Annotated in this window: 107 protein-coding genes and 6 tRNA genes (2 of these 113 only partly in view); 40 read left to right on the forward strand and 73 right to left on the reverse strand. The window is 61.9% G+C overall.

The genetic code is table 11. From position 1 onward, the window contains the following. Window positions 1-1764, forward strand: partial view of a polyphosphate kinase 1 gene (gene ppk1, locus NCT03_RS09725; protein WP_250492612.1) — the 3' portion only. Its footprint begins 300 nt before the window's first position; only the last 1764 of its 2064 coding nucleotides appear in the window; its start codon lies beyond the left edge, outside the window; it ends in the stop codon at window positions 1762-1764. 1628 nt (window positions 1765-3392) lie between these two features. Here the strand turns inward: ppk1 and phoR are convergent. The 11 genes from phoR to NCT03_RS09780 all read right to left on the reverse strand — a co-directional run bounded on the left by phoR (window position 3393) and on the right by NCT03_RS09780 (window position 15599). Continuing rightward, window positions 3393-4706 carry a phosphate regulon sensor histidine kinase PhoR gene (gene phoR, locus NCT03_RS09730; protein ID WP_250492613.1) on the reverse strand — a complete coding sequence of 438 codons (1314 nt, stop codon included), beginning with the start codon at window positions 4704-4706 and terminating at the stop codon, window positions 3393-3395. Between the two features lie 70 nt (window positions 4707-4776). Next, complete coding sequence (gene phoB / locus NCT03_RS09735; protein WP_244825738.1) at window positions 4777-5478, reverse strand: phosphate regulon transcriptional regulator PhoB; 702 nt, start codon at window positions 5476-5478, stop codon at window positions 4777-4779. Between the two features lie 33 nt (window positions 5479-5511). Further along, on the reverse strand, window positions 5512-6216 hold the full coding sequence (gene phoU, locus NCT03_RS09740) for a phosphate signaling complex protein PhoU (protein WP_244825740.1): 705 nt from the start codon (window positions 6214-6216) through the stop codon (window positions 5512-5514). Between the two features lie 49 nt (window positions 6217-6265). Next, the gene (pstB, locus tag NCT03_RS09745; RefSeq protein WP_370652025.1) at window positions 6266-7141 is read right to left on the reverse strand and encodes a phosphate ABC transporter ATP-binding protein PstB; all 876 of its coding nucleotides are present in this window, start codon (window positions 7139-7141) and stop codon (window positions 6266-6268) included. 15 nt (window positions 7142-7156) lie between these two features. Beyond that, window positions 7157-8044, reverse strand: a complete 888-nt coding sequence (gene pstA, locus NCT03_RS09750; RefSeq protein ID WP_244825742.1) for a phosphate ABC transporter permease PstA — start codon at window positions 8042-8044, stop codon at window positions 7157-7159. Further along, window positions 8041-9024 carry a phosphate ABC transporter permease PstC gene (gene pstC / locus NCT03_RS09755; RefSeq protein WP_244825744.1) on the reverse strand — a complete coding sequence of 328 codons (984 nt, stop codon included), beginning with the start codon at window positions 9022-9024 and terminating at the stop codon, window positions 8041-8043. Before pstC ends, pstA begins: the two co-directional genes overlap by 4 nt. Before the next feature lie 126 nt (window positions 9025-9150). Then, entirely contained in the window at window positions 9151-10182 is a 1032-nt protein-coding gene (gene pstS, locus NCT03_RS09760) for a phosphate ABC transporter substrate-binding protein PstS (protein WP_244825745.1), read from the reverse strand. 204 nt (window positions 10183-10386) lie between these two features. Then, the gene (glmM, locus tag NCT03_RS09765; protein WP_244825746.1) at window positions 10387-11745 is read right to left on the reverse strand and encodes a phosphoglucosamine mutase; all 1359 of its coding nucleotides are present in this window, start codon (window positions 11743-11745) and stop codon (window positions 10387-10389) included. Between the two features lie 93 nt (window positions 11746-11838). Continuing rightward, window positions 11839-12639 carry a dihydropteroate synthase gene (folP, locus tag NCT03_RS09770; protein ID WP_250465307.1) on the reverse strand — a complete coding sequence of 267 codons (801 nt, stop codon included), beginning with the start codon at window positions 12637-12639 and terminating at the stop codon, window positions 11839-11841. A 225-nt stretch (window positions 12640-12864) separates the two neighbouring features. After that, window positions 12865-14751 carry an ATP-dependent zinc metalloprotease FtsH gene (gene ftsH / locus NCT03_RS09775; protein WP_244825747.1) on the reverse strand — a complete coding sequence of 629 codons (1887 nt, stop codon included), beginning with the start codon at window positions 14749-14751 and terminating at the stop codon, window positions 12865-12867. 173 nt (window positions 14752-14924) lie between these two features. Then, window positions 14925-15599, reverse strand: a complete 675-nt coding sequence (locus NCT03_RS09780) for an RlmE family RNA methyltransferase (RefSeq protein ID WP_244825748.1) — start codon at window positions 15597-15599, stop codon at window positions 14925-14927. 323 nt (window positions 15600-15922) lie between these two features. Here NCT03_RS09780 and NCT03_RS09785 point away from each other — a divergent pair, with 323 nt between their 5' ends. After that, complete coding sequence (locus tag NCT03_RS09785; protein ID WP_244825750.1) at window positions 15923-16465, forward strand: YhbY family RNA-binding protein; 543 nt, start codon at window positions 15923-15925, stop codon at window positions 16463-16465. 56 nt (window positions 16466-16521) lie between these two features. Here NCT03_RS09785 and NCT03_RS09790 read toward each other — a convergent pair whose 3' ends face one another. The 7 genes from NCT03_RS09790 to gloB form a co-directional block, all read right to left on the reverse strand. Then, window positions 16522-17037 (reverse strand): DUF4149 domain-containing protein, encoded by a 516-nt coding sequence (locus NCT03_RS09790; protein WP_244825752.1) that lies wholly within the window; start codon window positions 17035-17037, stop codon window positions 16522-16524. Then, the gene (gene greA, locus NCT03_RS09795; protein WP_244825754.1) at window positions 17037-17513 is read right to left on the reverse strand and encodes a transcription elongation factor GreA; all 477 of its coding nucleotides are present in this window, start codon (window positions 17511-17513) and stop codon (window positions 17037-17039) included. The genes NCT03_RS09790 and greA overlap by 1 nt, the downstream gene beginning before the upstream one ends. Before the next feature lie 117 nt (window positions 17514-17630). Further along, complete coding sequence (gene carB, locus NCT03_RS09800) at window positions 17631-20885, reverse strand: carbamoyl-phosphate synthase large subunit (RefSeq protein WP_250465242.1); 3255 nt, start codon at window positions 20883-20885, stop codon at window positions 17631-17633. A gap of 51 nt (window positions 20886-20936) precedes the next feature. Then, complete coding sequence (gene carA, locus NCT03_RS09805; RefSeq protein ID WP_250465243.1) at window positions 20937-22079, reverse strand: glutamine-hydrolyzing carbamoyl-phosphate synthase small subunit; 1143 nt, start codon at window positions 22077-22079, stop codon at window positions 20937-20939. Window positions 22080-22442: 363 nt separating this feature from the next. Continuing rightward, on the reverse strand, window positions 22443-23693 hold the full coding sequence (locus NCT03_RS09810) for an MFS transporter (RefSeq protein ID WP_502800364.1): 1251 nt from the start codon (window positions 23691-23693) through the stop codon (window positions 22443-22445). A gap of 89 nt (window positions 23694-23782) precedes the next feature. Then, on the reverse strand, window positions 23783-25429 hold the full coding sequence (locus tag NCT03_RS09815) for a transglycosylase SLT domain-containing protein (RefSeq protein WP_250465245.1): 1647 nt from the start codon (window positions 25427-25429) through the stop codon (window positions 23783-23785). Window positions 25430-25588: 159 nt separating this feature from the next. After that, window positions 25589-26416, reverse strand: coding sequence for a hydroxyacylglutathione hydrolase (gene gloB / locus NCT03_RS09820; RefSeq protein WP_250465246.1), 828 nt, complete (start codon window positions 26414-26416; stop codon window positions 25589-25591). Between the two features lie 17 nt (window positions 26417-26433). Between gloB and NCT03_RS09825 the strand changes: the two genes are divergently transcribed. The 4 genes from NCT03_RS09825 to NCT03_RS09840 all read left to right on the forward strand — a co-directional run bounded on the left by NCT03_RS09825 (window position 26434) and on the right by NCT03_RS09840 (window position 28638). Further along, entirely contained in the window at window positions 26434-27255 is an 822-nt protein-coding gene (locus NCT03_RS09825; protein WP_244825765.1) for a class I SAM-dependent methyltransferase, read from the forward strand. Beyond that, the gene (gene rnhA / locus NCT03_RS09830; protein ID WP_244825767.1) at window positions 27255-27728 is read left to right on the forward strand and encodes a ribonuclease HI; all 474 of its coding nucleotides are present in this window, start codon (window positions 27255-27257) and stop codon (window positions 27726-27728) included. Before NCT03_RS09825 ends, rnhA begins: the two co-directional genes overlap by 1 nt. A 29-nt stretch (window positions 27729-27757) precedes the next feature. Beyond that, window positions 27758-28495 carry a DNA polymerase III subunit epsilon gene (dnaQ, locus tag NCT03_RS09835; RefSeq protein ID WP_250465247.1) on the forward strand — a complete coding sequence of 246 codons (738 nt, stop codon included), beginning with the start codon at window positions 27758-27760 and terminating at the stop codon, window positions 28493-28495. Window positions 28496-28563: 68 nt separating this feature from the next. Beyond that, window positions 28564-28638, forward strand: a tRNA-Val gene (locus NCT03_RS09840). Window positions 28639-28734: 96 nt separating this feature from the next. Here the strand turns inward: NCT03_RS09840 and NCT03_RS09845 are convergent. The 3 genes from NCT03_RS09845 to NCT03_RS09855 form a co-directional block, all read right to left on the reverse strand. Then, window positions 28735-29208: a DUF2214 family protein gene (locus NCT03_RS09845; protein WP_244825771.1), complete on the reverse strand. Its 474-nt coding sequence runs from the start codon at window positions 29206-29208 to the stop codon at window positions 28735-28737. A 51-nt stretch (window positions 29209-29259) separates the two neighbouring features. Beyond that, window positions 29260-30096: a hypothetical protein gene (locus NCT03_RS09850; RefSeq protein ID WP_250465249.1), complete on the reverse strand. Its 837-nt coding sequence runs from the start codon at window positions 30094-30096 to the stop codon at window positions 29260-29262. A gap of 241 nt (window positions 30097-30337) precedes the next feature. Continuing rightward, entirely contained in the window at window positions 30338-31402 is a 1065-nt protein-coding gene (locus NCT03_RS09855) for a glycosyltransferase family 4 protein (RefSeq protein WP_244825773.1), read from the reverse strand. 866 nt (window positions 31403-32268) lie between these two features. On the opposite strand from NCT03_RS09855, the gene NCT03_RS09860 reads away from it, so the two are divergent. Further along, window positions 32269-34092, forward strand: coding sequence for an ABC transporter ATP-binding protein (locus tag NCT03_RS09860; RefSeq protein WP_244825774.1), 1824 nt, complete (start codon window positions 32269-32271; stop codon window positions 34090-34092). A gap of 89 nt (window positions 34093-34181) precedes the next feature. Here the strand turns inward: NCT03_RS09860 and otsA are convergent, their stop codons facing one another. Continuing rightward, the gene (otsA, locus tag NCT03_RS09865) at window positions 34182-35564 is read right to left on the reverse strand and encodes an alpha,alpha-trehalose-phosphate synthase (UDP-forming) (protein WP_250465250.1); all 1383 of its coding nucleotides are present in this window, start codon (window positions 35562-35564) and stop codon (window positions 34182-34184) included. Continuing rightward, the gene (gene otsB / locus NCT03_RS09870; protein ID WP_250465251.1) at window positions 35561-36313 is read right to left on the reverse strand and encodes a trehalose-phosphatase; all 753 of its coding nucleotides are present in this window, start codon (window positions 36311-36313) and stop codon (window positions 35561-35563) included. Before otsB ends, otsA begins: the two co-directional genes overlap by 4 nt. 240 nt (window positions 36314-36553) lie before the next feature. Between otsB and NCT03_RS09875 the strand changes: the two genes are divergently transcribed. Continuing rightward, entirely contained in the window at window positions 36554-37153 is a 600-nt protein-coding gene (locus tag NCT03_RS09875) for an SCO family protein (protein WP_250465252.1), read from the forward strand. Window positions 37154-37170: 17 nt separating this feature from the next. Here NCT03_RS09875 and NCT03_RS09880 read toward each other — a convergent pair whose 3' ends face one another. From NCT03_RS09880 to uvrC, 6 genes are all read right to left on the reverse strand, one after another. Beyond that, window positions 37171-37656, reverse strand: a complete 486-nt coding sequence (locus tag NCT03_RS09880; protein ID WP_250492614.1) for a GNAT family N-acetyltransferase — start codon at window positions 37654-37656, stop codon at window positions 37171-37173. 172 nt (window positions 37657-37828) lie between these two features. Further along, window positions 37829-37902: transfer RNA gene (locus tag NCT03_RS09885), tRNA-Cys, on the reverse strand. Window positions 37903-37979: 77 nt separating this feature from the next. Then, window positions 37980-38055 (reverse strand) — tRNA-Gly (locus NCT03_RS09890). A 102-nt stretch (window positions 38056-38157) separates the two neighbouring features. Beyond that, window positions 38158-38233: transfer RNA gene (locus NCT03_RS09895), tRNA-Gly, on the reverse strand. A gap of 188 nt (window positions 38234-38421) precedes the next feature. Beyond that, window positions 38422-39018 carry a CDP-diacylglycerol--glycerol-3-phosphate 3-phosphatidyltransferase gene (pgsA, locus tag NCT03_RS09900; protein ID WP_244828086.1) on the reverse strand — a complete coding sequence of 199 codons (597 nt, stop codon included), beginning with the start codon at window positions 39016-39018 and terminating at the stop codon, window positions 38422-38424. 119 nt (window positions 39019-39137) lie between these two features. Then, window positions 39138-41393, reverse strand: coding sequence for an excinuclease ABC subunit UvrC (gene uvrC, locus NCT03_RS09905; protein ID WP_250465254.1), 2256 nt, complete (start codon window positions 41391-41393; stop codon window positions 39138-39140). Window positions 41394-41526: 133 nt separating this feature from the next. Here uvrC and earP point away from each other — a divergent pair, with 133 nt between their 5' ends. The 4 genes from earP to NCT03_RS09925 all read left to right on the forward strand — a co-directional run bounded on the left by earP (window position 41527) and on the right by NCT03_RS09925 (window position 45763). Next, entirely contained in the window at window positions 41527-42708 is a 1182-nt protein-coding gene (gene earP / locus NCT03_RS09910; protein ID WP_250465255.1) for an elongation factor P maturation arginine rhamnosyltransferase EarP, read from the forward strand. A 314-nt stretch (window positions 42709-43022) separates the two neighbouring features. Beyond that, on the forward strand, window positions 43023-43580 hold the full coding sequence (gene efp / locus NCT03_RS09915) for an elongation factor P (RefSeq protein WP_086966248.1): 558 nt from the start codon (window positions 43023-43025) through the stop codon (window positions 43578-43580). 263 nt (window positions 43581-43843) lie between these two features. Next, entirely contained in the window at window positions 43844-44188 is a 345-nt protein-coding gene (locus tag NCT03_RS09920; protein ID WP_250465256.1) for a BON domain-containing protein, read from the forward strand. A 189-nt stretch (window positions 44189-44377) separates the two neighbouring features. Next, window positions 44378-45763, forward strand: coding sequence for a sigma-54-dependent transcriptional regulator (locus NCT03_RS09925; RefSeq protein ID WP_250465257.1), 1386 nt, complete (start codon window positions 44378-44380; stop codon window positions 45761-45763). A gap of 127 nt (window positions 45764-45890) precedes the next feature. Here the strand turns inward: NCT03_RS09925 and nagZ are convergent, their stop codons facing one another. The 22 genes from nagZ to NCT03_RS10035 all read right to left on the reverse strand — a co-directional run bounded on the left by nagZ (window position 45891) and on the right by NCT03_RS10035 (window position 66007). Beyond that, window positions 45891-46919, reverse strand: coding sequence for a beta-N-acetylhexosaminidase (gene nagZ / locus NCT03_RS09930; RefSeq protein ID WP_244825792.1), 1029 nt, complete (start codon window positions 46917-46919; stop codon window positions 45891-45893). A gap of 72 nt (window positions 46920-46991) precedes the next feature. After that, complete coding sequence (gene acpS, locus NCT03_RS09935) at window positions 46992-47393, reverse strand: holo-ACP synthase (protein WP_250465258.1); 402 nt, start codon at window positions 47391-47393, stop codon at window positions 46992-46994. A gap of 7 nt (window positions 47394-47400) precedes the next feature. Beyond that, complete coding sequence (pdxJ, locus tag NCT03_RS09940) at window positions 47401-48174, reverse strand: pyridoxine 5'-phosphate synthase (RefSeq protein ID WP_250465259.1); 774 nt, start codon at window positions 48172-48174, stop codon at window positions 47401-47403. Further along, window positions 48171-49127: a DNA repair protein RecO gene (gene recO, locus NCT03_RS09945; RefSeq protein ID WP_250465260.1), complete on the reverse strand. Its 957-nt coding sequence runs from the start codon at window positions 49125-49127 to the stop codon at window positions 48171-48173. Before recO ends, pdxJ begins: the two co-directional genes overlap by 4 nt. Window positions 49128-49144: 17 nt before the next feature. Next, entirely contained in the window at window positions 49145-50044 is a 900-nt protein-coding gene (era, locus tag NCT03_RS09950; protein ID WP_244825801.1) for a GTPase Era, read from the reverse strand. Between the two features lie 48 nt (window positions 50045-50092). Then, window positions 50093-51211 carry a ribonuclease III gene (rnc, locus tag NCT03_RS09955; protein ID WP_250465261.1) on the reverse strand — a complete coding sequence of 373 codons (1119 nt, stop codon included), beginning with the start codon at window positions 51209-51211 and terminating at the stop codon, window positions 50093-50095. Between the two features lie 141 nt (window positions 51212-51352). After that, window positions 51353-52246: a signal peptidase I gene (gene lepB / locus NCT03_RS09960; RefSeq protein WP_244825803.1), complete on the reverse strand. Its 894-nt coding sequence runs from the start codon at window positions 52244-52246 to the stop codon at window positions 51353-51355. A gap of 63 nt (window positions 52247-52309) precedes the next feature. Further along, a complete protein-coding gene (lepA, locus tag NCT03_RS09965) occupies window positions 52310-54100 on the reverse strand; it encodes a translation elongation factor 4 (protein ID WP_244825804.1) in 1791 nt (596 codons plus the stop codon). Between the two features lie 116 nt (window positions 54101-54216). Next, window positions 54217-54471 carry a glutaredoxin family protein gene (locus NCT03_RS09970; RefSeq protein WP_250465262.1) on the reverse strand — a complete coding sequence of 85 codons (255 nt, stop codon included), beginning with the start codon at window positions 54469-54471 and terminating at the stop codon, window positions 54217-54219. Window positions 54472-54476: 5 nt separating this feature from the next. Continuing rightward, entirely contained in the window at window positions 54477-56045 is a 1569-nt protein-coding gene (locus NCT03_RS09975) for a DegQ family serine endoprotease (protein WP_250465263.1), read from the reverse strand. A gap of 18 nt (window positions 56046-56063) precedes the next feature. After that, window positions 56064-57107, reverse strand: coding sequence for a MucB/RseB C-terminal domain-containing protein (locus tag NCT03_RS09980; RefSeq protein ID WP_250465264.1), 1044 nt, complete (start codon window positions 57105-57107; stop codon window positions 56064-56066). A 4-nt stretch (window positions 57108-57111) separates the two neighbouring features. Then, a complete protein-coding gene (locus NCT03_RS09985; protein ID WP_250492615.1) occupies window positions 57112-57735 on the reverse strand; it encodes a sigma-E factor negative regulatory protein in 624 nt (207 codons plus the stop codon). 82 nt (window positions 57736-57817) lie between these two features. Continuing rightward, window positions 57818-58417: an RNA polymerase sigma factor RpoE gene (gene rpoE / locus NCT03_RS09990; protein ID WP_244825810.1), complete on the reverse strand. Its 600-nt coding sequence runs from the start codon at window positions 58415-58417 to the stop codon at window positions 57818-57820. A 96-nt stretch (window positions 58418-58513) separates the two neighbouring features. Then, window positions 58514-58978 carry a protein YgfX gene (locus NCT03_RS09995; protein ID WP_250465266.1) on the reverse strand — a complete coding sequence of 155 codons (465 nt, stop codon included), beginning with the start codon at window positions 58976-58978 and terminating at the stop codon, window positions 58514-58516. A 29-nt stretch (window positions 58979-59007) separates the two neighbouring features. Next, on the reverse strand, window positions 59008-60246 hold the full coding sequence (fabF, locus tag NCT03_RS10000; protein ID WP_250465267.1) for a beta-ketoacyl-ACP synthase II: 1239 nt from the start codon (window positions 60244-60246) through the stop codon (window positions 59008-59010). Window positions 60247-60392: 146 nt separating this feature from the next. Then, a complete protein-coding gene (gene acpP, locus NCT03_RS10005; protein WP_004197638.1) occupies window positions 60393-60632 on the reverse strand; it encodes an acyl carrier protein in 240 nt (79 codons plus the stop codon). Window positions 60633-60898: 266 nt separating this feature from the next. After that, window positions 60899-61639, reverse strand: coding sequence for a 3-oxoacyl-ACP reductase FabG (gene fabG / locus NCT03_RS10010; protein WP_244825814.1), 741 nt, complete (start codon window positions 61637-61639; stop codon window positions 60899-60901). 13 nt (window positions 61640-61652) lie between these two features. Next, window positions 61653-62585 carry an ACP S-malonyltransferase gene (fabD, locus tag NCT03_RS10015; protein WP_250465268.1) on the reverse strand — a complete coding sequence of 311 codons (933 nt, stop codon included), beginning with the start codon at window positions 62583-62585 and terminating at the stop codon, window positions 61653-61655. Window positions 62586-62759: 174 nt separating this feature from the next. Next, window positions 62760-63749, reverse strand: coding sequence for a beta-ketoacyl-ACP synthase III (locus NCT03_RS10020; protein ID WP_244825818.1), 990 nt, complete (start codon window positions 63747-63749; stop codon window positions 62760-62762). Then, window positions 63749-64888, reverse strand: coding sequence for a phosphate acyltransferase PlsX (gene plsX / locus NCT03_RS10025; protein WP_244825820.1), 1140 nt, complete (start codon window positions 64886-64888; stop codon window positions 63749-63751). Before plsX ends, NCT03_RS10020 begins: the two co-directional genes overlap by 1 nt. 133 nt (window positions 64889-65021) lie before the next feature. Then, a complete protein-coding gene (rpmF, locus tag NCT03_RS10030; protein WP_007741736.1) occupies window positions 65022-65201 on the reverse strand; it encodes a 50S ribosomal protein L32 in 180 nt (59 codons plus the stop codon). 182 nt (window positions 65202-65383) lie between these two features. Next, window positions 65384-66007 carry a YceD family protein gene (locus NCT03_RS10035; RefSeq protein WP_244825822.1) on the reverse strand — a complete coding sequence of 208 codons (624 nt, stop codon included), beginning with the start codon at window positions 66005-66007 and terminating at the stop codon, window positions 65384-65386. 404 nt (window positions 66008-66411) lie between these two features. On the opposite strand from NCT03_RS10035, the gene NCT03_RS10040 reads away from it, so the two are divergent. After that, window positions 66412-67032, forward strand: coding sequence for a Maf-like protein (locus tag NCT03_RS10040; protein ID WP_250465269.1), 621 nt, complete (start codon window positions 66412-66414; stop codon window positions 67030-67032). Next, window positions 67029-67748, forward strand: coding sequence for an SAM-dependent methyltransferase (locus tag NCT03_RS10045; protein WP_250465270.1), 720 nt, complete (start codon window positions 67029-67031; stop codon window positions 67746-67748). Before NCT03_RS10040 ends, NCT03_RS10045 begins: the two co-directional genes overlap by 4 nt. Before the next feature lie 48 nt (window positions 67749-67796). Here NCT03_RS10045 and NCT03_RS10050 read toward each other — a convergent pair whose 3' ends face one another. The 4 genes from NCT03_RS10050 to NCT03_RS10065 are packed head-to-tail and all read right to left on the reverse strand — an operon-like array spanning window position 67797 to window position 70887. Then, entirely contained in the window at window positions 67797-68777 is a 981-nt protein-coding gene (locus tag NCT03_RS10050) for a S49 family peptidase (RefSeq protein ID WP_244825826.1), read from the reverse strand. 46 nt (window positions 68778-68823) lie between these two features. Beyond that, a complete protein-coding gene (locus tag NCT03_RS10055) occupies window positions 68824-69216 on the reverse strand; it encodes a Rieske (2Fe-2S) protein (protein WP_250465271.1) in 393 nt (130 codons plus the stop codon). Next, the gene (locus NCT03_RS10060; protein ID WP_250465272.1) at window positions 69213-69872 is read right to left on the reverse strand and encodes an HAD-IA family hydrolase; all 660 of its coding nucleotides are present in this window, start codon (window positions 69870-69872) and stop codon (window positions 69213-69215) included. The genes NCT03_RS10055 and NCT03_RS10060 overlap by 4 nt, the downstream gene beginning before the upstream one ends. Window positions 69873-69882: 10 nt before the next feature. Further along, window positions 69883-70887: an RluA family pseudouridine synthase gene (locus NCT03_RS10065; RefSeq protein WP_250465273.1), complete on the reverse strand. Its 1005-nt coding sequence runs from the start codon at window positions 70885-70887 to the stop codon at window positions 69883-69885. Window positions 70888-71790: 903 nt separating this feature from the next. Between NCT03_RS10065 and NCT03_RS10070 the strand changes: the two genes are divergently transcribed. The 6 genes from NCT03_RS10070 (at window position 71791) to NCT03_RS10095 (ending at window position 79321) form a co-directional block, all read left to right on the forward strand. Then, complete coding sequence (locus NCT03_RS10070) at window positions 71791-75195, forward strand: Rne/Rng family ribonuclease (RefSeq protein WP_250465274.1); 3405 nt, start codon at window positions 71791-71793, stop codon at window positions 75193-75195. A 205-nt stretch (window positions 75196-75400) separates the two neighbouring features. After that, on the forward strand, window positions 75401-76507 hold the full coding sequence (gene moaA / locus NCT03_RS10075) for a GTP 3',8-cyclase MoaA (RefSeq protein ID WP_250465275.1): 1107 nt from the start codon (window positions 75401-75403) through the stop codon (window positions 76505-76507). After that, complete coding sequence (gene mobA / locus NCT03_RS10080; RefSeq protein WP_250465276.1) at window positions 76507-77124, forward strand: molybdenum cofactor guanylyltransferase MobA; 618 nt, start codon at window positions 76507-76509, stop codon at window positions 77122-77124. The genes moaA and mobA overlap by 1 nt, the downstream gene beginning before the upstream one ends. 76 nt (window positions 77125-77200) lie before the next feature. Continuing rightward, window positions 77201-78505, forward strand: a complete 1305-nt coding sequence (gene moeA / locus NCT03_RS10085) for a molybdopterin molybdotransferase MoeA (protein WP_250465277.1) — start codon at window positions 77201-77203, stop codon at window positions 78503-78505. Window positions 78506-78569: 64 nt separating this feature from the next. Continuing rightward, window positions 78570-78845, forward strand: a complete 276-nt coding sequence (locus tag NCT03_RS10090; protein WP_049655276.1) for a hypothetical protein — start codon at window positions 78570-78572, stop codon at window positions 78843-78845. After that, a complete protein-coding gene (locus NCT03_RS10095; protein ID WP_350030006.1) occupies window positions 78842-79321 on the forward strand; it encodes a GNAT family N-acetyltransferase in 480 nt (159 codons plus the stop codon). Before NCT03_RS10090 ends, NCT03_RS10095 begins: the two co-directional genes overlap by 4 nt. 48 nt (window positions 79322-79369) lie before the next feature. On the opposite strand, the gene NCT03_RS10100 is transcribed toward NCT03_RS10095, so the two are convergent. From NCT03_RS10100 to pncB, 5 genes are all read right to left on the reverse strand, one after another. Beyond that, complete coding sequence (locus NCT03_RS10100; protein ID WP_250465278.1) at window positions 79370-80827, reverse strand: DNA recombination protein RmuC; 1458 nt, start codon at window positions 80825-80827, stop codon at window positions 79370-79372. After that, complete coding sequence (locus NCT03_RS10105) at window positions 80824-81804, reverse strand: 2-hydroxyacid dehydrogenase (RefSeq protein ID WP_244825841.1); 981 nt, start codon at window positions 81802-81804, stop codon at window positions 80824-80826. Before NCT03_RS10105 ends, NCT03_RS10100 begins: the two co-directional genes overlap by 4 nt. Before the next feature lie 10 nt (window positions 81805-81814). After that, the gene (locus NCT03_RS10110; RefSeq protein WP_250465309.1) at window positions 81815-83185 is read right to left on the reverse strand and encodes a sodium:proton antiporter; all 1371 of its coding nucleotides are present in this window, start codon (window positions 83183-83185) and stop codon (window positions 81815-81817) included. Window positions 83186-83214: 29 nt separating this feature from the next. Beyond that, entirely contained in the window at window positions 83215-83886 is a 672-nt protein-coding gene (locus tag NCT03_RS10115) for a LutC/YkgG family protein (RefSeq protein WP_250465279.1), read from the reverse strand. A 149-nt stretch (window positions 83887-84035) separates the two neighbouring features. Then, window positions 84036-85229 carry a nicotinate phosphoribosyltransferase gene (gene pncB / locus NCT03_RS10120; RefSeq protein WP_244825843.1) on the reverse strand — a complete coding sequence of 398 codons (1194 nt, stop codon included), beginning with the start codon at window positions 85227-85229 and terminating at the stop codon, window positions 84036-84038. Between the two features lie 321 nt (window positions 85230-85550). On the opposite strand from pncB, the gene fdxA reads away from it, so the two are divergent. From fdxA to NCT03_RS10135, 3 genes are all read left to right on the forward strand, one after another. Next, window positions 85551-85874, forward strand: a complete 324-nt coding sequence (fdxA, locus tag NCT03_RS10125) for a ferredoxin FdxA (protein ID WP_062633607.1) — start codon at window positions 85551-85553, stop codon at window positions 85872-85874. 140 nt (window positions 85875-86014) lie between these two features. After that, window positions 86015-86090 (forward strand) — tRNA-Asn (locus NCT03_RS10130). 103 nt (window positions 86091-86193) lie between these two features. Further along, a tRNA-Asn gene (locus NCT03_RS10135) sits at window positions 86194-86269 on the forward strand. Between the two features lie 80 nt (window positions 86270-86349). On the opposite strand, the gene NCT03_RS10140 is transcribed toward NCT03_RS10135, so the two are convergent. From NCT03_RS10140 to NCT03_RS10150, 3 genes are read right to left on the reverse strand one after another with little or no spacing between them, the layout of a single operon-like run. After that, window positions 86350-86934, reverse strand: a complete 585-nt coding sequence (locus NCT03_RS10140) for a LutC/YkgG family protein (protein ID WP_244825844.1) — start codon at window positions 86932-86934, stop codon at window positions 86350-86352. Next, entirely contained in the window at window positions 86931-88334 is a 1404-nt protein-coding gene (locus NCT03_RS10145; protein ID WP_250492616.1) for a lactate utilization protein B, read from the reverse strand. The genes NCT03_RS10140 and NCT03_RS10145 overlap by 4 nt, the downstream gene beginning before the upstream one ends. Then, window positions 88331-89074 (reverse strand): (Fe-S)-binding protein, encoded by a 744-nt coding sequence (locus NCT03_RS10150; RefSeq protein ID WP_244825846.1) that lies wholly within the window; start codon window positions 89072-89074, stop codon window positions 88331-88333. The genes NCT03_RS10145 and NCT03_RS10150 overlap by 4 nt, the downstream gene beginning before the upstream one ends. A gap of 128 nt (window positions 89075-89202) precedes the next feature. Between NCT03_RS10150 and NCT03_RS10155 the strand changes: the two genes are divergently transcribed. From NCT03_RS10155 to NCT03_RS10175, 5 genes are all read left to right on the forward strand, one after another. Beyond that, window positions 89203-89949 (forward strand): FadR/GntR family transcriptional regulator, encoded by a 747-nt coding sequence (locus NCT03_RS10155; RefSeq protein WP_244825847.1) that lies wholly within the window; start codon window positions 89203-89205, stop codon window positions 89947-89949. 289 nt (window positions 89950-90238) lie between these two features. Beyond that, a complete protein-coding gene (locus NCT03_RS10160) occupies window positions 90239-90718 on the forward strand; it encodes a CreA family protein (RefSeq protein WP_250465281.1) in 480 nt (159 codons plus the stop codon). Between the two features lie 266 nt (window positions 90719-90984). Further along, the gene (locus NCT03_RS10165) at window positions 90985-91671 is read left to right on the forward strand and encodes an AzlC family ABC transporter permease (protein ID WP_250465310.1); all 687 of its coding nucleotides are present in this window, start codon (window positions 90985-90987) and stop codon (window positions 91669-91671) included. After that, the gene (locus NCT03_RS10170) at window positions 91668-92000 is read left to right on the forward strand and encodes an AzlD domain-containing protein (RefSeq protein ID WP_250465282.1); all 333 of its coding nucleotides are present in this window, start codon (window positions 91668-91670) and stop codon (window positions 91998-92000) included. Before NCT03_RS10165 ends, NCT03_RS10170 begins: the two co-directional genes overlap by 4 nt. A 146-nt stretch (window positions 92001-92146) precedes the next feature. Continuing rightward, entirely contained in the window at window positions 92147-92911 is a 765-nt protein-coding gene (locus tag NCT03_RS10175; protein WP_244825852.1) for a DUF4088 family protein, read from the forward strand. Between the two features lie 24 nt (window positions 92912-92935). Here the strand turns inward: NCT03_RS10175 and NCT03_RS10180 are convergent, their stop codons facing one another. From NCT03_RS10180 to NCT03_RS10190, 3 genes are all read right to left on the reverse strand, one after another. Next, the gene (locus NCT03_RS10180) at window positions 92936-95101 is read right to left on the reverse strand and encodes an ATP-dependent helicase (RefSeq protein ID WP_284503145.1); all 2166 of its coding nucleotides are present in this window, start codon (window positions 95099-95101) and stop codon (window positions 92936-92938) included. Between the two features lie 109 nt (window positions 95102-95210). Continuing rightward, window positions 95211-95471, reverse strand: a complete 261-nt coding sequence (locus tag NCT03_RS10185; protein WP_244825855.1) for a hypothetical protein — start codon at window positions 95469-95471, stop codon at window positions 95211-95213. Window positions 95472-95544: 73 nt separating this feature from the next. Further along, window positions 95545-95919, reverse strand: coding sequence for a hypothetical protein (locus tag NCT03_RS10190; RefSeq protein ID WP_244825857.1), 375 nt, complete (start codon window positions 95917-95919; stop codon window positions 95545-95547). Between the two features lie 345 nt (window positions 95920-96264). Between NCT03_RS10190 and NCT03_RS10195 the strand changes: the two genes are divergently transcribed. The 4 genes from NCT03_RS10195 to fumC all read left to right on the forward strand — a co-directional run bounded on the left by NCT03_RS10195 (window position 96265) and on the right by fumC (window position 101449). Continuing rightward, on the forward strand, window positions 96265-96486 hold the full coding sequence (locus NCT03_RS10195; protein WP_244825859.1) for an RNA-binding S4 domain-containing protein: 222 nt from the start codon (window positions 96265-96267) through the stop codon (window positions 96484-96486). 28 nt (window positions 96487-96514) lie between these two features. Beyond that, window positions 96515-97945, forward strand: coding sequence for an MATE family efflux transporter (locus tag NCT03_RS10200; RefSeq protein WP_250492617.1), 1431 nt, complete (start codon window positions 96515-96517; stop codon window positions 97943-97945). A gap of 421 nt (window positions 97946-98366) precedes the next feature. Further along, complete coding sequence (locus tag NCT03_RS10205) at window positions 98367-99989, forward strand: phospholipase D family protein (RefSeq protein ID WP_244825862.1); 1623 nt, start codon at window positions 98367-98369, stop codon at window positions 99987-99989. A 53-nt stretch (window positions 99990-100042) separates the two neighbouring features. Then, on the forward strand, window positions 100043-101449 hold the full coding sequence (gene fumC / locus NCT03_RS10210; RefSeq protein WP_250492618.1) for a class II fumarate hydratase: 1407 nt from the start codon (window positions 100043-100045) through the stop codon (window positions 101447-101449). Between the two features lie 59 nt (window positions 101450-101508). Here the strand turns inward: fumC and NCT03_RS10215 are convergent, their stop codons facing one another. Beyond that, window positions 101509-102042: an acyl-CoA thioesterase gene (locus tag NCT03_RS10215; RefSeq protein WP_250465286.1), complete on the reverse strand. Its 534-nt coding sequence runs from the start codon at window positions 102040-102042 to the stop codon at window positions 101509-101511. A 76-nt stretch (window positions 102043-102118) separates the two neighbouring features. Continuing rightward, on the reverse strand, window positions 102119-102265 hold the full coding sequence (locus NCT03_RS10220) for a hypothetical protein (protein ID WP_244825866.1): 147 nt from the start codon (window positions 102263-102265) through the stop codon (window positions 102119-102121). 139 nt (window positions 102266-102404) lie between these two features. Here NCT03_RS10220 and NCT03_RS10225 point away from each other — a divergent pair, with 139 nt between their 5' ends. Further along, window positions 102405-103127: an ArsR/SmtB family transcription factor gene (locus NCT03_RS10225; protein WP_244825867.1), complete on the forward strand. Its 723-nt coding sequence runs from the start codon at window positions 102405-102407 to the stop codon at window positions 103125-103127. Window positions 103128-103189: 62 nt separating this feature from the next. Here NCT03_RS10225 and NCT03_RS10230 read toward each other — a convergent pair whose 3' ends face one another. Together NCT03_RS10230 and NCT03_RS10235 are read right to left on the reverse strand one after the other, a co-directional pair. Further along, on the reverse strand, window positions 103190-104161 hold the full coding sequence (locus NCT03_RS10230) for a thymidylate synthase (protein WP_244825868.1): 972 nt from the start codon (window positions 104159-104161) through the stop codon (window positions 103190-103192). Window positions 104162-104307: 146 nt separating this feature from the next. Continuing rightward, window positions 104308-105687, reverse strand: a complete 1380-nt coding sequence (locus NCT03_RS10235; protein ID WP_244825869.1) for a sigma-54 dependent transcriptional regulator — start codon at window positions 105685-105687, stop codon at window positions 104308-104310. Between the two features lie 638 nt (window positions 105688-106325). Between NCT03_RS10235 and NCT03_RS10240 the strand changes: the two genes are divergently transcribed. Continuing rightward, window positions 106326-106541: a hypothetical protein gene (locus tag NCT03_RS10240; RefSeq protein ID WP_250492619.1), complete on the forward strand. Its 216-nt coding sequence runs from the start codon at window positions 106326-106328 to the stop codon at window positions 106539-106541. A gap of 89 nt (window positions 106542-106630) precedes the next feature. After that, a complete protein-coding gene (locus tag NCT03_RS10245; protein WP_244825870.1) occupies window positions 106631-107134 on the forward strand; it encodes a dihydrofolate reductase in 504 nt (167 codons plus the stop codon). Window positions 107135-107193: 59 nt separating this feature from the next. On the opposite strand, the gene pmbA is transcribed toward NCT03_RS10245, so the two are convergent. Next, window positions 107194-108564, reverse strand: coding sequence for a metalloprotease PmbA (gene pmbA / locus NCT03_RS10250; protein WP_250465288.1), 1371 nt, complete (start codon window positions 108562-108564; stop codon window positions 107194-107196). Window positions 108565-108784: 220 nt separating this feature from the next. Here pmbA and yjgA point away from each other — a divergent pair, with 220 nt between their 5' ends. Together yjgA and mog are read left to right on the forward strand one after the other, a co-directional pair. Next, window positions 108785-109384 carry a ribosome biogenesis factor YjgA gene (gene yjgA, locus NCT03_RS10255; protein ID WP_250465289.1) on the forward strand — a complete coding sequence of 200 codons (600 nt, stop codon included), beginning with the start codon at window positions 108785-108787 and terminating at the stop codon, window positions 109382-109384. After that, a complete protein-coding gene (mog, locus tag NCT03_RS10260) occupies window positions 109365-110003 on the forward strand; it encodes a molybdopterin adenylyltransferase (protein WP_244825874.1) in 639 nt (212 codons plus the stop codon). The genes yjgA and mog overlap by 20 nt, the downstream gene beginning before the upstream one ends. Here mog and orn read toward each other — a convergent pair. Continuing rightward, window positions 109994-110599, reverse strand: coding sequence for an oligoribonuclease (gene orn / locus NCT03_RS10265; RefSeq protein ID WP_250465290.1), 606 nt, complete (start codon window positions 110597-110599; stop codon window positions 109994-109996). The genes mog and orn overlap by 10 nt on opposite strands. A 157-nt stretch (window positions 110600-110756) precedes the next feature. Here orn and NCT03_RS10270 point away from each other — a divergent pair, with 157 nt between their 5' ends. From NCT03_RS10270 to NCT03_RS10280, 3 genes are read left to right on the forward strand one after another with little or no spacing between them, the layout of a single operon-like run. Beyond that, complete coding sequence (locus tag NCT03_RS10270; RefSeq protein ID WP_250465291.1) at window positions 110757-112025, forward strand: M48 family metallopeptidase; 1269 nt, start codon at window positions 110757-110759, stop codon at window positions 112023-112025. An 11-nt stretch (window positions 112026-112036) separates the two neighbouring features. Continuing rightward, window positions 112037-112978, forward strand: coding sequence for a ribosome small subunit-dependent GTPase A (gene rsgA / locus NCT03_RS10275; protein ID WP_244825880.1), 942 nt, complete (start codon window positions 112037-112039; stop codon window positions 112976-112978). Beyond that, window positions 112975-113298, forward strand: a complete 324-nt coding sequence (locus tag NCT03_RS10280) for a putative signal transducing protein (RefSeq protein WP_244825881.1) — start codon at window positions 112975-112977, stop codon at window positions 113296-113298. The genes rsgA and NCT03_RS10280 overlap by 4 nt, the downstream gene beginning before the upstream one ends. A 7-nt stretch (window positions 113299-113305) precedes the next feature. Here the strand turns inward: NCT03_RS10280 and NCT03_RS10285 are convergent, their stop codons facing one another. Beyond that, window positions 113306-113788: the 3' portion of a CobD/CbiB family protein gene (locus NCT03_RS10285; protein ID WP_244825882.1), read on the reverse strand. It continues 456 nt past the right edge of the window; 483 of the gene's 939 nt are visible here — the last part of the coding sequence; the start codon falls outside the window, past its right edge; it ends in the stop codon at window positions 113306-113308.

Here is a 113788-nt window from a genome sequence, read left to right on the forward strand (position 1 = left end):
GTCTTGCCCGCGCTCGAAATGGAAGGCATCTATTTTCATGGCGCGGAAAGCTGGAGCGAGCAGCAAAACGCCTGGGCGCGCGAATATTTCCTGAACGAACTGCTGCCGGTGCTGACGCCGATCGGCCTCGACCCGGCGCATCCGTTTCCACGCGTGCTGAACAAGAGCCTGAACTTCGTCGTCGAACTGGAAGGCACGGATGCTTTCGGCCGTCAGGCCATGATGGGCATCGTGCAGGCGCCGCGCGCGCTGCCGCGGCTCGTGCGCATGCCCGAGGCGCTGTCGGGTTATCCGCATGGCTTCGTGCTGCTGAGCACGTTCATGCAGCACTTCGTGAGCGAGCTGTTTCCGCATCTCATCGTGCGCAATTGCAACCAGTTTCGCATCACGCGCAATAGCGAACTTTTCGTCGATGAAGACGAGATCACGAATCTGCGCGTCGCCTTGCAGGGTGAGTTGCCCGCGCGGCATCTGGGCAATGCGGTGCGGCTCGAAGTATCGGCGGAGACGCCACCGCATCTCGTGCGGCGTCTGCTCGACGAAAGCCAGTTGAGCGAGCGCGATTGTTATCGCGTGAACGGGCCGGTGAATCTCGTGCGGCTCATGCAACTGCCTGAAATGGTGGACAGGCCGGACCTCAAGTTCGTGCCGCACATTCCTTCGGTGCCGAAGTCGATCGCCAACACGACCAATCTCTTCGATGCGATCGATCAGGGCGATATCCTGCTGCATCATCCTTACGAGAGTTTTCAGCCGGTGCTCGAACTGCTGTTGCAGGCGGCGAAAGATCCGCAGGTGATGGCGATCAAGCAGACCATCTACCGGACCGGCACCGATTCGCCCTTGATGGATGCGCTCATGCAGGCCGCGCGCAATGGCAAGGAAGTGACGGTAGTGGTCGAGTTGCTGGCGCGTTTCGATGAAGAGACGAACATCAACTGGGCGTCGCAACTCGAAGCGGTGGGCGCGCATGTGGTGTATGGCGTGGTTGGCCACAAGTGTCACGCGAAGATGATGTTGATCGTGCGGCGCGTGTCGCAGGGCGGCAAGATGGTGCTCAAGCGTTACGCGCATTTAGGCACGGGAAATTATCATCCGCGCACGGCGCGTCTTTATACCGACTTCGGTCTCATGACCGCCGATCAGCAGATGTGCGAGGACGTGCATCATGTCTTTCAGCAGCTGACTGGAATTGGCGGAGAGATTCCGCTGCATCTTTTGTGGCAATCGCCTTTTACCTTGCACGCGAAATTGATCGATGCGATTCGCGCCGAGGCGGAGCATGCGCGCGCGGGCCGGCGGGCGCGGATCGTCGCAAAGATGAATGCGTTGCTCGAGCCTACCGTGATTGTTGCCTTGTACGAGGCATCGCATGCGGGCGTGAAAATCGATTTGATCGTGCGTGGGGTTTGTTCGCTCAAGCCTGGTGTGGAGGATCTTTCGGAGAATATTACCGTTCGGTCTATTGTCGGGCGCTTCCTCGAACATCATCGCATCTTCTATTTTTATGCGAACGGGCAAGAGGATGTGTATCTTTCGTCGGCGGACTGGATGGATCGGAACTTCTTTCGACGCGTCGAGGTGGCGTTTCCGATTCGCGATCGGCGGCTTAAGCGTCGGGTGATCGCTGAAGGGTTATCCGTCTGTCTTGGGGATAATCAGTCTGCCTGGGTCATGCAGAGCGATGGGCATTATCGTAAGCGGCGGTCGGGGAAGTCTATTCGCAATGCGCAGTTGGGGTTGCTGGCTAAGTTTTGTTCTTAGGGTGTTGGTTTTGTGGTCGGTTTTTTCCTGGGAGATTGAGCCGTTGTCTCGCGGTTTGTTTCAGTAGCCGCCTCCCCGGCGGAGGGGGGGTAACTTTCTTTGCGGCTGCAAAGAAAGTCACCAAAGAAAGCAGCTTTGGAACCGGCTTCTGAAGCACAACTGGTTCCTCGCTATTTACCACAAGCCCTTTGGGCACTTCTCATTGCTCATGCTCGTGGTGAATTATCTAGCACCGGGGCCTTCTGGGAACTTGAGCCGTTGTCTCGCGGTTTGTTTCAGTAGCCGCCTCCCCGGCGGAGGGGTAACTTTCTTTGCGGCTGCAAAGAAAGTCACCAAAGAAAGCAGCTTGGAAACCGGCTTCTGAAACACAACTGGTTCCTCGCTATTCACCACAAGCCCTTTGGGCACTTCTCATTGCTCATGCTCGTGGTGAATGCTTTATCTAGCACCGGCGCCTTCTGGGAATTTGAGCCGTTGTCTCGCGGTTTGTTTCAGTAGCCGCCTCCCCGGCGGAGGGGTAACTTTCTTTGCTGCTGCAAAGAAAGTCACCAAAGAAAGCAGCTGTAGAACCGCCTTCTGAAGCACAACTGGTTCCCCGCTATTTACCACAAACCCCTTGAGCACACCCTCTCGCTAATGCCGGCGGTAAATCTACGTTAAGCACAGACTTGTCACTAGACAGCGTTAAGGAAGACCTTTGTCTCGTTGTTCTTTTCTTAGGGTGTAGGTGCAAAGTTAACCATTAGGGCGTCGTAATTTATTTTGCGTTTTGGTCGGCCACCGTATGTGTGTTCTACTCCTGGCACATGTAGAACACGCATGCGCTTTTTCGTTAGGCGGCGTGATGGCTCTATTCGCTTGCGCGTGCTAACGATTTACCACGAGCGTGAGCGACGGGGAGTGCCCAAAGGGCTTGTGGTAAATAGCGAGGAACCAGTTGTGCTTCAAAAGCCGGTTCCTAAGCTGCTTTCTTTGGTGACTTTCTTTGCAGCAGCAAAGAAAGTTACCCCTCCGCCGGGCAGGCGGCTACTGAAACGAAACGCGAGACAACGGTACAACTTCCTAGCAAGCGCTAAACAAAGATCTCTAAGCGGCCAAAGGCTTCCTCGAAGCAGCCTAAAAGAGAAGCGTGCGCCTGGAAATTGACCTACGACGAACGTTAGCAATGGGAAGTGCCCAAAGGGCTTGTGGTAAATAGCGGGGAACCAGTTGTGCTTCAGAAGCCGGTTCCTAAGCTGCTTTCTTTGGTGACTTTCTTTGCAGCAGCAAAGAAAGTTACCCCTCCGCCGGGCAGGCGGCTACTGAAACGAAACGCGAGACAACGGTACAACTTCCTAGCAAGCGCTAAACAAAGATCTCTAAGCGGCCAAAGGCTTCCTCGAAGCAGCCTAAAAGAGAAGCGTGCGCCTGGAAATTGACCTACGACGAACGTTAGCAATGGGAAGTGCCCAAAGGGCTTGTGGTAAATAGCGGGGAACCAGTTGTGCTTCAGAAGCCGGTCCCTAAGCTGCTTTCTTTGGTGACTTTCTTTGCAGCAGCAAAGAAAGTTACCCCTCCGCCGGGCAGGCGGCTACTGAAACAAACCGCGCGACAACGGCTCAACTTCCCAGGAAGCTAAACAAAAACCCCTAAGCCGCCAAAGACTTCCTCAAAGCAGTCCTTGAAGAAGGAAACCGAACAACAAACGTACTCCCCTTCCCGACTTCACTTTTGACATCGAGCTCCGCATGATGCCGCTGCAGCACATGCTTGACGATAGCAAGCCCGAGCCCGGTGCCACCCGTATCCCGCGACCGACTCCGATCCACGCGATAAAACCGCTCGGTAAGCCGCGGAATATGCTCTGCGGGAATCCCATACCCGCTATCACGCACCGTGAAAACCGCCCGATCCGCCACACGTTGCCAAGAGACTTCAATCGCCCCGCCATCCGGCGTATAACGCACCGCATTGGTAACGAGATTCCCCAGCGCACTGACGACCTCGGTCTCCGCGCCTGCGATAGTCAACGAATCATCGATATGAAAGGCAATCCGGTGACGCTCGCCAGAAAGATTCACCGCGTCGTCTTCGAGATGCCGCATCACCGCGCGCATATCCAGCAACTCGTCGCCAGGCGGACGCACATCGCCTTCCAGATTCGCAAGCACCAAAAGATCACGCACGATATTCTGCATGCGCGAAGCCTGCTGTTCCATCATGTCCAGATAACGCATGCGGTCCGCCTCGCTGAGCGGCAACTCACGCATGGTCTCAAGAAAGCCCGATAACACCGTCAGCGGCGTCTTCAATTCATGCGAGACATTGGCGACGAAATCGCGTCGCATCGAATCGGTACGCTCGAGTTCGGTGATGTCCTGCGTGAGTATCAGCTTGCGATGATCGCCATAAGGAAATACCTGCACCGATACCGTGTGCTGCCGGTTCACGCCCATTCCGCGCATTACGAGCATTTCCTCGTAATGATGCGAGTTCAGATAGCGAATGAAGTCCGGGTGCCGCACGAGATGCGTGATGTGCTGGCGCAGATCGCGTTTGGCATCGAGCCCGAAATGCTTCTCGGCGATAGCGTTGCACCACTCGATCTGATCGTGATCGTCGAGCATCGCCACGCCATTGGGCGAAGCCTGGATCGCCTGAATGAAGCGCGAATGCTGTTGCTCGACCTGCCGCACTTGCGCATGCCAGCGCTTCGCCAGCTTGTGCAAGCGGTAATAGATTTCGCCCCAGATGCCGAGCGCGCTAGGCACTTCGCCATACACCGGCGCTTCGAGCAGACGCCAGAGACGCTGCGTGTGATAGGTGGCGAAAAAGCCCTGCAGAACCAGCATGACGACGGCGACAGCCAGCGCCACGCGCACGCCGGCAAACGCGCCGATCGCCGCACACAGCGCGGCGAGCAGTACGAGGGACACGACTGACCGCGTCCAGATGATATTCATGTTGTCGGCGAGTCCAAGCGACGAACGCGCGGTTCGTCATAAACATGCGGCAGAGACTAGAGCACGCTTATCAGGCGCTCTTCGCGAGCCGATATCCGCTGCCGCGCACCGTTTCGATCATAGCATCGCAGCCCGCGGGCTTGAGCGCGGCGCGCAGGCGCTTGATGTGGACATCGACCGTGCGCTCTTCGACGAATACGTGATCGCCCCACACCTGATCCAGCAACTGCGTGCGGCTATGCACGCGCTCCGGATGCGTCATGAAAAAATGCAGCAAGCGGAATTCGGTCGGGCCGAGATCGAGCTTGATGTCGTTGCCGGAATGGCTCGCCGCCACGCGATGCGTCGCCGGATCGAGCCGCAAACCATTGATGGCAACCACATCTTCCGTCAGCTGCGGGGCACGCCGGCGCAACACCGCCTTGATGCGCGCCATCAGTTCTTTCGGCGAAAACGGCTTGGTGACGTAGTCGTCCGCGCCGATCTCGAGCCCGAGAACCTTGTCCTGCTCGTCGCCGCGCGCGGTCAGCATAATGATCGGAATATGCTTCGTGCGCTCGTTGTTGCGCAAGTCGCGCGCGAACGCAATGCCGGACTTGCCGGGCAGCATCCAGTCGAGCAGCACGAGATCGGGCAGCACGTCGCTGATCAGGTTTTGCGCCTGCTCAGCGTTATACGCGCGAATCGGGCAATGTCCCGCGTGTTGCAAATTCACCGAGATCAGTTCGGAGATCGCGGGTTCGTCTTCGATGACGAGGATACTGCTGGGCATCGGCACCTCTTGACCTTTTGCTTTGAGAGAAGATTAACTGAGCGCTTCGCGTTCGAGCTGGTCGCGCGAGATATGCCGCACGTCCGTACCCTTCACGATGTAGATGATGAACTCGGCGATGTTCTTCGCGTGATCGCCGATACGCTCCACCGCCTTCGCAATGAACAGATAGTCGAGGCCGGCGGAAATGGTGCGCGGGTCTTCCATCATGTAGGTGACGAGCTTGCGCACGAAGGCGCGGAATTCGTCGTCGATGGCTTTGTCGTCGCGCACGATCTGCGCGGCGGCCACGGTGTCCAGACGCGCGAACGCGTCGAGCGCGCGGCGCAGAATGGACACGGCCATCTCGCCCGAGAGCTTGATCTCCGCGATATTCACCGCGCGGCCCGCGCCGTCTTCGTTGATGCGTTTCACGCGCTTCGCGATCTTTTCAGCTTCGTCGCCGGCGCGTTCGAGGTTCGTGATGGTCTTCGAGATCGCCATGAGCAGACGCAGGTCGCGCGCGGCCGGCTGGCGGCGCGCGATGATGTTGCTGCACTCTTCGTCGATCTCGACTTCCATCGTGTTCAGACGCACTTCGGCGGCAATCACCTGATCGGCGATCGCCATGTCGAATTCGTTGAGTGCCTGCATGGCCGCGATGATCTGCGACTCCACGAGACCGCCCATTTGCAGCACTTTCGACGACACCGCGTTGAGATCGGCGTCGAACTGGCTCGACAGATGTTTATCGGACATATGTGCTCCTTAAGTCCTTTTATGTTTCAGTTCGCCTGATCTGGCCGGATCAGCCGAAACGGCCCGTGATGTAGTCTTCCGTTTCCTTGCGCGTGGGCTTGATGAAGATCTTCTCCGTATCGCCGAATTCGATCAGCTCGCCAAGGTACATGTATGCAGTGTAGTCCGAGCAACGGGCTGCCTGCTGCATGTTGTGCGTGACGATCACAACCGTATAGTCACTTTTCAGTTCCGCGATCAGTTCCTCGATACGGCCCGTGGAAATCGGGTCGAGCGCCGAGCAGGGCTCGTCGAGCAACAGCACTTCCGGACGAATGGCGATGCCGCGCGCAATGCAAAGGCGCTGCTGCTGGCCGCCCGACAATCCGTAGCCGCTTTGCTGCAGCTTGTCCTTCACTTCGTTCCAGAGCGCGGCCTTGGTCAGCGCCCATTCGACGCGGTCATCCATCTCCGAGCGCGACAGTTGTTCGAACATCTTCACGCCGAACGCGATGTTGTCGTAGATCGACATGGGAAACGGCGTGGGCTTCTGGAACACCATGCCCACGCGCGCGCGTAAAAGCGAGATGTCGCGCGTCGTGTCGAGCAGGTTGACGCCGTCCATCAGAATCTCGCCTTCGCCGCGCTGCTCGGGATAAAGCGCGTACATTTTGTTAAAGGTGCGCAGGAGCGTGGACTTGCCGCAGCCCGAAGGTCCGATGAACGCCGTCACCTTCTTCTCGGGAATGCGCAGGTTGATATTCTTCAGCGCGTGATACTTGTTGTAGAAGAAGTTGAGGTTCTTCACTTCGATCTTCGGCTTGATCGAATCGGCGGCTTGCGAGCCGTGCTTCGGACGCACGCTGCCAGGAACGGGACCACGCTCGACGGGTGCTGCATCCGCTTTCGAATCAAGGTGGTTGACACCACTTTCGACCATGTTCATGGAATCACTCCGCCTTTATTTCTTCGAGATAATCGTGCGCGCGAGGATATTCAAACCCAGCACGCCGAGCGTAATAAGGAACACACCGGCCCACGCGAGCGTCTGCCATTGCGGGAACGGGCTCATCGCGAACTTGTAGATCGTGACCGGAAGGTTCGCCACCGGCTGATTCATGTCCCACGAGAAAAACTGATTCGACAGCGACGTGAAGAGCAGCGGCGCGGTTTCGCCGGCAATCCGCGCGACCGCCAGCAACACGCCCGTGACGATGCCGCCAATCGACGCCTTCAGCGTGATCGACATCACCATCTTCCACTTGGGCGTGCCGAGCGCGAAAGCCGCTTCGCGCAGCGCGTTCGGCACGAGCTTCAGCATGTTTTCAGTGGTGCGGATGACGATCGGAATCTGCAGCAAGGCGAGCGCGATCACGCCGGCCCATCCCGAGAAGCGACCCATCTTCGCGACGACGAGCGCATACACGAACAAGCCCACGACGATGGAAGGCGCCGACAACAGAATGTCGTTGATGAAGCGCGTGACGCTCGCGAGCCAACGCTTCTGGCCATATTCCGCGAGATAGACGCCCGCCAGAATGCCGAGCGGCGTGCCGATGAACGTGGCGATGATGACGAGCATCAGACTGCCGACGATAGCGTTGGCAAGACCGCCGCCATCGGTGTTCGGCGGCGGCGTCGACTGCGTGAAGAGTTCGAGCGACAGGCCAGCGACGCCGAGCTTAAGCGTCGTGAAGAGAATCCACACGAGCCACAGAAGGCCGAAAGCCATCGCGGCCAGCGAGAGCGTCAGCGCGATCGCATTGGTGCCGCGTCGACGGCTCTGCAGCTTCTTGCGCGTGGCGTCCACGCGGTCGGGGTCCTGATTGAAGGTGGCGGGACGGCTCACTTGACTCCCTCCCCGCGTTCCATGCGCAGCAGCATCAGCTTAGACAACGCGAGCACGACGAACGTGATCACGAACAGGATGAGCCCGAGTTCCATCAGCGCCGACGTATGCAGGCCGGGGCTTGCTTCGGCGAATTCGTTGGCGAGCGCCGAGGTGATGCTGTTGCCCGGCGAGAACAGCGACACGTTGTCGAGCAGATTGGTGTTGCCGATCACGAACGTCACCGCCATGGTCTCGCCGAGCGCGCGGCCGAGGCCGAGCATCACGCCGCCGATCACACCGGCGCGCGTGTACGGCAACACGATCTTCCACATCACTTCCCAGGTCGTGCAGCCGATGCCGTATGCCGATTCCTTGAGAAGCACGGGCGTGACTTCGAAGACGTCGCGCATCACCGAGGCAATGTACGGAATGATCATGATGGCGAGGATCACGCCCGCGCACAGAATGCCGATGCCGATAGGCGCGCCCTTGAAGAACATGCCGATGACTGGCACGTCGCCGAGGAGATGGCCGAGCGGCTTTTCGAAGTATTCCGCGAAGATCGGCGCGAACACGAGCAGACCCCACATGCCGTAGACGATCGAGGGAATCGCCGCGAGCAATTCGATGGCGACACCGAGCGGCCGGCGCAGCCACGCTGGCGAGAGTTCCGTGAGGAAGAGCGCGATGCCGAAGCTCACCGGCACGGCGATGATGAGCGCGATGATCGACGTGGCAATGGTGCCGTAGATCGGCACTAGCGCGCCGAAGCTATCGGTCTGTGGGTCCCACTCCGCGCGCCAGAGAAAGCTGAGTCCGAACTTTTCGATGGTCGGCATCGACGCAATGACGAGCGAAACGATGATGCCGCCAAGCAGAAGCAACGTCACCACGGCCGCGAGCCGCGTGATGCCGCCGAATATGATGTCGCCGAAACGGCTCGGCGCGCGCTGGGTATGCGCGGCCGGCGGCGCCGACGCTAAGTTGATGTCCGACATGGGAGCCTTGGTTGTGCTGCTTGTCAGAGCGCGCGGCACGTCATTCGACGTGCCGCGCGGCATTGCCTGCACTGCATTTCCGTCCTGACTTCAAGAGCTTAGGACAGTTTCAGACCATGGTACCGCTTACTGCGCAACCGCCTTGCCCGACGCGTCCTTGACCTTCGCCTTCCATTGCGTGCGGATTTCGGCGACGACCGAATCCGGCAGCGAGATGTAGTCGAGATCGTTCGCGGCTTGGTTGCCGTTCTTGAACGCCCAGTCGAAGAACTTCAGCGTTTCCGTGCCTTGCGGCGCCTTGTCCTGCGTGGCGTGCAGCAGAACGAACGTTGCACCGACGATCGGCCATGCGTTCTGGCCCGACTCGTTCGTGAGGATCTGGTAGAACGACTTCGACCAGTCCGCGCCGGCAGCCGCCGCCTTGAAGGTTTCCGTCTTCGGCTCGACGACCGTGCCAGCCGCGTTCTTGAGACCCACGTAGGTCATCTTGTTCTGCTTGGCATACGCCCACTCCACGTAGCCGATCGCGCCCGGCAGACGCTGCACGAACGCCGCAACGCCGTCGTTGCCCTTGCCGCCCGTGCCCGTCGGCCAGTTGACCGTCGAACCTTCGCCGACCTTCGACTTCCACTCGGGATTCACTTTCGACAGATAGTTCGTCCAGATGAAGCTCGTGCCCGATCCGTCGGCGCGGCGCACCACGGCGATGTCGGTATCCGGCAGCTTGACCTTCGGGTTCAGCGCGGCGATAGCCGGGTCGTTCCACTTCTTGATCTTGCCCAGGTAGATGTCGCCGAGCACTTCGCCCGACAGCGTCACTTCACCGGCCTTCACGCCCGGCACGTTGATGACCGGCACCACGCCGCCGACGACCGTCGGGAACTGGAACAGGCCTTCCTTCGTGAGTTCTTCATCTTTCAGCGGTGCGTCCGAGCCCGCGAAATCCACCGTCTTCGCGATGATCTGTTTGACGCCGCCCGACGAGCCGATGCCTTGATAGTTCACCTTGCCGCCGCCCGTTTTTTGGTAGGCGTCAGCCCACTTGGTGTAGATGGGAGCTGCGAAGGTGCTGCCCGCGCCGGTGATATCCGTGGCGAATGCGGAGACGGCGAACATTGCGCCGATGACGCCGGCCAGCGCGGATTGCATCAATTTCATGAGACCTCCAGAGTGTGTGAGCGTGTAGCGAGAGAACCGACACGGCGAAATATAGGCACTCTTCGTGACAGTACCGTGACGTTTGATGAACGCCGCGTGTCATTGCGCTTACGCACTGAAAGTCGAACGCGCGTTGGCTTGTAACCAAAGAAAAAGCGGACCGTAGTCCGCTTTTGGTGAGACGTGACACGCTTTAGCGATCGTCTACGAAGTCGCGTCCTTCACGACTTGAGCAATCGTTTCCGCGTGTCTAACCGCATCCTGATGCGCCGCCGCTTCCACCATGACGCGCAGTACCGGTTCGGTTCCCGAGGCGCGAATCAGTACCCGCCCGTGCGATTCGAGGGCCCGCTCGGCATCTTCGATCGCGCGGCGAATGGCCGCATTATTTTTCCAGTCCGCGTTCGGACTCATGCGCACGTTGATCAGTTTCTGCGGAAACAGGCTGACGCCGTCGAGCATGTCCGCGAGGGATTTGCCACCGCGCTTGATGGCGGCGAGCACAAGCAGCGCGGACACGATGCCGTCGCCCGTGGAATGCCGGTCGAGCGAAAGAATGTGGCCCGAGCCTTCCGCACCGAGTTGCCAGCCGTTCTCGCGCAGCTTTTCGAGCACGTAACGGTCGCCGACGGCCGCGCGCACGAACTTCACGCCCGCCTCTTTCAGCGCCACTTCCACGGCCATGTTGGTCATCAGCGTGCCGACCGCGCCATCCACCTTGCCGTCCGTCGCGATGCGGTCCTTGACCAGCACGTAGAGCAGTTCATCGCCGTTGAAAAGCCGGCCGGTGGAATCGACGACTTGAAGGCGGTCAGCGTCGCCATCGAGCGCGATGCCGATATCCGCCTTGTGTTCGAGCACCGTGCGCACGAGCGCATCGGGCGCGGTGGCGCCGACTTTATCGTTGATATTGAAGCCGTTCGGCGATACGCCAATAGGCACGACTTCCGCGCCCAGTTCGTGGAACACGTGCGGCGCGACGTCATAGGCGGCGCCGTGCGCGCAATCGAGCACGATCTTGAGGCCGCGCAGATCGAAGCTCGCCGGGAAAGTGCTCTTGCAGAACTCGATATAGCGCCCGCCCGCGTCGTCCAGACGCTTCGCCTTGCCAAGACGCTCGGAGGGCGCGCAGGCCATCGGCTGGTCGAGCTGCGCTTCGATTTGCAGTTCGACTTCGTCCGGCAGCTTGTTGCCGTCGGCGGAGAAGAATTTGATGCCGTTGTCGTCGTACGGATTGTGCGATGCGCTGATCACCACGCCCGCCGAAAGCCGCAGCGCGCGCGTGAGATACGCGACGCCGGGCGTGGGCATCGGGCCGGCGAGCATTACGTCGACGCCCGCAGCGGAAAAGCCCGACTCCAGCGCGGCTTCGAGCATGTAGCCGGAAACCCGCGTGTCCTTGCCGATGAGCACCGTCGGACGGTTGCCCTTTTGCGGCGAACGGTCCGCTCCCGCGAGCACCTTGCCGGCCGCGTAACCCAGCCTGAGAACGAAATCCGGTGTGATCGGCGCCTCGCCGACGCGCCCGCGAATTCCATCAGTTCCAAAATATCGACGTGCCATTGTTACTGACCCTCCTCGCGGACATATGGCGCCTGTTCTTGGCCCGCGACATGTGTTGATCGATTCGGCGCGTGCGCCTTCGCCGAAATTCTTTTAATGCTTCTCGTGATGCGTGGCGTCTCTCGTGGCTCGCCAGACTTTCAGCGCATCCACGGTTTCCGCGACGTCGTGCACGCGGATGATCGCCGCACCGCGCTCCGCCGCGCAAACCGCCCCGCTCACGCTCGCCGCAAGCCGTTCGTTTGCCGCGCGCCCGGTGACTGCGCCGAGCATCGACTTGCGCGACATTCCCGCGAGCAACGGGTACCGCTTGCCTACGGGCAGCGTCGCGGCGAGGTTCGCCAGCAGCGCGTAATTATGCTCGACGGTCTTGCCGAAGCCGAAGCCCGGATCGAGACTTACGCGCTCCAGCGCGATCCCCGCCTGCGCCAGCGCCGCGATTCGTTCGGCGAAAAACGCACGGACGTCCGCGATGACGTCGGCGTACACCGGCTCGCGAAGTTGCATCGTGCGCGGTTCGCCGAGCATATGCATCACGCACAAGCCGCAGTTACTGTCTTTAACGGCATCGAGCGCGCTTTCCTGACGTAAACCCCAAATGTCGTTGATCATGTCCGCGCCTGCATCGAGCGCGGCGCGCATCACGGCGGGCTTGTAGGTATCGACCGAAAGCGGGACGTTCAAGTCCCGTAACGCTTCGACGATCGGCACCACGCGTTCGAGTTCCTCGGCCAGCGGAACCGGCGGCGCGCCCGGACGAGTCGATTCGCCGCCAATATCGATGATGTCCGCGCCGTCGGCAAGCATGCGCTCGGCGCGCGCCAGAGCGGCATCGCGCGGAAGGAAGCGGCCGCCATCGGAGAACGAGTCAGGCGTGACGTTGAGAATGCCCATCACGAGCGGACGTTCGAACGTCAGCGTGAACCGACCGCATTGCAGGGGCTGCGCTGAAAACTGGGAGGGAGATGGAGTGATCAAGCGTGTCGGAAAAAAGCTGGATTGCTGCAAGGGGCGTAACGCACGCGCGAAGTGTGATCCGATGTGTGCGCCGTCGTGAGCCATAAAGCAAAAATGGGCCGGAGTGCGATGCACACCGGCCCATGATCGGACTAGAAGAGCTTAGGCCGGCGCGGTTGCGCTGCCCGGCTTGACTTCCGTACCGCTGTTGCCGCCCGGAGGCGTATCACCCGAAGGCGGCGGCAGGTTCTTCGGCGGACGCGGCGGACGATCCTCCATGATGTCCGTGATCTGGTCTGCGTCTATGGTTTCCCATTCGAGCAGCGCCTTCGTCATGGCTTCCACGCGCGCGCGGTTGTCTTCCAGCAGCTTGCGGGCGAGCTGATACTGCTCGTCCAGGATGCGGCGGATTTCCGAATCGACCTTTTGCAGCGTGGCTTCCGAAACCGTCTTCGCGCCCAGCTTGCCGAACATGCCTTCGGGTTCGGTGTCGACGTAGACCATCGTGCCAAGCGTGTCCGACATACCGTAGCGCGTCACCATGTCGCGAGCCATCTTGGTCGCGCGCTCGAAGTCGTTGGACGCGCCGGTGGACATGGAATTAAGGAACACTTCTTCCGCTGCACGGCCGCCAAACAGAATCGCGATTTCTTCCAGCATCTTGTCGCGATACAAATTCACGCGGTCGTGTTCAGGCAATTGCCAGGTGACACCCAATGCCCATCCGCGCGGCATGATCGTAACCTTGTGCACCGGATCGGCATGCGGCAACAACTTCGCTACCACGGCGTGACCGGATTCGTGGAAAGCCGTGTTGCGACGTTCTTCCTCGCGCATGACAGCCGACTTGCGCTCCGGACCCATGAAGATCTTGTCCTTCGCGTCTTCGAAGTCCTGCATCTCGACGATCCGCTTGCCGCGACGCGCCGCAAAAAGCGCAGCTTCATTGACGAGGTTTGCGAGATCGGCACCCGAGAAGCCCGGCGTACCCCGCGCGATGACCGAAGCGTCGACGTCGTTCGCAATCGGCACCTTGCGCAGATGCACTTTCATGATGTGTTCGCGACCGCGAATGTCCGGCAGACCGACATACACCTGTCGGTCGAAACGACCCGGACGCAGGAGCGCCTTGTCGAGCACGTCGGAACGGTTCGTCGCAGCGATCACGATAACGCCGGAATTCGCTTCGAAGCCATCCATTTCCACGAGCATCTGATTGAGCGTCTGCTCGCGTTCGTCGTTACCGCCGCCCATGCCGGCGCCGCGATGACGACCGACCGCGTCGATTTCGTCGATGAACACGATGCAAGGCGCGTGCTTCTTTGCTTGCTCGAACATGTCGCGAACGCGAGCCGCGCCCACGCCGACGAACATTTCCACGAAGTCGGAACCCGAGATGCTGAAGAACGGCACCTTCGCTTCACCCGCGATAGCGCGAGCCAGCAACGTCTTACCCGTGCCAGGAGGCCCGACTAGCAACACTCCTCGCGGGATGCGGCCGCCCAGCTTCTGGAATTTCTGCGGGTCGCGCAGGAAGTCGACGAGCTCGGACACTTCTTCTTTCGCTTCGTCGCAACCCGCGACATCTGTGAAATTGATAGCGTTATTGTTTTCGTCGATCAGCCGCGCTCGCGACTTGCCGAACGAGAAGGCTCCGCCTTTGCCGCCCCCCTGCATCTGCCGCATCATGTAGAACCAGAAACCGATGATGAGAATAGTCGGTCCAAGGTAGTACAGCGCGGAAACCAGCGCGTTGGGTTCATCGTCAGCCTTGCCGCTAACCTGAACGCCGTATTTCATCAGATCGCCGACCATCCAGATGTCGCCAGGCGACACGATTTGGTATTTCTGGCCGTCTGCCGGAGTGACCGTCAGATTCCGCCCCTGAACGGTGACATTCTTCACCTTGCCGTTCTTCGCGTCGTCCATGAACTGCGAATAGGACACACCTTCCTGGACGCGGGGCTTATCGAACTGCTTGAACACCGTAAACAGCACCAGTGCGATCACGAGCCACACTGCCGCTTTAGAGAACATATTGTTGTTCAAAGCACCACTCCTCACTCATAGACGGGCGCCTACATAAACCTTGCGGCGCCACCAAAGCATTCTAATCCAGACCGCAAACCCCTGCCATAAGGTTTATCTACCGCGCAAATAGCGGAAGACAGGGGTTTTTCGGCATATTCGGCGAAAATATCGCTATTTTTCGCCGAAATGATTTACTCGTGTTCCACAGTCGGATGTTTGAGCCGCCGCCCGAGTACAAAAGTCTCCGACGATTTGTCGCGAGACGCCTTGGGCTTGCGCGGCGCCACCACTTTGAACTGGTGCTTGAACTTCTCGACGATTTGGCTGTAACCGCTGCCGTGAAAACATTTGACCAGCAACGCACCGTCCGGTTTCAGATGGTTCTGCGAGAACTCCAGCGCCAGATCGCAAAGATGTTCGATACGCGCTGCATCCGCGCTCGCCACGCCAGACAGGTTTGGGGCCATGTCGGAAATAACAAGGTCTACCTGACGCTCGCCAACGATTTCCGCGAGTTGCGCAAGCACGGCGTCTTCGCGGAAGTCGCCCTGAATGAAGGTGACATCGGCAATGGGGTCCATCGGCAGAAGATCGAGCGCGATGATCGTGCCGTCTATACCGCCTTCGCGCTGCGCATCGCGCTTCGCACCCTGAGCGAGTTTGTTACGCGCGTACTGACTCCACGAGCCGGGCGTCGAGCCGAGGTCGACGATCACCTGCCCTGGCTTGATGAGCTTGTCCTGCTCGTCGATCTCCTTGAGCTTGTACGCCGCGCGCGCGCGATAGCCCTCGCGCTGCGCCATCTTCACGTAAGGGTCGTTGATGTGGTCATGCAACCACGAATGATTAAACCGGTTCTTTGCCATTCAAACTGAGCCCATGCTGCGCGCCGGGGACTAACCTCTTGCGCGTGTGCTTATTCTTGCTGTATCGCGCAATGCTTTTAGCGGATAATACGCGTCTTGTCGGCCGGACCGGTTCCCGTGCGCTGCAAAGCGCTCGAAATTTGCGTTTCCGGCCTATTTGTTTATTCGGGCGGCTTGCCCAGCACTTCAGGTGCTTTTCATCTGATCGGTCCATGACGGCGCCGCGTGTCCATACCGCCCGCGCTTCGTGCGTCCGACAGCGCTGCAACGCCCAGCCGACGCCAAACCCGCCGCCCACATTTTAGTCGAGTCCCTTATTCCACATGCCAGCTCTTAAACTTTCCCCGGCCCAGCGCGCCGATCTGCGCTCCCAGGCTCATGCCCTCAATCCGGTCGTGCTCGTCGGCGCCGAAGGCCTGACCGAGGCCGTGCTGAAAGAAATCGGCGTGCACCTCGAAGCGCATCAGCTCATCAAGATTCGCGTGTTCGGTGACGAGCGTGAAGCACGCGTTGGCATCTACGACGAAATCTGCGATCGCCTGGATGCCGCACCTGTTCAGCATATCGGCAAGCTGCTCGTGATCTGGAGACCGGAAGGCGCCGCGCCCGCCAAGACCCGCACCGCCCGCACCCGCAGCACCATGCCGCCGAGCGCCGGTGAAATTGCCGAGGAGCGTTCGACCAAGGGGCGCGCGCCGCGCATCGTCAAGGCCGTCAAGATCACGCGCGATGCACCCGCCGTTAAGAAGCCCCGCAAACAAACGCTCAAAGTGCTAGGTAACGAACGCGTCACCGCGGGCGGCAACGTCAAGCGCGCGAAGAAGCGTCAGGCTGGCTCGAAGCGTCAACATCAGGCCGTCAAATGATGAAACGGCGCGGACGATGAATCAAAACGTCCGCGCCGTCTCTCGCAGCATAATTTTCAGCTACGCGCGCGCTTGGCCGCGACCTTCGCGGACTTGCCCTTCGGCACGATCTTGACAGGCGCCGCACCCGGCAAACGCCACACGAGCGCAATACCGCACAGGCATTCGATCAAATAAATCGCGCTCGAAATGCCATGCAGAACGCCGAACTCCTTCGCATAAGGCGAATTCGCGAGTTCCATCCCCGCTTCCTGCGCCGAGATGCGCAGCGAATTCATGAACGGCTGCAACGCGAAGTATCCGACGAGCACGCACACCAGCATGACCGCGACGAGCCACCGCACGCGCTTGTAGTCGACGATGCCGCTCTTCACGAAGCGATTGCCGATCAAGATCAGAATCAGCGCGCTGACCACGCCGATATACGCCTCGATGCGAAAGAGCTGCGCCGCCACCGATCCCGCCGACGTACGGTCGAGCACCGAAAAGAGCACGGGCGCGGCGACGAGACCGAGGGTCAGCAAGCTGCCGACCCAGATCATCGTTACCGTGCGGAAGAGTCGATGCTCCATCAGACGTATCGAACAGCGATGATTTCGTACTCACGCGCACCGCTCGGGGCCTGCACCGAGGCGACGTCGCCCTCCGTCTTGCCGATCAGCGCGCGCGCAATGGGCGAACTGACGGAGATGAGACCGTGGTCGATGTCGGCTTCGTCGTCGCCGACGATCTGATACGTCACCTTATGACTCGACTCTAGATCTTCCAGTTCGACCGTCGCGCCGAACACCACGCGGCCTTCCGCTTCGACCGTTTTCGGGTCGATCACTTGCGCGGCGGCAAGCTTCGATTCGAGATCCGCAATGCGGCCCTCGATAAAGCCCTGCTTTTCTTTCGCGGCATCGTACTCCGCGTTTTCCGACAGATCGCCCTGCGCGCGTGCTTCCGCGATCGAGTTGATGACCGCGGGACGCTCGACAGCCTTCAGGCGTTGCAATTCGTCGCGCAGCAACTCCGCGCCGCGCTTCGTCAAGGGAATCGTGCTCATAGACAATCCACAAACAAAAACAGCCGTAAAAAAATTACCGCGGTTAAGCGCATCTCCCCAGAACGAGAAGACGCCGCTTAACCGCGGCTCGTGATACTTGGACCGGTAATCGAAGCCTTAGTTTAGGCGAGCGTGGAGGCCTTGTAAATCATAGACTTCCAAATCGCGCAGATAACGCAGACCTTCGACCGCCGCGCGCGCGCCGGACATCGTCGTGTAGTACGTGACCTTGTTGGCCTGCGCGCTCATACGGATGGAACGCGAATCGGCGATGGCCGCGCGCGTTTCATCGACGGTGGTAAAGACCAGCGCGATTTCGCCGTTCTTGATCATGTCGACGATATGCGGACGCCCGTCCTTCACCTTGTTCACGACCTTCACGGGCACACCCGCCGCCGCGATGGCCGCGGCCGTCCCCTTGGTCGCGACGATCGGGTAGCCGAGTTCGTGCAGCATGCGCGCGACTTCGACGGCCTTCGGCTTGTCGGCATCCATCACGGTCAGAAGCACCGTGCCGGATTCCGGCAGACGCGAACCCGCCGCGAGTTGCGACTTGAAAAGCGCTTCGCCGAAGGTGCGGCCCACGCCCATCACCTCGCCCGTCGAACGCATCTCGGGCCCGAGCACGGGATCGACCGCCGGGAACTTGACGAACGGGAACACCGCTTCCTTCACGCTGAAGTACGGCGGAATCACTTCCTTCGTCACGCCTTGCTGCTTGAGCTTCTGCCCGACCATTGCGCGCGCCGCGATTTTCGCGAGCGGCAGGCCCGTCGCCTTCGACACATACGGCACCGTGCGCGATGCACGCGGGTTCACTTCCAGCACGTAGATGACATCCTTCTTCGAGCCATCTTCTTGCGGAACTTGCTGGATGGCGAACTGCACGTTCATCAGGCCGACCACGTTCAGCGCCTTCGCCATGGCGGCGGTTTGCCGCTTCAGTTCGTCGATGGTGTCTTGCGCCAGCGAATAAGGCGGCAGCGAGCAAGCCGAGTCGCCGGAATGCACGCCCGCCTGTTCGATATGCTCCATCACGCCGCCAATGAAGACGTCGTCGCCATCGGAGATACAGTCCACATCGCATTCGATCGCGTCGTTCAGGAAGCGGTCGAGCAACACCGGCGAGTCGTTCGATACCTTCACGGCCTCGCGCATGTAGCGTTCGAGATCGCGCGGCTCGTGGACGATCTCCATTGCGCGGCCACCCAGCACATAAGACGGACGCACGACCAGCGGGTAACCGATTTCTTCTGCGAGCCTGAGTGCTTCGTCTTCGGCGCGCGCGGTGCGATTCGGCGGCTGGCGCAGATTCAGATCTTTCAGCAATTGCTGGAACCGCTCGCGATCCTCGGCGGCATCGATCATGTCCGGCGACGTACCGATGATCGGCACGCCGTTCGCTTCGAGGTCGAGCGCGAGTTTGAGCGGCGTCTGGCCGCCATACTGCACGATCACGCCGACCGGCTTTTCCAGCTCGACGATTTCGAGCACGTCTTCGAGCGTCAGCGATTCGAAGTACAGACGATCGGATGTGTCGTAGTCGGTCGAAACCGTTTCAGGATTGCAGTTGACCATGATGGTTTCGTAACCATCTTCGCGCATGGCGAGCGCGGCGTGCACGCAGCAATAGTCGAATTCGATGCCCTGCCCGATCCGGTTCGGGCCGCCGCCGAGAACCATGATCTTCTTCTTGTCGGTCGGATTGGCTTCGCACTCGTCCTCGTAGGTCGAATACATGTACGCCGTCTTGGTCGCGAACTCGGCCGCGCAAGTATCGACGCGCTTATAAACCGGCCGCACCTTCAACTCGTGACGACGGCGGCGCACGTCTTCCTGCTTCGAACCGGTGAGCTTCGCAAGACGCCGGTCGGAAAAACCGCTCTTCTTCAGATACAGCAATTCGTCCTTGCCAAGGCTTTCGATCGTGCGGCCTTCGAGCGCCTTCTCCTTCAGGATGATCTGCTCGATCTGCGCAAGGAACCACGGGTCGATCGACGTTTCCTCGAAGATTTCCCGAGCCGTCAGACCAAGGCGGAACGCGTCGCCGAGATACCAGATGCGGTCCGGTCCCGGCTCGCCGATTTCGCGGATGGCTTCGTCGCGGCTCGTGGTCTTTTCGTCCAGACCGTCGACGCCCACTTCGAGACCGCGCAGCGCCTTCTGGAACGATTCCTGAAACGTGCGGCCCATTGCCATGACTTCGCCGACGGACTTCATCTGCGTGGTCAGGCGCGAGTCGGCCTCGCGGAATTTCTCGAACGCGAAACGCGGTACCTTCGTCACGACATAGTCGATGGTCGGCTCGAACGACGCCGGCGTCTGACCGCCTGTGATCTCGTTCTTCAACTCGTCGAGCGTATAGCCGCACGCGAGCTTGGCCGCGACCTTGGCGATAGGAAAGCCCGTTGCCTTCGATGCCAGCGCGGACGAGCGCGACACGCGCGGGTTCATCTCGATCACGACCATGCGGCCGTCGTCGGGGTTGATCGCGAACTGCACGTTCGAGCCGCCTGTGTCGACGCCGATTTCGCGCAACACGGCAAGCGACGCGTTACGCAGAACCTGATACTCCTTGTCGGTCAGCGTCTGCGCGGGCGCGACGGTGATCGAGTCGCCGGTATGCACGCCCATGGGATCGAGGTTTTCGATCGAACACACGATGATGCAGTTGTCCTTCTTGTCGCGGACAACTTCCATCTCGTACTCTTTCCAGCCGAGAAGCGATTCTTCGATCAGCAGTTCGCGCGTCGGCGAAAGATCGAGACCGCGCCGGCAAATTTCCTCGAACTCTTCCTTGTTATACGCGATGCCGCCGCCCGAACCGCCCAGCGTGAACGACGGGCGAATCACGGTCGGATAGCCGCCGCTGCCAGTGGCCTCGGCGATTTGCGCCTGCACGGTCAGCGCTTCTTCCATGGAATGCGCGATTCCAGACTTGGCTGAACCGAGACCGATCTTGGTCATTGCGTCCTTGAACTTCTGGCGGTCTTCGGCCTTGTCGATGGCTTCCGGCGATGCGCCGATCAGCTCGACGTCGTACTTTTCCAGCACGCCGTGATGGAACAGATCGAGCGCGCAGTTGAGCGCGGTCTGTCCGCCCATGGTCGGCAAGATCGCGTCCGGCCGCTCCTTCGCGATGATGCGCTCGACCACTTCCCACGAGATCGGCTCGATGTAAGTGACGTCGGCCGTGTTCGGGTCGGTCATGATCGTCGCGGGATTGCTGTTGACGAGGATGACCTTGTAGCCTTCCTCACGCAACGCCTTGCAAGCCTGCGCGCCCGAATAATCGAACTCGCACGCCTGGCCGATGATGATCGGACCCGCGCCGATGATGAGGATGCTCTTGATGTCTGTGCGCTTCGGCATAACTGCTCTCGATGTTTTGTGTTGCGGTGTTCCGTTCTGTGCTCTCGACTGTCAGGCAGTGACTTTCTGCGTCTCCATCAGCTTGATGAAGCGGTCGAACAGATATGCAATGTCGTGCGGGCCGGGCGACGCTTCCGGATGACCCTGGAAGCAGAACGCGGGCTTGTCGGTGAGCGCGAAGCCCTGCAGCGTGCCGTCGAAAAGCGATACGTGCGTGACCTTTGCGTTGGCGGGCAGCGTGTCGGCATCGACCGCGAAACCGTGGTTCTGCGACGTGATGACCACGCGGCCGTCTTCCAGGTCTTTCACCGGATGATTCGCGCCGTGGTGGCCGGTCTTCATCTTCATGGTTTTCGCGCCGACCGCGAGGCCCATGATCTGGTGTCCTAGACAGATGCCGAAGGTCGGAATGCCGCGCGCGATGAATTCACGCGTGGCCGCGATGGCGTAGTCGCACGGTTCCGGGTCGCCGGGGCCGTTCGAGAGGAAGACGCCATCCGGATTGAGCGCGAGTGCGTCAGCCGCGCTCGCTTGCGCCGGCAGCACGGTGACCTGGCAACCGCGCTCGGCGAGCATGCGCAGAATGTTGTACTTCACGCCGTAATCGAACGCGACGACGCGAAACTTCGGGGCTTCCTGCGTGCCGTAGCCGCTGCCGAGGCGCCATTCGGTCTGCGTCCAGTCATAGGGCTTGTCGGTCGACACGACTTTTGCCAGATCCATGCCCGCGAGGCCGGGAAACGAGCGCGCGAGTTCGAGCGCCTTTGCTTCGTCGTCGCTGCCCGCGAGAATGCAGCCGTTCTGCGCACCTTTGTCGCGCAGAATTCGCGTGAGCTTGCGCGTGTCGATGTCCGAAATCGCGACGACGCCTTGCGCCTTCAAATAGTCGGAAAGCGACTGCTCGGAACGGAAGTTGGATGCGAGCACCGGCAGGTCGCGAATGATGAGACCGGCGGCATGGACTTTGGTGGCTTCGACATCTTCGGCGTTCACGCCGACGTTGCCGATGTGCGGATAGGTCAGCGTGACGATCTGGCGGGCGTAGCTCGGATCGGTCAGGATTTCCTGATAACCGGTGATGGCGGTGTTGAATACGACTTCGCCGATCGTCGAGCCGGTTGCACCGATCGATTGACCACGAAAGACCGTGCCGTCGGCAAGTGCGAGTAGTGCTGGGGAGAATGACGGCAACACGGAAGGCTCCTTGGGGGACACCCTGTTACCGACCTGTCTGTCCGAAATTCAGGCTTGGTTCCCGGCGTTCATTGCGATGAACGGGGATATCCTTTGCGCTTTTGTCAGCGGCGGCTCGTCAGCCGCGCGTCGCGGCTTGGATCAACGCGCTGGGTGGACCCAACGGGATAACGAAGCAGGCGATCGGCGGCGTGCGGCGCGCACTGCAAGGCGCAGCGAACGACGGTGAATGGGGGTAGGCGCTAGGGTGCGGGTTGATATGCTCAAACCTTCGAATTATAGCTTGAATGCGGTCTTTTAGCCAAATCTGGGAATGGTCTGCTTGTTGCCACGCGCCTTTCGCACGACGCGGCGCGCCCGACTTCAGTGCACGGCCTGCTTGCCCTTATCGAGCGCGGCGCTCGGCCACGCATACCAGACGGCGCTTGCCACCTGCAGCGCGATGAGCGAAATCCAAACGGTGAGATGCGCCGACACGGGATAGCGCCCGCCCACGGACGGCCAAAACGACAGCGCGGCGCCGACCCCGACCTGAAAACCAAAGATGAGCAAGAAAATGACGAGCGTGAGAGTCGTATTGGTGCGGCCAATCATGTGCGACGGGAAGTACTCCGCCACGATCGCGTAACTCAGAATGCCCGTGCCGCCGAAAATGCCGTACGCCGCGAGCAGCACCGCCGGCGGCAGCGGCGCGCGCAGCACCATGAGGATTTGCGTGATGACGAACAACACCATGCCGCCGCCGCAGAACGCATATACCGATATGCCGCGCCGCTCGATACCGCGCGCCGCCGCGCCGAAGCCGACGCTGCCGAACATCATCGCGAGGCCGAGCACCGAGACGAGCGCGGAGGCGTGGGCAGGCGTGAGGTCCATCACGTCGAGGAGATAGGGCTTGATCCACAGGGATTGCATCGCGTAAAACACGCCCTGCGTGACGACGGAAAACGACGCGATCTTCCAGAACGCGCCGCTCTTCAAGATGTGCCAGGTGCCTTTGAACTGCGTGACGATGTCGGCCTGATGGCGCGCGTCGCTCTTGCGCGGTGCAAACAGCAGGATGGCCGCGGACACGATCAGCGTGAACACGCCGAGTCCGACGCAAACTTGCCGCCAGTTGGCAACCTGCAGAAGCGATGCGAGCGGCGAGCCGACCGCGACGCCGCCGAGACCGCCAACGGCCATCGTGAAGCCATTGACGAGCGGCAGTCGCGCGACAGGGAAATGCTGCGCCGACGCCTTGAACGCTGCGCTCAGACAGACCGAAACACCGACGCCGATCAAAAGCCGCCCCACCATCAGCCCGGCCAATTCTTGCGACGCCCCGAAAACCCAGATTCCAACCGCCGCGAAAACCAGCATGCCGGCCGTCACCGTGCGCGGCCCGAAGTGATCGAGCAGCACGCCGACCGGGATCTGCGCGAGCGCAAAGCCTATGAAGTAAAGCGAAGTCAGCAGACCCAGGTCTGCCGCCGACAAACCGAGGTCGTGCGTGATCAGCGGCGCGAAGCCGAGATTCACGCCCCGGAATAAGTACGAGACGAAATAGCCGGCGGCGAACAAGAAAAAAACGCGAAGACGAACTGAGGACGACATGCGATGCGAGCGCTTCATTGTTGTTTTGAATGCCAGTTTAACTGGCGCACCAAAAGAAAACGCCGTCACCTTGGTGACGGCGTGGAATAAACCGAGAAGCGCGATACTTAGTGTTTCGTGGTCTTCTTCGTGGTAGCGCGTTTGGCGGGTGTGGCTGTTTTGGCGACGGCCGGCTTCGCTGTGTAGGACTTGCTGGAACTCGAAACCTTCGTGTATTTCGTCGCCGAATGCGTCGTGGCCTTCGCCGATGCGCTCTTGGCAACCGGAGCGCGCGTACCGATCTTCGTCACGCCGCCCGACGAACGGCTCGACGCCGAAACGGTTTCCAGACGAACCGGACCCGGCTCGGCCGGCACTGCCTTGCCATACGGCACATGCAGAACAACGACTTGCCCCGGCATGAAGACTTCGCGATGCGTGCGGTTCCAGGCCCTGATCTGTCCGACCGAGACGTTGTAGCGATCCGCCAGCGTCTCGATGGACTGTTTGCGGCGCACGCGGATGGCCATCTTGCGCGTGTCGGGCACGTCGCGTTCGACGGCAAGCATGGCGTTCGAGGCGACATCGGCGCTGATGTCCTCGTCGTCGTCATCATTACGCGGCACGACGATGGTCGAGCCCGGCTTCAGACGCATGCCAGCCGGAATATGGTTCACCGACATGAGCGTGTCCGCATCCACGCCGATCTTCTCGGCAATAGCGGCCGGACGCGCACGCTCGGACACCGTGTAGGTCGTCCAGGACGACAGCGCGCCCGTGTACGAACTCAGATTGCGCTGGAACGTCGCTGCGTTGTCGAACGGCAGCAAGATCTGCGGATTGGTCGCGCCGAGAATGACCGGCTTCGAGAACGACGGATTCAGCGAGCGGAATTCCTCGACACTCATGCTGGCCAACTTCGCGGCCATGGTCACGTCGATGTCGCGCGCGGTCGTGACCGTCACGAAATACGGGTGATTCGGAATGTCGGGCAGCGCAAGGCCATATTGCTGCGGGTTGCTGACGATATTCTTGACCGCCTGCAATTTTGGCACGTAATTGCGCGTTTCGTTGGGCATGCGCAGGCTTTCGTAGTCCGTCGGTAAACCTGCGGCTTCGTTGCGCGCGATGGCGCGCTGCACATTGCCCTCACCCCAGTTGTATGCGGCGAGCGCGAGATGCCAGTCGCCGAACATATCATGCAAACGCGAGAGATAGTCGAGCGCGGCGCTGGTCGATGCCAGCACGTCACGGCGCTCGTCCTGCCACATGTTTTGCTTGAGGTTGTAGTCGCGGCCAGTGCCCGGCACGAACTGCCACATGCCAGCGGCCTTCGCGACCGACAGCGCCTGTGGGTTATACGCCGACTCGATGAACGGCAGAAGCGCCAGTTCCGTCGGCATATGACGTGCTTCGAGTTCTTCGACGATGTGATACAGGTACTTCTGCGAGCGCGCAGTCATGCGCTCCACATACTCTGGGCGCTGCGCGTACCAGTTGACCTGCATGTCGACCAGATCGGTTTGCAGATCAGGAATCTGGAAGCCCGCGCGAATGCGGTTCCACAGGTCCGACGACCCGACGAGCGAAGTGACAGGCGTCTTGTCGACGTCAATGGTTTCCTTGGCTGCGGCAGTGCGGCGAATGGTGTCCGCGACCTTTTGCTGCGAGGCTTCGGTGGGTGTTGCTGTGGTATTGGAGGTGAGCGCTGTCGGACCTTGACTGGCACACGCGGCCAGTGTCAGGACGGATAGCGCACTAAGTGTTAGTCGCATGAACGTTCCGGCTTCCAAAGAAGACGCTTGGAAATTTGAAGCCGATGGTACGGAACCGCACTTGCAACGTCAATAAGAATGCACGTAATTCCCCTGCAAAATCCTGCATCTATCGGCGTTTCCAAAGTTTCGGATTAAGTTCGCCCTAATTATGAGACATCAGCGGAACTTATCTTTCCAGCCGCGCATCACGCGAAATGCGTCGAGGCGGTCGGAAATCGGCTGTCCGAACTGAGTGGAAATTGTTGCCTGAATGGCCTTGTCGTCCACGCGCAGAAAGGGGTTGACGCACTTCTCGTGGCCGATGGTCGTTGGCAGCGTGGGCTTGCCGGCCGCTCGCAATGCGACGGCGTCATCGTTCCAACGCGCAAGCGCCGCGTTATCCGGTTCGCATGCGCGCGCAAAGCGGATGTTCGAAAGCGTGTATTCGTGGGCGCAGTGCACTAGCGTATCGTCAGGCAGCGAGGCGAGCGAATCGAGCGAGGCGAGCATCTGCTGCGGCGTGCCCTCGAAAAGCCGGCCACAGCCGCTTGCAAAAAGCGTGTCGCCGCAAAAGAGATGCGGTGTGCCGCGCGGGTCATGTGCCTGAAAGTACGCGATGTGACCGGCCGTATGGCCAGGTACATCGAGGACGCGAAACTCCAGGGCAGGCTGGTCCACGCGCACGATATCGCCTTCTGATAAGCGCGCAGTCAAATGTTCGATGCGCTCGCCGGCCGGTCCGTAGACCGGCACGCCACCCTCTGCCGTTCGGCTATCGAGCAGTGCTTTGACGCCGCCGACGTGGTCTTGATGATGGTGCGTGAGTAAAATAGCGGTCAGCCGCCAACCGCGTTCGGCGAGATACGCCTCGACGGGCGCGGCGTCGCCCGGATCGATCACGACCGCGTCGCGCGAGTCCGACACGAGCCAGATGTAGTTGTCCTCGAACGCCGGAACCGGAACGTATTCGAGCGAACCCTTAGCATGCGAATCCATAGCGATCATCTAGCGGCAACCCCAACATGTCAGACCGAGTGATTATAGACTGGCCCGCCTGGACAAGCTCCGCACCCGGACGTTATGTGCTCGAGTGGGAACAAGCGCAGCTCGATCGCGTGGTATCCGACATCTTCGGCTATCACGCGCTTCAGCTTGGCATGCCGCAACTCGACGCGCTGCGCGAAAATCGCATGACCGGCCGCGGGCTCGTGCTCGACGCGGAAAGCGGCGCGAGCGCGCCCTACACGATGCCGCAAGCGGCCTCGCGCAGCGTGAGTCCGTTGCCTGCCGCGAGCGCGCCGGAAGGCCGCGCCACGGTCTGGTGCGATTTGCTCGACTTGCCTTTCGAAGCGCAGAGCGTCGATTTGCTCGTGCTGCCGCATACGCTCGAATTTTCGCGCGATCCGCACAGGCTTCTGCGTGAAGCCGAGCGCGTGCTCGTGCCTGAAGGCCAGCTCATCATCCTTGGCTTCAACTCCTTGAGTCTGTGGGGCGCGCGCCAGTCGTTCGGCAAGGTCACGGGACGGCCGTTCGTGCCGGCGGCGCACGAGATGATCGCGTTCACGCGCATCAAAGACTGGATCAAATTGCTTGGATTCGACCTTGAACGCGGACGCTTCGGCTGCTATCGTCCCCCGCTCGTCACGGACAAGTGGCTGCAACGCTATCAATTCATGGAACCCGCCGGCGACCGCTGGTGGCCCATCTTCGGCGCGGCGTACATGATCACGGCGGTGAAGCGCGTGCGCGGCATGCGGCTCATCGGCCCGCGCAAATTGAAGAAACCCGCGCTCGCGCCTGGCCTTGCACCAGTCGCCGCACCGCACACTCGCAACGAGCATTGATGACTGACGAATCCGCATCGACGAACGCATCGAACAAAATCATCGACATTTACACGGACGGCGCGTGCAAGGGCAATCCGGGCCCCGGCGGCTGGGGCGCCCTGCTCCGCTTCGGCTCGCTCGAAAAGGAACTGTTCGGCGGCGAAGCCGCGACCACCAACAACCGCATGGAACTGATGGCGGTGATCGCCGCGCTCGAAGCCTTGAAGCGGCCCTGTCAGGCCGTGATCCATACCGACTCGCAATACGTGCAGAAAGGCATCAGCGAATGGATTCATGGCTGGAAGAAGAAGAACTGGATGACGGCGGCGAAGACGCCCGTCAAGAACGCCGATTTGTGGAAGCGGCTGGATGCCCTCGTCGCGCAACATCAGATTGAATGGCGCTGGGTCAAGGGGCACGCCGGGCATCCCGAAAACGAACGCGCCGATGCGCTCGCCAATCGCGGCGTGAGCTCGCTCGCCGATAGCTGAAACATGCACGAACCAACGACACACATCTCATGCGCCAACTGATACTGGACACCGAAACCACCGGCCTGAACGCTCGCACGGGCGACCGGATCATCGAAATCGGCTGCGTCGAACTGGTCAATCGCAGGCTTACGGGTAACAACCTGCATTTGTACGTGAACCCCGAACGTGACAGCGACCCGGGCGCGCTCGCGGTGCACGGCCTGACGACGGAGTTCCTGCGCGACAAACCGAAGTTCACTGAGATTGCCGCGCAGTTGCGCGACTTCATCAGCGGCGCGGAGTTGATCATTCATAACGCGCCGTTCGACGTCGGCTTTCTCGACATGGAGTTCGCGCTACTCGGCTTGCCAAAAGTGTCGACGATGTGCGCCGGCGTGATCGACTCGCTCGCGCAAGCCAAGCAGATGTTCCCCGGCAAACGGAACTCGCTCGATGCGCTCTGTGACCGCTTCGGCATCAGCAACGCGCACCGCACGCTGCATGGCGCATTGCTCGACTCCGAGCTGCTCGCGGAAGTCTATTTGGCGATGACGCGCGGTCAGGAAAGCCTCGTCATCGACATGCTCGGCGACCAGCCCGCGCAAGGCACGACAGGCACGCCGCGTATCGCGCTCGACGACCTCGATCTCACGGTCATCGCGGCAAGCGCTGACGAGCTCACGGCGCATGAAGCCGTGCTCTCCGACCTCGACCGAGCGATCAAAGGCACGAGCGTGTGGCGCACGGAAGCCGCGCCCGCGGATAGCGATACGCTTGCCGCGTGATTTTTTCGAATTTGTTCAAAGAAGAGCTTTACGAATCGAGAACGTCCTGACATAATCTCAATCTCTTCGGGTGGTTAGCTCAGCGGTAGAGCACTGCCTTCACACGGCAGGGGTCACTGGTTCGATCCCAGTACTACCCACCATGACAGAGGCAAGCAGTTGAAGTCTGAACTGAATGCCATAAAAAACGGCGCCTTCGGGCGCCGTTTTTTTTCGTCCACGCGCTTCGCCAGCCGAAGCTAAGACGCCCACACGCCGCGCGCCATTCCGCTTGCGGCAATCACCATCACGATCACCAGCGCCGCTTCCAGATCGCTCATCCACGCGAAGCGCCGGGCGCGCGTGAGATCGATCGGTCCGCCCTGCGCGAGCGTCACGCGCCAGCGAATCAACGCGAGCATCGGTGAAACTTCGATCAGCAAGATCAGCACGAGCGCGGTCATCTTCAGATGAAAAAGCGGCTCGTGCAAATAGTACGAGCCGCCTTTCTCGAAGCCGCCAAACGCGCGCATCAGCCCGGTGACGATCAGCACGATTGCAGTGATGCCCCACACGGAATCGGAGCGGAACACATCGCGCAGACGCACATCGTTCGCCTGCACCGACTGCGCGACATCGAGCCGCCGCAAGGCGCGCGCACGCGCGAGCACGGCGCCCAAGGCGAAACCGAAACCAAGCAAGTGAAGCGCAGCGAGCAACCAGCGTATCAGCATCCTTCCCTCCATCGAAAACGAGAAGCAAATTCTGCGTTGCCGGCGACCTCGTCAGACTTGCCGCAAGGTCGTGTCGAGTGCGCGCGCCGCGTTGCGGTCGCCGACACTCGCCAACGGCGCGCGAAATACCGTCTTGCGATTGTGCCCCGCCGCTGCCGGCGAATCCCACAACAACTCGACCTTCGGACGGCGCGCGAACCAACTCTTCCTGAGTGTGCCATTGCGATAGATCGTCGATGCCGGCGCGGCCGGTTCCGTCGATGGCGCAAGAATCGAGATTTGCGCGGCTTCGTCGGCGACGGGCGCGGGCCACTTCACCGACAACTCCCGCGCATCGTACTGACCGAGCTTGCGGCTTTCCGCCCAGACCATCGCGGTGCGCGTGACGGGATCGAGCGAGATTGCAAAGCGGCCGATGGCAAAGCGCCGCGCCGCGATATTGGTACGCCAGAGCGCACGCGGACGGCATATCCACATCACGACTGCGTAGAGCGCCGGGCCGACCGCGAGCCAGCCGTTGGTCTCGGCGAGCGTGTGTACGAAACGGCGCCAGCCCGAAGCCCAGACGAACGCGCCCACTGAGAACATCGCGAAGGCAAACGCGAGGAGCGCAAGGAAGCGCAGCGCCTGCCGCAGCCATTGTGGCAGCGGATGCAGCGGCCGCTCGATGCGCGCCTTCGCACCCGGCAGCGCGATCAGCAAAAAAATCAGCACGAGATTCAGACACGCCCACGGCGACGATGTCATGGCGCGCAGCGAGGACAGATAGCCCATTTGCGACATCGACAACGCCCAGCGCGCCGCGAGTATGAGTCCGATGGCCCGCAGCGCGAATACCGTGCCGGCGCCGGGCGCCGGGCTCGCGCTGATTTGCTTGGGTATCGCCAAAAGTTGCGCTCCTGTCTTTCATTCGATGCACGCCGCCGCGCACTATCCACGCTAACGGCAATTTCGCTTCGCACTTGACGAAGCCCGGACATTATAGGGAGATTACGATTTTCCTCAGAGGTTTCGCGGACGAAAGCGGCTTAGCGCTCAGATGCGCCATTCAATTGTGCCATTGCGACAACGCCCCGCGAGCCTTGCGGCGCGCGGGGCGTTGTTCGATACGAAAACAGCGTGCGAAAACTTAGCCTGCGTTCACTTCGCGCAGCACCGTGCGACGCTTTTGACGCAGCAGTTCCTCGTAGTTTTCGACATAGCGCGCGGCCATGACCTTCGACGAGAAGCGCGTTTCGAACGCCTCACGCACCTTCGCGCGCGACAGCGTGTCGAGACGCTTCACTGCGGCGATCGCCGAGAGTTCGTCTTCGACAACGAAGCCCGACACACCGTTCTCGATCACTTCCGGCACCGAACCGCGGTTGAACGCGATCACCGGCGTGCCACACGCCATGGCCTCGATCATGACGAGACCGAAGGGCTCCGGCCAGTCGATCGGGAACAGCAGCGCGTGCGCGTTGCCGAGGAACTCGGTCTTTTCCGCTTCACTGATTTCACCGATGTATTCGACATGCGGCAGCGCGAAGAGCGGCTTGATCTCTTCCTCGTAGTAAGCGCGATCGGCCTTGTCCAGCTTCGCGGCGATCTTGATCTTCATGCCGGCGGCCTGCGCGATACGGATTGCACGGTCCACGCGCTTTTCCGGCGAGATACGGCCGAGAAACGCCAGGTAGCCGGGCTTGACGTTCGGGATCGGCGTGAGCAGATTTTCCGGCAGGCCGTGATACACCGTCGACAGCCAGTTCGCTTGCGGCAGCGGCTGACGCTGATTGTCGGAAATCGAGACAACCGGCACGTCGTTGAACGTCGAGAAGATTGGCTGCAGTTCTGGCAGATCGAGACGACCGTGCATGGTCGTCACGAACGGCACAGGCTGACGTGCGAACAGCGAGAACGGGTAATAATCGATATGGAAATGCAGCACGTCGAATTCGTCAGCGCGGCGGCGGACTTCTTCGAGCAGCAGCATGTGCGGCGCCATCGTGTCGCGAATGGTCGGATCCAGACGCAGCGCTTGCGGCCAGAACGCTTCGAGCTTCGCGGACGTTTGCGAATCACCGCTCGCGAAGAGCGTGACGTCGTGTCCGGCCTCGACGAGAGCCTCGGTCAGATAAGACACCACGCGTTCCGTGCCACCGTAGAGCTTCGGCGGAACAGCCTCGTGGAGGGGCGCGATTTGAGCGATTCGCATGTCGGAAACTCCAAAATAAAAATCAGGCTAAGTACTTCAGTCGTGGACAAGGGGCGAATCGCTCGGCTCGGGCGGGAGCTGCTGCGGTGGATTCACCGCGTTGCAAAGCTGATGCACGAGAAAGAAAAGCGTGGTCGCCGGTCACTTGGGTTTTGCGCGAGACCTTCGAACGGATCGCATCGAAGCAAAAGCGATTCCATGTCTCAAAATAATCCGCACACCAGCAATAAACGCGTAACGGCTTTCGAGGTTGACGACATCCTACAAAAAGCTGTCAAAAAAACTTAGTGAAAACCCGGAGCGAATTATGGAGCTTTTTACAGAGCACGCAGGCAGGCATTTCAACTTATTTACCTTGTTACACGGGGGAAACATTTTGCAAACCCCTGTTTACTAAGGCTGTTCTACATTGGACCCACGCGCTTGAACGATGCACGGGCGACGCCACGCTCTCGATGCTGCGAAGTCCATTTCGACCACCCATCAACCTACGCTGGCGCGACACGTGCTTTGCCTTGGCGGTGCCACCGGTCTGAAATCGAACCCGTATAGCGTGGCTGCGGCAGGCGAGCTTAATTTGAGCGCTTGCTCCATCGCAAAAAGTTTCGCAAAGTGCTTACAATGCGCGCCGATGCCGCAAGGCGCTCGAATCGCGGCGGCGCTCGGCCTAGCGTTCGGTCCACTGCGGACGATGTCGAAGCGGCAAGACTGCCGCCCAGCATTAAACGCCCGATTGACGCCTGAGGCTTGAGCGATAGTGGCTACAATTCAGGCAATGGAGACGGCGCCGCGTCGCCGAAACGCTTTTCGCCCGGAAATCCGAAAGCGCAACACACGCTCAACCGCTCTACGACGAAAAAAGACCATTGGACCAACTTACCGTCTCTCAACGTAACGCACACAACGCCAAGCTCGCGAGCTATGCACATCGCCCGCTGGCGTTCCTTCTGCGTTACATACGCCGGCATCCGGTAGCGCATGCCATCGTCCTCTTCAGCGTGTTTGCCGCAGTTGGCTGCGCGCTCGCTTCCCAGTACGCGATCAAACATCTGATCGATGTGCTCGGTCAAGGCCGGGGGCATCCCGGTCCGCTCTGGGGCGCGTTCATGATCCTGGTGGGACTGATCGCCGCCGACAACCTGCTTTGGCGGGTCGGCGGCTGGGTCGGCGCGCACGTGTTCGTGATCGTGACGGGCGACCTGCGCAAGGACTTGTTCTCGTACTTGAGCGGCCATTCGCCGACTTACTTCTCCGAGAAACAGCCCGGCATGCTCGCGAGCCGGATCACGGCGACCTCGAACGCGATCTACACCTCCGAAAACGTGATGGCCTGGAACGTCTTGCCGCCGTGCATCGCGGTGCTGGGCGCGATCATCATGATCGTCGCGGTGAATCCGTTGATGGCGTGCTGCCTCATGGGCGCGTCGCTGATCCTCGCGTTCATTTTGTATCGGCTGGCCAAGCGCGGTTCGGCGCGGCATCACAGCTTCGCGTCGAAGGCCGCTTCGGTGGATGGCGAACTGGTCGACGTGATCGGCAACATGGCGCTCGTGCGCGCGTTCGGCATGACCTTCAACGAGCAGAAGCGTTTCGGCTCGACAGTGAAGGCCGAGATGGTCGCGCGTCAGCAAAGCCTCTTGTACCTGGAAAAGCTGCGCCTCTTCCACGCGGTCGTGACGGCGATTCTCTCCGCCGGGCTGCTCGGCTGGGCACTGTGGCTTTGGTCGAAAGGCCAGGCGACCTCGGGCGATATCGTGCTCGTCAGCTCGCTCGGTTTCACGATCCTGCACGGCACGCGCGACCTCGCCGTGGCGCTCGTGGATGTCACGCAGCACGTCGCGCGTCTGGCCGAAGCCGTGCAGACGCTGCTCGAACCGCATGGCATGCCCGACCGTTCCGACGCCACCGAACTCGTGCCACAGGGCGGCCGCGTCGATTTCGATGGCGTCACGTTCGCGTATCCGCGCCGTCGTCCGATTCTCGACAACTTCCATCTGCATATCGAACCGGGTCAGCGAGTCGGTCTGATCGGCAAGTCGGGCGCGGGCAAGTCAACCGTGCTCGCGCTTCTGCAGCGCTTCTACGAGACGCAGAAGGGCAGCATCAAGGTCGATGGCCAGGATATCAACGGCATCACGCAGGACAGCCTGCGACATTCGATTGCGCTCGTGCCGCAGGATATTTCGCTGTTCCATCGCACGGTGTTCGAGAACATTGCGTATGGCCGGCCCGAAGCGACGCGTGAGGAAGTCATGGCCGCCGCTCGCGAAGCCCGCTGCACGGATTTCATCGAAGCAATGCCGGAAGGCTTCGATACCATCGTCGGCGATCGCGGCGTGAAGCTGTCGGGCGGTCAGCGTCAACGCATCGCGATCGCGCGCGCGATTCTTAAAAACGCGCCAATTCTCTTGCTCGATGAGGCGACGTCCGCGCTCGACAGTTCATCGGAAGAAGCCATTCAGCAGGCGCTCGACCGGTTGATGGTCGGCCGCACGGTGGTTGCCATTGCGCACCGTTTGTCGACGTTGCAGAACTTCGACCGCATCATCGTGATGAGCGCCGGCAAGGTGATCGACGATGGCTCGCCGCAAGAACTGCGCGACCGGCCTGGGTTGTATCGCGAGTTGCTGTCGAAGCAGCACGGCAAGTTGCCATCCATCGTTGCCACGCCGCATAAGCAGCCGGCCTAAGTTTCGACGACGACGTTAAAAAGCCGCGCTTCCCGGAAGGGAACGCGGCTTATTTAATCTGCGTTGCTTTGGCGTAATCGGTCGCCGCTCTACCCCGCCTTCAAATCCCGCAAAAAGTTATCCCGCCACACGGAAACGTTGTTGTCGCGCAGTTGCGCCATCATCTCCGTATAACGCGCCCGGCGCTCGTCGAGCGGCATTGCAAGCGCGGTGGCGAGTGCATCGGCCATATCGTCGATATCGAGCGGATTCACGATGAGCGCGGCAGTCAGCTCACGCGCAGCGCCAGCGAATTGCGACAACACAAGCACGCCGGGATCGTCCGGGTCTTGCGCCGACACATATTCCTTTGCCACCAGATTCATGCCGTCGCGCAATGGTGTGACGAGGCCGACATGCGCCTCGCGGAACAGCGCCGCGAGCACCGGCCGTTCGTATTGCCGATGGATATAGCGAATGGGCGTCCAGTCCAGCTCGGCGTAACGCCCGTTGATGCGCCCCGACTCCGCTTCGAGTTGCAGGCGAATGTCGCGGTAAGCATCGACGTCCGAGCGCGTCGGCGGCGCGATCTGCAAAAACGAAACGTTGTTTCGCTGCTGCGGCCGATGCTCGATCAGACGCTCGAACGCCCGAAATCGCTCGACCAGACCCTTCGAATAATCCAGCCGATCCACGCTCATCACGAGCTTGCGCTGATGCAGCGTCGCCTTGACGATCTGCACGTCGCGGCCGCTCTCGCCGTGTTTCGCGAGCGCCGCGACTTCGTCGGGATAGACGCCAATCGGATAAGCCGCCGCGCGCGCCGTCTTGCCGAACGCGCTGACCACGACCGGCTTCGCGCCGTCTTTCGCGAGCGTGCCGCCCGCCTCGGTTTCGATGTAATCGCAAAACGCGCGCAAATCGGGCTCAGTTTGGAAACCCAGCAGATCGAAGTCGCACAACGCTTCCACCAGGTTCCGATGACGCGGCACGCTCAAGAGAATCTGCGACGCTGGAAACGGTATATGCAGAAAGAACCCGATGCGATTTCGAACGCCCTGCGCCCGCAACGCCTGCGCAAACGGAATGAGGTGATAGTCGTGCACCCAAATCACGTCGTCGGGCTTGAGCAGCGGCGCGAGCTGCGCGGCCAGCCAGCGATTGACGCGGCAATAGCCTTCGTATTCGTTGCGGTCAAACTCGATCAGATCCGGCCGATAGTGAAACGCCGGCCACAACGTCGCGTTGGAAAACCCGCGATAGTACTGATCGTAGTCTTGCCGCGAAAGTCCGATGGTCGCGAACGTCACCGGCCCGTGCTCTTCCAGCTTGATGCTTTCCGGCGGCGCGTTCAGCACGTCGCCGCTCCAGCCGAACCACATGCCGCCGGTTTCCTTGAGTGCGTCGTAGACGCCGACCGCGAGGCCACCCGCGGCCGGGCCGCCTTCGGAGATCGGCGCCACCCGGTTCGAAACGATGATCAGCCGGCTCACGCGTGCTTCCCCGCCGTGCCCGCGATCACTTGCAGCCAGTCGAGCAGCAGTTCGACGGATTCGATTCGCGCGCGCGCCACGGTGTCGCCGGGACCGACTTTGATCGACAGACCGTCGAATTCGTTGACGACCGCGAAGCCTTTCTCGTCCGTAAGATCGTCGCCGATGAAGACGGGCTTGCGTCCCGTGAACGGCGGCTCGCTCATGTACGCGCGCACCGCGCGGCCCTTGTCGACGTCCTTCGGCTTGATCTCGTAGACCATCTTGCCGGGCTGAAGCACGTAGGCATCGGCGTATTGTGCGACGAGCCGCTCGGTGGCCGCACGCGCGGCCGGTTCGCGATCCGGCGCATTGCGATAATGTAGCGCGAGCGCGGCGCCCTTGATTTCGAGCAGCATGCCGGGATTCGCGCTGACGACGCCTTCGAGCGCGTGCTCCATGCGCAAAAGCCGCTCGTCGTTGAAACCAATGCGCTGCACGTCGCCATTCGAATCGCGCCGCTCGGCGCCGTGCATGCCGGCGACGGGCAGATCGGGCATCTGCAAGAACGAATCGATGTTGTCGATACCGCGCCCCGACACAACCGCGACCGCGTTATTGGTGGCGCGTCGCAAGGCGGCGAGAATGTCGGGCACCGAGCGCGGCACGAAAATGCCATCCGGCGTGGAGGCGAGTTCGACCAGCGTGCCGTCGAAGTCGAAGAAGAAAGCGGTCTCGGCAAGAGACAGGGAATCGGGAAGAATTTGCATCGATCGTTGACCTGTGGTTTGCCTGTGATGGGCGCGTGCGTATCGCATGTTACTGCCGCAGGCTTTCCGTCTGGAAAGGAGCGGATTGACGATCGCATGGCGTCTTGCTTACGGAAGAGCAGGCGCGCGCGGCAAATTGTCTCAAAAATGTGCTTAAAGCTAAATCATGCGCCTCACGCCGATGAAAAGGCGTGTATTTTGCGGGCTTGATACAGCCGTTACAGTCCAAAGCACCTTTCGATGCCCGTACCCTTCCGCCGCCTGCTTGTATCTGTTCTGCTCACCGCGCTTGCTGCCTGCTCGCGTCCCGCCGAGCCCTGGCATCTGACCGATGTTTCCGGCCATCTGCCCGATCTCGATTTTTCACTCGTCGATGACAGCGGCGCGCATGTGTCGGGCCAATCGTTGAAAGGCCGCGCGACGCTCGTCTATTTCGGCTATACGCATTGTCCGGATGTGTGCCCAGAAACCATGGCGCGTCTCATGCAGGTTCTGGCGCGCGTGGGGCCTGACGCGGACCAGACGCGCATCGTATTCGTTTCGGTCGATCCCGCGCGCGACACGCCCGCGTTGCTGCGGACTTACGTGCGCGCTTTCGACGGCAAACACGCCGTGGGCATGACGGGCTCGGATCGGCAAATCGAAGCCATCGCGCAGCGGTACCGCGTGGCGTATCAGATGGAGAAGCGCGATCCGAGCGGCGCTTACGAGGTCACGCACAGCTCGGCCGTGTACATCTTCGATCGCGATGGTCACGCGCGCCTGCTTGCCACCGACCGCGATTCCATCGACGCCATTGCAGCCGATCTCGAACGCGTGATCCACGGGAAGAGCATGTAGGAACGCGCTCTCAGGCGTTATGCGCCGAAGCCGGGACGGCGCATCCACACGTGCGGAATGCCGTCTTCGTCATGTACGCCCGACGACGCGACGAAACCGAACGCGCCATAAAACTTCTGCAGATGGGCTTGCGCGTGCAGACTGATCGGCTGATCCGGCCATTGCGCGATGATGTGATCGAGCGCGCGTTCGAGCATCGCGTTACCGAGTTTGAAGCCGCGAAATCTAACGGTCGTCAGCACGCGGCCAATGCGGACATCGGTTTCGCTTTCTTTCGGAAACCCTGGCAGCAACACACGTAGATAGCCTGCGAGTTGCTCGTCTTCGCCGTAGGCGAGCAAATGCCAGGCATCGACATCGTAGCCGTCGATATCGCCATAAACGCAGTTTTGCTCGACGACGAAGACCGCGCTGCGTGCCGCGAGCATGTCGTAGACCTCGGTCGTCGTGAGATCGTCGAAGCGCTTCCAGCGCCACTGAATGTTGGAGAGTCTGTCGGTCATGGATTTGGCATGCGGCGCGGCGGATGCCGCGCCAATGGAAAGTGCCGCAATTATGCCGCGCCGGCGCCACGCGGCGTATCGGGAGCTTCCTTGCAGCAATCGAGAATCGGCAGAAGCGCCGAAGATCCGACGTTGTAAAAAGAAAAAGCCCTGACGAATCAGGGCTTTTTTTTGGAGGCGCGAACCGGAGTCGAACCGGTCTAAACGGCTTTGCAGGCCGCTGCATAACCGCTTTGCTATCGCGCCATAAGCGGTGTGGTGGTCCCGGCCGAAACGCCGGCAAGTCCACCAAACAAAAAGGGAAGCGTTGCTTCCCCTTTGATTGGAGCGGGAGACGAGGCTCGAACTCGCGACCTCAACCTTGGCAAGGTTGCGCTCTACCAACTGAGCTACTCCCGCATTGATCTTTCCGTGCTGCGTTACTGCTTACACTTGCTTGCTGCTGCTTTCGTTGCCGCTTCGCTTGATACCGCTGCGCTGCATGCCTCGAAAACTTGAATCTGGAGCGGGAGACGAGGCTCGAACTCGCGACCTCAACCTTGGCAAGGTTGCGCTCTACCAACTGAGCTACTCCCGCGTTGCTGATGCTTTCTGCCGTCTTCGCGGTGCCTTCAGCTCTTTACTTCCTTGCTGCTGGCGCTGCGTGTTCGACAGAAACGAGATTATGTAGAAGCGAAGAAAAGGTGTCAACTGTTTTTGCGCGCCCTTTTCGTGTTTCGACGCAATTTTTAGCAAACTGAGGAACGGCTGCAAGGACGGCTTAACTCACAGCATGCCGCCCCGCTCACGAATCTGCGGCCACGCGAGTTTCATGTAGTACAGCATCGACCAAACGGTGAGGAACGCGGCGACATCGATGAGCCACAAGCCCCACACGCGCGTATCGATCACCCATTGCACGCCGGGGATGCGCAACTGCCCATAAAACAGCAGCATCGGAATGGCGACCATCTGACATACGGTCTTGAACTTCCCCAGCGAATTCACCGCGACGCTCTTCGATGCGCCGATCTGCGCCATCCATTCGCGCAGCGCCGAGATCGTGATCTCCCGCCCGACGATCACGAGCGCGATCACCGCGTTCAAGCGCATGAGCTGCACGAGCACGAGCAAAGCAGCCGTCACCATGAGTTTGTCCGCGACCGGGTCGAGAAACGCGCCGAACGCGGACGTCTGATTAAGCTTGCGCGCAAGAAAGCCGTCGAACCAGTCGGTGAGCGCGGCCAGAACGAAGATGACCATGGCGAGCAAATTACGATGCTCGAGGCTCAACATCATGTCCGGCAAATAGAACACGCCCACGACGAGCGGAATCAGCACGATTCGCAGCCACGTCAGGAAAATCGGTAAGTTGAACGGCATGGACGAGAGCGAGAGCCACATGAAAGGGAGGTGCCATTGTGCCGCGTCGACCCGTCGCTCACAAGGCGGCGGGCCACGCGGCGCGGCCATTGCGAGCCGCGCCGCGCCATGCGTCCGGCTCAATGCAACTGTCGATAAATCTGCTGCGCGAGTGCCAGCGAAATGCCTTCGACGCTCGCCAGATCTTCCACGCTCGCCGCCTGCACGCCGCGCAAACCGCCGAAACGCGACAAGAGCCGCTGACGCCGTTTCGCGCCGACGCCTTCGAGTTCTTCCAGGCGCGACGTTTGCCGCGTCTTGGCGCGCTTGGCGCGCATGCCGGTGATCGCGAAGCGATGCGCTTCGTCGCGAATCTGCGCGACGAGCATCAGCGCGGCGCTTTCCTTGCCGAGTTCGAGCGCGGAACGGCCATCGGCGAAGATCAGCGTTTCGAGCCCGACCTTGCGCCCTTCGCCCTTCGCGACACCCACCAGCATGCCATGATCGAGCCCGAGCTCCGAAAACACCTGGCGCGCGATCTCGACTTGTCCCTTGCCGCCATCGATCAGCACGATATTCGGCAGCGTCCCGCCAGCAGATACGGGCGATGCGGCATCCGGCGTGACGTTGGGATCGGCGGCGTCTTCGGTTTGCAACGTCGTGGCTTCGTCGCTGGCGTTGGCGGCGGCAAGCGCGACCATTTTCTCGTAGCGGCGCGTGAGCACTTGACGCATGGCGGCGTAATCGTCGCCGGGCGTGATGCCGGTGATGTTGTAGCGACGATACTCGCCCGACTGCATCTTGTGATGGTGATACACCACGCACGATGCCTGCGTCGCCTCGCCCATGGTGTGACTGATGTCGAAGCACTCGATGCGCAGTTGCGCCAGGTCTTCCATGTCGAGGCTGAGCGTCTCGGCGAGCGAGCGCGTGCGCGCTTGCTGCGAACCTTGTTCCGATAGCAGACGCGCGAGCGCGAGCTTCGCGTTTTGCTCGGCCATGGAGAGCCACACGCGTTTCTGACCTTGCGGCTGACGCAGTAGCGTGACCTTGTGTCCCGCCTGTTCGTTGAGCAGATCGATGAGCTCGCGGCTCGCGGGCGCGTGGCTCACGACCAGCACCGGCGGGATGCGATTGCCGATGTAGTGCTGTGCCATGAACGCTTCGAGCACTTCGGCTTCGAGGGCGCCTTCGCGGGATGTTTCGTTGGCTTCGATGGCGTCTTCCGAGTCGAGCTCTTCGTTGGCATCGAGTGCGTCGTTGGCTTGCGTTTCGTCGTTGGCCTCGGTTGCGTCGGCGGCTGGCGTCATGTTGTCGGCTGTGCGCGCGTCGTTGGCTTCGAGCACACCGCCGCCGTCCATTGCATCGTCCGCTCCGGCGACACCCGCAATCACCGCGACACTCGTACGAGCGGCACCCGATTCGCTCGACGCTTCCGTCGCTCCGACCGCGTCCGGCGCCTGCTCTTCCAGGTCATCCCCAAGCGCATCCTCATCGCCCAGCGCGATCGCGCTTTCGACATGCGCCGGAAAATACGCCTTGTCGCCGAGATGCCGGCCGCCGCGCACCATCGCCAGATTCACGCACACCTTGCCGCCGAGCGCCACGACCGCGAGGATATCGACGTCGCTCTCGCCGCCGACTTCGATCGCCTGCTGATGCAGCACCGTCGACAGCGAACTCATCTGATTGCGCACGGCCGCCGCCTGCTCGAAGCGCAGATCGGCGGCGAAGGCGTGCATCTTCTGCTCGAGTTCCTTCATCACTTCGCCCTGCCGGCCGAGCAAAAAACGCGACGCGTTCGATACATCGCGCGCGTAGTCGTCTTCGTTGATGAGTCCCGTGCACGGCGCCGTGCAGCGCCCGATCTGATGCAACAGACACGGCCGCGTGCGATTGCTGAACACCGAGTCTTCGCACGTGCGCAGCTGAAAGACGCGCTGCAGAATCTGGATGCTCTCGCGCACGGCCCACGCGCTCGGGAACGGCCCGAAATACTGGTTCTTCTTGTCCACCGAGCCGCGGTAGTACGCCATGCGCGGAAACTTGTGCCCGGTCAGCTTGAGGAACGGATAGGACTTGTCGTCGCGAAAAAGAATGTTGTAGCGCGGCGCCAGCGCCTTGATCAGATTGTTTTCGAGCAGCAACGCTTCCGCTTCCGAGCGCGTCACGGTCGTCTCGATCTTGCGGATGCGCGTCACCATCATCGCGATGCGCGGCGAGTGCAGCGTCTTCGTGAAGTAGCTCGACACGCGCTTCTTCAGATTGCGCGCCTTGCCGACATAGAGCACCTTGCCGTCGCCGTCGTAATAGCGGTAGACGCCCGGCAGATTCGGCAATTGCCTGAGCGTTTTCTTCGGGTCGAAATCCGGTGCGGGAGCGTCGTTGTCAGTCATGCAGCGAGTAAGCGTGGAGCGCGAGGAGGCATCGGCACGGCGCGAGGACGCTTTACGTCCGGGCGCGACCGGTATCTTAGAATCGCCAGTTTAGAACATTACGCCGCCGTCCCGCCGGCCGCCTTCGACGCCCATGTCAACGACACATCATCGGCAGCAAGCCGGCCACGAGCCCCACAGCCAGGTCGCTTGCGACATCTTCTGCGCGGTCGTCGACAATTTCGGCGACGTCGGCGTGTGCTGGCGGCTCGCGCGCCAGTTGCGCCACGAGCACGGCTGGCGCGTGCGGCTGCTGGTCGATGACCTTAACGTTTTCCACGCACTGTGCCCCGAAATCGATGTCGCGCTCGCGCGGCAGGAAGCGGCGGGCGTCGTCGTCGAACACTGGCGCGAGCCGGCGCACGCGGGCGATACGCTTCAGATCGCCGATGTCGTGATCGAGGCGTTCGCCTGCGAAATCCCGCACGCGTATATCGCCGCGATGGCGCGTCGCGCGCGCAAACCCGTGTGGATCAACCTCGAATACCTGAGTGGCGAAGACTGGGTCGCGGACTTTCATATGCGGCCGTCGCCTCATCCGCGCTATCCGCTCGACAAGAGCTTCTTCTTTCCTGGACTCGGCGCGGGAACCGGCGGCGTCATCAAGGAACGCGATCTGGACCAAGCGCGCCAGCGTTTCGACGCGTCCGCCTGGTGGCGCGAGCGCGTGGGCATCGAAAAGCCCGCGCCCGATCGGACGGTCGTCTCGCTCTTCGCCTACGAAAATCCCGCCGTCGATACCCTCCTCGCTCAATGGCGCGACGGCAACGCGCCCGTCACCTTGCTCGTGCCCGAGGGCCGCATCTCCGGCGCGCTTGCGCGTTTTTTTGGACTGACGGGCTTTGCGGCGGGCGCATCGGCGCGGGCGGGCGCGCTGGAAGCACACGCGCTCGGCTTCGTCGAACAACCGCGCTTCGACGAGCTTTTATGGGCCGCCGACATCAACTTCGTGCGCGGCGAAGACTCGTTCGTGCGCGCGCAATGGGCCCAAAAGCCTTTCGTATGGCACATCTATCCGCAATCCGACGACGCCCATCTGCCCAAACTCGACGCGGCGCTCGGCCATTACACGCAGCAGCTTTGCGCCGACGCGCGCGGCGCGGCGCATCGCTTCTGGCATGCCTGGAACGGCGTTGGCACGGTGGACTGGGCGGACTTCTGGGCGCATCGGCGCGAATTCGAGGCGCGCGCGCGGCAATGGGCGGCCGAACTCGCTCAAGTCGGCGATCTCGCCAGCAATCTCGTCGCGCACGCCACTGAGCGGATGGCGAAATAACGTCTACCGAAGGCGTCGCGCTGCCTCCAATCCAGTGGCCAAATCGGCAAAAACTCAGTTAAAATAAGCGGTTATCCGAGGGACGGCATTGTTCAGCCAAAAGATTTCGCACCTTACGCCTTACGCTTGGGTTCGGAAACCGAAGCCCTGAACGCCGATCAGAAAAAAAGCCGGAACCTCGTAGCACAGAATTCTCGCGCGGTGGTCCGCGTTCGGACCTTACGGTCGAACACGCGACGCAACACAAACACACCGCTGCCGATTTATTCATTCCGCAGCAATTCAAGCCAAACATTCGTACAGGACTAGTTTTTATGAAGACCGCACAAGAACTCCGCGTCGGCAACGTCGTCATGATCGGCAGCGATGCCATGGTCGTTCAACGCGCCGAGTACAACAAATCGGGCCGTAACTCCGCGGTCGTCAAGATGAAGTTCAAGAACCTGCTGACGGCCGCAGGCATGGAAACCGTCTACAAGGCGGACGACAAGTTCGACGTCGTCGTGCTGGATCGCAAGGAAGTGACGTACTCTTACTTCGCTGATCCCATGTACGTTTTCATGGACGCCGACTACAACCAGTTCGAAGTCGAAGCCGAAATGATGGGCGACGCGCTCAACTACCTCGAAGACGGCATGACTTGCGAAGTCGTGTTCTACAACGAGAAGGCCATCTCGGTTGAACTGCCGACCACGCTGGTTCGTGAAATCATCTACACGGAACCGGCCGTCAAGGGCGACACGTCGTCGGGCAAGGTGCTCAAGACCGCTAAGCTCAACACCGGATTCGAACTGCAAGTGCCGCTCTTCTGCAACATCGGCGACAAGATCGAAATCGACACCCGCACCAACGAATATCGCAGCCGCGCGTAAGCCACGCCCGGAACTGCTCGCGGCAATGACGTTTTAAGCGTCGTTTTACTCCGCACAAGAAAGCGCCCCTTCGCGGGCGCTTTTTTCTTTTGCGTGAAGTTTTTGACAAATTCAGGCAAACTTTACCGGTCGCGACCTAATTAAGCGATTAGCGACCGGCCGCAGAGGCTCATCCGCGCTTGATTCGTAAGGATCTAGTCCAAAACTTACGCGGTGGCACGCTTTCTGCTCCGTCCGCTTAATACGGACTTAACAATAACGACATGCGTAAAAAGCCCATCATCGGCAGTCATCTGCTGCTCGCCGCGATGCTCGCGCTGCCCGTTTTTGCACTCACGGCGGGTTGCCAGTCGACACCGTCGCGCGAAGCGGCAGGCGACTATGCATCCGACGCTTCGGTGACGGCTCGCGTGAAGGCCGCATTGATCGCGGAGCCGGGGTTCAGATCGCTCGTGGTAAGCGTGGCGACGTATCGCGGCGTCGTGCTGTTGTCCGGGTATGTCAATTCGGAGGATCAGATCCAGAAGGCAATCTCGATCACCCGCAGCGTGTCGGGCGTGCAATCCGTCAATAACGATCTGCGCGTCAAGACGCAACAGTCGCAATAGCCGCAACAGTCGCAATAACGAGAACCAAGAAGAAAGCGCAGGACGAACAAACGCAGCGGGACCTGTACGCAGCACGCCGGAAAAGGGCGCGCATATCCCGCCCATGACGTGCCGGAGCCCTCGCATCGCTTCGAAGGCCATGCTTGCGGCGACGGCGAATCACAGTCCATTTAATACGTTGTGTCCGCCATGCCACACGCACTGATTGTCGAAGACGATCCCAATAGCTTGTCCGGCCTGTCCGCGATCCTGACGGCCGACGACTTCACCGTCGACACCGCGACGACGCTTGCAGAAGCGCGCGCTGCCTTGTCGCGTTCCATTCCCGATGTCGTGCTCATCGACTTGAATCTGCCGGACGGAAGCGGTCTCGACCTGCTGCCGAGCCTGCCTTCTCATGCGCCCGACGGCGCGCTGCCCGTGATCGTGATGACCGGCAACGCAACCGTCGAAAGCGCGATCGAAGGCCTGCGGCACGGCATCTGGGACTATCTGCTCAAGCCGGTCAACATTCCACGCTTGCGCAGCCTTCTCGCGCGCATTCCGCGTCCATACGAGCTGACCGAGGAAGTGCAGGCCCTGCGTTCGACACTGCGCGAACTCGGCCACTTCGGCGAGATGCTCGGGCGCAGCGCGGCCATGCAGCATATCTACGATCTCATCGAACATACCGCGCCAACCGAAGCCGCCGTGCTGATTTGCGGCGAAGCGGGCACGGGCAAGAAGATCGCGGCGCGCACGATTCACGAACTGAGCCGCCGTCGCAAGGGGCCGTTCGTCACGTTCGATTGCTCGGCGGCGCGCGATGGCGCGCATCGTTCGATGGAAAGCGTGCTGTTCGGCCACGAGCGCAACGCGTTCGCGGGCGCGGAGAATCGCGAGCCGGGGCTGCTCGAGCAATCGGGCGGCGGCACGCTGTTCCTCGATCAGATCGATTCGCTTCCCGCCGCCCAACAAGAAGCGCTGTTACGCGCGCTCGACTCGCAGACCTTCATGCGCGTGGGCGGCAGCAACCGCATCATGACGGACTTCCGCTTGATCGCGGCGTCGCGCACGCCGATCCGCGATGCCGTTGCGAACGGCGCGTTGCGCGAAGATCTGTTCCAGCGTCTTGCGGGTTCGTCGATCAATCTGCCGCCGCTGCGCGAACGCGACGACGACATCGCGCTGGTCGCCGAGCAATTCGTCGACGAGCTGAATCGCGAGAACCATATCGCGGGCATCACGAGCGGGTCGCCTAAACGCATCAGCCCTGCGTTCCTGCGGGAATGTATCGCGAACGAATGGCCGGGCAACGTGCGCGAGTTGCGCGAACGCGTGCGCCGGGCATATCACGCGTCGGGCGAAACGATCGAAACCTTGCGCGCCGATGAACAAGGCGGCAGCGGTCGCGGTCTGAACGGCAGCAGCGTGCAGGTCACGGTTGGGACCGCGCTCGCCGATGTCGAAGACATGCTGATTCGCGCGACGCTCGAAGCGGTTGGTGGCACGCGGCATCGGGCAGCGACGCTGCTTGGCATCAGCCCGAAGACGCTTTACAACAAGTTGCAAAGGATGAAGCTGGAATCGTCGTGATGGTCGGCGCCGCCGGGCAACGCTCGGCGCGCTCCAATCACACAAGCAAAAGGCCACGGTTTGTCTGCCGTGGCCTTTTGCTTGGCGCTCCGCCGTGGCGGACGTTGACTTGCTTTCGCCGATCGCCTCAACCCAACGCGCTCTTCACCAGCTCCCGTGCCGCCCGATATTCCGCCTGCCCCTGCAACTTGCTCCAGCGCGGCGCCTTGCCACGCGGACGCATCTGCTTGAGACGCTGCTCGGATGCCTTCGTAGGCGTATAGCGCAACTGGTTCAGCACCTTGCCCGCCTCTTTTGGCTGATTGCAGATGAGCACCATGTCGCAGCCCGCGGTGAGCGCGGCGCTCGCCGCTTCGGTGAGCGTGCCGCCGGCGCGCGCGGCTTCCATCGAAAGATCGTCGCTGAAGATCGCGCCATTGAAGCCCAGCTTGCCGCGCAAAATGTCCTGCAGCCAGATACGCGAGAAGCCCGCGGGTTTGTCGTCGACTTGCGTGTAGATCACGTGCGCCGGAATGACAGACGCCAGCGACAAGCCGAGCCAGTCGTAAGGACGGATATCGGCGGCGAGGATCTCTTCGAGCGAGCGATCGTCCGTGGGCAACGCGACGTGAGAATCCGCCGAGGCGAACCCGTGTCCAGGAAAGTGCTTCCCGCAATTGGCCATGCCGGCAAGCGCAAGCCCATGATTCAGGCTCTTGGCAAGCAGCGTCACTACACGCGGATCGCCATGCAACGCACGATCGCCAATGACCTGCGACTGACCGTAGTTCAGGTCGAGCACCGGCGTAAAACTCATGTCGATGCCGCACGCGCGCAATTCCGAAGCGAGCACGTAACCGAACGCCGTCGCCACCTTGGTGGCCGCGAGCACGTCCTTGTCCCACAGCGCGCCGAGCTTTCCAGGCGCGGGCAGCACCGTGAAGCCATCGGTGCGAAAGCGCTGCACGCGTCCGCCTTCGTGATCGACTGCGATAAGAATGTCTTCGCGTACCGCGCGAATCGCATCGGTCAATGCGACGAGTTGCGCGCGATCCTTGAAGTGCCGCGCGAAGAGAATGATGCCGCCCGTCATCGGATTCGAGATGCGCTCGATATCCGCGTCGTTGAGCGTCGTGCCCTCGACATCGAGCATGACTGGGCCGGGAGTGCGTTTCATCGAATTCAATTGGATCGTTACCGTCGTTGTTGGAGTGATGCCCTGCCCTGAAGCGCGCATGTCCCCGCGCTATCACGCATCCGGCGTTTCGGCGATGACGAACGACACCGCGTAATCGCGCTCGTCGCTGACCGTCACCTGCGCCGTGATATTGCGCTCGGCAAGCCATGTGGCCAGTTCGCCCGATGCCTTGACGACCGGCTTGCCGCTCGCCTCGTTGAGCGTCTGAAGCGCGCGCCAGGTCATCGGCCAGCGCATGCCGAGGCCGATCGCCTTCGAGAATGCTTCCTTGGCGGAAAAGCGCGTCGCGAGAAACGCGAGGCCGCGCACTTCGGACCGCGCGCGCCGCGCATGATAGATGCGCAACTCGTCCGGCCCGAGCACTTTTTCGGCAAAGCGCCCCTTGGTGCGCTCCATCACCGCCGCCACGCGGCTCACCTGCACGATGTCCGTGCCGATTCCGTAGATCGCCATGATGTGCTCAGCGCTTCGTCTGCGCGGCGAGGCGCGATGCGACCATGATCGCTTTCATCTCGCGCACCGCGTTGTCCCAGCCCGCGAAGATCGCGTGCGCGACGATCGCGTGGCCAATGTTCAATTCGACGATGCCATCGAGCGCGGCGATTGGCTGGACGTTGGTGTAATGCAGACCGTGGCCCGCGTTCACCTTGAGCCCGAGCGAGTTGCCGAAATCGACGCTCGTCGCGACGCGCTCGAATTCGCGGCGCTGTGCGGCTTCATCGTGCGCTTCGGCATAGCTGCCCGTGTGCAGTTCGATGACTGGCGCGAGCGCTTCCTTGGCCGCGCGAATCTGCGTCTCGTCAGGATCGATGAATAGCGATACGCGGATGCCCGCATCGGCCAACTGCCTGCACGCGGCCTTCACGGCTTCGAACTGGCCGGCGACATCGAGACCGCCTTCGGTCGTCAGTTCCGAGCGCTTTTCTGGCACGAGGCAGACGTCTTGCGGCTTGATCTCGCACGCGATGTCGAGCATCTCGCGCGTCACGGCGCATTCGAGATTCATGCGCGTGCCGAGCAGCGGTCGAAGCGTGCGCACGTCGGCATCGACGATATGACGGCGATCTTCGCGCAGATGCAGCGTAATGCCGTCCGCGCCCGCTTCTTCGGCGGCGAGCGCGGCGCGGATAGGATCGGGATAGGTCGTGCCGCGCGCCTGGCGCAGCGTGGCCACGTGATCGATGTTCACGCCGAGATCGATCACGCTGGCAGGCGATGTGAGAAAGAAGCTCATAGATTTTGCAGGTCTAACAGGATCTGACGAGTGGCGAGCGGCGTGCCGCCCAGATAGACGTTGAGCAAAAAGCGCATCAGCGTCTTGCTTTGCGCGGCGGTTTGCGCGCTGGTGTAATCGTCGCGCTCCATGTCGATGAGTGTCTGACCGAAGATGACCGGCCATTGCGCGGGCAAGTCGTCGGAGGCTTCGCGTACGCCACGCTCGGGATCGAACATATAGCGGCCTTCGGGCACGACGCTCTGACGCGTCACGGTGCGCGTGAGCGCCATGGCGTAGCCGGTTTCCTTGAGCAAGACGCGCTCGAAGGAACGCAGCACCTGCACGGCGGGTTCGTCGTGCGCGAGGCGCGAAAGCGTGAGCACATAATGATTGAAAAGCGCCGGATGCGCGTCTTCACGCGCGCAAAATTTGACCAGCAACTCGTTGACGTAGAAGCCGCAGAGAAGCGCGTCGCCGGTCAGGGGCAGCATGCCGCCGACCCATTCCGCCGTGGTCAGCGTGCGGACTTCGCCCTTGCCCGTCCATGAAAGACCAAGCGGCTGGAAGGTTTGCAGCACACCGCGCAGCGCGGAATGCGGACGCTTTGCGCCCTTCGCGACCAGCGCGATACGGCCATGATCGCGCGAGAAGACATCGATGATGAGACTGGTCTCGCGATACGGATAGCTATGCAGCACGAAGCCCGGCTGCTCACTGACGCGAAAGTCGGAACGCGGACGCGGCGACGGCTTGTCTTGCGGGGAGTTAGACGAAGAAGAAGCGGGCGCGCGTTTGCGTTTGGGCGCGGCGCGCGTCGGGCGTTCGGTTGCGTCGAAATCATCCTCGCTTGCCGGACGGCTGCTTGCTTCGGATTGGCTCGCGCGCGCAGTACGCTCGCTCGCATCGAACTCGTCCCTGGCGGGATCATCGGCGGGCGCGGATATCCGGGCGTCGTTCGTGCCGTCGTCCATGGATCATTCGCAAAAGGTCATTCGTAGCCGTAAGCGCGCAGGCCCGCTTCGTTGTCGGCCCAGCCGCTCTTGACCTTGACGAAGGTTTCCAGATACACGGGACCGTCGAAGAGCTTTTCCATGTCGAGCCGCGCCTCGGTGCTGATCGTTTTGAGCTTCGCGCCCTTCTGGCCGATGATCATTGCCTTGTGGCCGTCGCGATCGACGAGAATGGTCGCGAAGATACGGCGCAGGCGCCCTTCCGTCTCGAACTTGTCGATCAGCACCGTGCTCGTGTAGGGCAACTCGTCGCCGGTCCAGCGGAACACTTTCTCGCGCAGGATTTCGGCCGCAAGAAAGCGCTCGCTGCGATCCGTCAGATCGTCTTCGCCGTAGATAGGCTCGCCTTCAGGCAGATACGGCTTGATGACCGCCATGAGTCGCGTGATGTCGTCGGTATTCTTCGCCGACAACGGCACGATCTCGCGGAAGTCGCGCAGCGCGGACATCTGCTGCATGAACGGGAACAACGAGGCCTTGTCGCCCACGCGGTCGAGCTTGTTCGCAATCAGAATGGTGGGCGTGCCGGTCGGGATCAGGTCGAGCACGCGCTGGTCGTCCGGGCCGAAGCGGCCTGCCTCGATCACGAAGAGAATGGCATCGACCGAGGAAAGCGTGGACGTCACCGCGCGATTCAGCGAGCGGTTGAGCGCGCCGCTATGGCGCGTCTGGAAGCCAGGGGTATCGACGAAAATATACTGCGCGTCGTCGAGCGTGTGAATGCCGGTGATTCGGTGCCGCGTCGTCTGCGCCTTGCGCGAGGTGATGCTCACCTTCTGGCCGACGAGCGCGTTCATCAGCGTGGATTTGCCGACGTTGGGGCGGCCGACGATCGCGACCATGCCGCAGCGGAAACCGGAAGATGTGGGAGCGTTCATAGAATGTGTTCGTTATGCGCAGATGCGCGTGGCGCCTGGTGATGCGCTTTAGTGACCGGCGTCGGCGGCGCGCACGACGCGGGGCGCGGGCGCTTCCGGGCTCGCGCTGCTACGGCTTTCGTTGCTGCTTTTGTCCGCGGGCGAATCTGCCTCGCTCGTGACCGCATGACTGCCCTCGGCAACCGGCGGCGCTTCGCTCTTGCTCGAACGTTCCGGCCGATGGATCACCACGCGCTCCGGCTTGTCCGACGCCGCGAACGACGCCGCCGATGGCTCGACATGCGTTGCGCGGATCACGGCGAGTGGCGCGGTGGACGGCTTGTCTTCAGCGTGTGCATGCGAGCCGTGATGTACTCGGTCGCGATCCCGCTCGCGCCGGTCCGGCGAGCGCAGATCGAGCGCAGCCTGCACGCCTGTCACGCCCGGAACGACTTCGGCTTCCGCCAGCTTCGCGGCCCGCGCGCCCTTGCGTTTGGGCTTGACGGCGAGCGTCGGAGCGGCGGCCATGACGTCGTCGAGCGCTTTTTTCGCCGCGGCTTGCTCCGCCGCACGACGGCTCGCGCCCGAACCGGACACTTTCACGTCCAGTTTCGGCACCGAGCATTCCACTTCGAATTGCTGATTGTGGGCCGCGCCGTGCGTGGCGACGACGGTGTAAGTCGGCAGCGCGATCTTGTGGCCCTGAAGATATTCCTGCAGCAGCGTTTTTGCGTCTTTGCCGATGGTGCGCGGATCGATGTGATCCAGCACCGCCGTATAAAGCCGCTTGATGACGGTGTACGCGGCGTCGAAACCGCCGTCGAGGAAGATCGCCCCGAAGATGGCTTCGAGCGTATCCGCGAGAATCGACGGCCGGCGAAAACCGCCGCTGCGCAATTCGCCTTCGCCGAGACGAAGACATTCGGACACGTTCAGCGCCTGCGCGATTTCATACAACGACTGCTGTTTGACGAGATTCGCTCGCACGCGCGAAAGATCGCCTTCGTCGAGCTTGCCGAATCGCTGGAACAAAAGCGCGGCCACCACGCAATTTAGAACGGAATCGCCGAGAAATTCGAGCCGTTCATTGTGCGTGGCGCTGTGACTACGGTGTGTCATCGCCTGGCGCAGCAATTCCGCATTGCGAAATTCGTACCGCAACCGGCTTTCCAACGGAGAAGAGGGCATGGACAGAGTATAACGCGCCCGCGCGGACGGTCGATTCCGCCCGGCGGGCCAGGAAAACACGTGGCGAGACGGTGTTAGCCGCGCTTCTTCACGCCGTTTCGAAGCATTGTCGGGGCGCGTTACGCGCGAACTCGCGCCCGATCAATCGAACGAACCGATACGCTTCAGATTGCTGAAGTTCATCCAGATGAAAAACGCGCGACCGACGATATTCGCGTCCGGCACGAAGCCCCAGTAGCGGCTGTCGGCACTGTTGTCGCGGTTGTCGCCCATCATGAAGTAATGGCCCGGCGGCACCTTGCACGTCACGCCTTGCGCGTTGTAGTTGCAGTTGTCGCGAAACGGGTAGTCGTCTGCGCCCATGACGAACGGCGGCACTTGCGGATTGTTCAGGATGGCGTTCTTGCGGCCGTCGAGGTCTTCGACGAACTGCTTCGCGTAACCAACCCGCTCTTCGTCGAAGTAATCGGGCAGCGGCGTTTCGGGCACCGGTTTGCCGTTGATCGTGAGCTTCTTGTCTTCATACGCGATGGTGTCGCCCGGCAGGCCGATCACGCGCTTGATGTAGTCGACCGACTCGTCCTTCGGATAGCGGAACACGACCACATCGCCGCGCGACAGCGGCTTGCCGCTGGTCAGCTTGGTATTGCTGATCGGCAGACGCAGGCCGTATTCGTACTTGTTCACGAGGATGAAGTCGCCGACGAGCAAGGTTGGCACCATGGAGCCCGACGGAATCTTGAACGGCTCGACGACGAACGAGCGCACCACGAACACCGCGAGGATCACGGGGAAAAAGCTCGCCGTGTATTCGAGCCACCACGGCTGACGCAGCTTGTCGTCATGCAGACGGGCGCGCGTCTGCGCGGCATTTTCATCGGCGAAACGCTCGCCCACGCGTTCCTGTTGACGGTCGAACTCGGCGACCGCGGCATCCGCCGAACGGCGGCGCTGCGGCTGGAACACCAGCTTGTCCAGCACCCATGCAATGCCCGTCAACACGACGAGAATCAGGAGAATCAGTGCGAAATTCATTCAATCGCTTCCGGTTGTTATCTTCAGTTCTTGTTATTGGCGTTCAGGCGCACCAGGCGGGACTTAGTCGTCCACACGCAGGATCGCGAGGAAAGCCTCCTGCGGGATTTCGACCGAGCCGACCTGCTTCATGCGCTTCTTGCCCGCCTTCTGCTTTTCGAGCAGCTTCTTCTTACGTGAAATGTCGCCGCCGTAACACTTGGCGAGCACGTTCTTGCGCAAGGCCTTGATGTTCTCGCGCGCGATGATGTTCGAGCCGATGGTCGCTTGAATTGCCACGTCGTACATCTGGCGCGGGATGAGTTCGCGCATCTTCGACGCCACTTCGCGCCCGCGATGCTGGCTTTGCGAACGATGCACGATGACCGAGAGCGCATCGACCTTGTCGCCGTTGATGAGCATGTCGACCTTCACGACATCCGCCGCGCGATATTCCTTGAACTCGTAATCCATTGACGCATAGCCGCGCGAAGTGGACTTCAGCCGGTCGAAAAAGTCGAGCACGATTTCGGCCATGGGAATTTCATAGGTGAGCTGCACCTGCCGGCCGTGATACTGCATGTTGGTTTGCTGGCCGCGCTTGTTCGTACAGAGCGTGATGACCGAGCCGACATATTCCTGCGGCATATAGAGGTTCACGGTGACGATAGGCTCACGCACTTCCTCGATCTTCGGCGGCTCAGGCATCTTGGCCGGATTCTCGACCGAGATGGTGGTGCCGTCGCGTTGCAGGACCTGATAGATCACCGTGGGCGCGGTGGTGATGAGGTCCATGTCGAATTCGCGCTCGAGCCGCTCCTGCACGATTTCCATGTGCAGAAGGCCGAGAAAGCCGCAACGAAAACCGAAGCCCAGCGCTTGCGAGACTTCCGGCTCGTACTGCAGCGACGCGTCGTTCAGCTTCAACTTTTCGAGCGATTCGCGCAGCGCGTCGTACTGGTTCGCTTCGACCGGATAGAGACCCGCGAACACCTGCGGCTTCACTTCCTTGAAGCCCGGCAGCGGCTCGGCGGCGGGACGGTTGGTGAGCGTGACGGTATCGCCCACTTTTGCCGCCGTCAGTTCCTTGATGCCCGCGATGACGAAGCCCACCTGCCCCGCCGACAACTGCGAGAGGTTGGTCGACTTCGGCGCGAACACGCCGAGATGCTCGACCGGATACTGCGCGCCGGTCGCCATCATCTTGATCTTGTCTCGCGGACGCAGCGTGCCGTTGACGATACGCACCAGCATGACCACGCCGACGTAATTGTCGAACCACGAGTCGATGATGAGCGCCTGCAACGGCGCTTCCGTGTCGCCCTTCGGCGGCGGCACTTTGAGAATGAGCGATTCGAGCACGTCTTCCACGCCCAGACCGGTCTTCGCGCTGCAATGCACGGCGTCCGTCGCGTCGATACCGATCACGTCTTCGATCTCGGTGATTGCGTTCTCGGGGTTGGCGGCCGGCAAGTCGATCTTGTTCAGCACCGGCACGACTTCGACGCCGAGCTCGATGGCGGTGTAGCAGTTTGCGACTGTCTGCGCCTCGACGCCCTGGCTGGCATCGACGACGAGGAGCGCGCCTTCGCATGCGGAAAGCGAGCGGCTGACTTCATAGGAGAAGTCGACGTGTCCGGGGGTATCGATCAGATTGAGGTTGTAGACCTTACCGTCGCGCGCCTTGTAGGTCAGCGCGGCCGTCTGCGCCTTGATGGTGATGCCACGCTCGCGTTCCAGGTCCATTGAATCGAGCACCTGCGCTTCCATCTCCCGGTCGGACAGACCGCCGCACAACTGGATGATGCGGTCAGCGAGCGTGGACTTGCCGTGATCGATGTGCGCAATGATCGAAAAGTTACGAATATGATTCATTCAGTGCCGATCAAGCGAAAAAGGCGCGCCCTCGAATAACGCGGAGCACGCCTTGAAAATTTGGGGAAAACTTCAGCATTTTAGCCGAAATAGGGATGGGCCGGCGCTTTTCGCCTTTAGCCCTGATCGAGCGCCGCCCTGACCGCGTTTGCGTCGAGCCGATACTGGCATAGTTCGACGCCTGCCAGCATCAGCACCGGCACGCGCTCGTCGTAACGCGCTTCGAGCGCCGGATCCTCGTCGATATCGATCCAAAGAATTGCTCGGCCAAACTGCTCTGCGATGGGTTCGAGCTCGGCGCGCATGTCCTCGCAGAGATGACACCAGGCGCGACCATACAGGATAAATGGCGCGCCCGGTGACTGGCTCATGTCGATTACTTTTGCGCCGGCACGCGCGGGCGCAACGGCACGAACTGTGTGTTGTCGCCGCGCCGCACGAGCACCGCGATCATCTTGCTGGCGTCGAGGTTCTGCGCCACGGCCTCGAACTGCTTGGAACTCGTGATGTCGGTATCGCCGACGCGCAGGATGATGTCGCCCTTCTGAAAGCCCGCGCGCGCGGCCGGACCTTCCACTGCATCGACCTGTACACCGTTCGTCAGCTTGAGCGACTTCTTCTGATCAGCCGTGAGGTCGCTGACCGCGAGTCCCAGGGAATTGCTGGCGCGTTCCTTCGGCTGCGTCGGCTTCTTCTGCTCGGTCTTCGCAACCTTGTCCGGCTGCATCTCGGCAATCGTAATAGGCAGATCGCGCGACTGGCCCTTGCGCCAGACCGTGATGGTGGCCTTGGCGCCCGGCTTCGTGTCGCCGACCATGCGCGGCAGATCGGTGGCCGTCTCCACGTTCACGCCATTGAACTTGAGAATGATGTCGCCCGGCTGCACGCCCGCCTTGTCCGCGGGACCGCCCGATTCCACGCTCGACACGAGCGCACCCTGCGCCTTCGGCAGACCGAGCGAGTCGGCGACGTCCTTCGTCACTTCGCCGATCGCCACCGCGATACGTCCGCGCGTGACCTTGCCCGTCGTCTTCAACTGGTCCGCGACGCGGATGGCTTCGTCGATCGGAATGGCGAACGAGATGCCCATGAAGCCGCCGGTGCGGCTGTAGATCTGCGAATTGATGCCGATCACCTCGCCCGCCATGTTGATGAGCGGACCGCCCGAGTTGCCCGGATTGACCGCCACATCGGTCTGGATGAACGGCAGATAGTCGCCGGTGTCGCGACCCTTCGCGCTGACGATGCCCGCCGTCACCGTGTTGTCGAGGCCGAACGGCGAGCCGATGGCGAGTACCCATTCGCCCACGCGCACCTTGTTCGAGTCGCCGATGGTGATCGCCGGCAGATTCGCCGCGCTGATCTTCACGACGGCCACATCCGTGCGCTCGTCCACGCCCACGAGACGCGCCTTGAACTCGCGCTTGTCGGTGAGCGTGACGTAGATGGTGTCCGCGTCGTCCACGACGTGGGCATTGGTCATCACATAGCCGTCCGTGGACAGGATGAAGCCCGAGCCTACGCCACTGCTTTGTTCCGAGTTGTCCTGGCTGTCGTCGGGCGTGCGGCTGCCGCCCTTGCCCTGATCGCCGCCGCTGCCGCCACCGCCTTGTCCGCCGCCGCCACCCTGGCCACCGCCACCGCCGCCACCGCCGTTTCCGCGCGGCGAGCCGGGCTGACCGGGCATCGGAATACCGAAAAAGCGCCGGAAGAATTCGGACATGTCGCCTTCATCGAGGCCAGGCGGCAAACCACGCAGGTCGCTGCTCGACCCGACACGCGACGTCGTGCGGATATTGACGACCGAAGGCCCCACCTTGTCGACCAGCGTGGTGAAGTCGGGCAGATTCACCGTTGGCACTGCCGCTGCTGTCTGCGAGAGGAACGGCAGGCACACGGCGAGCGCCGCGGCCGCGAAGAACTTGCGCAGCGAGTAGTTGCTCATATGTCTAAGGCCGAGGGATTACTTGGAAGGCTTGTATTCTATGGCAGAAGCAAATTGCTGCAACGTGGATTGCGGCACCTCACCCAGCAAGGTAATCCAGAAATCGCCGCGGCGCTTGACGAGTACATGAGTCGCGCCGCTATTACCGGCGCCTTCCTTGCGCGCGCTTTTCTCCACCGGTTCGATAAAAACCGAGATGGCGGCGAGGCCGTCGGAGAACACGGCCTGATCGACCGGGATGGCCGGCTGGCCTTGCTGGCTCGACGCCATCGGACGGCGCAACTCGCGAATCTTGCGAAAGCCCGCGATATTCGGCGTGAGTTGCCAGCCTTGCGCTTCGATATCCACCGGCTGCACGGGAGGCCGCACCGTGGTCCAGCCCGCCGTGCTGCGCATGCCGCTTGCAATCGACGCCTTGTCGATCGCCCCGCCTATACGCACCTGAGAGAACGAAAGCTGTTCCAACACCTGGCCGTCCGGATCGAGCGTCTGGGCGCGCAATAGCAAGCCAGTCTTGGCATCTGCCCAAAGCTTGTACGCGAACCGGTAAGAATCTTTTGGATCGAGTTCGAGCACTTGGCTTTCGAGCCCCGCCACGCGGTCGGTGCCCAAGAGCTTCGGTTCGTAGACGGACAGAACCTGATCGCCGCTCGTCGATAACAAAGCGGGAAAAGAATCCTTGCTCTGCCGATGTTCGACCACGAGCAGATGGCGCTCCGGGACGAACGTGTACATGTCGTCGTCGTGACGAAGCATGCGGCGCGGGGCGCCGTCGAGACTTTCGAGCGATTCGTATTCGCCGTCGCCGCGCGTGGCGACATGCGTGATGCGCGACGACTGCACCGTCGCACCGCGCTGATAAACGAAAGTACCCTCGTAATTCTGCTGCTGGGCCGCTTCGTGAATGCGGTTAAGCAGAGTGGCGGCTGTCTTGCGCTGGGCGGCGGGGTTGTCCCCCTGAGCGAAACTGCTCGATGCCGCCGCGAACAACGCGGCTGCGCAAAGCATCAACGCCGGCAGCCGCCCCCAATATCTAGTTTTATTCAACCGCACACTCGCCATCAGGTTATTGGCCCTGCGTCGTCACCGCCGCGCGAATCAAAGGCATGGAGCCGGGCATGGCCGGCTGCTGGGAGAACTGCTGATGCGCTTCGAGGTATTGATCGAGGCTCGCGTCGCGGATGATGTTCGCCTCCACCACCGGCGCGCGCGTGCTGACCGCCGGCACGGACGCCATGGCGACGCGCTGAACCGAGTCGCCCTGCGTGCTTGCCACTGGCGCGCCCAGACGGCTGTCGACGCCCTGCAACTGCGGCACGACGATCCACGTGAGCGTGGCAGCCGCCGCGGCAACGGCGAAAGCCGGCACGACACGACGGCGCAACATGCCGCCACGCGCCTTCTGTGTCTGTGCCACCGCAGCTGGCGCCAGCACATGCGCCTCAGCCTCGAAACGCGCTGCAAATGCTGTCATGAACGCGCTGCTCTTCGCCGGGCTTTCTGCCAGATCGTCGGAACGCAGTGCGTCGCCGATCAGGTGATAGTCCGACCATGACGCGCGGTCACGGTTATTCAGTTCAGCAAGAAACTGGCTGATATTTCCGAGTTCGTCGAGCGACTCGCCGTCCACGAACGCGGAGAGGCGCTCACCGCGCGAACTGTTATTCGATTGCACCGGAACCGACCCCATGATGCTCCCCATCTCTGACACCACCCCGTAGTGACACCACCTAACCCAGATATTGCGTCCCTGCCCCGGGGCGACGCGCTGCCTACCAGCGCTTGCCTTCAGGAGTGTCCAACAACGGACGCAATTTTGCCGCAATGGCTTCGCGAGCACGGAAAATTCTTGATCTGACGGTGCCGATTGGGCATGCCATCATTTCGGCGATTTCTTCGTAACTTAAACCCTCGATTTCCCGGAGCGTGATGGCGGTGCGTAACTCCTCGGGCAGCAGCGCCATCGCAGCATTGACCGTCTGGGCAATCTGCTTGCTCATCAACATCGACTCGGGCGTGTTGATATCCCTTAGTTGGTCTGCATCGGAGAAAGTTTCCGCTTCTTCTGCATCGGCTTCGGTAGAAGTTGGAGCGCGGCGTCCTTGAGTGGCAAGGTAATTCTTTGCCGTGTTGACCGCAATCCGGTAGAGCCAGGTGTAGAAGGCCGATTCGCCGCGAAACTGCGGCAGCGCGCGATAAGCCTTGATAAAGGCGTCCTGGGCGACGTCCTCGACCTCGGCGGGGTCGCGCACGAGGCGCGAGATCAGTCGAATGATCTTGCGGTGGTATTTGGCGACCAGCAGTTCGAACGCGGCCTTGTCACCTTTTTGGACACGCTCGACCAGCAATTGGTCGATTTCTTTTTCGCTCACCTGGAAAATCCGTTTCACTTTGGGGAGTTGCGCGGACGGCTATTGTAGCCTCCCGGCCTTCGCGTTATCCCGGATGCTCATCGACCGTTACAGTCTTTACAGGAAAGAGCTAGCCGCGCGGCGGGCGCTGACTGAAAGCTGGCGGAAAGTATCGGCGTCGAGGGAATCGGCGGCGATGAGCAGTGCTTCGCGGCGTTTTTTTTCCGTCGACACGTCGAGCGCGAGCAAGCGCCCGCTCCACTGTGCGCAGCCGATGATGCGCCAATAGCGCGCGTTCCCGGCACGGTCCCAGACGGTCAAGCCCTCCGCATGCAGACCGATGGCCGCCGGTTGCCGACACGCCCAGCGCCGCGCAGCCAAACCGAGCGTAGCGACGCATGTTGCAGAGGCGGCGAAGGCATCGAACGCGCCGGCGTGCCCGTGTACGCACTGGAACACCGCGAAACCGGCGACGACGATGAACCCGAGCAGCGCGGCCTGCAGAAAACGCGACGGCCGCAGCGCGATGCGCGGCGGCGTGCCGGCATTTCGTTGCGGCCGATCGACATACACGCTCGTCATTCCGTTCCCGTCCCGACGAGCGTGCGTGCTCAGTGACGCTTGAAGACGAGCGAACCATTCGTTCCGCCGAAGCCGAACGAATTCTTCACCGCGACGTCGATCTTCAATTCCCGCGCGGTGTTCGCGCAGTAGTCCAGGTCGCACTGCGGGTCCTGGTTGAAGATGTTGATGGTCGGCGGCGAAATCTGGTTATGGATCGCGAGCACGGTAAAGACCGACTCCAGTCCGCCCGCGCCGCCCAGCAAGTGGCCGGTCATCGACTTGGTGGAATTGACGACGACGCTCTTCGCGTGATCGCCGAGCGCGCGCTTGATGCCCGTGGTTTCCGCGATATCGCCGAGCGGCGTGGACGTGCCGTGCGCGTTCACGTAGTTCACTTCGTCGACATTGACCTTCGCGTTCTTCAACGCGTTGACCATGGCGCGGCGGCCGCCGTCGCCGTCTTCGGGCGGCGCGGTCATGTGATAGGCGTCGCCGCTCATGCCGTAGCCGAGCACTTCCGCATAGATCTTCGCGCCGCGCGCCTTCGCGTGCTCGTACTCTTCGAGCACCATCACGCCCGCGCCTTCGCCAAGCACGAAGCCGTCGCGGTCGGTGTCCCACGGACGGCTGGCCGTGGCGGGGTCGTCGTTACGCTGCGAGAGAGCGCGCGCCGCCGCAAAGCCGCCGATACCGAGCGGAGAAACCGTGGCTTCCGCGCCGCCCGCGATCATCACGTCCGCGTCGCCGTATTCGATCAAACGCGATGCTTCGCCGATGCAGTGCAAACCGGTCGTGCAAGCCGTGACGATGGCCAGATTCGGACCCTTGAGACCGAAGCGGATGGACAGATGACCGGAGATCATGTTGATGATCGACGCCGGCACGAAGAACGGCGAAATACGGCGCGGACCGCGATTGAGCAGCTCGGTTTGGGTGACTTCGATCATCGGCAAGCCGCCGATGCCCGAACCCACCACCACGCCCACGCGCTCCGCGTTTTCCTCGGTGATTTCGAGGCCGCTGTCCTGCATGGCCTGCACGCCGGCCGCAAAGCCGTAATGGATGAAGGTATCCATGTGGCGCGCTTCTTTGGCGGGCATGTAGTCTTCGATGTTGAAGCCCTTCACTTCGCCCGCGAAACGCGTGGAGAAGTTCGTGGCATCGAACTTGGTGATGTTGGCGATGCCCGACTTGCCCGCGACCAGATTCGCCCAGCCGTCGGCAACGGTATTGCCGACAGGCGAAACGAGCCCAAGGCCTGTAACAACAACTCGACGACGGCTCACGATAACCCCTTATCCATAGAATGACGAAAAACAAAAGCCACAGCGGCCACAGGAAACCGCCCTGTGTGCCCTGTGGCTGTTAAATCGGTCTGAGCAGCGACAAAACATCTGGCTCGATGAGCGATGAGTCGCTGGCGCGTCCGGCCTTAGGCCTTGACGTTGGCGCGAGCGTAGTCGATTGCTTGCTGAACCGTGGTGATCTTTTCTGCCTCTTCATCGGGAATTTCCATGCCGAACTCGTCTTCCAGTGCCATCACCAGTTCGACGGTATCGAGCGAGTCAGCGCCGAGATCGTTGACGAACGAAGCTTCGTTCTTGATTTCAGCTTCGGCCACGCCAAGTTGTTCGGCGACGATCTTCTTCACGCGCTGTTCGATGTTGTCCATGCAGCCCTCCGAGGGATAAAAAGTTCAAAAATACGAGTGCGCGCATTTTATCAGGTTTGGACCCGCAAAATACGGCGCGTCAGTTCCATGCTGCGCTGCCCGACGCGCTCCTACAAGAGGGCTTGCCGGGCTTCACAGCGATTTTTTCTGCCACCGAGTCCGGCGGTGCGCGCCATGCCTTGAGCATTTTGCGCGCCCGTCTCGGCGCGGATATTAAGCGAAAAACGGCGAAATGCCTATTGCGCCCTTTCCTCGCCTTTACAGCTTTACATGTACATGCCGCCGTTCACGTGCAAGGTCGTGCCGGTGATGTATCCAGCGAACGGCGACGCCAGGAACGACACAGCATGCGCGATATCTTCCGGGCTGCCCAGTCGGCCAAGTGGTATCTGCGCGGTAAGCGCGGTGCGCTGCTCTTCGGGCAAAACCTTGGTCATGTCAGTATCGATGAAACCCGGCGCGATGCAGTTCACCGTAATGCCGCGGCTGCCGATCTCGCGTGCGAGCGCCCGCGTCATGCCCGCCACGCCCGCCTTCGCCGCCGCATAGTTGGCCTGGCCGGGATTGCCCGACGAGCCGACCACCGACGTGATGTTGATGATGCGCCCGCCCCGCGCCTTCATCATGGGGCGCAGGACGGCGCGTGATAGACGAAACACGGCGCGCAGATTGGTGTCGATGACGGCGTCGAATTCGTCGTCTTTCATGCGCATGGCGAGCTGATCTTTGGTGATGCCCGCGTTGTTCACGAGAATGTTCAGGCCACCGAACTCCTTGACCGTGGACTCGATGAACGAGTCCGCGGCGGCTGCGTCGTTGACGTCGAGCACCGCGCCGCGACCCTTGCCGCCCGCTTGCTGCAACGCTTCGCCGATGCCGGCCGCGCCGCTTTCGCTTGTCGCCGTGCCGATGACCGTCGCGCCCTGCCGCGCGAGTTCCAGCGCGATTGCCCGGCCAATGCCGCGCGACGCGCCCGTGACGATAGCTACCTGATTGTCCAGATTCATTGTTCCACTCCGACTATGCAGCGATCAGTTTGCGCGTTTCTTCGAGCGATGCCAGATCGAAAATCGATCCGCCGACGAGGTTGCCGTCGATCCGCTTCGTGAGACCCGCGAGCACCTTGCCCGGACCGCATTCAATCACGTGCGTGACGCCTTCGCGCGCAATCGCCTGCACGCATTCGACCCAGCGCACCGGGCCTGCTGCCTGACGCACGAGCGCGTCCTTGATAGCGGCGGGATCGGAGACGTTTGCCACGTCGATGTTATTGATCAGCGGAATCCGCGGCGCCTCGATGTCGACCTTCGCGAGGTAATCGCGCAACTGGTCCGAAGCGGGCTTGAGCAGCGACGAATGAAACGGCGCGGAAACCGGCAGCGGCAGCGCGCGCTTCGCGCCCTTCGCCTTCGCGACTTCGCATGCCTTTTCGACGGCCGCCTTGGAGCCCGCGATCACGACTTGCGCCGGCGCGTTGAAGTTGACGGCTTCGACCACGCCCGCCGACGACGCTTCGGCGCAGACGGCGCGCACGGTGTCGTCGTCGAGACCCAGGATCGCGGCCATGCCGCCGACGCCCACCGGAACCGCGCTCTGCATTGCTTGCGCGCGGAATCGCACGAGCGGCACGGCATCCGCGAAAGCCAGCGCGCCGGCCGCGACGAGCGCGGTGTATTCGCCGAGGCTATGGCCTGCAACGATCGCCGGCTTCAGACCGATTTCCGCTTCCCACACGCGGTAAATGGCATAAGCCGCCGTCAGCATGACGGGCTGTGTGTTGGTCGTGAGATTCAGCTCTTCGGCCGGACCTTCGGCGATCAGCTTGCCTAGATCCTGGCCGAGCGCATCGGATGCCTGCTGCACGGTGTCGCGCACGACGGCGTGATCGGCGAATGCGTTGAGCATGCCGATCGACTGCGAACCCTGGCCGGGGAAAACGAACGCAAATTTCATATCGTCCTCGTTGGATTGGAACGATCCGCCTCTCTGCGCCGGCCGGCAAATGGCCGACGCCGGCTGTGCTTGCGCCGCGCGCGCATGGTGCGGACGCGGCGGCCTTTTCAGCGGATCGAATTCAGATTGATGGGGATCGAGAAGATTGAGGAAGAAAGCGAGTGGCTTGAGCGATCAATAGCGGAAGACCGACGCGCCCCACGTGAAGCCGCCGCCCACGCCTTCGATCAGCACGTTTTGGCCACGCTTGATACGCCCGTCGCGCACGGCGACATCGAGCGCGAGCGGAATCGATGCCGCCGACGTATTGCCATGCTCGCCCACCGTCACGACCATGCGCTCCTGCGGCAGATGCAGCTTGCGGCAAGTGCTCTGCATGATGCGGATATTGGCTTGATGGGGGATCAGCCAGTCGATGTCGTTCGGCGTGAGCTTCGCTTTCTCCAGCGCTTCGATAGCCACTTTTTCGAGCACGTTGACGGCGAGCTTGAACACCGCCTGGCCATCCATGTGCAGGAACGCGCTGCCGGAAATCACACCGCCGTTCACGTTGCCCGGCGTGCAGAGAATGTCGGAATAGCTGCCGTCCGCATGCAGCGCGCTCGACAGCACGCCCGCTTCCTCGGACGCCTGCAGCACGACCGCTCCCGCGCCGTCGCCAAACAGCACGCAGGTCGTACGGTCCTTGAAGTCGAGAATGCGCGAGAACGTTTCCGCGCCGACGACGAGCGCCGTGCGATTCAGACCGCTGCGAATGAAACTGTCCGCCGTCGCGACGCCATAAGCGAAACCGGAACAGACGGCCTGCACGTCGAACGCCGCGCCGTTGTTCTTGATGCCGAGCTTGTTCTGCAAGAGACACGCCGTGCTCGGAAACACGAAGTCCGGCGTGGAGGTTGCCACGATAATGAGATCGATGGATTGCGGGTCGATGCCCGCCGCCTCGATGGCTCGTTGCGATGCGACCAGCGCGAGATCGCTCGTGGTTTGATCGGGAGCCGCAAAGTGCCGTGCGTGAATGCCGGTTCGCGCGACGATCCATTCGTCGCTCGTCTCGACGCCTTCTTTAGCGAGACGGTCCGCCAATGCCTGATTCGTAACGCGCTCGGCCGGCAGATAGCTGCCTGTGCCGAGCACTCGAGCGTAAAGATTGGATTGAGCCATTATGCCTTCGAGTGTAGCGCAGTCCCCGAGGCGTCCGGCGGATTCGGACGCGAGTTCGGCTGCGGGTTCAGTTCCGTCGCGACGCCGCTTGCGGCATCGGTGGCGGAAGTGCTCGCGGCGCCTTCGCGCGCGGCAGGCGCATTCTCCTCCATTGCGCGCACGAGACGTTCGAGCACACCATTTTTGACGGCATCATACCCGCGTTTGATGGCCCACTCAAACCCGAAGGCTTCGGCCGATCCGTGGCTCTTGATCACGAGGCCGCGCAATCCCAGCAAGGCGGCGCCGTTATATTGCGCGGGATCGACGCGCTTCTTGAAACGCTTGAGAACGGGCAGCGCCACGAGCGCCATCAGCTTGCTCGGCAGGTTGCGGCTGAACTCTTCCTTGATGATGTCGGCGAGCATTTTCGCGAGACCTTCAGAAGTCTTCAACGCGACATTGCCGACGAAGCCGTCGCAGACCACAACATCGGTCGTGCCTTTATAGATGTCGTTGCCTTCCACGTTGCCGTAGAAGTTGAGCGTGCTCGCACGCAGCAGTTCGCCCGCGCGCTTGATCGTTTCGTTGCCCTTGATGACTTCTTCGCCGATATTGAGCAAGCCGATGGTCGGCCGCTCGCGCCCTTCGATCGCCGAAACGAGCGCATGGCCCATTTCCGCGAACTGCAGCAGATGCTCGGGTTCGCAGTCGACATTGGCGCCGAGATCGAGCACGGTGGTGTAGCCCTTCTGGCTCGGCATGGCGAACGCGATGGCCGGCCGCTCGATACCGGCGAGCGTTTTCAGCACATAGCGGGAGACCGCCATGAGCGCGCCGGTGTTGCCGGCGGAGATGCAGGTTTGCGCCTCGCCCTCTTTGACGAGGTTGAGCGCGACGCGCATCGACGAATCTTTCTTCTTGCGCAGCGCGACTTCGACGGGGTCGTCCATGGCGACGACTTCGGTCGCGGGAACGACGGTCAGGCGTGGTTCGTCCAGCGCCTTCAATTTTTTCAATTGCGCGCGAATGGACTGCTCGATGCCGACGAGCATCAGATGCGCGTCGGGATGCGCGCGCACGAAATTGACGGCAGCGGGAACGGTCACGGCCGGACCGTGATCGCCTCCCATGCAGTCAATGGTTATCTTTACGGTCATGGGAAGCGACGAATTTCAGGCACAAAAAAGCGGCAGTGAAATGCCGCCTTCTTGTCGTACCGGGAAAGTGTCAAAAGCGTAGCAGGCGCGAGCGTCCGCTGTGCGGTGACGCATCAGGCCAAGCGCGAAACGCTTAGTCGTTCTTCGTCTTGACGACTTTCTTGCCACGATAGTAGCCATTCGGGCTCACGTGGTGACGCAGATGCACTTCACCCGTGCTCGGCTCAACTGCCAGCGGCGCTGCGTTGAGGAAGTCGTGGGAACGGTGCATGCCGCGCTTCGACGGCGACTTCTTGTTTTGCTGAACTGCCATGATTACTCCAGAAAAATTTTGCGAATTCTAACACAGCCCGAACCGCCGACAGCCCTCGACCTGCAGGCCATCGGGTTGATCGTGAGCGCTTCGCGCCACCAGTTTGTTGCGTGCTGCCGATGCTGCTAGAGCTTTGCCCTGGCTCATTGCCAACATTGCCAAGGCTCGAGCTTTGAGTCCGTTCAATGCTTCTTGTCGTCCTTGAGCTTCTGCAGAACGGCAAACGGATTGGGCTTGTCCGATTTTCCGGAAGCGCCCGGTTCGCCGTCCGCTTCGCCTGCTTCGTCACCGTCTTCGCCCTGGAGCAAACTTTCATGCACCTTCGGGCAGACGTTGTGCTTCGGCACGAGCGGCAAGGCCAACAACAACTCTTCTTCGATCAAGTCGATCAGATCGAACTGATGCGAGCCTACGATCACATCGACTTCATCGTCGTCGAGCGGATACTCGTCCGCTTCTTCTTCCGTCGCCACGATCCGATCAGTCGCATCGACATCGAGATGCTGCGAATACGGCAAAAGACAGCGCTGGCACATCAGATAAACCGAGCCGTGCACCGCGAGGCGCAAATAAGGCTGCGGCGCTTCCGTGCCGTTGTCCTGCAATTCCGGCTGGGTCGATCCCTCGGCCTGCCAGGTGAACACCGTGTCGCGGTCTGGCGCATCTGCCGGCACTTCGGCTAACATGCGCGGCAGTTGTGAAACGCGGACCGCGCCCGCTGCCTGCCTGCCGCTCTTGGCAAAATCGTAAAGATCGAGCGCGCGCGGATTGGCGGGGCTCGCAGGTTTGCCAGGATTCTGAGTCATGTGCGCTCCTGCTATGTGCCGTGCGTTGTTCGTACGTGTTTCGTTCGGGTGCGGTCGGCGCTTCGGTTAGCGCTTGAGTCTGCACTTGGCTACGCGCCCGCTGCTACAGTCCGGTACTGCTACGAGTCAGTATGCACCGCCCGGTGCCAAAAGGCAGGCGTGGCTTGCCCGGATTTGCAGCACGACGTCAAACGTGCTTTGTTTGCGTCACCTTTGTTGCGCCGCCTTCGTTAATTCCGCGGTACTAGGATACTAGTTATCCCTTTCCGACTCACCGGCTAGGGCGCCCAAGCGCCGTACCGATGAAAAGCCCAAAACTATAACGGCTTTGTTCTTTCGAGTCAAACACTTAAGGACTCGTTCGCAACCCGTCGTTTTTCACCCATTTTTGCTGATTTCCGTTTATGTCCGACGTTTTTGCTTCGTCTTCGCCCACGCGACGCCTGGTTCTGGCGTCGGGTTCGCCATATCGGCGCGAGTTATTGGCGCGTTTGCGCATACCTTTCGATGTCATCGTGTCCGGTGTCGATGAAACGCCGCTTGCCGGCGAATCGCCCGAGGCAACGGCCGTGCGTCTTTCCATTGCCAAGGCGCGCGCGGCGGCCGTCGAGGCGCCGGGCGCGCTCGTGATCGGCTCCGATCAGGTCGCGACCTTCGACGGACGTCAGATCGGCAAGCCCGGCACGCACGACAACGCCGTCGCGCAACTGCGCGCGATGCGCGGCCGCAGCGTCGACTTCCACAGCGCGCTGTGCGTGTTCGACAGCGCCACGGAAAACGTGCAATCGGCCGATATCGTCACCCGCGTGCAGTTTCGCGATTACACGGACGCCGAAATCGAAGCCTACCTTCGCGCCGAAACGCCCTACGACTGCGCGGGCAGCGCCAAGTCCGAAGGGCTCGGCATTGCATTGCTCGATGCGATCGACTCCGACGATCCCACCGCGCTCATCGGCCTGCCGCTCATCGCGCTGAGCAAGATGTTGCGTGCGGCCGCTTTTCCCCTTCTCGGAGCGGCAGCATGAGCGGCGTCCTTTATCTGATCCCCAATACGCTTGGCGAAGGCGATGCCGAAGCACTCGCGCAAGTGCTGCCCGAGCCGGTGCGCGCGCAGGCAGCCGCGCTAGGTTATTACATCGGCGAGAACGCCAAGACGACGCGCGCATTCCTCAAGAAAGTAGGCACGACGCGGCCGATTCAGGAAATCGAGGTTCGGGAGCTGAACGTCAATACGCCGCCCGGCGAAATCGACAAACTGCTCGCGCCGATTCTCGCCGGCGCCGACGCGGGACTCGTCTCGGAAGCCGGCTGCCCCGCCGTCGCCGATCCGGGCGCGCTGCTCGTGCGGCGCGCGCATCAGCGAGGCGTGAAGGTCGTGCCGTTCGTCGGACCGAGTTCAATTCTGCTCGCGCTCATGGCGTCGGGCATGAACGGCCAGAGCTTCGCGTTCAACGGCTATCTTCCCGTGGAGGCCGCCGAGCGCGGCAAGCGCCTGCGCGAGCTGGAACAACTGTCGCGCAAGGCGAACCAGACGCAGATTTTCATCGAAACACCGTATCGCAATCGGGCGATGCTGGACACGCTCATCGCGACCTGCGCGCCGTCGACGCTGATCTGCGTCGCGGTGGATTTGACGCTGCCCGGCGAAACCATCGTGACGCGCACGGCAGCGGACTGGAAGAAGCAAGCCGCGCCGGAATTGCACAAACGGCCGGCGATTTTTCTGTTGCTGGGGGCTTGAGGTCGGTGCGGTCAGGCGTGGGTTTGTGCGCCGCTCGCCCTCACGCCCTCACCGCACCTGCACCTTCCCGCCAAGCGTCAATGCCCGCACCGCCGCATCGCCGACAGAAGCGCCAAAGCGCTTCACCACCTTCTCGCCGATGCTTTCCTTCTGCGTGTAATCGACGATATCCGGCTGCTTGATGATCTCGCGCGCGACGTAGCTGGCGTCGCCGAAACCATCCGCGAGTCCAAGCTGGACGCTCTTCTCGCCTGTCCAGAACTCTCCCGAAAACAAGTCAGGATCGTCCTTCAGACGCGTGCCGCGCCCCTGTTTCACCGCGTCGATGAACTGCGCGTGGATCTGATCGAGCATGTCCTGGGCGTGCGCGGTCATCTGCGGCGTCTCGGGCGAAAACGGATCGAACGAACCCTTGTTCGCGCCCGCCGTATGCATGCGGCGCTGGATGCCGAGCTTGTCCATCAGCCCGGTGAAGCCGAAACCGTCCATCAGCACGCCAATCGAGCCGACGATGCTCGCCTTGTCCACGTAGATCTTGTCCGCCGCCGCCGCGACGTAATAGCCGCCCGACGCGCACATGTCATCGACGACGACGTAAAGCGGCGTCTTCGGATACTTCGCCCGCAAACGCTTGATTTCGCGATAGATGATGCCCGCCTGCACCGGCGAGCCGCCCGGACTGTTGATGCGCAAAATCACGCCCGCCGTGCCGTCGTCCTCGAACGCGCTTTCGAGCGCGCCGCCGATGTTGTCGGCGCTGGCATCGCCATTACTCGAAATCTCGCCCTGCAAGTCGATGAGCGCGGTATGGCGCGTACTCTTGGCGACGTGGTCGCCGGTCAGATCGAACACGCGCCAGGCGATCACGGCAATCACCGCGAGAAATACGAAGCGAAAGAAAATGCGCCAGCGCCGCGCCGCACGCTGCTCGCGAACGGATGCCAGCGCGATGCGTTCGAGCGCCTCGCGCTCCCAATTGTCATTGCCGCGATCGTTACCGCGCGGGTTTTGAGGAAAGTTGTCGGACATGCGTTTGCCTTCTGGTCGTCAAACCAGCTCAAGGAAAAATGGGGATTCAGGCCGGGCGCAGCGTGTCGTCGGGCAGCCAGAAGACCGCGCGGCCTTCGGGCGTGTCGCGTTCCTCGACGGCGAGTGCGCGCAGACGCGCGCCGCGGCACGGACCGCCGACGCACTTGCCCGTGTCGGGCTCGTAGACCGCGCCGTGCGTCGCGCACATCAAGTATAGGCCCGAGCTTTCGAAGAACTGGCCTTCGACCCAGTCCAGTTCCATCGGGACATGCGCGCAGCGGTTGAGGTAGCCGAAAGGTTTGCCGTCGTAGCGCACGAAGAACACCACCGCTTCGCCGCTCGCGTCCGCCGCGTTCAGGCGCCGGCCCGCGCCGCCGTCGACGAGTTCATCGGCGGCGCACACGCGCACGGCGTTCGCGGCTTGCGTCGGCTCGCTCATGCGTGCTCCCGCAGCCAGCCCGCCAGAGACGCGATGCTATCCGCGCAGAACTTCGGTTCCAGCTTCGTCAGCGAATCTGCCGGATGCGCGCCGTATCCCACGCCGATGCCCGCCGCGCCCGCGTTGATCGCCATCTGTAGGTCGTGCGTGGTGTCGCCGATCATCACCGTGCGCGACAAATCCTGGCCGAGTTCGCGCGTGAGTTCGTGGAGCATGGCCGGATGCGGCTTCGAAAAGGTTTCGTCGGCGCAGCGCGTGGCGTCGAAATGGCTCGTGAGGCGCGACTCGTCGAGCGCGCGGTTCAGTCCGACACGGCTCTTGCCCGTCGCCACCGCGAGAAAATAGCCCTCTTCGCGCAGTTCCCGAAGCAACTCGCGCACGCCAGTGAAAAGTTCGGTCGTCTGGCCGGTCGTCAAAAAGTGATAGCGATAACGCTCGGCCAGACGCGGATAGTCGGAAGGATCGAGCGTGGGCGCGCAAATCTGCAGCGCGTCCCTGAGGCCGAGGCCGATCACGTAGCTCGCGGATTCATCGGCCGGAACTGGCAGCCCCAGATCGCGGCATGCCGCCTGAATGCTGCGCGTGATGTGCGCGGTCGAATCCATCAAGGTGCCGTCCCAGTCGAAGACGATCAAATCGAATTGCTGCCGCGCCATGTAACGTGTCTCACTGTTGATCTTGGTTTAAGAGCTTGAGCTGGTCGATGCAGCGCCGGCATTCCGCCGGCAGCGGCGCTTCGAGCTGCAGCGGCTCGCCGGTCGCCGGATGCGTGATTTTCAGTCGATAAGCGTGCAAAAACATGCGTTTGAGCGACGGTTTCGCGTTCGGACGCGCGAGCTCCTTGTTGAGCGCGAAATCGCCGTATTTGGCATCGCCCGCAATAGGCAGGCCGAGACTCGCCATATGCACGCGAATCTGGTGCGTGCGGCCGGTTTTAAGTTCGGCCTCGACCCAGGCGTAGTCGTCCCAGCGCTCGATCAGATTGAAAACCGTATGCGACGGCAGACCGTTCTCCTGAATCCGCACGCGCCGCTCGCCGTCCGCCGCCACGTACTTGTGCAGCGGCTCCTTGACGATACGCCGCCGTCCCCAGTCGCTTGGCCAGTCGCCATGTCCGAGCGCGTAGTAACGTTTGTCGATGCGATTCTCACGAATCTGCTCGTGCAGATTGACGAGCGCCGCGCGCTTTTTGGCAAGCATGAGCACGCCGGACGTCTCGCGATCCAGCCGATGCACGAGTTCGAGAAATTTCGCGTGCGGGCGCGCGTTGCGCAATTGTTCGATGACGCCGAACGCCACGCCGCTTCCGCCGTGTACCGCGACGCCTGACGGTTTGTCGATGACGATCAAATGGTCGTCCTCGAAAATGATGGGGAATTCAGCGGCCGGCGCGTTCGACGACAGCGGTTTTTCATCCGGCTGCGCGACACGAATGGGCGGCACGCGCACGAGATCGCCGATTTCGAGCCGGTACGCGGAATCGATCCGGCCTTTGTTCACGCGCACTTCGCCGCTGCGCAGAATTCGGTAAATATGGCTTTTGGGCACGCCCTTGCAGACGCGCAACAGAAAATTGTCGATGCGCTGACCGGCGGCGGTTTCGTCGATTTCGATCATCGACACCTGCTCGCTTGCGACCTGTTTATGGGATGTTTTGCCTAACTCATTCATTCTGAATATAATTTGCGAGCAGTCTGAAAAACAGCGTGACACGAAAACCGTGGCTGCGAACTATCAGACTGTACAGGTGCAAGCAATAAACCATCATTTTACTTGCGCCCAGGGCCGGTTGCTCGCCCGGAAAATCGAGCAACAAGTTGCACGCACGGCGATATCACCGGCAGGGACGGGGCCCACAGGCGCGTTCGGTCGAGTGATCGTCGATCGGTAACGGATTTTTGGTCAAAAAGAATTTTTATCGGCGAGAAGCGATGGCGCCCGGTCGTTGAAGCCGGTCGCCCGCCCAGATTTTCCCCTGCCATCGAGCAACGGGACGAACGGCAAATCGAAGCTCGCCGATTGCGAACAACTCGCGACGACATCGCGGCTGCGCTGATTCCGGCGAAGCGCGATAGCAGTTAAAAAACGTCGCAGTGAGGCGAGACATGCGGCACGCCAGCGGAGCTTTCGGGTCTGCGGCCGTGCCAGCGCGGTCAGGCAAGGGTCGAGGTCGGCGAAGAAGCATCGCGCGAATTACGCGAGGCCGCCCTCCTGCATTGCCGCCGTCGGAGGAGAAGGCTCTGTTCGAAGAGCGCAGCGGGTTTGGCGCGTCTAATTTGAGACGCGAAACCCCCGGCGCCGCCGTTTTTCCTCGACGCGTTTTACCGCGCAGCGCACCGTATCGGCGCGCCTCCCAGTTGTCGCAAGGTGCCCCACGGCCCGGCCCGCTCATGCGCCCGTGCCCGCTTTCGGCAATTCTCCCGCCAGAAGTCCCGCTCCAGCGTGCTTTGTGACAACACACAAAAAGCGCGGCACGCTCGCCCTCCCGCTTCGCCCGCCGATGTTCGACCACGGGTTCGAACTCCGCGCCGATTCGCAAGATGAGGGACGGCAGAGCCGCTCTGGAGCCGTTCAATGAAACGCATGCTGTTTAATGCGACGCAGCAGGAAGAACTCCGCGTCGCCATCGTCGATGGGCAGAAGCTCATCGATATCGACATCGAAACCGCCGGGCGCGAACAGCGCAAAGGCAACATCTACAAGGGAGTCGTCACCCGCATCGAGCCGTCGCTCGAAGCCTGTTTCGTCAACTACGGCGAGGACCGCCACGGTTTTCTGCCGTTCAAGGAAGTCGCCCGCCAATATTTTCGCGACGGCATCGAGATGCGCTCCGCGCGCATTCAGGACGCGCTGCGCGAAGGCCAGGAACTGATCGTTCAGGTCGAAAAGGAAGAGCGCGGCAACAAGGGCGCGGCGCTGACCACGTTCATTTCGCTCGCCGGACGCTATCTCGTCCTGATGCCGAACAACCCGCGCGGCGGCGGCGTGTCGCGCCGGATCGAAGGCGACGAGCGGCAAGAACTGCGCGAAACCATGGCGCAGCTCGAACTGCCGGAAGGCATGAGCATCATCGCGCGCACAGCGGGGATCGGACGCTCGGCCGAAGAACTCCAGTGGGACCTGAATTACCTGATGCAACTGTGGCGCGCGATCGAAGCCGCGTCGCAGAGCGGTGTCGCCGGCCAGCCCATGCTGATTTATCTCGAATCGAGCCTCGTCATTCGCGCGATTCGCGACTATTTCCAGCCGGATATCGGCGAAATCCTCATCGACACGACCGAAATCCATGATCAGGCGCGCGCCTTCATGGACATCGTGATGCCCGACAACCTGCAAAAGGTGAAGCGCTATCACGACGACGTGCCGCTGTTCTCGCGTTTCCAGATCGAGCATCAGATTGAAACCGCTTACTCGCGCACGGTGCCGCTGCCTTCGGGCGGCGCGATCGTGATCGATCACACCGAGGCGCTCGTCGCCATCGACGTGAACTCGGCGCGCGCGACCAAGGGCGCCGACATCGAGGAAACCGCCACACGCACCAATCTGGAAGCCGCCGACGAAGTCGCGCGCCAGTTGCGTCTGCGCGATCTGGGCGGGCTGATCGTGATCGACTTTATCGACATGGAGTCGGCAAAGAGCCAGCGCGAGGTCGAACAGCGCCTGAAAGACGCGCTCAAGCACGACCGTGCGCGCGTACAAATGGGCAAGATTTCGCGCTTCGGGTTGATGGAACTGTCGCGTCAGCGGCTGCGTCCGGCACTCTCCGAAGGCAGCCACGTCACCTGCCCGCGTTGTAACGGCACGGGCCATATCCGCGATACCGAGTCGTCCGCGCTGCAAGTGCTGCGGATCATTCAGGAAGAGGCAATGAAGGAAAACACCGCGGCGATTCATTGCCAGGTGCCGGTCGAAGTGACCGCTTTCCTGTTGAACGAAAAGCGCTCGGAAATCAACAAGATCGAGTCGCGCTTCAAGGTCAACGTCGTTCTGATCCCGAACAAGCATCTGGAGACACCGCATTACAAGCTGGAGCGTCTGCGTCACGACGATGCCCGTCTCGACGAACCGCGCGCCTCGTGGAAGATGGCAGTGGAAGCGGCAACCGAGATGGAATCGGAAACCGGCTACAGCAAACGCACCGAGGAAGTAAAGCCGAAGCAGGAAGCGGCGGTCAAGGGCATCACGCCCGAGAAGCCCGCGCCGAGCGCGCCGGTCAAACCGGCGCCGGTCGAGGCCGCGCCCGTTGCAGCGACGCCGGAGCCGGCGAGCGGCGGGTTCATCGCGTGGATCAAAAACCTGTTCGGCATTCAGCCTGAAGTCAAACCGGCGCCCGCGCCGGTCGAAGCGCAACCCGCCACGCGCGCGCCACGCGAGCGCCCGGAGCGCGGCGAACGCACGGGCGGCGGCGATCGCAACCGTAATCGCCGTGGCGGTGCGAATCGCGATGGCGCGGCCGTGGGCGCCGCTGCCGGCGCAAACGGCGTGAATGGCGCGGTTGGCGGCGGCAATGGCACGGGCCGTCAAGGCGCACGCCGTGAAGACCGCGAGGCGCGTCCGGGTCGCGAAGGCCGTGAATTGCGCGAAGTTCGCGAGCCGCGTGAAGCACGCGAAGGACGTGAAGGACGCGAACCCCGCGAGGCGCGCGAGCCGCGTGAGGCACGTGAGCCGCGCGAACGCAATCAGGACCGAAACGCCGAACGCGCACCGCGCGCCGAGGCTGCGGAGCGTCCGGAACGACGCGAGCGTGCGGATCGCGGCGAGCGTGGTGAACGTGGCGATCGTGCGGAACGCACCGAGCGTCCGGAACGTGGCGAGCGTCGCAAGCCGCAGGCCGAAACCGCCGTCGAAGCACTGACGCCAAGCGAAGCGGTGCCGTCGGAAATCGTCGAAACGGCGCAAACCGACGACGACTTCGCGCAGCAAAACGGTCTCGACGCGGTGTCGGCGGAACAAGCCGCGCGTGATGGCGAAGAGCGTCGTCGCCGCCGTCGCGGTCGTCGTGGCGGTCGTCGCGAACGTGAAGATGACGGCACGACGGTGAATCACGCCGCCGATGTCGCCGAAGCGGAAGGCGCAGCCGAAAGCATGTCGGCGCAAGCTGGCGTGTTCGACGCGGAAGCCGCGCAAGAAGCCGCCGCGCGTCGCGAACCGCGTCCGGCCGTCGCCGCGCCGCAGCCTGTCGCCGAACGCAGCGTGGAAAAGGCGCCCGAGCAAGCCGTCGCTGCACCGGTGCAAGCGCCTGTGCGCGTCGAGCAGCCGTCGCAGACAGAGGCTATCGAAGCGAACGCGCAGTTGAAGGCGACGACGCCCGAACCGGCGCCGGAGTTTTTCGCGAAGCCGGACGCGTCGCTCGCGGTCGATAACCCGTTCGGCCCGACGCCGAAACTCGCGGAAACGAAGCCTGCCGATCCTTTCGCGCCTGCCACGCCTGCTGCTCCCGCGGCCGTGGAAGAAGCGAAGCCTGTCGAAGTGGCCGCGCCTGTCGAAACCGCGAAGCCAGTGGAAACGGCCAAGCCGTTCGAAGCTCCGGCTGAGGCAATCGCGGAAACGCCGTCCGCCGAAGCCGCGCCGGTACGGGCCGAACCCGCCGAACCCGTCAAGGTCGCCGCGGTTGCAGCGACGCCTGAGGCGACTTCGGTTCCGCCCGTGCAGGTCCAGGCCGTGGAAACGGTGACGACTGAAAGCGTGATCGAAACGGCAGTGGCTTCGCAGCCCGTCGCAGTGGAAGCGGAGCCGGTGAAAGCCGCCGCGCCCGCGGCTGCACCGGCCGCGACGCCGGTATCGACGGAAGCGTTGCAACCGATGCTCGAATCCGCCGGCCTCGTCTGGGTCAACACGGACGCCAGCAAGCTGCGCGACGCCAACGCCGCAGCCGAGCGCGAAGCCGCGCCGGCACGCGTGCCGCGCGAGCGCAAGCCGCTGCCGCCTGTGAGCGCCGCGCCGATGCAGCAAGTGGAAACCGGCAAAGACGCGCAGTAAGCGTAGTGCCGCCGCCAGGCGTTCCATGGAACGCCCGGTTGCGCAGGAAAAACGCCATCGGCTAACGTCGATGGCGTTTTTTTTTGACGCCTAGGTATGGAAAGCCTGTACCAAAGGGTAAGACGACTGGTTCGCCGCGTTCCGCTAAAATGACTACGTGCTTCTACTATTCGAACAAGCTTCCGAGCCGAGCAAGACCGCCGCCATGTCCCGACGCATCATCCCCTTAGCCGATGTCAGCGCCATTCCGGATTTTTCCGGCGCGGTGGCATTGCCATCCGGGTTGCTGACGGACACGCTCGCGCGTCCGCTGCGCGATCTGCGCATCTCGGTCACGGATCGCTGCAACTTCCGCTGCGTCTACTGCATGCCGCGCGACGTGTTCGACAAGGACTACCCGTTTCTGCCGCATTCCGCCCTGCTCTCGTTCGAGGAAATCGAGCGGCTGGCGCGCGTCTTCGTGGCCCACGGCGTCGAAAAAATCCGTTTGACGGGCGGTGAGCCGCTACTGCGCAAGAACATCGAATTTCTGATCGAACGACTCGCGCTTCTGCGCACGCCCGAAGGCCGTCCGCTCGATCTCACGCTGACCACCAACGGATCGCTGCTCGCGCGCAAGGCACGTTCGCTCAAGGATGCGGGGCTGTCGCGCGTCACGGTCAGTCTGGATGCGCTCGACGACACGCTCTTTCGCCGCATGAACGACGCCGATTTCGCCGTGGCCGACGTGCTCGACGGCATCGAAGCCGCGCAGTCGGCGGGCCTTTTGCCGATCAAGGTCAACATGGTCGTCAAGCGCGGCACGAACGATCAGGAAGTCGTGCCGATGGCGCGTCACTTCAAAGGCAGCGGCGTGGTGCTGCGCTTCATCGAATACATGGATGTCGGTGCGTCGAACGGCTGGAACATGAGCGAGGTTTTGCCGTCCGCGCAAGTTGTCGAGCGGATCGCCGAGCATTTTGCGCTCGCGCCGCTCGAAGCGCATACGGCCGCCGAAACCGCGCAACGCTGGGGCTATCTCGACGGCAGCGGAGAGATCGGCGTGATTTCGAGCGTCACGCGCGCGTTCTGCGGCACTTGCACGCGCGCGCGGCTCTCGACCGAAGGCAAGCTGTACCTCTGCCTTTTCGCCACGTCCGGCCACGATCTGCGCGCGCTCATTCGCGGCGGCGCGAGCGATGCCGACGTCGCCAACGCCGTTGCGCACATCTGGCACGCGCGCGGCGATCGCTATTCGCAATTGCGCGGCAGCGCGGCGGGAAACGCGCGCCGTGAAGCGCCGCGCGTCGAGATGTCGTACATCGGCGGTTGATGCCCGTGGCCCCGGAAAATCAGACCACCGGACTCGTGCTCGCGGGCGGACGCGGCTCGCGCATGGGCGGCGTCGACAAGGGACTACAGCTCCTGCGCGACGAACCGCTCGCGTTGCATGTGCTGCGCCGCCTCGCGCCGCAGACGGACGCCATGCTCATCAGCGCGAATCGTTCGGGCGACGACTACGCTCGACTCGCTACGCGTTTCGATGCACGCGTCATCGCCGATTCGCTCGCCGATTATCCCGGCCCGCTTGCCGGCATCGCCACTGCATTGCGCGCGGCGCACACCGAGTTCGTGCTGACCGCGCCTTGCGACGCGCCTTTCGTCGATCCGCAACTCGGCACCACGTTGCGACGCGCGCTCGACGAACATGGCGCGGACATCGCTTATGCGGCGACCGTCGATACGGACGAAACGCGCATCGCACATCCGGTATTCGCGCTGATTCGAACCTCGCTCGCCGACGATCTCGACGCCTGGCTTGCCGCCGGCGAACGCAAGGTCCGTGCGTGGTACGCGCGCCACAAGGCGGTGCAAGTGCCATTTCACGATGATCGCGCGTTTTACAATATCAATGATTTGCATCAGCTAGCTGAACTGGCGCGTCGTTAGCCACGCGCATTCGTTCAGGTTCAGCCGGTTCCAGCATCGCTGTCCTTCCCGACTTCGGTCGCGACCATTCCGATTCATGACCACGTCCAGGCCCTTCTCCGCTTGCGTCACTTACTACGATCCGAACGCGCTGCCGGTTGCGGCCGCGCAGGAAATCGTTCGTCAGTGGGCCATGCCGCGTGGAAATGCCGGGCGTGTCGAACGCGTAAGTCTTTATGAAGCGCTCGGCCGCGTGCTCGCCGAAGACGTGATCTCGCCCATCGATGTCCCGGCATTCGACAACTCCGCAATGGACGGCTACGCGTTCAAGAGCGCCGCGCTCTATGCCGTGCGCGATGCCGTCGAGCTGAACGTCGCGGGTATCGCGCTCGCCGGACGTCCCTTCAGCGCCGAACCCAACTCGGCTCAATGCGTGCGCATCATGACGGGCGCGCTGATTCCGCCAGGCTGCGACACCGTCGTGCCGCAAGAACTCGTCACGCGCGCTGACGACGTCATTCGCTTCCCATCAACCGTCGTAAGCGAAGGCCAGAACCGGCGGCTCGCCGGCGAAGACTTGGCTCGCGGCAAGGCCGCTTTGCAAGCAGGCCGTATCGTGCGGGCGTCCGACCTCGGCTTGCTTGCGTCGCTCGGAATCGCCGAAGTCGCGGTGCGGAAGCGTCTCGTCGTCGCGTTCTTTTCCACGGGCGACGAGTTGCGCTCCGTCGGCGAACCGCTTGCGCCCGGCAGCCTTTACGACAGCAACCGCTACACCCTTTTCGCGATGCTGCGCCGCCTCGATGTCGAGACGGTCGATCTGGGCATCGTGCGCGACGACCGGGCATCGTTGGAGAAGGCGTTGCGCGAAGCGGCGCAAGCAGCGGATGTCGTCATCAGCTCGGGGGGCGTCTCCGTTGGCGACGCCGATTTCACGCGCGAACTGATGAACTCGCTCGGCGACGTCGCGTTCTGGAAGATCGCCATGCGTCCCGGCCGCCCGCTCGCATTCGGCCGCTTGTGGTCGGGACCGCGCGCGGGCACGGGCGAATCGGCGCTCTTCTTCGGCTTGCCGGGGAACCCCGTTGCCGTGATGGCCACGTTCTACTTCATCGTCCGTGAAGCCTTGCTGGCCATGTCGGGCGCCGCACGCCAGCCGCTCATCGAGATTCGCGCGACCTGCGCCGAGCCGATCAAAAAGCGCGCGGGCCGCACGGAATTTCAGCGCGGCATTGCAAGCCGCCGCGCCGACGGACAATGGAGCGTCGTGACCACCGGGCCGCAAGGTTCAGGCGTGCTGAGTTCCATGAGCCGGGCCAATTGCTTCATCGTGCTCGAACACGATCGCGGCAATCTCGAAACGGGCGATCCCGTGGATATCGTGCCGTTCGACGGCCTCGTTTGAGCGCGCCAAAAAGCAGGGCGACGCGATCACCACCATTTTTTATCGATAGACGGGTTTTTAGTCCATGAAAAAGCAGATCTCATCCATTGCACCCGGACAGACGGCCAAGGCCCTGATCCTCGTGTATCTGACTTTCAGCGTGCCGATCGTGCTGCTCGGCGTGGTGGTCGCGTTCGTGCGATACGGCTCGGTGGAAGTGAGCACGGTCACAAGCGCGCTGCTGCTCAACGCAATCCTTGGCTTCGTGCTGTTGTGGATTGCGTGCCATGCTTATAACTGGGTGGCGTCGCGTTTCGGCGGCATAGAAATCGTGTTGTCCGACGCACCGGAGGAAGCGTGAGCGGCGCGTCGATTCGCCCCGCCACGCCCGCCGATATCGGCGCGATCTACGCGCTGATGTACGAACTCGCGGAATTCGAGAAGCTCACGCATCTGTTTATCGCGACCGAAGACGGCGTGCGCGATGCGCTCTTCGGCGCGCGTCCGTCAGCCGAAGCGCTGGTCGCGGAACAGGCGGGCGAAGTGGTCGGCTATGCGCTCTTCTTCCATAACTTCTCCACGTTTCTCGGCAAGCGCGGGCTGTATCTGGAAGATCTCTACATACGCCCGACGTTGCGCGGCTGCGGCCTCGGCACGCAGATGCTCAAGCGACTTGCGGCACTTGCGGTCGAGCGTCAGTGCGGCCGCTTCGAATGGTCGGTGCTGGACTGGAATCAGAACGCCATCGACTTCTATGAAAAGATGGGCGCAACCGTATTGCCGGACTGGCGCATCGTGCGTATCACGGGTGAGTCGCTTGAGCGGTTGGCTTCGTAGACGCGGTTGCATCGCTGACGCGCAGGCCGCTTATCCATCTGAAGCTCGTCAAAGCTCGTCGTCCCCATCTCGCGGCAGCGCGGCCTCGTCATCCCCGAGCAGACCGCGCGCTTCCTCACCCGGAAGCGCTTCCACGTCGCGCAGGCGCTTGCCCATTTGACGCGTGCGCGTCTGCGCCGCTTCGATCGAGCGCGTGACGGTTTCGAGTTGCGACTTCGTTTTCGCGAGTACATCGCCGAACTTGTTGAACTCGGTTTTCACCGCGCCGAGCACCTGCCACACCTCGCTCGACCGCTTTTCGATAGCGAGCGTCCTGAAGCCCATTTGCAGACTGTTGAGCAGCGCCGTGAGTGTAGTCGGACCGGCCACGCTCACGCGATGCTCGCGCTGTAGATAGTCGGTCAGACCCGGACGCCGCAACACTTCGGCATACAAACCCTCGGTCGGCAGAAACAGCAACGCGAAGTCGGTCGTATGCGGCGGCGACACGTACTTCTGCGCGATGGAACGCGCCTCCGCGCGCAAGCGTCCTTCGAGCGCACGCGCGGCCTCTTCCACACCGACGGGATCTGCTCGATCTTGCGCATCGACGAGACGCTCGTAGTCCTCGCGCGGAAACTTGGCGTCGATAGGCAGCCACACCGGCGTCGCGGCATCGCCCGGCGCGCCCGGCGTGTCGTGACGGCCCGGCAATTTGACTGCAAACTCCACGCGTTCGTTGCTCTTGGGCACGGTCGCGACGTTCTTCGCGTATTGATCCGGCGTGAGCAACTGTTCAAGCAACGACTCCAGTTGCACTTCGCCCCAAATGCCGCGCGTCTTGACGTTGGTCAGCACCTTCTTCAGATCGCCGACGCCCGCCGCGAGCGTCTGCATCTCACCCAAGCCCCGATGCACTTGTTCGAGCCGGTCCGACACCAGCTTGAACGATTCGCCGAGCCGCTGCTCCAGCGTGGAATGCAGCTTTTCATCGACGGTGCGGCGCATTTCATCGAGCTTCGCCGAGTTGTTCGCCTCGATGTCCTTGAGGCGCGCTTCGAGCGTCGCGCGCACTTCGCCGAGCCGCCGTTCGTTCGCTTCCGATAGCTGGCCGAGATGCAAAGTCATGGAGTCGGCGAAGCGCTTGAGCGCGTTGCCCTGATCGTCGCGCGCCTGCTGACTCTGCTGCGCGAGTTGCTGCGCAAGCGCGTCGAACTGCGCGTTCTGCACGCTCGACGTGCTCGCCAACTGCGTCGCGAGCGTCTGATGAAACTGCGTGAAGCCGCTTTGCGATTCCATGCGCGAGACGCGCGTGCTCTCCGCGATATCGCCACGCAAGCCGCGTTCGAGCCGCTCCTGCGTGCGCGCCTGCGCCTCGCCCATGTCGTTCACGCGGTCGGTGAGCGCGACGAATTCCTCTTCGATATCGACGCGGGACGTGCGCCGCATCGTCGCAAACAGGACGACGAGCGCAACCAGAAGCGCAATCGCCAGGAGCGCGATCGCGCCGTACAACAGTTCGATCATTTTTTCAGCACGTCCGGGTTGATCGGATTCGGCGGATTGCCGGCGCGCGGTCCTTCACCCAAACCGGCGATGAGATTGTCCGCGGCGAGATTGGCCATCGCGCGGCGCGTCGACTCGGTGGCGCTCGCGATATGCGGCGTCAACGCGACGTTATCGAGCAACAGAAAATCGGGATTGAAGTCGGGTTCGCCTTCGAACACGTCGATCCCCGCCGCCGCGATACGCTTCTCGCGCAGCGCGGCGATCAACGCGGAATCGTCGACGATTCCGCCGCGCGCGATGTTGGTAAGCGTGGCCGTCGGCTTCATCAACGCGAGTTCGGCCGCGCCGATGGTGTGATGGTTCTCCTTGGTGTAGGGCAGCACGAGCACGACGTGATCCGCGCGCTTCAACAAGTCTTCCTTCGACGCGTACTCCGCGTTGAGTTGCGACTCGATCTCCGGCGCGACGCGCGAACGGTTGTGATAGATCACGCGCATGTCGAAGCCCACCGCGCGGCGCGCCAGCGCTTGCCCGATCCGGCCCATGCCGATCACGCCGAGCGTCGAGCCGTACACGTCGGTGCCGAGGAACGAATCGAAACTCCACTTCTGCCATTTGCCCGCGCGCAGAAAGTGCTCGGATTCGGTCACGCGCCGGGCCGCTGCCATCATGAGCGCCCAGCCGAAGTCGGCGGTGGTTTCGTTCAGCACGTTGGGCGTGTTGGTGCCGAGCACCTTGTGCGCGTCGAAGGCGTGCATGTCGAAGTTGTTGTAGCCGACCGCCATGTTCGCGACGACTTTCAGGTTCGGCGAGCCCGCCAGTTCCGTTTCGCCGACCATTTCGCCGGCAGTGAACGCGCCGTCCTTGTCGGCCAGACGCGCGCGAAACTCCTCCTGGCCAAGCACGTCGCCCGGATTCAGATCGACTTCGAAATACTGTTTCAGACGTTCGACCACATCGGGAAAAGTGGGACGCGCAACAAGCACCTTCTTCATCGAATTGCTCCTAGAAAAATAGCCAGCCCAAGACGGCGAATAACGGCAACAGGACGATGCCAGACCATCCCATATAACCGAAGAAGCCCGGCATGCGAATGCCGCGCGATTCGGCGATTGCCTTCACCATGAAATTCGGCGCATTGCCGATATACGTGTTCGCGCCCATGAAGACCGCGCCCGCCGAGATTGCCGCGAGTGTGGACGCGCCCGTGGTCATGAGCGTGGGAGCGTCGCCGCCCGCGAGATTGAAGAACACGAGATACGTCGGCGCGTTATCGAGGAACGAAGACAGGATGCCCGTGGCCCAGAAATAGGCGAGATCGTGCGGCTTGCCTTGGTCGGACACCGCGTGCACGATGCCCGCGAACGCGCCCGACTCGCCCGCGCGCAGAATCGTGATGACCGGCGCGATGGTGATGAAAATGGCCGCGAAAAGCTTCGCCACTTCTTCGATAGGCGCCCAGTCGAACGCGTTGCCCTCGCGCGCGCTATTCGGCGTGAGCACGAGCGATGCGAGCAGCACGATCACCAGAGCCGCGTCGCGCACGACGTTCTGCAAATGCAGATGCGTGCCATACACATCGAACACGACGCCCGGCTTCCAGATGCCGCTCATCAGCACCAATGCGACGACCGCCGCGAGCAGCAAAAAGTTGATCCTGCCGTCGATGCGAACTGCAATCGTCCCGACCGAGCCGGGCTGCGTTTTTTCTTCCTTGCGCCAGAAATAAGTATCCAGCGCGTAGAAGAGCGCGAGGAGAACGATGGAGACGAGGAGCATCGGCAGAAAGAGATGCGTGGTCGTCCAGAAGAAACCGACGCCGTTCAGAAAGCCGAGGAACAAAGGTGGATCGCCGAGCGGCGACAAAGAGCCGCCCACGTTCGCCACGAGAAAGATGAAGAACACGACCACATGCACGACATGCCTGCGGTTTTCGTTGGCGCGCAAGAGCGGGCGGATCAGCAGCATGGCCGCGCCGGTCGTGCCCATGAGGCTTGCCAGCACGGTTCCCAGCGCGAGCAACGAGGCATTCAGACGCGGCGAGCCGCGAAGATCGCCGTGCACGCAAATGCCGCCCGCGACCGTGTACAAGGAAGCCAGCAAAACGATGAACGGTATGTACTCTTCGAGCATCGCGTGAACGAATACGCCGAGCGCCGTGCCGCCGCCGAACGCAGCCGCGAAGGGTACGAGAAACGCGAGCGCCCAGAGCAACGCGATCTTGCCGAAGTGGTGATGCCAGAGCTTCGCCGCGACGAGCGGAAACACCGCGATGGAAAGCAGCATGCCGAAGAACGGAACGCCCCAAGCCGCCGACAAGCTCGCGCCATCGACCGTGGCCGCCGACGCGTTCGACATCGCGCCGAGCAATGCCATGCAGCCGAGGAGAAGAGACCGCACTGCGCTCACGCTTCGGTCACGACGATTACATGCACGCGATACGGCCCATGCGCGCCCAGCACGATGGTCTGCTCGATATCGCCGGTGCGCGACGGCCCGGAAACGAAGTTCACCGCACGCGGCAGTTCGCCCCGTTCCGCGCGAATCAGTGCGAAGGCGTCTTCATGCGCCGCGACGATGCGCGAAGCCGGCACGACCGCGATATGCGTCTGCGGCAAGAGCGCGCCGGACGCGGGCGTATCCGGGCCGGACAGCAACACGAGCGACCCGGTTTCCGCCGTCGCGCAAAAGCAGCCCGTGATGCCGACGAGATCCGCGTCTTCCGGCTTGCGTAACGACGCTTGAATGCCCGCCTGGGTCCACGGCAACTCAGCCAACGCAGGCCATGCGACGGCATCGGTGGCAAGATTCAACGAGCGGAGGTAGCGCGCGGCTTCGGCGGGAGCATCGCCGAGCGCGGCGACTTCGGCGACGGTCGTCGAGAGCCGTTCGGCTTCGAGCCGGAACCGCGCGATGAGCGCGTCGCGGGTGTCGGGCAACGGCGGGCGCGGACCTTCGGGATGACGCGTCAGATAGTCGTTCGCGGTGGCACGCTCGGCTTCGGTCGGCTCACCGCGTCTGCCCTGCGCGCTGCGTATGCGCGCGAGAATATTGCGGCGCGCCGCCGATGTGTCCATGGTGCCGTCCTTACGAGTGCGAGAGTGTTCCGGATGCGTGCGCACCACGAGTCCTGGCGGCACGATGGAATTATATCGAGCGGTCTTGAGCGCGCGAACCTCGGCCGAAAGGCATAGGCCGCGCGCGGGAACAAAGCACGAACCAAGCGTCAGTCGGTCTCGCCCGCTTGCTTCTCGATGCCGAACACTTGCCTCAGATAAGCCAGATATGCCTTGTCGTCGCACATGTTCTTGCCGGGGGAATCGGAGAGTTTCGCCACCGGCTGACCATTGCAGCGAACCATCTTGATGACGATCTGCAACGGCTGATAGCCCAGGTCATTCGTGAGATTCGTGCCGACGCCGAACGCGAGCTGACAGCGCCCGCGGAAACGCTCATACAGTTGCAGCACCTTCGGAATATCCAGCGCGTCCGAGAACACGAGCACCTTGGTGCGCGGATCGCAGCGGTTTTCCTCGTAATGCCGGATGAGGCGTTCGCCCCAGTCGAAGGGATCGCCGGAATCGTGACGCGCGCCGTCGAAGAGCTTGCAGAAGTACATGTCGAAGTCGCGCAGGAACGCCTTCATGCCGTAGACATCCGACAGCGCGATACCCAGGTCGCCGCGATATTCCTTCGCCCACATCTCGAAGCCGAAGATCTGCGAGTCGCGCAGACGCGGGCCGAGCGCCTGACACGCTTGCAGGTATTCATGCGCCATGGTGCCGAGCGGACGCAAACCATGCTTCATCGCGTAGAACACGTTGCTCGTGCCCGCGAACTGTTCGCCGAGCCGCTCCTTGAGCGTTAGCACGACTTCCTCGTGCCATTGGCCCGAAAAGCGGCGGCGCGTGCCGTAATCGGCTATCTTGCAGTCCGAATATTCGGGCGGTGTGGCGAGCAGTTTAATCTTGTCGCGCAGACGTTCGCGTCCGGTTTCGTATTCCGGCTTTTTCTGCATATTGCGGAAATACACTTCGTTGACAATGGCCAGCACCGGAATCTCGAAGAGAATAGTGTGCAGCCAAGGCCCTTCTATTTCGATGTCGATCTCGCCGTTGCCCTTCTTCGACGGCGCGATGCGAATGGACTTCTCGTTCAGATGAAAGAGCGCGAGAAAGTCGATGAAGTCGCTCTTGATGAAGCGCATTCGCCGCAGATAGTCGAGCTCTTCTTCCTTGAAGCGCAGGTTGCAGAGTTGACGCACCTCGTCCCGAATCTCGTCGATGAACGGCACCAGATCCACTTCCGGCGTGCGGCAGCGAAACCGATACTCGACGTGCGCCGCCGGGAAATGATGCAGGACCACCTGCATCATGGTGAATTTGTAGAGATCGGTATCGAGCAGCGAATTGATGATCATGGTTCTGGCTTGTACATCGATGCAAGGATGCCCGCGCGCTGTATCGGCCGCTACCGACCGCTATTGACGAGACGCGCCGCGCGCTGTCCGTTCATGTTACCCGAATGCGTGCACGGCATCCTGCCGCCCCGGCCCTTTTAGGAAAGCCGCATACATTAATCACGAATCGATATAAGGCGCATGGCGCGGCGCTCGCGTCGCCTTTTACCGTTACGCTACAATATGCGTTTTGGCGAGCGAGCCGCGCACGGCCCTGTGCCGCTGCCCAAATGGTCATCTAAAAACGCCGCCCTCCCCCGAATTGCGTATGCAGGAGCCTGAATGACTCACGTTGTGACCGAAAGCTGCATCAAGTGCCGCTACACCGATTGTGTGGACGTGTGCCCGGTGGATTGCTTCCGCGAAGGTCCCAACTTTCTCGCGATCGATCCGGACGAATGCATCGACTGCGCCGTGTGCGTGGCCGAATGCCCGGTGAATGCAATCTATGCCGAAGAAGACGTTCCCGGCGACCAGCAACACTTCACCGAACTGAACGCGGAACTCGCGCGCAACTGGCCGAGCATCACGAAGACCAAGGCGCCGCTGCCGGAAGCCGACGAATTCAAGGACGTGAAGGAAAAGCTGGATCTGCTGGAGCGCTAAGCGGCTGTATTTGCCGCCGTGTCATTTGTCGGACGCGCAGGATCAATCAATTTCGATGCAAAAAACCGTTATTGAATGAAGATTGAGCGTTGACAGCGCAGAAAGCGCTCCCTATAATTTCGTTTCTCTGCAGTAGCTGTTCCCCGATAGCTCAGTTGGTAGAGCGCCGGACTGTTAATCCGTAGGTCCCTGGTTCGAGCCCAGGTCGGGGAGCCACTCAGTATCGAGCAGGTTCCAGACAGAATCAAAGGAAAACCCAGCCGAGTTGTGAGCTGGGTTTTTTGTCTCATCAGAGACTCGTTTCAAGCGTAGTAGCTGTTCCCCGATAGCTCAGTCGGTAGAGCGCCGGACTGTTAATCCGTAGGTCCCTGGTTCGAGCCCAGGTCGGGGAGCCACCCAGTTTCGTACAAAAAGCCCAGTCATTCGACTGGGCTTTTTTGTTTGCGCAAATAGCAGTAGCGCTCTTCTAAAGCATCTAAGCAGCAAGCCAGACAACCGTCAGCGATCGCACGCCCTGTGCGCCGCGAATCAGCACGCCCTCGATATCCGCAGTGGCCGAAGGCCCCGTCACCAGCACCGCATAACGGGCCGACTGAAAATCGGGTCGTCGATAAACCTGCTGCAAGCCTTCGACGAGCTGCGAAGGATCGAGCAGCACGACGAGATGCTGCACGATATAGCCGATTGAATTGACGACGTACTCCTTTTCGCTGAACCACACGGAGCCAGTCTCCGCCACGCCGAAGCGCCCTCTCACGACGCCCACATCGACATCCTGAAGCGACGACGGAACGGTATCGACCGTAATCGGCCGCGTGCCTTCGATTCCCGCCACCGCCGACGCCACTGCTGCGCCATCGCCGAAACGTTGCGCGATCATCGCGCCGACTTCGTCCAGGCTCTGCGCTTCCACGCATGTTCCACCCATGGCGATGAGCGCGGTTTCGAAACGCGTGCGCAGATCGCCCTCGGGCGTCGCGAAGACGGGCACATCGGGAAGCGGGCGTGAAGCGGGCTGCGCCGCGCGGATCTTCGACAGAAAAGCTTCGCGAGTCGTCATTTGGCGATCTTCCGGTTTTTCTTGTACCACTCGTGGAAGGTCTCGGCGGGCGCTTCGGGCAAGTCACGCTGCCGGCCCCAGATGTTGAGCGGGTTGTACAGCACGAAGTTCGGCAGCCGCTTGAGCGCGCCGCCAAGCGATGCCACCGTCGCGCGATAAAGCGTCGGACTCGCGAGCAGCCGTCCCGCCATCTTCAGCACTTCCTGTTTCACGAACGGCACTTCGTGACGTTCGGCGATCACCTCGCGCCACTTGTAGATCTGTTCGTGAATATTCACCTTCACCGGGCAGACGTTGGTGCAACTGCCGTTCATCGTCGAGGCAAACGGCAGGCTGCTGTAGCGCTTGAGATCGTGCGTCGGATTGATGATCGCGCCGATCGGCCCCGAGTACGTGCCGCCGTACGATAGCCCGCCGCTTCGCCGATACACCGGACACGTATTCATGCACGCGCCGCAGCGAATGCACTTGAGCGAGAACCAGAAGTCGTCGAGCGCGAGGCGTTCGGAACGGCCGTTATCGACGAGGATGTAATGCATCTCCGTGCCCGGCCGAGGCGCGCGAAAGTGCGACGTGTACTGCGTGATCGGCGAGCCGAGCGCGCTGCGCGAAAGCATGCGCACGAACACGCCGAGATCGGCAATACGCGGAATGATCTTCTCGATGCCGATGGACGCGATATGCAGCGGCGGCACGTTCGCCGAGAGATCCGCGTTGCCTTCGTTCGTGCAGACGACGACCGTGCCCGTTTCCGCCACCGCGAAATTGCAGCCCGTCATGCCGGCCGTCTTCTCGCGCACGAAGTACGGCCGCGTGTCCATGCGCTGGCTTTCGGCGAGATAGTGGATGTCGCTGTTGTCCGGATCGGTGCCGATCGTGCGTCCAAAAAGCTCGGCTACATCCGCGCGCAGCTTGTGTACGGCCGGCACGACCATATGGCTCGGGTCCTGGTGATCCAGCTGCTGAATGCGTTCGCCAAGATCGGTTTCCATCACCGTGATGCCGCGCGGTTCGAGATAGTCGCGCATGTAGCATTCGTCGGTGAGCATGGATTTGCTCTTGACGAACGTGGTCATGCCGCGTTCGCTCATCAGCTTGTGGACGAGCGCGTTGTGCTCTTCCGCGTTGGCCGCGAAGTGCACCATGACGCCGTTCTTCTCCGCCTGATCCGCGAACTGCGCGAGGTATTCGGAGAGATTGGACAGCGTATGTTCCTTGATGCCCGACGCGAGATTGCGCATCTCCTCCCATTCGGGAATACCGTGCGCCTGCGCGTCGCGCTTGCTGCGCAAGTCCCACAGCCGCTTGTCGTGGAACGCGACGTGATCCGGCTTCTGCAGAAACGCGCCCGCCGCCTTCGCGTGATCGATTCTCACCGACTTGCCCGAGGTCTTGCTCATGCGCGCGCTCCGTTAAGAACCTGCGCGATATGGATGAAACGCGCATCGAGTTTGAGACGCTCGGCGCATCCCTGCTGATGCATGAGACACGACATGTCGCCCGACACGATGTACTGCGCGCCCGCGCCGACGTGATCGCGTACTTTGTCCTGACCCATGCGCACGGACACGGCTTCCTCGGTCACGGAGAACGTGCCGCCGAAGCCGCAGCATTCGTCGGGTCGCGCGGGCGTGACGAATTCGATGCCCTTCACGCCTTCGAGCAGCGCGCGCGGCTTGGAAAACGGCGCCGCCGCCACTTCCGAATTCGACGTTTCGCGCAAGTGCCGCACCGCGCTGCAGCTGTTGTGCAGCCCGACGCGATGCGGGAATTCGGCCCACGGAAATTCGCGCACCTGCAAGACGTCGTGCAGAAATTCGACGAGCTCGTAGGTGTTTTTTCTGACCTTCGATACCGCGCTCGTCTGCTCGATGGCCGTGAAGTGCTCGCGCACGTGATGCACGCAACTCGCCGACGGTCCGACGACGTAGTCGTAATCCGCGAAGTTGCGCGCAAACACGCGCTCGGCGCCTGCGGCCTCCTTGTGAGCGCCGCTATTGGCCATCGGCTGGCCGCAGCAGGTTTGATCCTGCGGGTAATCGACATCGAGTCCGAGGCGTTCGAGCAGTTCCAGCGTGGCGACGCCGATCTGCGGGTAGAAGGCGTCAATGAAACAGGGCACAAACAGGGCGACTTTCATGGGATCCGAAACGGCGACTTGAGGATTGGGGGCCGGATTTTGGTAAGCTTGGTCTGACCAAGACTTTAAAGAGATGGCTCTTTCGTGTCAAACTCCGAAAGTTCCGATTTACCTCCACTGCTCGAACGATGCCTTTTCAGCCCGTCCACTCGCATTCCTACGCCCGCGTGCGCTTGTCGGACGTAGTGTCGGGGCAGATACGCGAGTTGATCTCGAATGGCACGCTCCTGCCTGGCCAGCGCCTCCCAGCCGAGCGCGATCTGGCGGAACAACTCAACGTTTCGCGGCCGTCGCTGCGCGAGGCGCTTATTCGGCTGGAGTCGGACGGCTTCATCCGCGCGGTGGCACGCGGCGGATTCGTCGTGTCGGATGTGACGGCGCCGCTCGTGTCGCATCCACTCGCCGCACTCCTCGAACAGCAACCCAACGCCAGCGCCGATGTCCTCGAATTGCGTCATGGCCTCGAAACGCTGTCCGCTGCCTACGCCGCCGAGCGCGCCTCCGAGGCGGATCTGACGCGCATCGCCGATGCATTCCAGGCGCTCGAAGCCGCGGTGGCCGACAAGAGCACGCGCATTGCCGAAAAAGACGCCGCGTTTCATCTGGCTATCGCCGACGCCACGCACAACGTCGCGCTGGCGCACGTCATGCACGGTCTCAACGAATTGGTGCGCGAGTCCATGCTGACATCGCACCGTCTGGTCGATTACGACGATGAAGTCGAAGCGAACCTGCTCGCTCAGCATCGCGCCATGTTCGATGCCATCGCCGCCCGCGACCCCGCCCGCGCCCGCGAATGCGCCGGAGCGCATCTCGATTACGTGCGCACGCTGTATCGGGATCAGCCGGCGCGCAGGATTCGCGTGATGGAATGACCAATCGTAACGTGCCGGTAAGAGAGCATAGGACTGCGCCTACACGTATTTAGGACACACGCGGCTAACGCCGCGCGCGCTTCCTCGCGATACTGGAATCGTCAAAAACAACACGCGAAGGAGGTCGACATGCCTTACCTACTCGGATGGCTGCTCGGTGTGCCGGTCGTGGTTCTGGTGATCCTGTATTTGATCTTCCATTGAATCGCCGATTGGCCGAATGCTTGCGGGAAAACAGCAAGGGCGTCGATACAATACGACGCCCTTTCTCTTTTTCCGAAGGATCACGATGAACCGCACTCTCCTCACCGCTACCGCTGCGGCGCTCGTTACCTCGTTCGGCGCGGCCACAGCGCAGGCCGAGGAAATCGCGAGCGTCAACACCAATTTCCGTTTCACCGGTTCCGACCGCGTGACCGTCGAAGCCTATGACGATCCGCTCGTCGCGGGCGTCACCTGCTACGTGTCGCGGGCGCGCACGGGCGGCGTGAAAGGTACGCTCGGCATCGCGGAAGATCCGACGGAATCGTCTATCGCCTGCCGTCAGGTCGGGCCGATCAAATTCACTCAGCCGCTCAAGCAGAAGACCGACGTCTTCTCCGACCGCATGTCGTTCATCTTCAAGACGCTGCACGTGGTGCGCGTGGTCGACGCCAAACGCAATACGCTCGTCTACTTGACCTACAGCGACCGCATTGCGACCGGTAGTCCGAAGAACAGCGTGACGGCGGTGCCGGTTCCCGAAGGCACGACCATTCCCGTGAAGTGAAGGAAGTGAAGCGATGCGCGCGCCCCGCCGCGCCCACAATGAAGTTGTAAACTGTACGACTTGCCGGCAGGCTGGTTGAAACCATCACGCGAGCCACGAGCGCCGCACGATCGTACAAGCCCGATGCTTACTGCATGCCTTATCCTCCCGGCGACCGATATGAATGCCCAATCGCTCATATTGGCTTATAACGGAGGCACGATTTGAAAGCAGTATCCAGCCCCGCGCTGCGGGAATTCGCCGCCGGCGCGCGCGACACCATTCCAATGATGGTTGGCGCCGCGCCCTTCGGCGTCATCTTCGGCACGCTCGTCACGGCGAGCCCGCTCACGCTCTGGCACGGCCAGTTGATGTCGCTCGCGGTGTTCGCGGGCTCGGCGCAGTTCATCGCCATCGGCATGATCGCGGGACACGCGAGCTTCATCGTGATCTGGGCCACGACCTTCGTCATCAACTTGCGGCACGTCCTTTATTCGGCGACGCTCGCGCCTTATGTCGCGCATCTGCCCGCGCGCTGGCGCTGGGCGCTGTCGGGTCTGCTCACCGACGAAGTGTTCGCCGTCGCTTACGCGCATTATCAAAAGCGCGCGCCGGGCGAAATCGGCCCGCACTACTTCTTCGGCTCCGGCCTCTCGATGTATCTGAACTGGCAACTGTGGACGCTCGTCGGCTTGCTCTTCGGCGCCGCATTCCCAGGGCTCAAGTCGCTCGGGCTGGACTTCGCGATGGTCGCGACGTTCATCGCCATCATCGTGCCGCAACTGGTGGCCGTGCGCTTCGTCGCGGCGGCGATTGCATCGGGCGTGCTGTCGTTCGCGTGGCAGGACTGGCCATACAAGCTCGGCTTGCTTGCGGCGGTGCTGGTGGGAATCGGAGTCGGCATGGCGATCACGCTGATGGAACGACGCGAGCGTGAATCGAACGGCGATAACCGCAAGGAGCGCGCACGATGACCACATCGAACTATGTGCTGCTGATTCTCGGCATGGCGCTCGTCACGTATCTGATCCGCGCGGCCGTCTTCGTGCTGGGCGAGCGGTTGCCGTTTCCGCCCATCGTGCGCACGGCGCTCGGTTTCGTGCCGGTGACGGTGCTGACCGCGATCATCGTGCCGATGACCGTCTCGCCGCATGGCAACGGAGCGGAAATCACGTGGCGCAACCCGCAACTCGTGGCCGCCGTGGTTGCGGTGGCCGTGTGCGCGTGGACCAGGCGGCCCTTGCTTACCATCGGGGTGTCGCTCGCGGTTTTCTTCGTTTGGCAGTTCGTCGTCTTGCGTTAAAGGCTTCTTCGCGCAACGGCTTTCAGAACACCCTCAAGTTCCCGGCTGTAACGCCGTTATCAGAAACGAATGGACTCCGCCGTCGAAGCGGACGCCAAAGGCATTTCCCGCCATCGGGCCATCCGAGCGCGGAACCGGGAACCAACATGCGTCAAATAACCCTATCGTTTCGCGACGAGACCATCGCTTCATTGCATCGCGACTATGAGGCGTTCATGCGCCTGTCGCTCAAGCTCGACCCGCAGTTCGTCACGCCGACGTTCGAGGACTTTCTGCGCGCCAAGCTGCTCGACAATCCGACGCCGCTGACCGAGCAGGCGGTGCAGCGCATGCTGTCGCAAGGCCAGTACGCGTGGGCCAAACGCGCGCTCGACAAGGAATTTCCGGATGTCGTCGAGATTTTGATCCGACAGGCGGCCGAACACGGTTTCGCGTTCGCGATCCGCTCGGACTGGAACGCCGAGGATCTTGTGAAGGCATCGCGCGAATGGGCGACGGCCATCGTCACCGAGGCGAAGGGCGATGCTTCGCAAGTCGATGTGCTCGCCTCGCAGATCAAGTCGGCCGCGATGGATATCCGCGAAGTCGAGGAGAAGATGCAGACGCCCGCATGGCGCCTCGCCGATTCGCTGCGTCAGCGCACCTATGAGACGAAGATCGCGGTGGAAAACAGCGTTGGCTCGAATGCGCGCGAGAAGCTCGGTGAATTGCGCTGTCTGCTGCGGCTTGGCATTTTTTATGGGTCGATTCAGAAACAGGAAGCGCAGCAGGTACTCGAATACATTCGCTCGCTGCGACCGGAGTTGTTTGTCGATGAACCTTATGATGGGTTCACGCGGTTTGCCGCATGGCTGCGCAGCATCTTTGCGCCGGCGCCGCGCGTGCCGAAGACTTCGCGGGCGCAGCGTTAGGCGTGGACCGGGCGCCGCTTACCGCTAATCCCACATCCCCTTCAAGCGCGCCGCGATATCGATCTTCGCCTTAGCCGCGGCCGCGAGTCCCGCCGCCGTCGGCGCGGCGGCGACCGGAACCGGCGGCCACGCGGTGGCTTCGAAATTCTGCATCAGATGCTGCGGAATGAAGCGCGTGCGTTGCGCCCACACGTGCCGGTCGCCCAGATGCGTCTGGTTGTGCACGTAAAAGCGCTGCGGCGTGACGATATGCAGATCTTCCTTCGCGCGCGTCATCGCCACATAAAGCAGCCGCCGCTCTTCGTCGATTTCCTCGTCGCTACCCGTGCCCAGATCGGATGGAATGCAGCCGTCCACGCCGTTCAGCACGAAAACGTTGCGCCATTCCTGCCCCTTCGCCGAATGGATTGTCGAGAGAATCAAATAATCTTCGTCGATGAGAGGCACGCCGGACTCGTCGCTGGTCGCATCGGGCGGATCGAGCGTAAGTTCGGTGAGAAAGCGCTCGCGCGTGGGATAGGTCGACGCGATGCTCTCCATCTGCAATACGTCGCCAAGACGAATGGCCGCGTCTTCGTGATTGCGTTCGAGATGCGGCTCGTACCATCGGCGGATCATTTCGAACTCCGCCGGCCAGCCGCTCTCGCGGCCGCAGAGTTTCGCCATCAGGCCGACGAAACGCGGCCAGTCTTCGCTGGCGCGGGCGGGCGCATGGAAGGCGGCAATCGCATTCGATGAACGTTCGGCTTGCGCCACGCTGTCCAGCAGCCGCCCGGCGATGGCCGGCCCGACGCCCGGCAGCAATTGCGCCACGCGAAAGCCGGCGACACGATCGCGCGGATTTTCCGCCCAGCGCAATACGGCGAGTACGTCCTTGACGTGCACGGAGTCGAGAAACTTGAGCCCGCCGAATTTCACGAACGGAATGTTCTTGCGCGTGAGTTCGATTTCGAGCGTCGCGCTGTGATGCGCCGCGCGAAACAGCACGGCCTGCGACTTGAGCTTCATGCCGCCCTCGCGCGCCTCCAGCACTTGCTCGACGATGTAGCGCGCCTGATCGGCTTCATCGGCGACACTCACCACGCGCGGTTTTTGCGCCGATGCCTTGTCGGTCCAGAGGTTCTTCGTATAGCGCTCGGTGGCCATGCCAATCACCGCGTTGGACGCTTCGAGAATGGGCTGCGTCGAACGATAGTTGCGATCGAGCGTAACGGTCGCGGCGGGCGGGTCGAAGTGCCGCGGAAAATCGAGGATATTGCGCACCGTCGCGCCGCGAAACGAGTAGATGGACTGCGCATCGTCGCCGACGACGGTGAGGCCGCGGCCGTCCGGTTTCATCGCCAGAAGAATGGTGGCCTGAAGGCGGTTGGTGTCCTGATATTCGTCGACGAGCACGTGATCGAAGCGGCTCGACAGATCGGCGGCGATAGTCGGCTCGGCCGCGAGATGCGACCAGTAAAGCAAGAGGTCGTCGTAATCGAGCACGCTTTGCGTCTGTTTGGCCGCGACGTAGGCGGCGAAGAGACGCTTCAAGTCCGCCTCCCACTCGCGGCACCACGGATACGACTGATCCAGCACGGCGGCAAGCGAGGCGCCCGTGTTGACCACGCGCGAATAAATGCTGAAGCACGTGGACTTGGCGGGAAAGCGCTTCTCTTTCGACGATAACCCGAGCTCGTGGCGCACGAGGTTCATGAGATCGGCGGAGTCTTCGCGGTCGTTGATGGTGAACGACGGCGCGAGCCCGACGAGATCGGCGTAATCGCGCAGCAAACGCGCGCCAACGCTATGGAACGTGCCTGACCACGTGAGACCTTGCGCGATGGCCGCCTTGGTGCCAAGCGCGTTCATGGCGATGCGCGTGACGCGACGCGTCATCTCGACAGCGGCGCGGCGCGAGAAAGTAAGCAAAAGGATGCGATGCGGGTCGGCGCCTTTCACCAGCAGATGCGCGACGCGGTGCGCCAGCGTGTTGGTCTTGCCAGACCCCGCGCCCGCGATGACGAGAAGCGGTCCGCCGCAGCGGTTGGGTTCATCGACGCCGAATTCGACGGCGTGGCGCTGCGCCTCGTTGAGCTTGGCGAGATAGGCGGCGACCTGGGCTTCGGCTGCGTCGGCGGTGGCGGTTTCTTCAGGGAGCGTCAGCACGGGAAGAGGCGCAAAAAAGTGTGACGTGTACTGTATATCCATACAGACTGGAGACGCAAGGGTTTGCGCTCACCGGTTGGTTGGGCAAAAAAAAACGGCCCAGCGGGTTGCACCCGACTGGACCATTCGCACTACCCGAACAACCGTCCTGCTAATCCGCCTTTTTCGCGTTCTTGAGCTTCGCATCCGCAGCCGCTTCGTTCGCTTCCGACTGCGCTTCGGTTTTCTTCTTGTCGGCCTTGGCCTGAGCGACGGCCGCGTCCTTGTTGGCTTCGGCCTGCTTTTTCGATGCCTTCTTGTCCGCGCTGCTCGGCTGCTGATCGCTCGTCGTCTGCGCGAACGAAACCACTGAGACGCTCGCAAGCGTCCCGGCAATCACGGCGGCCAACACTGCATTCTTTGATCGAGTCATGGTGTGTCCTCCCTTTCTCAAGCCTCATGAAGCGCGCGCCACGGCACCGCGGCGCGCGTCCAACGCATCAAAATCAATGCTGCAAGCCCGTGTCCTTCGGCGTGTTGGATTCCGTCGCGTTCAACTCATCCTTGGCGGCGTCCTTATCCGCCTTGCGATTGATCTTCGCGTTACGCACCTGCTCCTTGTACTGCGCCTTCGCCTGCTTGTTCGCGGCCTTCAGGTCGGCCTGCGAAGCCTTCTTCGATGCCTTGTACTCCGCGTTCGCCTCGGCGTTCGCGTTGCGGCGCTGGACCAGCGGATCGGTCGGCGCGGGCGCGACGAGATTTTGCGGCGCGGGCGTCGCCGGTTGTGCCGGCACGGCGTCCGTGGTTTGGGCGAAAGCGCCCGAAGCGGCGGTCAGGGCGGCGAATGCGGTGCCGATCATCAGATTTCGAGTCTTAATCATGAGCGAGGTCCTCTCTTGGTTTAAGCGTCGGCGGCCACGAACTGCGATGACGCACGACTTTTGTCGATTGGAAAGATGACCGAAGCTGTATCGATCAAACTATCGGACTCGGCGATGCGCGTCCAAGTTCGACGAACCGAGTCGTTGTTACCGACCGTTTCATCTGGCTACAATTGCCATCGCGCCTGCTTTCAATACGATGACAGCGCGCGCCGAAGTCCGTCATGCACCAGCACGGCGCGTGCCCAGCTATTCGAGGGCGGCCACTGGTTTATCATTGACGCCTTCGCCCCGAATTCATCTCGAATCCACCTCGAATCAACCCGAGTAACCTCCGCGCCCGCCATGCCACCGCTTCAATTCACCCTTACGGGCGACTACGTCGAACTTCATAACTTGCTCAAGCTGATGGGGCTCGCCGACAGCGGCGGCTCCGCGAAAGCGCGCGTTGCCATGGGCGATGTCCGCGTCGACGGCAAAGTCGAGATGCGCAAGACCTGCAAGATTCGCGCGGGTCAGGTCGTCGCACTCGATGGTCAGAAGATCCAAGTCCGCGCGCCGGAATAAACCGTCGCCACGAATGGCCGCTCAAGACATGCAATCCCATTTCACGCGCGCGGCGGCGCATCCGCCGAGTTTTTCGCGCCATGCCGTCGATACGGCGCGGCTCGCGGCGCCGCTCGCCATCGCGCAACTCTCGCAAATGGCGATGGGCGTCACCGACACCATCCTGCTCGGCTCGTTAGGCCCCGATGCGCTCGCCGCCGGCGGCCTGGGCGCGAACGTGTTCTTCGTGATCGTGACGCTGCTGCAGGGCGTGCTTACGTCCGTCAGCGTATCGGTGGCGCATGCGCGTGGCGCGAACGCCGAACATCAGGTGCCGGGCATCTACTGGACGGGGCTCGTGTTGTCGGTGCTGCTTGCGGTGCCCGCGTTCGTGCTCCTGAGCTACGCCGAGCCGATTCTCCTCGCGTTCCATGAACCCGCGACGCTGGCCCGGAATGTCGGTGAGTATTGCGCCGTGCTGCGCTGGGGCACGCCGGGCAGCCTCATCGGCATTGGATTGATGCGCGCGTTTCTGCCGGCTATCGGCGCGGCGCGCAGGCTTTCATGGGTGTCGATCGGCGGTGTGTTCGTCAACGGTTTCCTCAACTACGGGCTGATTCACGGCGCCTGGGGCCTGCCGCGCGAAGGGTTTCTCGGCTCGGCTGCGGCGACCACGATCACCATTTGGGGCATTGCGCTCGCGCTCGTCGCGCTGTTGCATCTGCGGCCGCGCTATCGTCATTTCGTCGTCGCGGCGCGTCCGCGCATGCCGCTCATGGGCGAACTCTTCGGCATCGGCTGGCCGGTCGCCATCACGTATGGCGTCGAATCCACGCTGTTTCTCGCCACCGGCCTCATGGTCGGCTTGCTTGGCGAAGCGCCGCTCGCCGCGCACCAAATCGCGATCAACGTGGCGTCGGTGGCCTTCATGGTGCCGCTTGCCATCGGACAGGCGGCGAACGTGCGCGTGAGCTATTGGGTCGGCGCAGGCGTGCCGCTCGCGGCGCGTCATGCGGGCTTCGTCGCGCTCGCGCTCGGCGTCGGCTTCATGGTGCTGTCGGGACTCGTGCTGATTACCGTGCCGCGCGCGATCGTCGGGCTGTATCTGCATCTCGGCGATCCGAAAAACGCGCAGACGGTTGCGCTCGCGGCCTCGCTGCTGGGTGTCGCCGCCGTGTTCCAGATCGTCGATGGCATGCAGACGGTCGGTTCCGGCTGCCTGCGCGGCCTCAAGGACACTCGCGTGCCGATGCTCGCCGCCGCGTTCGGTTACTGGGGCGTCGGTTTTCCGACGGGTTATGTGCTCGCGTTTCACTTCGAACTGGGCGCGAAGGGCTTGTGGTGGGGCCTCGCGGCGGGGCTCGCGAGCGTTGCCATGCTGATGACGCTGCGTTTTCATCGAATCAGCCGGCGGATGGTCGAGACGGGAAGCGTGAAGGTTGCGGATGGCGCGACCGCGCCGGTTCACGGCCCGACCTGAGCGCGTGGTTCGAGCAAATAAGCATCACAACCGCTTCCCCACATACAAAGCACGAATCCTTGGTTGGAGAGACCAGCAGGCATTGTTAGGATGAACCCGTCTCCTCCTTGAGACTCCAGTGACAGGGGTTCAAGCCCGCTCCACCCGAGCGGGCTTTTTTTCGTCCGCGCTCCGGCGCCGATACGCGGGTCGCGTACTGCCTTTCCGGGCGAATCGTCCAATTTCCCATAGAATATTTTCGAGACCAGCACGGCGAGAACGGTAATTGCTACGTCGCGAAACCGAGCATCGGCATCGTCATGAATGCCGGGCCGTATCGAGACCACGAAAAAGAGGAATGACAGTGTCGCGAAACCGGGGAATGGATGAAGCTGCCATCAGTGCAAGTGCAAGTGCGAGTGCAAATGCAAGAACGAGCAGCATGAGGAAGATTTCGAGTCGCACCGCGCGCCTCTTCGCAACGCTCGCGCTGACGGCACTTTGCGCCGCTTGCGCGACACGCCCGCCCGCCACGGCGTTCGATCGCCCGGTGAGCCAGGCTTTGCCGGCCAGCGAAAGCACGCCGCTCGGCGACGCGCTCGCGCCGCTCGAACGCAAGCACCCGGACCAGTCCGCCGTGCGTCTCCTGCCAAGCGGCACGGAAGCGCTGCAGGCGCGCATTGCGCTCGCGCGCGCGGCGACGAAAACGCTCGACATGCAGTACTACATCGCCGAGGAAGACAACACCGGCAAGCTGCTGCTCGCCGCCGCGCTCTACGTGGCGGACCACGGCGTGCGCGTGCGCATGCTCGTCGACGACCTGAACTTCAAGGACATCGACCGCATCATGGCGGCGCTGAACACGCATCAAAACATCGAGATTCGCGTGTTCAACCCATACGGCAGCGCGCGCGAGAGCTTCACCGAACGCACGCAGAACTTCTTCTCCAATGTCGATGGCTTCACGCGCCGCATGCATAACAAGGCGATGATCGCGGATAACCAGATCGCCATCGTCGGCGGCCGCAATCTCGGCGACGAATACTTCAGCGCGAGTCCGACGCTGCAGTTCCGCGATCTCGATGTCTTCACCGCCGGACCCATCGCGCAAAAAGTCTCCGCGAGTTTCGACGACTACTGGAACAGCGCGCTGTCGTATCCGCTGCGCGTGTTGAACAAGCAGAAATTCGACGCGTCCGAGCTAGACAAGACGCGCGACGATCTGCGCGCACACTGGCGCGCGCAAGCCGAACCGCTCAATGCCAAGCCGCTGAACGCGACGCCGCTCGCGCAGCAGATCGCGCAGGAAGATCTGGAACTCGTGTGGGCAGAGACCGAATTCTGGGCCGATTCGCCGTCGAAGATCGAGAACCCGAGCGAGGACTACAAGAGTCCGCCGATGACGCGTCTCGCCGACCTGCTGAAGAGCGCGCAAAGCGAATTCCTGATTCTGTCGCCCTACTTCGTGCCGCACGATGCAGGCGTGAAGGCGCTCGCCGATGTCACGCGGCGCCACGTGCGCGTCGCGGTGCTGACCAACTCCCTCGCCGCCACCGATGCCGTCGCGGTCCAGGCGGGCTACGCGCCGTATCGCATTCCTCTGCTGCAAAACGGCGTCGAACTGTACGAATTCAAGCCGATTCAGATTCAGGGCGAAGGCCGTCCGCGCGCCGGGCTGTTCGGCTCGCAATCGCGCGCGAGTCTGCATGCAAAGGCGTATGTCATCGATCGGAGTATCCTCGTGATCGGCTCGATGAATCTCGATCCGCGCTCGGCGCTGCTCAACACCGAACTCGCGCTCGTGATCCATAGCCAGCCTATCGCCGATCAGACCGCGAAGCTGTTCGATCGAGGCATCACGCCCGAGGTGAGCTATCGCGTGGAACTGGCGAGCGCGGCGGTGATGGCGAGTCTGCAGCGCACCGGTTCGCCGCAATCCGGCCTCGTCTGGACGACGAAGGGCAAGGACGGCATGGTCACCTATAACTTCGATCCCGAAGCGGGCTTGTATCGAAACGTGATGACGGGCCTCTTCATGCTGCTGCCAGTCGACAAGCAGTTATGAAGCGGGCGGCTCGCATCGGCACCGAATCTGACTCTCGTAAGGAGCTTCAAGCAATGACACAGAACGCAAAGGGCGATGTACGCATGGAGAAGGACACGTTCGGCGAGATTGCCGTGCCGAACGACAAGCTTTGGGGCGCGCAAACGCAGCGCTCCTTGCAGAACTTCAAGATATCGACTGAAAAGCAGTCGCCCGAGCTGATCACGGCGCTCGCTATCGTCAAGCACGCAGCCGCCGACGTGAACGAAGAGCTGAAGGTGCTCGACGCCAAGAAAGCCAAGGCGATCAAGGAGGCCGCGCAGGAGATCATCGACGGCAAGCATCCGGACGAGTTTCCGCTCGCCGTGTGGCAGACGGGCTCCGGCACGCAGACCAACATGAATCTCAACGAGGTGATCGCGAATCGCGCAAGCGAGCTGCTCGGCGGTGAGCGCGGCGAAGAGCGCCTCGTGCATCCGAACGACGACGTGAATCGCGGACAGTCGTCCAACGACGTATTTCCGACGGCCATGCATGTCGCCGCCGCATTTGCCATCGTCAAGCATCTCGTGCCGGCGCTCAAGACGCTGCGGGACACGCTCGACAAAAAATCGAAGGCCTTCGCGGATATCGTGAAAATTGGCCGCACGCACTTGCAGGACGCAACGCCGCTCACGCTCGGCCAGGAATTCTCAGGCTATGTCGCGCAACTCGATCAGGGCATTCGTCACGTCGAGGCAACCTTGCCGCATCTGTATCAGCTCGCGCAAGGCGGCACGGCCGTCGGCACGGGGCTCAATGCGCATCCGCAGTTCGCGGTGAAGGTCGCGGCGGCCATCGGCAAGTTGACCGGCCTGCCGTTCGAAACCGCGCCCAACAAATTCGAAGTGATGGCCGCCGCCGATGCGCTCGTCGCCGCGCACGGCGCGTTGAAGACGGTCGCCGCCGGGCTCATGAAGATTGCCAACGACATCCGCTGGCTCGCGAGCGGTCCGCGCTGCGGGCTGGGCGAACTTTCGATTCCGGAAAACGAGCCGGGTAGCTCGATCATGCCGGGCAAGGTCAATCCCACGCAGTCCGAAGCCGTGACCATGCTCTGTTGTCAGGTTTTCGGCAACGACGTGGCGGTGAACTTCGGCGGCGCGAGCGGCAACTTCGAACTGAACGTGTTCCGGCCGATGATCGCGCATAACGTGCTGCAGTCCGTGCGTCTGCTCGCGGATGGCGCGCTCAGTTTCAACGACAACTGCGCGGTCGGTATCGAGCCGAACGAGAAGCGTATCGAGAGTCTCCTGAACGAATCGCTGATGCTCGTGACGGCGCTCAATCCGCATATCGGCTACGACAAAGCCGCGCAGATCGCAAAGAAGGCGCACAAGGAAGGCACGACGCTGAAGGAATCGGCGCTGGCGCTCGGACACGTAACCGAGCAGCAGTTCGATGAATGGGTCAAGCCGCAGGACATGGTCGGCAACAAGTAGCTTGTCGATCGATCACGAAGCCCGCGTGCGCATGCGCGGGCTTCACCGGTCAATGCGCTTCAAACCTTCCCCGCCGCGACCTCTTCCGGCTTCAGTTCGACGATAGCGTCGAGCGCATCTTTCACGTCCATCGCGTAGCGTGCAAGACGCTTCTCTTCGTCCGATTCCGGCACGAACGCGGGCACGGGTGTCGGTTGACCTTTTTCATCGACGGCGACGAAGACCATCAGGCAATCGGTGGTCTGTTCGAGCTCGCCGACTTTCGGATCGCCCGCGTGCACGGAGATATGGATATGCATGCTGGTGCGCCCGGTCGCCACCACGCGCGCGCGTAGTTCCACGAGATTGCCGACGAGAATCGGCCTGCGAAAGCGGATATTGCCGACGCTCACCGTCACGGCATACCGCCCGGACCACATCGCCGCGCATGCGTACGCGGTTTCGTCGATCCACTTCATCAACGCGCCGCCGTGCACCTTGCCGCCGAAGTTCACCGAAGTCGGTTCGGCGAGAAAACGAAACGTGGTTTCGGCGCGGCCCGCGCGAAGGGCGCCGGGTTCGGCGGGAGCGAAAGTGGAAATGGGCGTATTCATGGCGTTCCGTTTTATCGAAGTTGCACGCGCTCTTCAAGGCGCATACGCCCGATTATAGGGTCGGCAAAAAGCTCGGCTAATTGTGCACGGTCACGCCTTCGTCGATGGTGCCGTACATCGTGATGCTGCCGCCGCCCGCGCCCGCCGAAGAAGGCCCGCCCGCGCATCCGGCGACAAGCGCGATCAACCCGGCGACGACGGTGACTGTGATGAATCTGATCATGCGAACTCCTTGCTGCCGCGATTACCGATACGAAGGGCCATACTAGCGCCGGCTGCGGATGCATCGACGTTTCACCGGGCAGTGAAACATCGCGTGCGATTGCGCGCTAGAGTATCTGAAACGGTTCCGGAGAAGCGCCATGAACTCAAGCCCCGAAGACTCTCGCTCCCGCCACTTTCCCGGCCTTTCGCGCATTGGGGCGTTGCTCGCCGATCCGGGCCGCGCGGCCATGCTTTGGTCGCTGATGGACGGCACCGCGCGCCCCGCCGGCGAACTCACGATGATCGCGGGACTCTCGCCTTCCGCGGCGAGCGGACATCTCGCGCGTCTGACCGAAGGCGGGTTGCTGGCGCTGGAAGTGAGCGGGCGGCATCGCTATTACCGGATCGCGACCGCCGATATCGCTGCCGCGATCGAAGCGCTCGCCAATCTCGCGCGCGCGAGCGCGCCGGAGCGCGAGCCGCAGCGGCCGCCGAGCGCGGTGCCACTCGACATGCGCTACGCGCGCACGTGCTACGACCATCTGGCGGGCGAACTGGCGGTGCGTGTCTTCGATACGATGATCGCTCGCGACTGGCTCGCCGCAGACGGCGCCACCGAACTCGAAGCCACGAAAGACGGCGCGCAGGCCTTCGCGCAACTGGGTATCGACCTGACGGCACAGCGGGCGCGCCGCAGACGTTTTGCGTGTACGTGCATCGACTGGAGCGAGCGGCGGCCGCACTTAGGCGGCGCGCTTGGTGCGGCGTTTCTCGACGCTTGCGAAGCGCATGGCTGGATCGAACCGACATCGAAACGCCGTGTGCTGCGCGTAACGCCCTCAGGACAGCAACACTTCCAACAATTTCTGTCGATGCGCTGAGCCAAACAAAAACGCACGGTTTTGCGCCGTGCGTTTTTGCGTCCTGCATGAGAAAGCGATAATCAAACCGCCATCGGCGCCTTCAAAGCTTCATGGTGTTTATAACCTTCGAGCGCAAAGTCTTTCGGCTCGATTTGTTCCAGCCATTCCGGTTCATAGCGTTTCGTGACAGCGTAATCCGGCACGCGATCCGAAATGATGAGCTGGGGACTCGGAAAAGGCTCGCGCTTCAATTGCTCGTTCAGCATATCGAGTTGATTCTCGTAAATATGCGCGTCGCCGATGAAATACGTGAACCAGCGCGGCTTGAAACCGGTCAGCCGTCCGACGAGATGCAGCAGCGCCGCGCCTTCGGTCAGATTGAACGGCGTGCCGAGCCCGACATCGTTACTGCGGATATAAAGACACAGCGAAATCTCGCGCGTCGTTACGTTCGGGATGAATTGATACAGCAGATGACACGCGGGCAAAGCAATCTCGTCGAGCTTGGCCGGATTCCACGCATGAAAAAGAATGCGCCGGTCGGTGGGACGCTCGATGATCGTATCGAGACATTGCCTCAACTGGTCGATCGCCTTATACAGCAGCACCTGCTCGCGGCCGTTTTCGACGAAGCTCGTCACCAATTGATAGCCGCGATTGGTGGCGTCGGCGATCTGGTCGCCCGCGCAGGCATCCACGAGCTTGTAGGCGGGCCATTTACGCCATTGCACGCCATACACGTCGCCGAGATCGTCCTCGCCCTGGCGATACGGATTCTCGAGCCACTGCGGATTTTCATTGGCGTTCGCGTCCCAGACCTTGCAACCGAGCGCGCGGAAGTCAGCGGCGCTCTTCGAGGCGCGCAGAAAGCCGACCATTTCGCCGATCGCCGACTTGAACGCGAGCTTCTTCGTCGTAACGGCAGGAAAGCCTTGTTGCAAGTCGAAGCGCAACATCGCGCCCGGAATGCCGATAGTGCGAATGCCCGTGCGGTTTTCCTGCCACGTGCCGGTATCGAGAATCGTCTGGACGAGCTCGAGATACTGTTTCATTCGATGATCCTTGGAGGCGCGACGCGCCTGAGCGAATGCCGGCGCAAAGAAGCAATTTTACCAAGCGCAGCGCGCGGACGCTCTTCGTGACACAAAAGAAACGGGCGCTTGAAGCGCCCGTTCGAATGTCCTGCCAAGCCTGAGTCTTAGCCGCGCGTGGCGTGCTCCGGCGGCGCATCCACCTCGATATGGCGCATGCCATGCGCACTCAGCAACCGATACAGCGTGACGCGCGAGATGCCGAGTTCGTGCGCGGCATCGCCAAGACGCCCGCGATGACGCAGCAATGCGAGTTCGATGGCCTGACGCTCCGCCGCCTCGCGCGCTTGCGCAAGCGACACCGGCGCCACTTCGACGTATTCGCCCAATTCGAGATCGCGCGCGGTGATCTGCCGCCCTTCCGACATGACGATGGCACGCCGCACGCGGTTGATGAGTTCGCGCACGTTGCCCGGCCAGCCGTAGTTGTGGATCGCGGCGATGGCGCACGGCGAAAAGCCGCGCAGACGCCGGCTTGCGTCCTTCTTGAAGCGATCGAGCATGTGCTTCGCGAGCAATTCGATATCTTTACCGCGCGCGCGCAGCGGCGGCTCGTCGATCTGCAACACGCACAGGCGGTGATACAAGTCGGCGCGAAAACGCCCTTCGATCATCGCGGTTTGCATATCGACGTGAGTCGCCGAGATGATGCGGACATCGACGGGCGTCGAACCGTGACCGCCCAGACGCTCCACCTTGCGCTCCTGCAGGAAGCGCAACAGGCTCGCTTGGCTTTCGAGCGGCAGATCGCCGATTTCATCGAGGAACAGTGTGCCGCCGTTGGCCGCCTCCACGCGCCCGATCTTGCGCTGATTTGCGCCCGTGAACGCACCGCGCTCGTAGCCAAACAGCTCCGATTGCAGGAGATGCGCCGGAATCGCGCCGCAGTTGATGGCCACAAACGGTTGATCGCGACGCGCGGAGCGCTCGTGAATGGCAACCGCCGTCAGTTCCTTGCCTGTGCCCGATTCGCCCGAGATGAACACGGGCGCGTCCGTCATGGCGACTTTGCGGATGGAGCGAAACAGCGCCAGCATGGCGTCGCACGATCCGACCATTTCGCCTTCGGCGCGGCCTTCGCTGCGCGAATCGTTCGATGCCGCGTCATGCAGCGCGACCATGCCGTAGGCGTGTCCCACGGAATCGACGATGCGATCGTTCGAAGTCGGCATCGTGACGTAGTCGAAACAATAGTCGCGAATCAGCCGGCGCACGGCGGCGTCTTCCAGTTGTCCGGAAACGGTGGCGGCGACCCAGCCGACGTTCGTCATGGTCAACGACGACTCGAACGCCGCCAATTCGTGAGACTCGAAGTGACTCGACAAGTCCAGCAGACCACCGATTGCCATATCGCTACGCAGGGCTTTCTTCGTGTCGCGCGCGCTCGCCACGATTTCGATTTGCCAGCCGCGTTCTTCGAACCGCGCACATAGCATCTCGCTGGGATCGCGAGTCACATAGATAAGTTGCCGCCGAGCGACGTCCATTATTCAGATCCTTTCTTCAACATTCGTTGAAAAGGTCGCGTAGTTCAGGCTCTCGCTGCATGCAGAAATCAATGTCCTCGCGCTGTGTGGCGAGCGGACTCGCGTTTCGATTCGTTGCCTCCGGGAACGACGCATCTGGCGCCGTGAACCCTTCCACGAATCCCTATTGACCGGTTCTGCGCCATTTTCGAGAGACTACTATAACCCATAAACCCCGCAAACAAATATCGTCAAGGCCCATTGGACTGGTCACAAAACCCTGACAGGACGGGGCTGGCAAGAATTTCTCAATGAATTATTAAAAGCAAATGAGACGTTTTAATAAGACAAAATCTTATACCTGATTCACAGGAAATTCATGTTTTTCTCCCTTCGCGTTTCACGTGTGAAACGTTTTCGTCCATTCGGCCACGATGATTTTCTGCCGTTTTCATCATGTTCTTTGCACGGTAACGGATTGCGCCCGCTGGCATGCATCTGGCTATATTTGATGCATGCGGACAGGTAAGAAATGCAAGCCGCATTTCGTTTCGTCAGCAGATTTTCAGCCTGGTCGCATCTCAACTCGATATACCAGCCGCTTGACTGTTTTATTCCCGAAACACTTCCGGGAATACTTACTCGGATATGTCGCCACGATGGCTTTCGATCATTCTTTACCGGATTGCGCGCCGACTTCCCGTTCGTCGGACGACGACGAGCGACGCGCCTTGTCGTGGACAAATGCGCGGGATGCAGCGAACACGAGCGACGCCGAATCGCACCAAAGGCAGTCTTCGAACTACGGCGTGAGCGTCACGCTATGGGACGAGTTCACGCCCGAGCGGCCGGGCTTCGATCGGACCAAAGGCTGAGTCGAGGCAAGACAGCGGCGGGCGTCGGTTAAAATCGCGGCACGGTCGCGCCTCCTGCGCGCCTCACTCCTGCACGACTTTCCGACTACATGACGACGCTGACCCTGATCGTCGCCCGCGCGCGCAATGGCGTGATCGGACGCGACAACGACCTGCCCTGGCGCCTCCCCGAGGATCTCGCTTTCTTCAAGCGCACGACGATGGGCGCGCCGATCATCATGGGACGCAAGACGCACGAATCGATCGGCCGGCCGCTGCCCGGGCGGCGGAATATCGTCGTGTCGCGCGACGCCACGCGTCGCTATACCGGCTGCGATACCGTCACGAGCTTGGCCGATGCGCTCTCGCTCGCCATCGCCGACCACGCAAGCGAGGCCTTCGTGATCGGCGGCGCGCAGTTGTACGGCGACGCCATCGCGCAGGCGGACAAGCTGATCGTCACCGAGATCGATGCCGATTTCGAAGGCAACACGCATTTTCCGGCGCCGGACGCCGCGCACTGGCAGGAAGTCGCGCGCGATCCGCGGCGCGCCGCGCCACCGAACGCGTTCGACTTCGCGTTCGTCACGTATCGACGCCGGGCGGACGCATGAACGAAGGCCCCGGATAGCTCGCGCCATCCGGGGCCTTCTTCTTGAACCACCTCTGAGTTTTACTGCCCCGCGATGGTCATCCGCTCGATCAGCACCGAGCCGATTTCCTTCGTGCCGCGCACGACCGTATCCGCGCCGATCGCCTCGATGTGGCGGAACATTTCCTGAAGCGTGCTCGCGACCGTGATTTCCTCGACCGCGTGCTGAATCTTGCCGTTCTCCACCCAAAAGCCCGACGCACCGCGCGAATAGTCGCCCGTCACGTAGTTCACGCCCTGCCCCATCAGTTCGGTAAGCAAAAGGCCGGTGTCGAGCTTCTTCAGCATGGCCTCGAAGTCGTCTTCCGGTTTCGTATTCGAGCTTGTCATCGTCAAATTATGCGAGCCGCCCGCGTTGCCGGTGGTCTTCATGCCGAGCTTGCGCGCCGAATACGTGGACAGGAAATAGCCCTGCACAACGCCGTCATCCACCACATTGCGACGCTCGGTGCGCACGCCTTCCTCGTCGAACGGCGCGCTGCCCATGCCGCCCTTCACGTGCGGATCTTCGACGATCTGAACGTGCGGCGCGAACACCGGCTTGCCGAGGCTATCGACGAGAAACGTCGTCTTGCGATACAACGCCCCGCCACTCACCGCTTGCACGAACGAGCCGAGGATGCCCGCCGCCAGCGGCGCTTCGAACAACACGCGGCACTTGCGCGTGTCGAGGCTCTTCGCGTTCAGACGCGCGAGCGCGCGTTCGGCGGCGTAGCGTCCGACGGCTTCCGGCGCGGCGAGTTCGGTGGCATTGCGGCGCGATGTGTACCAGTCGTCGCGCTGCATGTCGCGTCCGCTCGCGGCAATGGGCGCGCACGCGATGTAGTGCCGCGAGTACGGATAGCCCGCGAGGAAGCCGCGCGAGGTCGCGAGCACGAACTGCGAATGCTGCGCCGATACGCTCGCGCCCTCGGAATTGGTCACGCGCTTATCCACCGCGAACGCGGCGGCTTCGGCGCGGCGTGCGAGCTCGGCGGCCTCTTCGGCGTCGATGACCCACGGATGATAAAGATCGAGGTCCTGAGGCGACTTCTCCAGCAAGTCTTCTTCCGCAAGCCCGGCGGCGCTGTCTTCCGCCGTGAAACGCGCGATGTTGTAGGCGGCCGCAACCGTATCGCGCAGTGCTTCGCGCGTGAAGTCCGCGGTGCTCGCATTGCCGCGCTTCTTGCCGATGAAGACGGTCACGCCCACCATCTTGTCCCGGTTGTGCTCGATGGTCTCGACTTCGCCGCGCCGCACGCTTACCGAAAGGCCATCGCCTTCGGAGATTTCGGTGGCGGCATCGGTCGCGCCGAGTTCCTTCGCGTGACGCAGGATGTCGGAGGCAATCTCCTTGAGTTCGTCTTGCGTATGCGGGAAAAAGCGTTGCTTGACGTCCATGTCTGCTGCCATTTTGTGTGTGCCTTAGGAGGTCGGGGGCGCCGCGCGCCCGCGCGTGTCGTTGCAAGAGGATTCCCGCTTTCGTCCGGCCTTTCGATGAAGCAGACGGCGGGGTCGATTCGATCGACGCATGCTGCGATCATAGCAAGGACCGCGCACCCGCACCGCATGCACGATGCATCGCTTGGCGGGCGCGAGCCGAGCGCTGCGACGCGCAAGCTACAATATCGCCATGAACCGTAAAACCCGCATTCAACCGATCGAAGCCGAGCCGGAAGTCGACGAAAACGGCTACGATCGCCCGAGCAAATCCCAGCTCAAGCGCGACATGCACGCGCTGCAGGAACTGGGCGAGGCGCTGATCGCGCTGCCGAAAGACGCGCTCAAGCGCATGCCCATGTCTGAGAAGCTGAACGACGCCGTGCGCGAAGCGCGTCGTATCACCGATCACGAAGGCAAGCGCCGTCAGGTGCAATACGTCGGGCGCGTCATGCGCACGCTGCTCGAAGACGAAGTCGCCGCGCTGCGCACCGCACTCGACACGCATCGCGGCGTGAACAAGGCGGAGACCGCGCGCCTGCATTGGATCGAACGCTCGCGCGACAAGCTGCTCGCAAACGACGCCGCGCTGACCGATTTCATCCGCGAGCATCCGGGCGTGGACGCGCAGGAAGGCCGCACGCTGATCCGCAATACGCGCAAGGAGCGCGAGCTGCAAAAGCCGCCGCGCTATTACCGCGAATTGTTCCAGTGGATCAAGAACGCAGCGGGCGTGGAGCAGGAAGACGAGAGCGACAGCGACGAGGACAACCGTGACGACGACGAAGCGTAATCATCCGGACGAGTTGCTCGTCGGACTCGTTTCGATCAGCGATCGCGCCTCGCAAGGTGTTTACGAGGACAAAGGCGTGCCGTCGCTCGAAGCGTGGCTCGGAGAAGCGCTGAGCTCACCCTGGCGCGCGCAAACGCGGCTGATTCACGACGATGCCGCCACCATCTCGGCCACGCTCATCGAACTGGTCGACACACACGGTTGCGATCTCGTGCTGACCACGGGCGGCACCGGTCCCTCGCGCCGCGACGTGACGCCGGAAGCGACGCTCGCCGTCGCCACCAAGCCGATGCCAGGCTTTGGCGAGCAGATGCGCCAAATTAGCCTGAACTTCGTGCCGACCGCCATTCTCTCGCGCCAGGTTGCCGTGATTCGTGAGACGGAGGATCACGCCGCGCTCATCATCAATTTGCCGGGACAGCCGAAGTCGATCAGGGAAACGCTCGAAGGCCTGAAGGACGCCGACGGCAAGACGCGCGTGCCGGGCATCTTCGCGGCAGTGCCGTATTGCATCGATCTGATCGGCGGGCCTTACATCGAAACGAAGCCGGAAGCGGTTGCCGCGTTCCGGCCCAAAAGCGCCATTCGAAAGTCAGGCGCTTCCAAACCTCAAGCCTGAGCCGACGATGCCGACGCCGCGGGAATCAGGAAGTGCTCGCGGTAGTACTTGAGTTCGTCGATGGACTCGTGGATATCGGCGAGCGCCGTGTGCATCGCGCGCTTCTGAAAGCCCTTGTAGATGGCTGGCTGCCAGCGGCGGCACAGTTCCTTGAGCGTGCTCACGTCCAGATTGCGATAGTGAAAGAACGTCTCCAGTTCCGGCATCCAGCGCGCCATGAAGCGGCGGTCCTGGCAAATGGAATTGCCGCACATCGGCGACTTGCCGGGCGGCACGTACTGACCGAGGAATTCACGAATCTGACGCGTGGCTTCCGCTTCATCCACCGTCGATGCCTTCACGCGTTCCGTCAGCCCCGAGCGGCCATGCGTATTGCGATTCCACTCGTCCATGCGGCCAAGTGCTTCTTCCGACTGATGGATCGCAAACACCGGCCCTTCCACCAGCTTGTCGAGCGTCGAATTCGTCACGACCACCGCGATCTCGATGATGCGATCATTGTCGGGATCGAGCCCGGTCATCTCCATGTCGAGCCACACGAGATTCATGTCGCTGCGCGCGAGGACGGGTTCGGGTTGGTCGAGAGAATCGGTCATGGAAAGTACCTGGAAGAGGTTCGAGTAACGCTGATGTTAGTGTCTTGAGGCGCATGAAGCCCAGTCGCCGCGCGGGCTTTTCGGCAACCACGGGTTGTGGCAACGCGAGCACGGCCTAGAACCTATAATTCTCGCATAGTTCAATCGGAAGCCCTGCATGGCCAACCTCACACTCGCTTTTTCGACGATCTTCGTCGTCGCCCTCGTTGCGATGGTTTCAACGAAGCTCTGGCTGGCCTCGCGCCAGATTCGCTACGTCGCGGCGCATCGCAACGGCGTGCCGCCGCAGTTCACCGGCACGATCCCGTTGACGGCGCACCAGCGCGCGGCGGACTACACCGTCGAGCGCACGCGCCTCACGATGATCGAAGTCGTCACCAGCGCCATCGTGCTGGTCGCGCTGACCTTGCTCGGTGGCTTGCAGGCACTCGATATCGCCATTACGGAGTGGCTCGGGCGCGGCTATCTCGGACAGATCGCGCTGGTCGCGGCGGTCATCGCAATTACGAGTCTCATCGACCTCCCGTTCGACTATATCCGCCATTTCGTGATCGAGGAAAAGTTCGGCTTCAATCGTATGTCGAAGAAACTGTTTTTTCTCGATCTCGTGAAGGGCACGGTGCTGGGCGCGATCATCGGTGCGCCGCTTCTGCTGCTCGTGCTCTGGATGATGGATCGCGCCGGCAGCTACTGGTGGCTCTACACGTGGATCGTCTGGGTTGCGTTCCAGTTGCTCGCGATGATCATCTATCCCACTTTCATCGCGCCGCTTTTCAACAAGTTCGAGCCGCTCAAGGATGAAGCGCTGCGGGCTCGTATCGAGAATCTGATGTCGCGCACCGGCTTTGCGGCAAAGGGCTTGTTCGTCATGGACGGCAGCCGCCGTTCCGCGCACGGCAACGCGTATTTCACGGGCTTCGGCGCGGCGAAGCGCATCGTCTTCTTCGATACCCTGCTTGCGCGCCTTTCCGGCAGCGAGATCGAAGCCGTGCTCGCGCACGAACTCGGCCACTTCAAGCGCCGTCACGTGCTCAAGCTGTTGGTCGTGATGTTCGCCATCAGCCTCGCCATGCTCGCGCTCCTCGGTTGGCTCGTGCAGACCGTGTGGTTCTACGAAGGCCTCGGCGTGCATCCGTCGCTCGTCGGCGGCAACAACGGACTTGCGCTCGTCCTGTTCATGCTCGTGCTGCCGGTGTTCATGTTCTTCATCACGCCGCTCGGCAGCCTGAGCTCGCGCAAACACGAATTCGAAGCCGATGCCTTCGCGGCCAGCCAGACCGATCCGAAGGATCTCGTCAACGCGCTCGTCAAACTGTACGAAGACAACGCGTCCACGCTCACGCCCGATCCGCTCTACACCGCGTTTTATTACTCGCATCCGCCCGCTTCGCAGCGCATCGACCGCTTGATGCAACACACCGCATGACGGCGCGTGGCGTGTCATCGGGCCGCGGCGCGCGTCAGGGCGGCGCGGCTTCCGCGGAGGCCCGACTGGAAGGCACCGTGATCGCCGCGCATGGCCGGCACTATCTCGTCGCGCCGCACGACGGCGGCGCGAAGCTGCAATGCTTCCCGCGCGGCAAAAAGAGCGAAGTCGCCGTCGGCGATCGCGTGATCTACGAGCAGTCTTCGGCGGATCAGGGCGTGATCGTCGAAATCGGCGAGCGGCGCAACCTGCTTTACCGGTCCGATCAGTTCAAGTCGAAGCTCTTCGCGGCGAACCTCGATCAACTGCTGATCGTGCTCGCCACCGAGCCGCATTTCAGCGAAGACCTGCTCGGGCGCGCGCTGATCGCCGCCGAGGCGCACGGGCTCGAAGCGCTCATCGTGCTCAACAAGATCGACGTGGAAAGCGCGTTGCCCCTGGCGCGCGAGCGACTTGCGCCCTATCGCGCGCTGGGCTACACGGTGATCGAACTGTCCGCGAAGATGGCGCCCGGCGAAGTGCATCCGCAACTGGATGAGCGCCTGAAAGATCGCTCGACGATCTTGCTCGGCCAGTCGGGCATGGGCAAATCGACGCTCGTGAATCTGCTCATCCCCGACGCCGACGCCGCCACGCGCGAGATTTCGTCGGCGCTCAATAGCGGCCGGCATACCACCACCTTCACGCGTCTGTACGAATTGCCAGGCGGCGGCTCGCTCATCGATTCGCCCGGCTTTCAGGAGTTCGGCCTGCATCACTTGTCCGAAGGTCAACTGGAACGCGCCTTCGCTGACTTCCGGCCGTATCTAGGGCATTGCCGCTTCTACAACTGCCATCATCTGCAGGAGCCGGGCTGCGCTGTTCTCGAAGCGGTCGAAGCCGGCAAAATTCGGCCGGCGCGGCATGCGCTTTATGCGCAACTCGTCCACGAAGCAAGCCAGATCGTTCGATGAAACGGCTCACGCGCGCACCGAACCTCATCACGGCGCAACACTGGATGAACGTGCTCGCGACCGCAGGCGTGCCTTGCGAGCTACACAATCGGTATTTGAACGGCGCGCTGGGTGACATTCCGGCGGATCAATGCGCGCCGGAAATCTGGATCGTCGATGAACGCGACGAAGCGCTGGCCACTCGCCTTCTGGAGCGTGCGAAGCGCGGACCGGAAGCGAATGCCCGGCCCTGGCGATGCCGTCAGTGCGGCGAATGGCTCGAAGCGCAGTTCACCGTGTGCTGGCAGTGCCAGACGGACCGCGATCCGCTGGACGATTGACGCCTTGCTATGCCAGCCAGACGGCAATGGTCAGCATGAGCAGGATCAACATCCACAAGATCACCGCGCGCCACACCAAGCCAACCGCCGATTGGAGCGTGCGTGGCGTGCAGTCGTCGCCGACGGGCAGCGGGCTTGCATCGCCCACGGCGAGCGCCTCGACGCTCAGCGGTTCGGCGAGCGGTCCTGCGAGACGCGCGCCCAACGCGCCGCTGCCGGCCGCGAGCAACACGCCTTCGTTCGGGTCCGGCCACTGACGCGCGTGATTGCGCCACGCGTAGATCGCATCCTCGAAATTGCCGACGATTGCGAAGCCGAGCGCGGTGAGCCGCGTAGGAATCCAGTCGATCACGAAAAACGCACGCTGCGCGAACGATGAGAACGCTGCGGTCCGCTCGGGATTCGGCTCCGTCCACGCACGCGCCAGATACTCGGCGATCCGATAAAACACCGCGCCAGCCGGCCCGATGGGAATCAGAAACCAGAAGAA

It is taken from the genome of Caballeronia sp. GAWG1-1, from assembly GCF_023631465.1.
GTDB lineage: Bacteria > Pseudomonadota > Gammaproteobacteria > Burkholderiales > Burkholderiaceae > Caballeronia.

Excerpts from the sequence above, each read along its gene's own strand:
- pstC (WP_244825744.1), bottom strand. The coding sequence starts at position 9,024 with ATGTCGGACATCAACTTAGCGTCGGCGCCGCCGGCCGCGCATACCCAG.
- NCT03_RS10070 (WP_250465274.1), top strand. The coding sequence starts at position 71,791 with ATGAAACGCATGCTGTTTAATGCGACGCAGCAGGAAGAACTCCGCGTC.
- acpP (WP_004197638.1), bottom strand. The coding sequence starts at position 60,632 with ATGGACAACATCGAACAGCGCGTGAAGAAGATCGTCGCCGAACAACTT.
- lepA (WP_244825804.1), bottom strand. The coding sequence starts at position 54,100 with ATGAATCATATTCGTAACTTTTCGATCATTGCGCACATCGATCACGGC.
- NCT03_RS10040 (WP_250465269.1), top strand. The coding sequence starts at position 66,412 with ATGTCCGACGTTTTTGCTTCGTCTTCGCCCACGCGACGCCTGGTTCTG.
- NCT03_RS09810 (WP_502800364.1), bottom strand. The coding sequence starts at position 23,693 with ATGAAGCGCTCGCATCGCATGTCGTCCTCAGTTCGTCTTCGCGTTTTT.
- NCT03_RS10185 (WP_244825855.1), bottom strand. The coding sequence starts at position 95,471 with ATGACTCGATCAAAGAATGCAGTGTTGGCCGCCGTGATTGCCGGGACG.
- NCT03_RS10245 (WP_244825870.1), top strand. The coding sequence starts at position 106,631 with ATGACGACGCTGACCCTGATCGTCGCCCGCGCGCGCAATGGCGTGATC.
- NCT03_RS09855 (WP_244825773.1), bottom strand. The coding sequence starts at position 31,402 with ATGCGAATCGCTCAAATCGCGCCCCTCCACGAGGCTGTTCCGCCGAAG.
- greA (WP_244825754.1), bottom strand. The coding sequence starts at position 17,513 with ATGAGCACGATTCCCTTGACGAAGCGCGGCGCGGAGTTGCTGCGCGAC.
- NCT03_RS09875 (WP_250465252.1), top strand. The coding sequence starts at position 36,554 with ATGCCCGTACCCTTCCGCCGCCTGCTTGTATCTGTTCTGCTCACCGCG.
- NCT03_RS10170 (WP_250465282.1), top strand. The coding sequence starts at position 91,668 with ATGACCACATCGAACTATGTGCTGCTGATTCTCGGCATGGCGCTCGTC.
- fumC (WP_250492618.1), top strand. The coding sequence starts at position 100,043 with ATGACACAGAACGCAAAGGGCGATGTACGCATGGAGAAGGACACGTTC.
- recO (WP_250465260.1), bottom strand. The coding sequence starts at position 49,127 with ATGGACGACGGCACGAACGACGCCCGGATATCCGCGCCCGCCGATGAT.
- rnc (WP_250465261.1), bottom strand. The coding sequence starts at position 51,211 with ATGCCCTCTTCTCCGTTGGAAAGCCGGTTGCGGTACGAATTTCGCAAT.
- dnaQ (WP_250465247.1), top strand. The coding sequence starts at position 27,758 with ATGCGCCAACTGATACTGGACACCGAAACCACCGGCCTGAACGCTCGC.
- NCT03_RS10035 (WP_244825822.1), bottom strand. The coding sequence starts at position 66,007 with ATGACTCAGAATCCTGGCAAACCTGCGAGCCCCGCCAATCCGCGCGCG.
- pstB (WP_370652025.1), bottom strand. The coding sequence starts at position 7,141 with ATGAACATGGTCGAAAGTGGTGTCAACCACCTTGATTCGAAAGCGGAT.
- NCT03_RS09985 (WP_250492615.1), bottom strand. The coding sequence starts at position 57,735 with ATGGGGTCGGTTCCGGTGCAATCGAATAACAGTTCGCGCGGTGAGCGC.
- NCT03_RS10240 (WP_250492619.1), top strand. The coding sequence starts at position 106,326 with ATGGCTTTCGATCATTCTTTACCGGATTGCGCGCCGACTTCCCGTTCG.
- carB (WP_250465242.1), bottom strand. The coding sequence starts at position 20,885 with ATGCCGAAGCGCACAGACATCAAGAGCATCCTCATCATCGGCGCGGGT.
- NCT03_RS10215 (WP_250465286.1), bottom strand. The coding sequence starts at position 102,042 with ATGAATACGCCCATTTCCACTTTCGCTCCCGCCGAACCCGGCGCCCTT.
- pstS (WP_244825745.1), bottom strand. The coding sequence starts at position 10,182 with ATGAAATTGATGCAATCCGCGCTGGCCGGCGTCATCGGCGCAATGTTC.
- NCT03_RS09780 (WP_244825748.1), bottom strand. The coding sequence starts at position 15,599 with ATGGCAAAGAACCGGTTTAATCATTCGTGGTTGCATGACCACATCAAC.
- moaA (WP_250465275.1), top strand. The coding sequence starts at position 75,401 with ATGTCCCGACGCATCATCCCCTTAGCCGATGTCAGCGCCATTCCGGAT.
- NCT03_RS10195 (WP_244825859.1), top strand. The coding sequence starts at position 96,265 with ATGCCACCGCTTCAATTCACCCTTACGGGCGACTACGTCGAACTTCAT.
- acpS (WP_250465258.1), bottom strand. The coding sequence starts at position 47,393 with ATGGCGATCTACGGAATCGGCACGGACATCGTGCAGGTGAGCCGCGTG.
- phoU (WP_244825740.1), bottom strand. The coding sequence starts at position 6,216 with ATGTCCGATAAACATCTGTCGAGCCAGTTCGACGCCGATCTCAACGCG.
- NCT03_RS10065 (WP_250465273.1), bottom strand. The coding sequence starts at position 70,887 with ATGAATGAGTTAGGCAAAACATCCCATAAACAGGTCGCAAGCGAGCAG.
- NCT03_RS10100 (WP_250465278.1), bottom strand. The coding sequence starts at position 80,827 with ATGATCGAACTGTTGTACGGCGCGATCGCGCTCCTGGCGATTGCGCTT.
- NCT03_RS09790 (WP_244825752.1), bottom strand. The coding sequence starts at position 17,037 with ATGGAGCATCGACTCTTCCGCACGGTAACGATGATCTGGGTCGGCAGC.
- NCT03_RS10090 (WP_049655276.1), top strand. The coding sequence starts at position 78,570 with ATGAAAAAGCAGATCTCATCCATTGCACCCGGACAGACGGCCAAGGCC.
- NCT03_RS10050 (WP_244825826.1), bottom strand. The coding sequence starts at position 68,777 with ATGTCCGACAACTTTCCTCAAAACCCGCGCGGTAACGATCGCGGCAAT.
- NCT03_RS10220 (WP_244825866.1), bottom strand. The coding sequence starts at position 102,265 with ATGATCAGATTCATCACAGTCACCGTCGTCGCCGGGTTGATCGCGCTT.
- otsB (WP_250465251.1), bottom strand. The coding sequence starts at position 36,313 with ATGCAAATTCTTCCCGATTCCCTGTCTCTTGCCGAGACCGCTTTCTTC.
- NCT03_RS10230 (WP_244825868.1), bottom strand. The coding sequence starts at position 104,161 with ATGAAACAGTATCTCGAGCTCGTCCAGACGATTCTCGATACCGGCACG.
- NCT03_RS10190 (WP_244825857.1), bottom strand. The coding sequence starts at position 95,919 with ATGATTAAGACTCGAAATCTGATGATCGGCACCGCATTCGCCGCCCTG.
- NCT03_RS10280 (WP_244825881.1), top strand. The coding sequence starts at position 112,975 with ATGAAACGGCTCACGCGCGCACCGAACCTCATCACGGCGCAACACTGG.
- earP (WP_250465255.1), top strand. The coding sequence starts at position 41,527 with ATGTCAACGACACATCATCGGCAGCAAGCCGGCCACGAGCCCCACAGC.
- NCT03_RS10020 (WP_244825818.1), bottom strand. The coding sequence starts at position 63,749 with ATGGCTCAATCCAATCTTTACGCTCGAGTGCTCGGCACAGGCAGCTAT.
- NCT03_RS09785 (WP_244825750.1), top strand. The coding sequence starts at position 15,923 with ATGCCAGCTCTTAAACTTTCCCCGGCCCAGCGCGCCGATCTGCGCTCC.
- NCT03_RS10165 (WP_250465310.1), top strand. The coding sequence starts at position 90,985 with ATGATGGTTGGCGCCGCGCCCTTCGGCGTCATCTTCGGCACGCTCGTC.
- NCT03_RS10060 (WP_250465272.1), bottom strand. The coding sequence starts at position 69,872 with ATGGCGCGGCAGCAATTCGATTTGATCGTCTTCGACTGGGACGGCACC.
- nagZ (WP_244825792.1), bottom strand. The coding sequence starts at position 46,919 with ATGAAACGCACTCCCGGCCCAGTCATGCTCGATGTCGAGGGCACGACG.
- plsX (WP_244825820.1), bottom strand. The coding sequence starts at position 64,888 with ATGACCGTAAAGATAACCATTGACTGCATGGGAGGCGATCACGGTCCG.
- fabD (WP_250465268.1), bottom strand. The coding sequence starts at position 62,585 with ATGAAATTTGCGTTCGTTTTCCCCGGCCAGGGTTCGCAGTCGATCGGC.
- glmM (WP_244825746.1), bottom strand. The coding sequence starts at position 11,745 with ATGGCACGTCGATATTTTGGAACTGATGGAATTCGCGGGCGCGTCGGC.
- NCT03_RS10155 (WP_244825847.1), top strand. The coding sequence starts at position 89,203 with ATGCCTTTTCAGCCCGTCCACTCGCATTCCTACGCCCGCGTGCGCTTG.
- fdxA (WP_062633607.1), top strand. The coding sequence starts at position 85,551 with ATGACTCACGTTGTGACCGAAAGCTGCATCAAGTGCCGCTACACCGAT.
- NCT03_RS10270 (WP_250465291.1), top strand. The coding sequence starts at position 110,757 with ATGGCCAACCTCACACTCGCTTTTTCGACGATCTTCGTCGTCGCCCTC.
- NCT03_RS10160 (WP_250465281.1), top strand. The coding sequence starts at position 90,239 with ATGAACCGCACTCTCCTCACCGCTACCGCTGCGGCGCTCGTTACCTCG.
- phoB (WP_244825738.1), bottom strand. The coding sequence starts at position 5,478 with ATGCCCAGCAGTATCCTCGTCATCGAAGACGAACCCGCGATCTCCGAA.
- NCT03_RS10150 (WP_244825846.1), bottom strand. The coding sequence starts at position 89,074 with ATGAAAGTCGCCCTGTTTGTGCCCTGTTTCATTGACGCCTTCTACCCG.
- NCT03_RS09880 (WP_250492614.1), bottom strand. The coding sequence starts at position 37,656 with ATGACCGACAGACTCTCCAACATTCAGTGGCGCTGGAAGCGCTTCGAC.
- NCT03_RS09825 (WP_244825765.1), top strand. The coding sequence starts at position 26,434 with ATGTCAGACCGAGTGATTATAGACTGGCCCGCCTGGACAAGCTCCGCA.
- NCT03_RS10045 (WP_250465270.1), top strand. The coding sequence starts at position 67,029 with ATGAGCGGCGTCCTTTATCTGATCCCCAATACGCTTGGCGAAGGCGAT.
- fabG (WP_244825814.1), bottom strand. The coding sequence starts at position 61,639 with ATGAATCTGGACAATCAGGTAGCTATCGTCACGGGCGCGTCGCGCGGC.
- NCT03_RS10200 (WP_250492617.1), top strand. The coding sequence starts at position 96,515 with ATGCAATCCCATTTCACGCGCGCGGCGGCGCATCCGCCGAGTTTTTCG.
- rnhA (WP_244825767.1), top strand. The coding sequence starts at position 27,255 with ATGACTGACGAATCCGCATCGACGAACGCATCGAACAAAATCATCGAC.
- NCT03_RS09845 (WP_244825771.1), bottom strand. The coding sequence starts at position 29,208 with ATGCTGATACGCTGGTTGCTCGCTGCGCTTCACTTGCTTGGTTTCGGT.
- NCT03_RS10115 (WP_250465279.1), bottom strand. The coding sequence starts at position 83,886 with ATGGACACATCGGCGGCGCGCCGCAATATTCTCGCGCGCATACGCAGC.
- NCT03_RS10205 (WP_244825862.1), top strand. The coding sequence starts at position 98,367 with ATGAGGAAGATTTCGAGTCGCACCGCGCGCCTCTTCGCAACGCTCGCG.
- NCT03_RS10105 (WP_244825841.1), bottom strand. The coding sequence starts at position 81,804 with ATGAAGAAGGTGCTTGTTGCGCGTCCCACTTTTCCCGATGTGGTCGAA.
- yjgA (WP_250465289.1), top strand. The coding sequence starts at position 108,785 with ATGAACCGTAAAACCCGCATTCAACCGATCGAAGCCGAGCCGGAAGTC.
- pmbA (WP_250465288.1), bottom strand. The coding sequence starts at position 108,564 with ATGGCAGCAGACATGGACGTCAAGCAACGCTTTTTCCCGCATACGCAA.
- NCT03_RS09815 (WP_250465245.1), bottom strand. The coding sequence starts at position 25,429 with ATGCGACTAACACTTAGTGCGCTATCCGTCCTGACACTGGCCGCGTGT.
- NCT03_RS09970 (WP_250465262.1), bottom strand. The coding sequence starts at position 54,471 with ATGAGCCAGTCACCGGGCGCGCCATTTATCCTGTATGGTCGCGCCTGG.
- pdxJ (WP_250465259.1), bottom strand. The coding sequence starts at position 48,174 with ATGAGCTTCTTTCTCACATCGCCTGCCAGCGTGATCGATCTCGGCGTG.
- NCT03_RS10225 (WP_244825867.1), top strand. The coding sequence starts at position 102,405 with ATGAACTCAAGCCCCGAAGACTCTCGCTCCCGCCACTTTCCCGGCCTT.
- efp (WP_086966248.1), top strand. The coding sequence starts at position 43,023 with ATGAAGACCGCACAAGAACTCCGCGTCGGCAACGTCGTCATGATCGGC.
- orn (WP_250465290.1), bottom strand. The coding sequence starts at position 110,599 with ATGACCGATTCTCTCGACCAACCCGAACCCGTCCTCGCGCGCAGCGAC.
- NCT03_RS09975 (WP_250465263.1), bottom strand. The coding sequence starts at position 56,045 with ATGAGCAACTACTCGCTGCGCAAGTTCTTCGCGGCCGCGGCGCTCGCC.
- moeA (WP_250465277.1), top strand. The coding sequence starts at position 77,201 with ATGACCACGTCCAGGCCCTTCTCCGCTTGCGTCACTTACTACGATCCG.
- rpmF (WP_007741736.1), bottom strand. The coding sequence starts at position 65,201 with ATGGCAGTTCAGCAAAACAAGAAGTCGCCGTCGAAGCGCGGCATGCAC.
- NCT03_RS09920 (WP_250465256.1), top strand. The coding sequence starts at position 43,844 with ATGCGTAAAAAGCCCATCATCGGCAGTCATCTGCTGCTCGCCGCGATG.
- mobA (WP_250465276.1), top strand. The coding sequence starts at position 76,507 with ATGCCCGTGGCCCCGGAAAATCAGACCACCGGACTCGTGCTCGCGGGC.
- NCT03_RS10180 (WP_284503145.1), bottom strand. The coding sequence starts at position 95,101 with ATGGATATACAGTACACGTCACACTTTTTTGCGCCTCTTCCCGTGCTG.
- folP (WP_250465307.1), bottom strand. The coding sequence starts at position 12,639 with ATGGGCATTCTCAACGTCACGCCTGACTCGTTCTCCGATGGCGGCCGC.
- NCT03_RS09925 (WP_250465257.1), top strand. The coding sequence starts at position 44,378 with ATGCCACACGCACTGATTGTCGAAGACGATCCCAATAGCTTGTCCGGC.
- NCT03_RS10140 (WP_244825844.1), bottom strand. The coding sequence starts at position 86,934 with ATGACGACTCGCGAAGCTTTTCTGTCGAAGATCCGCGCGGCGCAGCCC.
- lepB (WP_244825803.1), bottom strand. The coding sequence starts at position 52,246 with ATGAATTTCGCACTGATTCTCCTGATTCTCGTCGTGTTGACGGGCATT.
- pgsA (WP_244828086.1), bottom strand. The coding sequence starts at position 39,018 with ATGCCGTTCAACTTACCGATTTTCCTGACGTGGCTGCGAATCGTGCTG.
- NCT03_RS10235 (WP_244825869.1), bottom strand. The coding sequence starts at position 105,687 with ATGGACGTCGCTCGGCGGCAACTTATCTATGTGACTCGCGATCCCAGC.
- gloB (WP_250465246.1), bottom strand. The coding sequence starts at position 26,416 with ATGATCGCTATGGATTCGCATGCTAAGGGTTCGCTCGAATACGTTCCG.
- NCT03_RS09995 (WP_250465266.1), bottom strand. The coding sequence starts at position 58,978 with ATGACGAGCGTGTATGTCGATCGGCCGCAACGAAATGCCGGCACGCCG.
- NCT03_RS10175 (WP_244825852.1), top strand. The coding sequence starts at position 92,147 with ATGCGTCAAATAACCCTATCGTTTCGCGACGAGACCATCGCTTCATTG.
- NCT03_RS10110 (WP_250465309.1), bottom strand. The coding sequence starts at position 83,185 with ATGGCATTGCTCGGCGCGATGTCGAACGCGTCGGCGGCCACGGTCGAT.
- NCT03_RS10055 (WP_250465271.1), bottom strand. The coding sequence starts at position 69,216 with ATGAGCGAGCCGACGCAAGCCGCGAACGCCGTGCGCGTGTGCGCCGCC.
- NCT03_RS10145 (WP_250492616.1), bottom strand. The coding sequence starts at position 88,334 with ATGAGCAAGACCTCGGGCAAGTCGGTGAGAATCGATCACGCGAAGGCG.
- NCT03_RS09980 (WP_250465264.1), bottom strand. The coding sequence starts at position 57,107 with ATGGCGAGTGTGCGGTTGAATAAAACTAGATATTGGGGGCGGCTGCCG.
- phoR (WP_250492613.1), bottom strand. The coding sequence starts at position 4,706 with ATGAATATCATCTGGACGCGGTCAGTCGTGTCCCTCGTACTGCTCGCC.
- era (WP_244825801.1), bottom strand. The coding sequence starts at position 50,044 with ATGAACGCTCCCACATCTTCCGGTTTCCGCTGCGGCATGGTCGCGATC.
- uvrC (WP_250465254.1), bottom strand. The coding sequence starts at position 41,393 with ATGACTGACAACGACGCTCCCGCACCGGATTTCGACCCGAAGAAAACG.
- pncB (WP_244825843.1), bottom strand. The coding sequence starts at position 85,229 with ATGATCATCAATTCGCTGCTCGATACCGATCTCTACAAATTCACCATG.